Source organism: Streptococcus australis (assembly GCF_040226615.1).
GTDB classification, from domain to species: Bacteria; Bacillota; Bacilli; order Lactobacillales; family Streptococcaceae; genus Streptococcus; species Streptococcus australis_E.
This window is the reverse complement of record NZ_JBCOAT010000002.1, coordinates 155,045-270,387: the sequence shown is the minus strand read 5'-3', so window position 1 is coordinate 270,387 and position 115,343 is coordinate 155,045. Positions and strand designations below refer to the sequence as shown.

The following is a 115,343-nucleotide window of genomic DNA, read 5'->3' as shown; positions in this document are numbered from 1 at the left end:
TTGGTCTATTCTCTCGCCAGATACATGGAAGGAAATCCTTCAGAAATTTACAGGTAAGTAACTATTTATCAAAAGAGGAGCTTGAGATCGTGATCCCAGGCTCTTTCCAATTCAGTAGAAATAGAGGAAACCATTGTGGCAAACAATCAAAAGAAACCACTTAAAATGAAAAAATCGGGACAAACCTTACTAGGCTTGGTGGTGGCTGCAGCTCTCTCGATCGGCGGGTATTATTTTAGTCAACCCCAGCCAGTCGCTAGTCACTCTCAAGTTCAAACGGTTGTCACTTCGAGTCAACAAGCAACACCGAGTAAGGAACTAGCGGAGAGTGTTCTGACGGATGGTGTTCGTACGAAACTAGGAAAGAACATTCAATGGAACGAAGCGGGCGCTTTCATTATTAACCAGAACAAAACCAATCTGGATGCAGATGTTGCGAGTCTCCCTTATGCAGATACGAAGACAAAGACTGTAAAAGGACGAGAAATTCCCACAGTTGCCAACGCTTTGATGACCAAGGCGACTCGTCAATACCAAAAGAGAGAGCAGACAGATGTAGATTGGACGCCAGCTGGCTGGCACCAAGTAACCAATTTAGCTGGGGAATACGACCATGCGGTTGACCGGGGTCATCTCCTCGGATATGCCTTGATAGGCAAGCTTGATGGTTTTGATGCCTCAACGAGCAATCCAAAAAATATAGCGGTTCAAACAGCTTGGGCGAATCAAGCGCGTGATAGTTTTTCGACAGGACAAAATTATTATGAGACCCTTGTTCGGAAGGCCTTAGACAATAATAAGCGGGTTCGTTATCGGGTGACTCTCCACTATGCATCGGATGATGATTTGGTACCAGTCGGCAGTCAAATTGAAGCAAAATCTAGTGATGGTAGTCTAGAGTTTAATGTTTTTGTTCCAAATGTTCAGAGTGGGATTAGTTTGGATTATCGTACGGGAAAAGTAACAGTGCATCGTTAAGCTAAACGGAAAAGAAGAAGCAAGATAAGAAGGATTCGGTTGGCTTTGTAGTCAACTGAATCTTTTTCTATTCATGACTGCAATCTTTAGTTTATTTTAAGAAAACTAAGGTATACTATTCTCTTCTAGACCTAAACAGAGGTCTTCCCAAGGAAAGGAGGAGCTTGTGAGAACTATTATAGCCATGATTCGTTTTCTAATACGGGCCATTTGGAGTCTTATTTGGGGCTTGTTTTGGACCCTAGCTCTCAGTTTTGCCCTAGTAGTTGGTGTTCTGTTCTTTAGTGGCAAAACCGGTAGCGGGATAGACGGCGTCAGTCGTGCGGCCCAAACGGTTGTCACGCAGGTGGATGCTTACTTTCATCGAACTGGTCCTATGCTAAGTCAAGGGAGCCCATCTGCTCAAGAAGGCCTAGCAACTGATGGCCATACCTCTACAGGAGCAAGGTGGGATCAGGCAACTGCAAAAGTTTATCTAGATCCTGAAATGGATGAGACCTTTACCCGTGCCTATGAGGAAGCTCTTGAGTCTTGGAATCAGACAGGAGCCTTCACTTTCCAACTTGTCACCAGTGAAGAAGAGGCCGATATCCTCTTGACAGAGATGGATGATAGCACGGTTTCTGCAGCGGGTGAGGCCGAATCTCAGACCAATGTTTTAACCAATCGTTTCAAAAGGGTGACCGTTCGCTTGAATCGCCATTACCTACTTAATAAGCAGTACAACTATTCCCATCAGCGGATTGTAAACACAGCTGAGCATGAACTAGGCCATGCGATCGGTTTGGACCATACTGAGGAAGAGTCCGTCATGCAGGCAACTGGTTCCTTTTATAACATCCAAGAGAGGGATATTGAGGCTGTTCGTCAACTATACAAGGAGTAAGAATAATCAAACGCATACTGTATGTGATTCGAACCTTTCCAGAACAAGTGGTACTCTTTGTGTTTAACTCTGGAATCTTTCTATGGCTATCCCAAAAAGGGCAAGCAATTTCCCATGAATTAGGCATTCAACAGGCTTGGGAAAACTATGCTCCTGAGGGAGTCCGTCAATTTTTCGGAGACAATAAGGAAGCCGTCCAAGCTTTCTTCTCGCATTCGGCCATCACTTGGCTGATTGGCTCCATGATGATCCTACTTGTGATTCGCTTTGTAAAGGGAGTCATCAAATGGGGCTTGCTTTTGCTGGTGATTGGCATCGGGCTTTTCCTCGCCTATCAGTACAGCCAAATGGCCTCCAATATCTCAGCTATTTAAAAAGTTAGGACAGGTCAAGCGCATCTAGCGTTTGGCCTTTTCTTCAATTGTCAATTTGTCAAAAGTAAGGTACAATGAAACTATGATTATTTTACAAGCCAACAAAATTGAACGCTCTTTTGCAGGGGAGGTTCTTTTTGATAATATCAGCCTGCAAGTGGATGAACGGGACCGGATTGCCCTGGTCGGAAAGAACGGAGCCGGCAAGTCTACGCTCTTAAAAATCTTGGTGGGAGAAGAAGAACCAACTTCAGGAGAAATCAATAAAAAGCGGGATCTTTCTCTCTCCTATCTGGCCCAGGATAGTCGCTTTGAGTCGTCCAATACCATCTACGATGAGATGCTCCATGTCTTTGACGATCTCAGAAAGACCGAGAAAACCTTGCGTCAAATGGAGCTTGCGATGGGAGAAAAAACTGGGGCTGACTTAGAAAAGCTCATGCAGGACTATGACCGACTATCGGAAGAATTCCGTCAGGCAGGTGGTTTTACCTATGAGGCAGATATCCGTGCGATACTCAACGGCTTCAAGTTCGATGAGTCCATGTGGCAGATGAAGATTGAAGAGCTGTCTGGTGGGCAAAATACCCGTCTAGCTCTGGCCAAGATGCTTCTAGAAAAACCAAATCTTTTGGTATTGGACGAGCCGACCAACCACTTGGATATTGAGACCATCGCCTGGTTGGAAAACTATCTGGTCAATTATAGCGGAGCCCTTCTCATTGTCAGCCACGACCGGTATTTCCTAGATAAGGTCGCAACTATTACTCTGGACTTGACCAAGCATTCCTTGGATCGCTATGTCGGTAATTACTCCAGTTTTGTGGAGCAAAAAGAACAAAAATTGCTGACCGAAGCCAAGAACTATGAGAAACAGCAAAAAGAAATTGCTGCTCTGGAAGACTTTGTTAATCGCAATTTGGTGCGGGCGTCGACTACCAAGCGGGCCCAGTCTCGGCGCAAACAGTTGGAAAAAATGGAGCGCCTAGACAAACCTGAAGCTGGAAGCAAGTCCGCTCATATGACCTTCCATGCCGATAAGACATCGGGCAATGTCGTCCTGACAGTAGAAGAGGCAGCCGTCGGCTATGACGATCAAATCCTGTCAGAGCCCATTAATTTGGATATCCGCAAGATTAATGCAGTCGCTATTGTGGGACCAAATGGGATCGGAAAATCAACCTTAATCAAGTCCATCGTTGGGCAGATTCCTTTTATCAAGGGTGAAGCTCGTTTTGGGGCCAATGTCGAGGTGGGCTACTATGACCAGACCCAAAGTAAACTAACGCCTCACAACAGTGTCTTGGATGAGCTCTGGAATGACTTTAAACTGACACCAGAAGTGGAAATCCGCAATCGCCTGGGAGCCTTTCTTTTCTCTGGGGATGATGTCAAGAAAACCGTTGGCATGCTGTCAGGTGGAGAGCGGGCGCGCCTGCTCTTGGCCAAGCTGTCCATGGAGAATAACAACTTCTTGATTCTCGATGAGCCGACCAACCACTTGGACATCGATAGCAAGGAAGTACTTGAAAATGCCTTGATTGATTTTGATGGGACCCTGCTCTTTGTCAGCCACGACCGCTACTTTATCAATCGGGTAGCGACCCAAGTCTTAGAACTCTCAGAAGAGGGCTCGACCCTTTATCTGGGAGACTATGATTATTATTTGGAGAAGAAAGCAGAGTTAGAAGCCCTTGCTGCAGCGCAAGCAGAATCTGATCCTGTTTCTTCGACCGAAGAAGTCACCAGCGATGATTATCACTTGCAAAAGCAAAACCAAAAGGAACTCCGCAAAATCATCCGCCGCATTGAACAATTGGAAGCAGAGATGGAAGATCTGGATCAGAAAATCCAAGCCATCACTGAAACTATGCATAGCACCAATGGTGCAGAAGACTTGGTCCAACTGCAAAGCGAGCTGGACCAACTGACTGTTCAGCAGGAAGCAGTGATGGAAGAGTGGGCAGAACTGTCAGAGCAGGTGGAATAAATGGAAGATCTTGGAAAAGTTTTTCGTGAATTTCGAATCAGTAAAAATTATTCGTTGAAAGAAGCAGCAGGAGAAGCTTGCTCGACCTCCCAGTTATCCCGTTTTGAATTGGGGGAGTCGGATCTGGCTGCTTCGCGCTTCTTTGACATTTTGGACAATATCCATGTGACGATTGAGAATTTTATGGATAAGGCTAGGAATTTTCAACACCATGAGCATGTGGCCTTGATGGCTCAGATTATTCCGCTTTACTATGCAAATGATATTGCTGGTTTTCAAAGGCTTCAAAGAGAACAACTGGAAAAGGCTAAACGTTCAACCAATCCCCTTTATTTTGAATTGAACTGGATTTTGTTACAAGGGCTGATTTGCCAGAGAGATGCCAGCTACACGATGAAGCAAAGTGATCTGGAAAAGGTGGCGGATTATCTCTTTCAGACAGAAGAATGGACCATGTATGAGTTGATCCTCTTTGGCAATCTCTATAGCTTTTATGATGTGGATTATGTCACTCGGCTTGGTAGAGAAGTGATGGAGCGGGAAGATTTCTACAAGGAAATTGGTCGCCATCGAAAACTAGTCTTGATTCTAGCTCTGAATTGTTACCAGCATTGTTTAGAACACCGTTCTTTCGAAAATGCCAGCTATTTTGAAGCCTATGTGGAAAAGATTATCGGGAAGAGCATCAAACTCTACGAGCGCAATGTCTTTCATTACCTCAAGGGATTTGCCCTCTATCAGAAGGGGCAAACAGAAGAAGGGAGTCAGCAAATGCAAGAGGCTATGCATATTTTTGATGTGCTAGGTCTTCCAGAGCAGGTAGCTTACTATCAAGAACACTTTGATAAATTTGTAATAGATGAATGTTCCTAAATAGGAGAGAGATAAAGGAGATTTTATGAACCGACATGCGGTCCAATTAATTGGTCGTGGAGCGATTACCAAAATTGGAAATATGCTCTATGATTATGGGAATAGTGTCTGGCTGGCCTCAATGGGGACTATAGGAAAGACGGTATTAGGAATCTATCAGATTTCTGAGTTAGTGACAGGGATCCTCGTGAATCCTTTTGGAGGGGTGATTTCAGACCGTTTTTCTCGTCGCAAGATTTTGATGACGACCGACTTGGTTTGTGGCCTCCTTTGTATGGCGATTTCTTTTATCAGAAATGATCGTTGGATGATTGCGGCCCTGGTTGTTGCCAATATTGTTCAGGCCATTGCCTTTGGTTTTTCTCGACCTGCCAATAAAGCTATTATCACAGAGGTTGTTGAGAAAGATGAGATTGTGACCTATAATGCTCACCTGGAGTTGGTCTTACAGGTTGTTAGTGTCAGTTCACCTGTTTTTTCTTTCCTAATTCTACAATTTGCCAGTCTTCATGCGACCCTCTTACTAGATGCCCTGACCTTTTTCATTGCCTTTGTCCTAGTGGCTTTCCTTCCGAAAGAAGAAGCTAAGGTTCAAGAGAGGAAACAGTTTACCGGGAAAGATATTTTTTCGGATATGAAAGATGGACTAAACTATATCTGGCATCAGAAAGACATTTTCTTTCTCTTATTGGTGGCTTCTAGCGTCAATTTCTTTTTTGCAGCTTTTGAATTTTTACTCCCATTTTCCAATCGACTATACGGCTTCAAAGGAGCTTATGCAACCATCTTAACATTGGGAGCTATTGGATCTATTCTAGGAGCACTTGTTGCCAATAAAATGACATCAAGTATGAAAATTCTCCTGTTTTTACTGATCATGGCAGGGGTCGGAGTGTTCATAATGGGCTTGCCCCTTCCGCCTTATCTTTCATTTTCAGGAAATATGATCTGTGAATTTTTTGTGACCATTTTCGACATCCACGTTTTTACACAAGTACAAACCAAGGTGGAAGATGATTATCTGGGGAGAGTCTTGAGCACGATTTATACTTTGGCTGTTCTATTTATGCCCATCGCCAAGGGTTTGATGACTTGGTTGCCAAGCGTCCGCATGGAATCATTTCTTCTGATTGGAGCTGGAGTTATTCTCTTTTCACTCTTGGCTCAGCTAGTAGCTATGCAGCTTCAATCAAAAGAACAGTAGATATCCTTTTATAAAGTTGTAATTTATTATTTTTCCCAAATAAGGGACAAAATGAAAACCTCTTTCATGAACTGATACAATAGTTTCAGAAAATGAAGGAGGTTTTTTTATGAATCGACATGCAGTCCAATTAATTGCTCGTGGGGCGATCAATAGAATGGGAAATATGCTCTATGATTATGGGAACAGTGTCTGGCTGGCCTCGATGGGGACGGTGGGAAAGACGGTATTGGGGATTTATCAAATTTCTGAACTTGTCACCTCCATTCTAGTCAATCCATTTGGTGGCGTGATCTCAGACCGTTTTTCCCGTCGCAAGATTTTGATGACGACCGACTTGGTGTGTGGTCTCCTTTGTTTGGCGATTTCTTTTATCAGGAACGATCGTTGGATGATTGCAGGCCTGATTGTTGCTAATATTGTTCAGGCCATTGCCTTTGCATTTTCTCGTACGGCCAACAAAGCCATTATCACTGAGGTCGTAGAGAAGGACGAGATTGTGACCTATAATGCCCGCCTGGAGTTGGTCTTACAGGTTGTCGGTGTTAGCTCACCTGTGTTCTCTTTCCTTGTTTTACAATTTGCCAGTCTCCATGCGACCCTCTTACTGGATGCACTGACCTTTTTTATCGCCTTTGTCCTAGTGGCATTCCTTCCGAAAGAAGAAGCCAAAGTTCAAGAAAAGAAACGGTTCACGGGAAAAGATATTTTTTCGGATATCAGGGATGGATTGCACTATATCTGGCATCAGAAAGAAATTTTCTTTCTCTTGTTAGTGGCTTCCAGCGTCAATTTCTTTTTTGCAGCTTTTGAGTTTTTACTTCCCTTTTCGAACCGACTCTACGGGGTCAAGGGCGCTTATGCGACTATCTTAACCTTGGGCGCTATCGGTTCCATCATTGGAGCCTTGATTGCTAATAAATTTAAATCAAGTATGGAGATGCTTCTCTTTTTATTGATCTTAACAGGAGTAGGAGTATTCATGATGGGCTTGCCTCTTCCTCCTCTTCTTTCCTTTTCTGGAAATTTAGTCTGCGAACTCTTTATGACGATTTTTAATATCCACTTTTTTACCCAAGTGCAAACCAAGGTAGAAGGAGACTACCTGGGCAGGGTCTTAAGCACCATTTTTACCCTAGCCATTTTCTTTATGCCTGTGGCTAAAGGCTTGATGACCTGGTTACCAAGTGTCCGAGTTGAATCCTTTCTCCTGATTGGAGCTGGCGTCATCCTCTTTTCACTCCTAGCACAAGTAGTCGCCAAGAAATTGCAAGCAAAAGAGGGTAAATCAGCATGAAAAAAGCACCGATCGGTGCTTTTTTAGTTGTTATCTTTTTCTTCTGCTTTAACTTCTTTCTTTGCTTCTTCCAGTTGCTTTTGAGTGCTCTTGAGTTCTTTTTTTAGGGAGAAGCCCTTTGAAAAATTAATCAAGTTCATGACGAATGCACCTAAGAGGACACAGAGCAAGATCAGAATGATCAAGGGTAATTTAAATTGGACCAAGAGGAAATTTACGGTGACCGTTTGCATGTTTGCAAGGGAAATACCAGCAATCAATAAAATTAAAAGTAATAAAGCAATGTAGTGTAGATTATTTTTGTTCATCATTATCTCCTTATTGTTCAGCAGGGGCCTTGCTTTTCACATCAGCGTACTCTTCCGGCTGCTCTAGGCTTAGAATCTCCTCATAAGCCGGTAGGGAAAGGTCCTTGCCATATTTATTTTTTAAAGCAGTGCTCACTAGGCGATAGGCCAAATTGGCATTTCGGGACAAGATAGGACCGTGGAAGTAGCTGCCAAAGACGTTCTTGTAATGAACCCCTTCGCACCCATCTTCTTTGTTGTTCCCATTTCCATAGACGACCTTGCCCAGTGGTTTTTCATCCTCTGCTAAGAAGGTTCGACCTTGGTGGTTTTCAAAACCATAATAGGTTTCGTTAAATTCTTCATTATGGATTTTGATATCACCGATATAGCGGTTGTTGACTTGGTTGAGCGTATAGTGGCCCATAATGCCAAGTCCTTCAATGCGTTTGCCAGAAGCTTCAATGTAGTATTGGCCTAGAAGCTGAAAGCCACCACAGATAGCAAGGACCACGCCATCGTCCTGAATGAAGCGTTCGAGGTCTTCTTTTTTATCTGGTAGGTCTTCAGATACAATGGTCTGCTCGTAGTCTTGCCCGCCGCCGAAAAAGGCAATATCGTAGGCATCAGGATCAAACCGGTCTTTGAGAGAGACGATATCAACAGTGACATGGGCTCCAAGCTTTTCCGCAACGTACTTGAGCATGAGGATATTCCCATTGTCCCCATAAGTATTCATTAAGTTTCCATAGAGATGGGCAATGCGCAGGCTGTAGGGATACTGTGCCTGATCAGAAGATTCCAGGGAAGTATAAGTCATTAGTGCATCTCCTTTTCAATCAGGTGTTCTTGGGCCAAGAGTTCACGGAATTCTAGCATGGCTGTATAGGTAGCTAAAATGTAAGCGTGAGGGGTTTCCTGTTGCTTGATGCGTTGGAAGACCTCTTTTAAATCAGCCATTTCTGTGATCTTTTCAGCAGGATAGCCAGTGACCCGAAGTCGTCGAGCAATCTCAGAGTGCCGCACCCCACCAGCATTGATTTCTGGAATGTCCATCTGGGTGATTTGCTCAAAGTCGGCATCCCAAATCCAGCTCGTATCGATTCCATCTGCATAGTTGGCGTTGAGAAGAACAGACAAGCTGAAGGGATATGGCGCTAGTTTGATCATTTCAATAGCCTGAGTAGCTCCAACTGGATTCTTAATCAGGACCAAGGTACATTCCTTATCCCCAATCTTAAAGGTTTCCTGGCGACCAAAGACAGCCTTACTCTTGTCGAAACCACGCTTAATGACGTCTGGGCTTACTTCAAAATAATGGGCAACAGCAACTGCAGCGAGGGCATTATAAATATTATAGAGGCCCCCGATATTGATGTGGTAGTTTGTGCTGTTGATCTTAAAGTGAGAAGAAGTATTGGTCAGCTCAGTCAATTCATTAACTGCCACAGTCAATGGAGGACGATGGAAGCCACAGCTTTCACAAATGTAATCTCCCAGATTGGCATAGGTGTTTAATTGGTAAGTTAAAATACCGTGACACTCTGGACAAACGATTCCTTCCGTATTGTAATGAGCTAGCTGCGGAGCAGTTTTTTCCGTGTCAAAGCCAAAATATTGAACGGGATTTGGTAGGGGAAGGGTATGGAAAAGAGGGCTATCTCCATTCATCAAAACAGTCGCTTGAGGCGCTTTTTTAATCCCGTCTAAAATCATCCGATAAGTCGTGTAGATTTCCCCATAGCGGTCCATTTGATCCCGGAAAATATTGGTGATTACAAACAAGGTCGGAGTGATATAGTCACAAATTCGAGCCAGGCTGGCTTCATCGATTTCAAGAACAGCGATAGGACGACCGGAAGAACCTTTTGCGTTCAAGAAAGTGGTCGTAATCCCTGAAATCATATTGGCCCCACTAGGATTGGTCACGATAGGTCCGAAAGCCTCCTGAAGAATGCCAACAGTGAGAGCCGTTGTTAGTGTTTTCCCATTCGTACCAGTGATAACCACAATTTCGTAGTTCTGGGCCAGGTATTGTAAAATGTCTTTATCAATTTGGAGGGCAATTTTTCCAGGAAGGGTAGAGCCACGACCAAGCAAACGCAAGAGGTGACTACTCGTTTTTCCGGCAATAAGCCCTATACTAGTCTTAATCTTCATAATTCATATTTTATCACAAAAACCAACAGAAGGTTACAGAAAAATCTGTTGAAACATGATATAATGATGTTGAGTAGTTTGAACGCGCTATCCATTTGCTAGAAGCCTTGCTATTTCCAGTAATCATCCACAGTTGTTAGCTGCGTGAAAAGCCTAGAAGAGAAGTGGTAGGTATGAGATTGTGAACATCCAACAATTGTCAAATCCCCAGTATTGGGCCAGTTTATTTCCCACTCCATGGAGTGTGGTTGTCAACCTGATTGACATTGCCCTAGTAGCCTGGTTATTGTATTATTTTATAAAAGCCATTGTCGGTACTAAAATTATGATTTTAGTCCGTGGTGTCTTGACCTTTTTCTTATTTGAGTTAGTTGCCAATATGATTGGTCTGACGACCATTTCTTGGTTGATCAACCAAATCATCACATACGGGGTCATTGCTGCGGTAGTGATTTTCTCTCCGGAAATTCGGACGGGATTAGAACGATTAGGTCGAGCAACTGAATTTTTCTCAACCAACCAGATTAGTACAGAAGAAAAATTGGTTCAATCCTATGTAAAAGCCGTTGCTTATATGAGTCCTCGAAAGATTGGTGCCTTGGTTGCTATTCAAGGGAGTAGAACCCTTCAAGAATATATTTCTACGGGTATTCCCCTCGATGCAGATGTTTCGGGTGAACTTCTGATTAATATTTTTATCCCCAACACCCCGCTTCACGATGGGGCAGTGATTGTCACCAATGATAAAATTGCTGTATCTTGTGCTTATCTCCCCTTAACAGAAAGCACGGGAATTTCAAAAGAGTTCGGTACGCGACACCGGGCTGCAATCGGCTTGTCTGAGGTAAGTGATGCCTTTACCTTTGTTGTTTCGGAAGAAACGGGTGGTATCTCCATTGCGAGAAATGGGAGCTTTAGACACGACCTCAGTATCGAAGAATTCGAACAAGAATTGCGTTCCTTCATTATTCCAGAAGATCAAGGAAAAAAAGATTTGAAATCAAGAATTTTTGGAGGACGTATCAAATGATTCCAAAAAGAAAAATTGTCTATATTGTGACATCAGTCTTTTTCTCAAGTCTCTTATTCATCATTGCTACCTCTGTTAATTTTCAGAATAACAGTAGTGCGCGTCAAGTGAGCTCTGAAACTTACACGAACACCTTAACCAATATTCCGATTGATGTAAAATATAACGATAGTAAATATTTTGTTAGCGGGATTAGTTCAGAAGTAACAGTTTTTCTGAAGGGATCTAACCGTGTCGCCTTAGCATCAGAAATGCAGGCTAGTACTCGTAAATTTAAAGTGGTAGCTGATCTTAGCAATCTGAAAGAGGGCCAGCATGAAATCACCTTAAAGGTCGAAGGCCTGCCTTCAGGATTGACTGCAACCATCGAACCTCAGAAAGTTACTGCAAAAATTGGTAAGAAAAAGACGAAAAAGTTTGATGTTTCCGTCACGGTACCAGACAAACAAATTGCCCCAGGGTGGAGTCTCTCACATGTTACTTTTTCTGACGATAAGGTCTCTGTAACCAGCGACCAGGACACTTTAGCCAAAGTTGATCATGTAGAAGCCATCTTCCCTGAAGGAGATCTTTTAAACAATACCTATACGGCAACCGTCTCCTTAAAGGCGGTAGATAGCGAGGGGAATGATTTACCTGTCATTATCTCTCCATCAGAGCTATACATGAAGATTGAGTTGAAACAGACAAGTTCTAGCTCTTCTTCATCCAGTTCTTCATCAAATAATAGCAATTAATAAAGAATCATCGAAAGGATTATCATAATGGGTAAATATTTTGGAACGGACGGAGTCCGTGGAGAAGCAAACGTCGAATTGACACCAGAGTTGGCCTTTAAGCTCGGTCGATACGGAGGGTATGTCCTCAGTCAACATGAGCAAGAAACTCCACTTGTTTTCGTAGGACGAGATACCCGTATTTCTGGTGAAATGTTAGAAAGTGCTCTCGTAGCAGGTCTCCTATCTGTAGGGATTAGAGTTTATAAATTGGGTGTAATTGCAACACCAGGTGTAGCTTATTTAGTTCGTTCTGAAGGTGCAAGTGCTGGGGTCATGATTTCTGCCAGTCATAATCCAGCTCTAGACAATGGGATTAAATTCTTTGGGAATGACGGCTATAAATTAGACGATGACCGTGAACTAGAGATTGAAGCATTATTGGATTCGGAGACTGATACTCTTCCTCGTCCTAGTGCAGAAGGTCTTGGAACAGTGATGGACTATCCTGAAGGACTTCGTAAGTATCAAGAATACTTAGTTTCAACTGGAACCCAGCTTGAAGGAATGCACGTGGCTTTGGATGCTGCGAATGGTTCAGCATCTACAAGTGCCCGCCAAGTATTTGCTGACTTAGGAGCACGCTTGACAGTTATTGGAGAAAGCCCAAATGGTCTCAATATCAATGACCAAGTAGGCTCTACCCATCCTGAGGCTTTGCAAGAGGCTGTCCGAGAATCTGGTGCGGCTATTGGTTTGGCTTTTGATGGAGATAGTGACCGTTTGATTGCAGTTGACGAAAATGGAGACCTAGTTGATGGTGATAAAATCATGTACATCATTGGGACCTACCTTTCTGAGAAAGGTCTCTTAAAAGATAACACTATCGTAACGACGGTTATGTCCAATCTAGGCTTCCATAAGGCTTTGGATGCCAAGGGCATTAACAAGGTTGTGACTGCTGTCGGAGACCGCTATGTGGTCGAAGAGATGCGGAAGTCTGGTTACAATCTAGGTGGTGAACAGTCTGGTCATGTGATTGTCATGGACTACAATACCACTGGAGATGGTCAGATGAGTGCCGTTCAATTGACCAAGATTATGCAAGAAACTGGTCGTACTTTATCAGATCTTGCATCAGAAGTTACCATCTATCCTCAAAAATTGGTCAATATCCGTGTTGAAAACAGCATGAAAGATAAGGCTATGGAAGTTCCTGCCATTCGCGCGATTATTGAAAAAATGGAAGCTGAAATGGCTGGGAATGGTCGTATCTTAGTGCGTCCAAGTGGTACCGAACCTCTTCTTCGTGTCATGGCAGAAGCTCCGACTGATGAAGAAGTGGATTACTATGTAGATACAATTGCCGCTGTAGTCAAAGATGAAATTGGTCTTAAAGATTAAATAAAGAAGTGAACTCTCCAAGCGAGAGTTGAGGAGGTCAATATGAATTATTTACGTCGAATCATGTGGTCCCTAGCCCTTGTTGCTACAGTCCTCTTTTCGAATGCTTTTGTTCAAACTATTCAAGCGTCTGAAGTCCTGTCTTATACGCAAACAGCTAGTCTGACCAAGGAAAACCAAGTAGTAACCAGTGGAACTACAGTCTTTTCAAACGAAAAATTGTCCGCTACCATCAATGTAGCCTTTCCAGATACACAAGCCATTCAAGCAGGAGATACCCTGACCTTGTCTTTGCCGAAAGAATTAACCTTCTATACAGCTCTCGAATTTGATGTGGTGGAAGAAGGTCAAACAAATGGTCAGACAGTTGGGAAAGCTGTTGTCAATACAGTAAACAAGACCGTAACCGTTACTTTTAACGATTACTTTGCTTCCCACCCACTCAATAAACGCGTAGCTTTGCGTTTTGATGTGAAAGTGGATCCAGAGGTTGTTACAAAAACATCCCCATTGACTTTTAAAATTGGCAATACAGATTTTACATTAAACTACGAAAAAACAGATGGTCAAGCTGGTGACTATGAAATGAAATATGGCTACCAAGACCAAAAGGATCCAACGATTGTAAAATGGCGGATTATCTTAAATGCTCGTCAAGATATTCTTCGTGGCATGGTCATTAAAGATCAATTTGGAGATGGCTTGACACTGGTAGAAGGTAGTTTCCGTGCGGTTCGCTTTAGTCCAGTAGAAGGTGGCATTAGAAATGAAGCCCATATTTTAAGTCTGCCAGTTTTAGACAATTTCAGTAAAAAAGCTGTCTTCGACAAGAATGCAGCTGGACAGATTACAGGATTTACAATTGACTTTGGAGATAATTACCATTGGCCAATGTACATCGAATACTCTACTAAAGTAGCTCCTGGTACAAAAGTTGGTGATCTCGTTCATAACACCTTGACATGGAAAGCAACCAATTTCCCAGAGCCACGTAGCTTAACACGAGAAGTGAGATTGGAAACAGGTTCTGGAGAAGGATTGGGTGAGAAAGAACAAACGCCACCGACACCAGATCCGGAGCCATCTAAACCGCAACCGGATCCAAAACCAAGTCCAGATCCAGAGCCATCTAAACCGCAACCGGATCCAAAACCAAGTCCAGATCCAGAGCCATCCAAATCACAACCAGATCCAAAATCATCAAACTCATCATCAACTTCTGTTAAAGAGGAAGAAGCACCAAAACCTGGTAAGAAAAAAGTTCTTCCAAGTACAGGTGAAAAGATGACTCCGGTTATCATCCTGGTTGGTATTTTGGGCTGTGCGGTTGGCTTTACTGTGTTACGGTCTAAGAAGTTAACAAAATAATACTGGTTTTTAAAAGGCTGGAATTATCCAGTCTTTTTTGTTGCCTATATAAAAACGGAGTTAAACAAGTGTCGATGTTGAAAAATTTATTTCATCCAATAGCTCCCTTTCTGCTAGGGGGTGGATGTTTGAAAAATGCCCTTATTCGTGGTAAAATAGGGCTAATGAATTTATTGTAATTGAGGTAAAAAACGTGGCTTTTGGAGACAATGGAAAACGCAAAAAAACTTTCTTTGAAAAATTGACCATGCTGGTCATTGTAATTATGTTGATTGTAACGGTTGGAGCAATCTTTGCTGCAGCTTTTGGTGCACTATCCTATTAAGGGACTACCAAGTGATTCTTGGTTATAAAAGGAAAACGATAAACTATGAGTATGTTTTTAGATACAGCCAAGATTAAGGTCAAGGCTGGAAATGGCGGCGATGGCATGGTGGCCTTTCGCCGTGAAAAGTATGTTCCCAATGGCGGTCCTTGGGGAGGCGATGGTGGACGCGGAGGCAATGTTATCTTCGTTGTAGACGAAGGCTTGCGCACCCTGATGGACTTCCGCTATAACCGGCATTTCAAAGCTCAAAATGGAGAGAAGGGAATGACCAAAGGGATGCACGGACGGGGAGCAGAAGACCTCTATGTGCGAGTACCGCAAGGGACAACAGTACGAGATGCTGAGACTGGTAAGGTCATTACCGACTTGGTTGAAAATGGACAAGAATACATTGTCGCACACGGTGGTCGTGGAGGACGCGGAAATATCCGTTTTGCAACTCCTAAAAATCCAGCTCCTGAGATTTCAGAAAATGGGGAACCAGGCCAGGAACGCGAACTCGAATTAGAACTCAAGGTCCTAGCAGACGTTGGTTTGGTTGGCTTCCCATCAGTAGGGAAATCAACTCTTCTCAGTGTGATTACTTCTGCTAAGCCAAAAATTGGGGCTTATCATTTTACAACGATCGTTCCAAATTTGGGCATGGTTCGTACACCGTCAGGTGAATCCTTTGCAGTCGCTGACCTTCCTGGATTGATCGAAGGGGCTAGCCAAGGAGTGGGACTAGGAACCCAGTTCCTCCGCCACATCGAGCGCACCCGTGTCATCTTGCATGTCATCGATATGTCAGCCAGTGAAGGACGCGATCCTTATGAAGATTATGTTCAAATCAATAAAGAGCTCGAAACTTATAATCTTCGTTTGATGGAACGTCCTCAGATTATCGTGGCGAATAAGATGGATATGCCGGAGAGTCAGGAAAATTTGAAAGAGTTCAAGAAAAAATTGGCAGCCAACTACGACGAGTTTGATGAACTGCCACAAATCTTCCCAATCTCTAGTTTAGCGCATCAAGGTTTGGACAACTTGTTAGAAGCAACAGCAGACTTGTTAGACAAAACACCAGAATTCTTGCTCTATACAGAAGAAGATATGGCGCAAGAAGAAGTCTACTACGGCTTTGATGAGGAACAACCAGCCTTCGAGATCAATCGTGATGATGATGCTTCTTGGATCTTGTCCGGTGATAAGTTAGAGAAGCTCTTCAATATGACCAATTTTGATCGCGACGAGTCTGTCATGAAATTTGCGCGTCAATTGCGCGGAATGGGTGTCGATGAAGCCCTTCGTGCGCGTGGTGCCAAAGATGGAGATATCGTACGTATCGGTAAATTCGAATTTGAATTTGTTGACTAGTTAGAGCTAAAGAGGAGAAGAAGATGGGAGATAAACCTATATCCTTTCGTGATAAAGACGGAAATTTTGTCTCTGCTGCAGACGTTTGGAATGCAGAAAAATTGGAAGAACTCTTTAATAAGCTGAATCCCAAACGTAAGTTACGCTTAGAACGGGAAAAATTAGCAGCATCCAGTGAAAATTAGGAATCAGGAGAAGAAAATGGCAAAAATAATTCACACAGACAAAGCACCGGCAGCAATTGGACCTTATGTTCAAGGAAAAATTGTAGGCAATCTTTTATTTGCAAGTGGGCAAGTACCTCTTTCACCAGAAACTGGTGAAATTGTTGGAGAAACCATCCAAGAACAAACCCAACAAGTGTTGAAGAATATTGCTGCTATCCTTGAGGAAGCTGGAACGGACTTTGATCACGTAGTGAAAACAACTTGTTTCTTAAGTGATATGAATGATTTTGTACCTTTTAACGAGGTTTACAAGACAGCATTTTCAAGTGAATTTCCAGCACGTTCTGCAGTAGAAGTGGCTCGCTTACCACGCGATGTCAAAATCGAAATTGAAGTCATTGCAGAAGTTTAGTCTCAAAAGAAGGATTACATTCGGGTAAAAAGAATGTTGGAGTGAGAGCCATCGACTGACCAACTGGAAAGATGATGCCCTCCTCCTTTTTTGTAAGGAAAAGGTGATTAGGATGACAGATACAGAAAAGACCATTCAACTGGTCATTGTAACAGGAATGAGTGGTGCAGGAAAGACCGTAGCCATTCAATCCTTTGAAGATATGGGCTATTTCACCATCGACAATATGCCACCAGCTCTCTTGCCGAAGTTCATTGAGCTGATTCAACTTTCGATGGACAATAACAAGTTGGCTCTCGTCGTGGATATGCGTAGTCGGTCTTTCTTTGCAGAAATTCGCTCCATTTTAGACGAATTAGAGAACCACGAAGGGATTGATTTTAAAATTCTCTTTTTGGATGCGACCGATAGTGAATTGGTTGCTCGCTACAAAGAGACTCGTCGTAGCCATCCACTGGCTGCTGATGGGCGTGTCTTGGATGGGATTACGTTGGAACGGGAACTTTTGGCTCCACTTAAAAACATGAGTCAAAATGTCATTGATACGACGGAACTAACGCCTCGTAATCTTCGTAAAGTGATTGCTGAACAATTCTCCAGACAAGATAGTCAGCCTGAGTTTCGGATTGAAGTCATGTCCTTTGGCTTTAAGTATGGTTTACCTTTAGATGCAGACTTGGTCTTTGATGTTCGTTTCCTACCGAATCCTTATTACCAACCAGAGCTACGGAATCAAACGGGGCTAGATGATGATGTCTATAACTATGTCATGAATCACAAAGAATCAGAGGAGTTTTATCGTCATCTTTACGATTTGATTGCTCCCATCTTGCCTGCATACAAACGAGAAGGAAAATCCGTTTTGACAATTGCAGTTGGCTGTACAGGGGGTCAACACCGTTCAGTAGCCTTTGCTGCTCGTCTTGGACGGGATCTAGCGAAAGATTGGACGGTTAATATGAGTCATCGCGACAAAGACCGACGGAAAGAAACGGTGAATCGTTCATGAGAAAACCAAAAATGACCGTCATCGGAGGCGGTACAGGGATTTCCGTCATCTTGGATAGCCTTCGGAAAAAGGATGTTGAAATTACGGCTATTGTGACAGTGGCGGATGATGGGGGTAGTTCTGGGGAACTTCGAAAAAATATTCATCAATTGACACCACCAGGTGACTTGCGAAATGTGCTAGTAGCCATGTCTGACATGCCTCGCTTTTATGAAAAAGTCTTTCAATACCGTTTTGCAGAAGACGATGGACCACTAGCTGGTCATCCTCTTGGGAATTTGATCATTGCCGGGATTTCTGAAATGCAGGGCTCGACCTATAATGCCATGCAATTGCTGACTAAATTTTTCCATACGACAGGAAAAATTTATCCTTCCAGCGATGTACCGTTGACCCTTCATGCCGTCTTTACGGATGGGACAGAAGTCGCTGGCGAGAGTGAAATCGCCCATCATGAGGGCATGATTGATTATGTTTATGTTACCAATACCTATAACGATGAGACGCCGAAAGCAAGTCGAAAAGTAGTAGATGCGATTTTAGAAAGTGATCTGGTGATTTTAGGACCTGGTTCCCTCTTTACATCGATCCTTCCCAATCTAGTGATCGAAGAAATTGGTCAGGCCTTGCTTGAGACAAAAGCAGAGGTCGCTTATGTCTGCAATATCATGACCCAACGTGGGGAGACAGAACACTTTACCGATAGTGACCATGTTTCCGTCCTTCATAAACACTTGAAGAAGCCGTTTATTGATACTGTTTTGGTCAATATTGAAAAAGTCCCTCAAGAATATATGGACACGAATCGCTTTGATGAATACCTGGTTCAGGTAGAACACGATTTTGCAGGTCTAAAATCGCAGGTTCCCCGAGTTATTTCAAGCAATTTCCTTCGCTTGGAAAACGGTGGCGCCTTCCATGATGGAGGAGCTGTGGTAGATGAACTGATGCAAATTGTACAGGTGATTAAATGAGTTTTACCATTAAAGTAAAAGAGGAGCTTTTGACCCTACATCGCTTCGAAAAAAGTGAGTTGTCTGCTCTGATTAAGATGTCAGGTAGTTTGGGTCTGAGTATGGGGGGCTTAAGCTTGTCCTTGACCACGGAGAATGCTAAGATTGCCCGCCATATCTACGAATTGATTGTAGAATTTTATCAGGTCAAATCGGACATTCGTCACCACCAAAAAACCAATTTGAAAAAGAATCGCGTTTATACCGTTTCTATTGATGAAAAGGTCGAAGAGATTCTTGCAGACCTGCACTTAGCAGATTCTTTCTTTGGTATTGAGACGGGGATTGACCCAAGAATTTTAGAAGAAGATGAAGCGAGTCGAGCTTATCTGAGAGGCGCTTTCCTAGCAAGTGGGACCATCAAGGATCCAGAGTCTGGTCGCTATCAATTAGAAATTAGCTCTGTTTATTCTGACCATGCCCAGGACTTGGCCAACCTCATGCAACACTTTTTGTTAGATGCCAAGACCATCGAACGCAAAAAAGGAGTCGTTACCTATTTGCAACGGGCAGAGGATATTATTGATTTCCTTATCTTGGTAGAAGCCAAGCAGGCTTTGGAAGAATTTGAGTCTGTCAAGGTCATGCGAGAAGCGCGCAATGATCTCAATCGAGCCAATAATGCTGAAATGGCCAATATTGCGCGGACGGTCACAGCTAGTATGAAGACCATTAACAATATCGTCAAAATCATGGATACCATTGGATTAGGTGGTCTTCCGGTCGAGCTTCAGGAAGTTGCCTATGTTCGAATCCAGAATCCCGACTATTCCATCCAGCAAATTGCGGATGCCCTGAAAACTCCCTTAACCAAAAGTGGGGTCAATCATCGCTTGCGGAAAATCAATAAGATAGCAGACGAGCTAGATGAACTATAAGAAAAAACCTTTGAATCAATGATTCAAAGGTTTTTTCTTACAAACTAGTCGAATGGACTGGTTGAACTTTCTTATCTGGATAAATGTAGTTTATCGCATTATTTACCGCAGTCGGAGCCTCGCCTAATCCAGTAGCAATCAAATCGATCTTTCCTTCGTAGAAGCAACAATCGCCGCAAGCGTAAATGCCTTCTCGGCTGGTCTCTTGTTTGCGGTTCACGAGGATTTTATGGCGTTGGAGGTCCAAGCCCCATTCTTTCAATTTCCCAACGGATGATTTAAAGCCATAATTGACAAAGAGTTCATCGATGGGGAGTAATTGGGTTTCATCTGATTTTACCTTGGTAATTTCCAGGTGGCTGGCACGGCCATTTTCTCCGATTAAACGGCTAGGAACATAAGGAGTTTGAATAGAGACGGACGAAGCCTTTAATTCTTCAACGCTGTGTTCGAGTGCGCGGAAATTATCACGACGATGGACCAGAGTTGTCGGTGCGATTTTTTCAAAGGCTAGGGCCCAATCGACAGCTGAATCTCCTCCTCCTAGAATAGCAACTTGTTTGCCGGCATATTGTTGGATATTTGAAACATGGTAGTGAACATTTTCGAATTTCTCAGCCCCATCCACTTCTAAAGGACGAGGTTTAAAGGCACCACCACCCATCGCAATAATGACAGCACGACTGAAATGCTGGTCTTTATTAGTTTCAATGAGGAAGTGATCCTCGTTTTTAAGAATATCCAAAACAGTTTCGTTCAAACAAATGTCGGTCTCGAAAGTTTCTAATTGATCGATCAACCGTTGGGACAATTCTTCTCCGGTTAAGTTCGTAAAACCAGGGACATCCAGGATTCGTTTTTCAGGATAGAGAATAGCAGGTTGACCACCTAATTGAGGAAGGGAATCAATCAATTTCACTTTTACTTGACGCATATGGCCATAGAAGGCAGCAAAAAGCCCAACAGGGCCACCACCAATAATGGTAATGTCATAGATTTCAGACATGAGATCTCCTTTGTGATGTGTAACTAGTCCTATTGTATCATAATTCGGGGATAAATAGAAAGTGTAGAAAGTACAAGGATAGAAAAGGATGAATCAGGGGATTGAGATATATTTTTTAAAAATAATGTTCGGTTTATTTACAAGTCCTCAATAATCTGTTAGAATAAATTATTATTATTTTTATTTATAAGGAGATTATTCAAAAATGCAATTTGATTTTTGGGTTAAAGTTGCGACCGAATTTATTGCAACAGCTTTCTTGATTATTTTAGGAAATGGTGCTGTTGCAAACGTTGAATTGAAGGGTACCAAGGGGCATCAAAGTGGATGGCTTGTGATTGCAATTGGGTACGGAATGGGTGTTATGATTCCAGCCTTGATGTTTGGTAACGTTTCTGGTAACCACATTAACCCTGCTTTCACGATTGGTCTTGCAGTTAGCGGACTCTTCCCATGGGAAAATGTTATATACTACGTCGTTGCTCAAATTCTTGGAGCCATGTTTGGACAATTGGTTGTCGTTGCGACTCACCGTCCTTACTACCTTCAAACGGAGAATCCAAACAATATCTTGGGAACATTCTCAACGATTTCTAGCTTGGATAAAGGAACTCCAGAATCACGTAAAGCAGCGACTATCAACGGTTTCATCAACGAGTTTGCTGGATCATTCGTCCTTTTCTTCGGTGCACTTGGTTTAACAAAACACTTCTTCGGTGCAGAGATTGTTGGCTTAGCTCAAAGAGCTGCTACTGAGCAAGGTGGAATTTTTGATGCGAATTCAACAGCAGCAAAATTGGCCTTGGCTCAAGCAAATGCTCCTGGTTTAGGAGTGGCTCACTTGGCGCTCGGATTCCTCGTTATGGCTTTGGTGACTTCACTTGGTGGTCCTACAGGACCTGGTTTGAACCCTGCTCGTGACCTTGGTCCACGTTTGCTTCACGCCTTCCTTCCAAAATCTGTCTTAGGTGAACACAAGGGAGATTCAAAATGGTGGTACGCATGGGTACCAGTTGTAGCACCAATCTTGGCTGCAATCGTTGCCATTGCCCTCTTTAGCTTCCTTTATATGTAAGACCAGAACACTTTTCGTAGATATTACGGAAAGTGTTTTTATCTTTTGTTGAGTAAACAGTTTTTATAAAAGGAGTAGGGATGAAAGAAAAGAATTTAATAGAAGCTAATAGAAGAGCTGATCATTTTAGTTTTCTATATTATTTGCATGAAAAGAAAGTGTTTCATTCGGAGTCACTGGCTGCTCTTTGTCAGTATCTAGTAGGATTGGAATCAGTTAGTATCGAGCAATTAAGGGATTTGCGCTGGATAGAAACTCAAATTTTGCGTCATCTGGTCTATCATTTTGATGAGAATGATCTAAGTGAAATAAGCAATCTCCCAACGAATTATTGGGAGGAAGTAGAAGCATTCGAACAAGTAGTATCAAACCTTTATGATTCTTATGAATGAAAGGAATTCTGGAAAGAATGAATCCTTGAACAGTTCTGATAAACGTTTAGCTAGTGACAAGAGGTGAATTCCTTTAACTTTTTCTTGACAATCTGTAGAATTCCGTGTAGAATAGAATAGATCTTGAACTTGAAGGGAGTGAAAAACATGTCAAAAACAGTAGTACGTAAGAATGAATCTCTTGACGATGCTCTTCGTCGTTTCAAACGCGCGGTTACTAAAGCTGGTACTCTTCAAGAAACACGCAAACGTGAATTCTATGAAAAACCTTCTGTAAAACGTAAACGTAAATCAGAAGCAGCTCGTAAACGTAAAAAATTCTAATTGAATACAAGAACAGACTTCGGTCTGTTTTTTGTTTCTCTAGAAAAATCGAAGACAAAAAAAGCCGACCTTCTTCTAGAAGATCGGGTCTTTTTATCTGATTATTTGTTTGCAAGCAAGTCGCGGATTTCAGTGAGCAACTCTTCTTGAGTAGGAGCAGCAGCTTCTTCTTCAACAGCTTCTTCCTTTTTACCAAGGTTTTGAGCTTTTTCAGCAGCTTTCACTACGAAGAAAAGAACAGTACCGATAACAAGGAAGTTGATAACAGCGCTCAAGAAGCTACCGTATGCAACACCGTTCCAAGTCAATTCAGCGATCTTTTCAACACCAGCGGCTTTCAAAGCTGGGTTCAAAATAAGCGGAGTAATAACGTCGTTTACAAATGATGTAACGATAGCTCCAAATGCAGCCCCGATAATCACAGCAACAGCAAGGTCAACAACGTTTCCACGAAGGAGGAAAGCTTTCAATTCTTTTAACATATCCTAATATGTCCTTTCATAATAATTTTTTACAGAGCATAGTATAACTGAAAATTTTTTTGAATTCAATCATTATGCTCAAATTTTTTAAAAAAGTTGATTTAAGGAAAATGAAGGCTTTCAAATCTAGGGAAAAATGTGGAAAAATCAGGTGAAAATCAATGCGGATGATTTACAATTGACAAAAATTAGTTTAAAATAGTTAATGATATTCTATGGTAAAATGGAGGCACTGTTTATGGTTGACAAACAACTGATTTCAGAAATTAAAAACAGTGTGAATATTGTAGATGTAATCGGAGAAGTCGTTCAATTGACAAAGGCAGGACGAAACTTTTTAGGTCTCTGCCCTTTTCATGGTGAAAAGACGCCTTCTTTCAATGTGGTCGAGGATAAACAATTCTATCATTGTTTTGGTTGTGGCCGCTCAGGTGATGTCTTTAAATTTATCGAAGACTATCGTGGTGTCTCCTTCATGGAGGCTGTTCAAATTATCGGAGAGCAAGCAGGCATTCCTGTCCAAGCTCTTCCTTTAGCTCAGGCCAGGCCCCAACAAGCAGATGGGAAACAGCCTTTTTACGAGATTCATCAGGAGGCTGCCAAGTTCTATCATGCCGTCCTGATGACAACAAAGATGGGTGAAGAGGCTCGGCAATACTTGTATGATCGAGGACTTGACGATGAGGTTCTTCGGCATTTTCAAATCGGGCTAGCACCAGCAGAAGGGAATTATCTGTATCAGAGTGTTTCTGGAAAGTTTTCAGAAAATATTTTGGCCGACTCAGGTTTATTTCATATTAGTGATATGGGGACCATGTATGATGCGTTTCAAGATCGCATCATGTTTCCCTTGTCGGATGATACTGGCCGAGTCATTGCTTTTTCTGGTCGGCTTTGGCGTGACCCAGCTGAGGGAGCAAAGCCTCAGGGGAAATACAAGAACAGTCGCAGTACAGTCCTTTTTAACAAGAGTTATGAGCTCTATCATTTGGACAAGGCCAAGCAGGTCGCTAAGAAGAAGCATGAGCTTTATCTGATGGAAGGCTTCATGGATGTCATCGCAGCCTACCGAGCTGGGATTGAGAATGCCGTCGCTTCCATGGGAACAGCCCTCACGCAGGAACACGTGGCCCATCTGAGCAAATTTACCAAAAAGGTTATCTTGGCCTATGATGGGGATAAGGCGGGAAGACTAGCGACAGCAAAGGCTTTGGAGGTCCTGGAAAAACAGGAGGTAGAGGTCGTCCAGATTCCTGATCAGATGGACCCAGACGAGTATCTTAATAAGAATTCTCCTCAAGCTTTGGCGGACTTATTGGAAAAAACACGTCTCAGTCGAGTAGAGTTTCTCATGGATTATTGGAAGCCAGACAATATTGAAAATTTGCAGGCGCAGATTGAATTTGTCGAAAAAATGGCTCCTTTAATAGCTCAGACGCCATCTGTAACGGCACAAAACACCTACATTTATAAATTAGCTGATCTTTTGGTCGACTTTGATTATTTGCAGGTAGAACAGACGGTTAATACTAGTCGACTTCAGATGCGTAGCCAGCGTCAGGAGCAAGGGAAAATTCAGACACAGGCTCCACTTGCTAGTCCAACCGTCGTGCAAAAACAACTGCCTCGCCTGGTTCGGGCTGAGAATCATCTCCTTCATCGGATGAAGGATTATCCTTATGTTTTGAATGAATATCGTCTTCGAACAGATTTTTCATTTGATACCCCTGCCTTGCAAACCTTGTACCAACTTCTTTGTCAAAATGGAGAAGTGACATCGCAAGATTTGTCAGAGCAGACAGAGGAAGTTCAACGGGCCTGGTATCTGATGCTAGAAGAAAATTTACCGGATGAAATAGCGGAGAATGAGTTGGAAGAAGTGGAAGAAACGAGAAATCGGGAGCTTCTTCGCAAAGAAAGTCAACAAATAGGAAAGAAAGTCCGAGAAGCCTCTCACAGTGGAGATGCGGATCAGGCTTTGTTGGAACTAGAGCGCTTAATCGCTCAAAAAAGAAGAATGGAGTAGGAATGGCGAAAGAACAAAAAGATATCACAACTTTAGATGTCCAAATTGCAGAGTTTATTCGTAGTCATAAAAAAAGTGGTACTGCAACAGATGATGAAATCAATGATCAATTGGTCATTCCTTTTACCTTGGATGCTGATGGGATTGATGATTTGTTGCAACGGATTCAAGATGCTGGAATTTCCATCACAGATAAGGAAGGAAATCCAAGCGCGCGTGTCTTGAACAACGAAGAGGAAGAACCAGAGTTGACGGATGAGGAATTGCTTGGAAGCAACTCTGCTAAAGTCAATGACCCAGTACGGATGTACTTGAAAGAAATTGGGGTCGTTCCTCTTTTGACCAATGAGGAAGAACAAGAATTGGCCATCTTGGTGGAACAAGGTGATTTGGAAGCCAAGCAACGTCTGGCAGAAGCCAACCTTCGTTTGGTTGTTTCTATTGCGAAGCGCTATGTTGGTCGTGGGATGCAATTCTTGGATTTGATCCAAGAAGGAAATATGGGCTTGATGAAGGCCGTTGATAAGTTTGACTATACCAAAGGGTTCAAGTTCTCTACTTATGCGACTTGGTGGATTCGTCAGGCTATCACGCGTGCCATTGCAGACCAAGCCCGTACCATTCGGATCCCTGTCCACATGGTGGAAACTATTAACAAGTTGGTTCGTGAGCAACGCAATCTCTTGCAAGAATTGGGACAAGATCCAACACCAGAACAAATCGCTGAACGCATGGATATGACGCCAGATAAGGTGCGTGAAATCTTGAAAATTGCCCAAGAGCCTGTTTCTTTGGAAACGCCAATCGGGGAAGAAGACGATAGCCATTTGGGAGATTTCATCGAAGACGAAGTGATTGAAAATCCAGTAGACTACACCACTCGTGTGGTTCTACGTGAACAATTGGATGAAGTCCTCGATACTCTGACAGATCGGGAAGAAAACGTGCTTCGTCTCCGCTTCGGTTTGGATGATGGAAAAATGCGGACCTTGGAAGATGTGGGGAAAGTCTTCAACGTGACCCGTGAACGGATCCGTCAGATCGAAGCCAAAGCCCTCCGCAAACTCCGCCACCCAAGCAGAAGCAAACCATTACGTGACTTTATAGAGGATTAAAAAGATCCTGCGGATCTTTTTAACCCGAGCCCAGAAATTCGAAAGCGAGGAATGTCCAGTGGACATTTTTAACGGTCGCCTAGAAATATAAAAGCGACCCAAGTCCGGGGGACCTTTTTAACCCGAGCTAAGAAATTAAATAGCGAGGCTGGTCCGGGGGACCTTTTTAACCCAAGCCAAGAAATTCAAAAGCGAGGAATGTCCAGTGGACATTTTTAACGGTTGCCTAGAAATGGAAAAGCAACCTAGGTTCGGGTGCCCTTTTCTAGCGCCCTTTGAATCTAGGGCTTGCTGTAAATAAAAATATTCTTCATGGGGATGAACCGTGTGAAGAAGGAGTAAAGAATGAGTTATACGACAGAAGAAATCGAACAAATTAAAAACCGTATTCTTGAAAATCTAGAGCAGGTCATCGATCCTGAATTAGGTATTGATATTGTCAACCTTGGTTTGGTCTACGAAATTCGGTTTGATGGTGAAACCGGTGAAACAGAAATCGATATGACCCTAACCACCATGGGTTGTCCATTAGCAGACTTGCTGACGGATCAGATTTATGATGCCTTAACGGGAATGGAAGAAGTGACCAAGGTCGATGTGAAATTGGTCTGGTATCCAGCTTGGACGGTTGAGAAGATGAGCCGCTATGCGCGGATTGCATTGGGAATTAAATAAAATTGTTTTAAAGGAGGGGCAGATGTTCCTCTTTTTTAGTGAAGATGGTTTGGATGTCAAATAGTACGAACATTCTACCTTCTTTTACGATTATATCTTGCAATCACTTCTTAGTAAGGTTATAATAGAATCATTATTAAATTAAGGAGAAGATTATGAATCAGTACCCTTTGGTCTACTTAGACCATGTTCAAAAAGTGTATGGTAAACATATTGCCTTAGGTGATGTGAGTGTCAATATTCAACCGGGTCGTATCATTGGTTTGTTAGGACCAAACGGAAGTGGGAAAACTACCATTATTAAATTAGTGAATGGGCTCTTGCAACCAACTTCTGGTAATGTCTACATCCATGGCCAAGTACCTTCTGCAAAAACCAAACAAGTCGTTTCTTATTTGCCAGATACAACGTATTTGGATGAGAATATGAAAATTTCAGAAACCCTTCGTTTCTTCCAAGACTTCTATAAGGATTTCAATGCTCAACGTGCTTATCAACTGTTGAATGATTTACACTTGCACCCAGAGCAAAAATTGAAACAACTCTCTAAAGGGAATAAGGAAAAAGTTCAATTAATTTTGGTCATGAGCCGTGAAGCGGATTTGTACATTCTTGATGAACCTATTGGTGGAGTGGATCCTGCTGCGCGTGATTACATTCTTAGAACCATCATTCAAAATCGTCGTCCAAACTCATCAGTATTGATTTCAACCCACTTGATTGCGGACGTTGAACAAGTCTTGGATGAAGCGCTCTTTATCAATCAAGGACGTATTCTGTTGCATGAAAACACAACTGTTCTTCGCAACCAATACGGTAAATCGATTGATGAGATCTTCCGTGAACAATTTAGAATGTATTAGGAGGTTCTTATGTTTGGGAAATTAATGAAATATGAATTAAAAGCAACCTATAAGTGGTATCTCATTATTTCGGGTGTGCTTGCTATTCTCTCCATTTTTGCTGGTTTATTAGCTTCTAGTGTTATAACTGGGGCAGCGACTTATACAGCAGATACAACTTATACAATTGTGGGAATTATTGTCCTGGTTATTTTTGCAGGTTACATTGGCTTGACCTTGACCAACTATATTATTATTATTCGTCGTTTTTATAACAATATTTTTGGTCGTGAAGGTTATTTGACCTGGACATTGCCAACTGGATCTCATACTGTTTTACTTGTAAAAGTAACATCTGCTTTGATCTGGAGTATTTTCTGTTTTATTAGCTTGATTCTTTCTTTGCTTATTTTCTTAGGAGTGATCGGTCTTGCTCAACAACAGAATATCTTTGATGTGCTTGGTCCAGTGTTCGAACATATTGGGTCATCTCTTATTTGGCAAAGCTTGCTATTTCAAGTGTTAGCGACTATTTCAGGTATTTTAATGCTCTACTGTGCCATCTCACTGGGTCAGCTCTTCATTAACAATCGTATCGTGATGGCCTTCGTCTTTGGATTTATCCTTTGGGTTGTACTCAGTATCATTGGAAGATTGTTCCCTTCTATATCTATTTCAGAACTTTCAAGAACTGCAACTATGTCTTCTGATACCCTTAGTGATATCTTGGTTGTTAACTTTATTCCAGCCTATATCTATGAGCTAGTAAAAATTGTAGCTATGTACTTTACCGTTCATTATGTAACAAAATTCAAATTGAACTTGCAATAAGAATGAAAGAGGAAGGAATTCCTCTTTTTCTTTTGCCATTTTACCCAAAAAATGATACACTGGAGTATATCATTTTGGGGTCGTTACGGATTCGACAGGCATTATGAGGCATATTTTGCAACTCGTGTGGCGACGTAAACGCTCAGTTAAATATAACTGCAAAAAATAACACTTCTTACGCTCTAGCTGCCTAAAAACCAGCAGGCGTGACCCGATTCGGATTGCTCGTGTCTGATGACAGGTCTTAATTATAGCGAGATACGATCAAACTTTGTCTAGCAGTTTGATAAGAGATTAATAGACTCGCAGTTCCTAGGCTTGAGTTATGTGTCGAGGAGCTGTTAAAGCAATACATAACCTATGGTTGTAGACAAATATGTTGGCAGATGTTTGGACGTGGGTTCGACTCCCACCGGCTCCATTTTTATATATGCAAACGACAAATCCTTGTCGTTTTTTATTTCTTTAAAATCTATCAAGCAATGATATCTTGTGAGCGATTCCTAAATTTTTTGTTGACAGGAGGAGCGCTTTTCCGTATAATGGATACTAGTTTGGAAGATTACTCAAGAGGCTTAAGAGGCCGTGTTGGAAACGCGGTAGGCGTGTAACAGCGTGCGTGGGTTCGAATCCCATGTCTTCCGTTAGAGAAAGGAAAGCAGATCAGTTGATCTGTTTTTTTTTGTTAGGCAGGATTGGCAATGGGTAAGAGTGTCTTCTTTGGCGGATTTCCTGTATAATAGAAGGAAAGAACGGACGAAAAGGAGTGCAAGGTGATTACACAACTGGACACAAAATCGGTTTATACCTTTATGGACAGTTTAGTCTCTATTCGAGACTATATTCAGCGTGCCAAAGAAATGGGTTACCAACAAATTGGTCTCATGGATATAGATAATTTATATGGGGCCTACGAGTTTTTAGAAGAGTGCCAAAAAGCTGGTATCGGTGCTGTCCTAGGTCTTGATTTGGAAGTCGTGTTACCAGCGGGTCCTTTGTCTATCCGTTTGGTTGCATTAGGTAGCGTAGGTTATAAACATTTAATCAAGATTTCCAGCATGAAAATGATGGGGACAACTGACTGGTCGGCGTTTCAACACTTGTTGGATGATCTAGCCATCATCGTTCCCTATTTTGAAGGGATTGAGTATTTAGACTTGGGCCAAGACTTTGCGATTGGTGTCTTTCCAGATACTCCAGCGAAACAGTTTTCTCGTCCTGTTTTCCCCCTCCATACAGTCCGCTATTTTTCTACGAGTGATTTGGAGAGTCTTCAGATGCTCCATGCCATTCGTAATAATTGCAGTCTGAAAGAAGTGGGAGCTATTGACACTTCTATGATGTTACTGCCACCAGAAGAGTTGGAGCGGGCCTTTGCTCATAATTATCCAGAGAGTATTTCTTATCTAGAGAAGACCCTTGCGACTGTTCATTATGAGATTGATACGCAATTGAAGCTTCCTCGCTTCAATCCAGAGAAATCTGCAGTCGAGGAATTGCGTGAGTTGGCTGAGGAGGGCTTGAGAAGCAAGGGGCTGGACCAGACGGTTTACCAAGAGCGTTTGCGTCATGAATTAGCTGTCATCCATCAGATGGGATTTGATGACTACTTCTTGATTGTCTGGGATTTGTTACGGTTTGGTCGTAGACAAGGTTACTATATGGGGATGGGCCGTGGATCAGCAGTTGGTAGTCTAGTAGCCTATACCTTAGATATCACAGGGATTGATCCAGTCAAGAACAATCTCCTCTTTGAGCGTTTTTTGAACTTAGAGCGCTATACCATGCCAGATATTGATATTGATATTCCAGATGTTTATCGTCCCAAATTTATCCAGTATGTTAAAAATCGCTACCGCAGTCCTCATGTGGCTCAAATTGTGACCTTCTCAACTTTCGGTGCTAAACAAGCCATTCGAGATGTTTTTAAGAGATTTGGAACCCCAGAGTATGAGTTAACCAACCTCACCAAGCGGATTGGCTTACGGGATACCTTGGCTTCTGCTTATGAAAAGAATGTAGCTTTTCGCCAAGCCATCCAAAGTCGCCCAGAATACCGGAAGGGCTTTGAAATTGCGAAGAGGATTGAAGGGCAACCACGCCAGACCTCGATTCATGCGGCAGGCGTCGTCATGAGTGGAGAAGACCTCACCAATCAAATCCCAATCAAGATGGGTGAGGAGATGAATCTGACCCAATATGATGCCCATGGTGTTGAGGCAAATGGTCTGCTCAAGATGGACTTCTTAGGACTCCGAAATTTGACCTTTGCTCAACGGATGCAGGAAGCAGTGAAGGAAAAATATCAAAAGGATATTAAAATCGAGGATATTCCTCTAGAAGATCCGGAAACGATTGCTTTGTTTGCTGCGGGAAATACCAAGGGAATCTTCCAGTTTGAGCAAGCGGGAGCTATCCGATTACTTAGACGGGTTCAACCCAACTGTTTTGAGGAGATTGTTGCGACTACTTCCTTGAACCGACCTGGGGCTAGTGACTATATTGATAATTTCGTCAAACGCAAGCATGGCAAAGAGAAGGTCGATATGATTGATCCTAGTTTAGAAGGGATTCTAGCACCAACATATGGCATCATGCTCTATCAGGAGCAAGTCATGCAGGTGGCCCAGACCTTTGCTGGGTTTAGTCTAGGAAAAGCGGATATCCTCAGACGGGCCATGGGGAAAAAGAACGTGGCAGAAATGCATCGAATGGAAGATGACTTTATCAAGGGGGCTGTCGCGCTTGGCCACCGTGCAGAAAAAGCCAAGCAAGTCTTTGCCATTATGGAAAAATTTGCTGGCTATGGCTTCAACCGTTCCCATGCCTATGCCTACTCAGCCTTGGCCTTCCAATTGGCTTATTTTAAAGCCCATTATTCAGATGTCTTCTTTGACATTATGCTCAACTACTCTAGCAGTGATTACTTGACCGATGCGCTCCAATTTGACTTCCAAGTAGCTCCTTTGACCATTAATACCATTCCTTATAAGGATAAGTTCCAAGATCAGAAGATTTATCTAGGAATGAAAAATATCAAAGGTCTTCCAAAAGATCTAGCCTATTGGATTATTGACCAACGCCCCTTTGAGAGCATTGAAGATTTTATCTTGCGCTTGCCAAGCCACTACCACAAACTTCCTCTCTTAACGCCACTAGTAGAATTGGGCTTGTTTGACTGTTTTGAAAAGAATCGCAGAAAAGTTCTTCAGAACCTTCCCAACCTATTTGTCTTTGCGGATGAATTGGGTAGCTTATTTGGCCAAGCTAATTATTCCTGGATGGATGCTGAGGATTATAGCAAGGCCGAGAAGTATGAAATGGAGCAGAGGGTCATTGGGGTCGGTCTGAGCCCTCATCCTTTGGTGGAAATTGTAGCTGCAAGTAGCAAACCGACTCGATCAATCGCCTCTTTAAGCGAAGGAGAACAGGCTACTATCCTGGTCGAAGTTCAATCGATCCGGACCATCCGAACCAAAAATGGAGAAAATATGGCCTTTTTACAAGTTTCCGATCTCCAAAAGAAGATGGATGTCACTCTTTTTCCTGATACTTATCGCCACTATAGCTCAAAAATAAGAGAGAAGGGCTATTACTATCTCAAAGGAAAAGTGCAATCTAGAGATGGTCGTCTTCAGATGGTTTTAATGGAAGCAGAAGAAGCCACCAATCAGCGTTTTTGGATTCAATTGTTTGATCACCAGGAGGACCGGGCAGTCTTAGATATTTTAAAAGCTTATCCAGGTCCTTATCCTGTCGTTATTCGCTATGAAGAGGAGAAAAAGACCATTCAATTAAAAGGAGTTTCCGTCCAGAAAAACGAGAAGTTAGAAAATGAGCTGGCAAGTATTGCTATGAAAACGATTTATCGATAAAATCTACGGAAAATAGGAGAAATTTGAGCCTCTTTGTGTTATAATCATTTAGAATGTAAAAGAAAAAAAAGGAGCAAATATCGAAATGAAACGTATTGCTGTTTTAACCAGTGGAGGAGATGCCCCTGGAATGAATGCTGCTATCCGTGCAGTTGTTCGCCAAGCAATTTCTGAAGGAATGGAAGTATTTGGTATCTATAATGGATACGCTGGTATGGTTGCTGGTGATATCCATCAATTGGATGCTTCATCAGTTGGAGATATTATTTCTCGTGGTGGAACAATGCTTCATTCAGCTCGCTATCCTGAATTTGCTGAACGCGAAGGTCAATTAAAAGGGATCGAGCAGTTGAAGAAACATGGAATCGAAGGTGTTGTCGTTATCGGTGGTGATGGATCATACCACGGAGCGATGCGTTTGACTGAACATGGTTTCCCAGCTGTAGGACTTCCTGGAACAATTGATAATGATATCGTTGGTACAGATTTTACAATCGGGTTTGATACAGCAGTTACAACTGTTATGGACGCGATTGATAAGATCCGCGATACCTCATCTAGTCACCACCGTACTTTCGTTATTGAGGTAATGGGACGTAATGCCGGGGATATTGCCCTTTGGTCTGGTATTGCTTCTGGTGCGGATGAAATTATCATTCCAGAAGAAGGCTTTGCTATCGAAGATGTCGTTGAGAGCATCAAGAAGGGCTACGAAAAAGGTCGTACACACAACATCATCGTTCTTGCTGAAGGTGTGATGTCAGCTGCTGAATTTGGTAAAGCCTTGAAAGATGCTGGAGATACAAGCGATCTTCGTGTAACAGAACTTGGACATATCCAACGTGGTGGTTCACCTACTGCGCGTGACCGTGTTCTTGCTTCACGTTTGGGTGCACATGCTGTTAAGTTGCTGAAAGCTGGTATCGGTGGCGTAGCTGTTGGTATCCGCAATGAACAAATGGTTGAAAACCCAATTCTTGGTAGTGCAGAAGAAGGTGCCCTCTTTAGCTTAACTGAAGATGGTAAGATTAAAGTGAACAACCCTCACAAGGCTGACTTGAACCTTGCAGAGTTGAACCGTAGCTTATCTTCTATTTAATATTTATTTGTTAAAATTTGTCTAAAAAGACAGTGTATTTTAAAAGGAGTCATAGAAATCATGAACAAACGTGTAAAAATCGTTGCAACCTTAGGTCCTGCGGTAGAAATCCGTGGTGGTAAAAAATTTGGTGATGATGGATATTGGGGTGAAAAACTTGACGTTGAAGCTTCAGCACAAAACATTGCTAAATTGATCGAAGCTGGTGCCAACACTTTCCGTTTCAACTTCTCACACGGTGACCACCAAGAACAAGGTGATCGTATGGCAACAGTTAAACGTGCAGAAGAAATCGCTGGTAAAAAAGTTGGTTTCCTTCTTGATACAAAAGGTCCAGAAATCCGTACAGAATTGTTCGAAGACGATGCAAAAGAGTACTCATACAAGACTGGTGAAAAAATCCGTGTTGCGACTAAACAAGGTATCAAATCAACTCGTGAAGTGATTGCCTTGAACGTTGCTGGTGCACTTGACATCTACGATGACGTTGAAGTTGGTCGCCAAGTATTGATCGACGATGGTAAATTGGGTCTTCGTGTTGTAGAAAAAGACGATGCTACTCGTGAATTCATCGTTGAAGTTGAAAACGACGGTGTGATCGCTAAACAAAAGGGTGTCAACATCCCTAACACGAAAATTCCTTTCCCAGCTCTTGCTGAACGCGATAACGACGATATCCGCTTCGGTTTGGAACAAGGTATCAACTTCATCGCGATCTCATTCGTACGTACTGCAAAAGACGTGAACGAAGTTCGTGCTATCTGTGAAGAAACTGGTAACGGTCACGTTCAATTGTTCGCGAAAATCGAAAACCAACAAGGTATCGATAACTTGGATGAAATCATTGAAGCTGCTGACGGTATCATGATCGCTCGTGGTGACATGGGTATCGAAGTACCATTCGAAATGGTTCCAGTTTACCAAAAAATGATCATCACAAAAGTGAACGCTGCTGGTAAAGTTGTTATCACTGCAACAAACATGCTTGAAACAATGACTGAAAAACCACGTGCAACTCGTTCAGAAGTATCAGACGTATTTAACGCTGTTATCGACGGAACTGATGCTACAATGCTTTCAGGTGAGTCTGCAAATGGTAAATACCCACTTGAGTCTGTTCGCACAATGGCTACTATCGATAAGAACGCTCAAACTCTTCTAAACGAATACGGACGTTTGAACTCAGATTCATTTGAACGTAACTCTAAGACAGAAGTTATGGCTTCAGCTGTTAAAGACGCTACAAACTCAATGAACATCAAATTGGTTGTAACTTTGACTAAGACTGGTCACACTGCACGTTTGATTTCTAAATACCGTCCAAATGCTGATATCTTGGCATTGACATTTGACGAATTGACAGAGCGTGGATTGATGTTGAACTGGGGTGTCATCCCAATGTTGACAGATGCTCCATCATCAACTGACGATATGTTCGAAATCGCAGAACGTAAAGCAGTAGAAGCAGGTCTTGTACAATCTGGTGACGATATCGTAATCGTTGCAGGTGTGCCACTTGGTGAAGCTGTTCGTACAAATACAATGCGTATCCGTACAGTACGTTAATCTAACCAATAAACAAACCTTGTTCTCTAAGCGTAAAAGCTTGGAGGCAAGGTTTTTCTTTTTAGACCAATTTCTGACAATTTGGGAATGTGGGCCTTTTTTATTGTCTAATAAAATGGTATAATGGAATGAACTGAAAGGGGGGATAGGAATGTCGAAAAGGGATTTGATTCGGAATATTATCATCATTGGAATATTGGGCTTGGTACTCATTACTTTGCGCCTATTTGTTTTTCAACCATTGTGGGTATCTGATCAAATGGCCAATGCCTCCGTTAAGAAAGATGATTTAGTATTAGCGACTAAAAAGGGGAAAATTGATCGAACAGACTTGGTCCTCTATCATGTAAAAGAGAAACAATATCTTGGACGTGTCATTGCGATAGAGAGCGATGAGGTCAGCTATGTGGACGATGTCTTTTATCTGAATGGTGTAGCTACAGCAGAGCCATATTTGGACAAGATGAAGACCAAACATTTGGCAGCCCCAAGTGGCGATTATTTTACAAATGATTTTTTCTCTAGAGAACTTAAGGGAACCAAGGCTGGTAAAGTACCAAGTCATAGTTACTTAGTCCTAAATGATGATCGCAACAATACCAAAGACAGTCGTGAATTTGGTTATATTCAAGCAGATCAGATTGAGGGTGTTGTCGATTTCAGATTGTACCCCCTAAATAAATTTGGTTTTATTAAAGAAGAAGAATAGTCCGGAAGGGCTATTTTTTCTTACAAAAAAACTACTGCAGAAAGGAATTGCAGTAGCTTTTATTCTGGTTAGATTGAGGTAAAGAGTGCTATTTTTCTTGTTTACTGGTAATTTGGTGAAAGACCTTTTGCCAGTGTTCATGACGCCGCCAGAGACTGGTATGGATCTGGTTATTTAACTCATAGCGAATCAACTTAGTCTTTTGACTGATGGATTCGATCTCGAAATTCTTAAAAGGAATTTGATGTTCTTCCTGCAAACGGACCAGGTCCTCCTTGTGACTTTCTTGGCCGAATTCATTAATGAGGGTGAAGTTGTCTGCAAGAAGGGTTTGGTATTCTTGCTGAGCCTGCAAGCGTTCTTCATAGGTCTTTAACTTGAGAAGGACATTGTCCAAAATCTCATCTTCAGGGATAGAACTTGGCTCCACATGGACATCGATATCAAAGACGCCAAATTTTTCCTTGAGAAGGCGCTCGACCTCTTCGGTAATCGCATGACTCTCATAAACAGAGAGGTCTGGATTCATTTCAATGACAACATCTAGGTAGATATTGCTTCCGTAGGTCCGTCCCCGTTGGGATTTGACCCGGCTAACCTTTGGTAATTCCAGAATCGCCGCCTTGTATTTATCCAGGAGACTTTCATCAAACCCATCAGAGAGGCTGAAGGAGGATTCAATGAAAATGTCGTAGGCGGTTTTTAGGATAAAGAAGGTGATGACAATGGCCACCAATTGGTCCACAATGGGGTAGTTGAGAGCGCTAGCTCCAATCGCAACAGAAGTTCCCAAGGAAGTAACTACGTCAGAGAGGTTATCTTTGGCAGCTGCCTTGAGGGCCTTGGATTGGGCTTTCTTAGCTAAGGTCCGGTTATAAAGGTAGACCGCAAACATAACCAGGGCCGAGCCGACTCCGACAATGGCTCCTAAAGGATCGATGACAGTGGTTTCTCTACTGATGATTTTCTGAACGGTATCTCGTAGGACATCGAAACCCACATAAAACATGATGATGGACGTCACCAGGCTAGCTAGATCTTCGATCTTCCAATGACCGAACCGGTGGTCACGGTCAGCTGGCTGGCGGGCTAAGCGAATGCCAATGAGAAGGGCGACGTTGCTGATAATATCGGATAAGTTATTAAAACCATCCGCGACCAAACTGGAGGAGTGAAGGAGATGTCCTGTTGCTAATTTAGCAGCGGAAAGAATCAGGTAGGCGACAATACTAATCAGGGCTCCACGTTCGGCTAGTTTTAAATTACTTTGTGATTGATTCACTGATAACTCCTCCAGACTTCTGTAGATTTCCTCCTAAGGGACAAACTTGGATCGTTGTTGATGAGGAAATATTCGTTCTTCCTAAGGCTTTATTATAGCTTTTTTGAGTGCAAAATTCAAATGATGCCAACTGTTTCCAAAAGGAGAAAGGGCGAAAATGTGGTATAATAGAACGATTGAATGAATGAGGAGTATGAGATGAATCCTTTATTGAATGGTATGAATGATCGCCAGGCAGAGGCGGTCCAAACGACAGAAGGTCCCCTCTTGATCATGGCGGGGGCTGGGTCCGGTAAGACACGTGTCTTGACCCACCGGATCGCTTACTTGATCGATGAAAAAATGGTCAATCCTTGGAATATTTTGGCCATTACCTTTACCAATAAAGCCGCTCGGGAGATGAAGGAGAGGGCCTATCAGTTGAACCCAGCGACTCAAGATTGCTTGATTGCCACCTTCCACTCCATGTGTGTGCGTATTCTCCGTCGAGATGCGGATCACATTGGCTACAATCGCAACTTTACCATTGTCGACCCAGGTGAGCAACGGACCTTGATGAAGCGGATTTTGAAGTCCTTGAACTTAGATCCTAAAAAATGGAATGAACGGACCATCTTGGGGACCATTTCCAATGCCAAAAATGACCTGATCGATGAAGTGGCCTATGCTGCCCAGGCTGGAGATATGTATACTCAGATCGTCGCCAAGTGCTATGAGGCTTACCAAAAGGAACTCCGGCAGTCAGAAGCAGTGGACTTTGATGACTTGATTATGCTTACCCTGCGTCTTTTTGATCAGCATCCAGATGTGCTGACCTATTACCAGCAGAAGTTCCAATACATCCACGTAGACGAGTATCAAGATACCAACCATGCACAATACCAGTTGGTCAAACTCTTGGCTTCACGCTTTAAAAATATCTGTGTCGTTGGGGATGCGGACCAGTCTATTTATGGCTGGCGGGGAGCAGATATGCAGAATATCCTGGACTTTGAGAAGGATTATCCTGATGCCAAGGTCGTTTTGTTGGAGGAAAATTATCGTTCCACTAAAACCATCCTGCAAGCAGCCAACGACGTCATCAAAAACAATCGCCACCGCCGTCCGAAGAATCTCTGGACACAAAATGAAGACGGGGAAGAGATTGTCTATTATCGGGCCAATGACGAGCAGGATGAAGCGGTCTTTGTTGCTAAAACCATTGAAGAGCTTAGTCGTGAAGCTGGCTACAAACACCGTGATTTTGCCGTTCTCTACCGGACCAATGCTCAGTCACGGACCATTGAAGAAGCGCTACTCAAGTCCAACATTCCCTACACCATGGTAGGGGGCACCAAGTTCTACAGCCGGAAGGAAATTCGGGATGTCATTGCTTATCTGAACTTGATTGCCAACCCCAGTGACAATATCAGTTTTGAGCGTATTATCAATGAACCCAAGCGGGGAATCGGGCCAGGTACAGTGGATAAAATTCGCGATTTTGCTCAAATGCAAGAGTCTTCACTCCTGGATGCTTCAGCCAATATCATGCTCTCTGGCATCAAAGGAAAGGCAGCTCAATCCATCTGGGACTTTGCCAATCTCATTCTTGATTTGAGAGAAAGATTGGACCAGCTGACCATTACAGAGTTGGTCGAAGAAGTCCTTGACAAGACAGGTTATATGACAGCCCTAACCAATCAGGGAAATTTGGAAAGTCAGGCCCGCATCGAGAATATCCAAGAGTTCCTATCTGTTACCAAGAATTTTGATGAAAATGGAGAGACAGTCGAATACGAATCAGGTGTGGAAACCTTGAGTCGCTTCTTGAATGATTTGGCTTTGATTGCCGATACAGATGATGGGGCCCAAGAAACTTCAGAAGTCACCTTGATGACCCTTCACGCGGCTAAGGGATTGGAGTTTCCAGTCGTCTTCTTGATTGGGATGGAAGAAAATGTCTTTCCTCTTAGTCGTGCGGCTGAGGATCCAGATGAGTTGGAAGAAGAGCGTCGCTTGGCTTATGTGGGGATCACGCGGGCAGAGAAGGTTCTCTTCTTGACCAATGCTAACTCTCGTTTGCTCTTTGGACGGACCAGCTACAATCGTCCGACGCGTTTTATCAATGAAATCAGCTCGGATTTATTGACCTATCAAGGATTAGCGCGTCCAGTTAATACCAGCTTTAAGGCTTCTTATAGCAATGGAGGCGGAACGACCTTTGGAAAAGGAATGAGCCTGTCACAAGCCCTTCAAGAGCGCAAGAGACAAGCAGCTCCAAGTGCCCTAACGTCATCAAGCCTCCCCTTTGGTAATGGCAACCGTTCTAGCGCCAAAGAGAGCGTCGCTTGGTCCATTGGCGACATTGCCATTCACAAGAAGTGGGGTGAAGGAACCGTGCTTGAAGTATCTGGTAGTGGTAGTACCCAAGAACTCAAGATCAACTTCCCAGAAGTGGGGCTAAAGAAACTCTTAGCCAGTGTCGCGCCAATTGAGAAGAAATAAACTGAAACCAGTAAGCTTAGCTTGCTGGTTTTGTCCTTTTATCAACTTCACTTAGGTGAGGACGGACGGTAGCGACTCCCTTTGGGATTCCATACCTTAGATTTGAGCCTTCCGTCTCAAATCTACCGAGCAGGAGAAACAAATCTGTTTCTCCTTCTTTTCTCACGGCGGGAAGTTTTGATGATCATCGTTCGGCTTTCTCAAATTCTCTCATTTACTCTATTCACTGTCAAAAATTAGGGAAATAGTAGGAGCAAGCCTCGTTTGCTGGTTTTGATTTTACAGGTAGCATGATATAATATAGTAAGAATAGAGAAAGAGGCATGCTATGAACGAAATCAAGTGCCCCAACTGTGGGGAAGTTTTTACGGTCAATGAAAGTCAATACAGCGAACTCTTGTCACAGGTACGGACAGCAGAGTTTGACAAGGAAATTCATGAGCGGATTCGACAAGAGTTGGCATTAGCAGAGCAAAAGGCCCTTAATGAGCAACAAGAGAAGTTAGCCAAGAAGGATCAAGAAATTGCCCAGTTACAAAACCAGATTCAACAGTTTGATACTGAAAAAGAATTGGCCAAAAAAGAGGTGGAGCAAACCGCTAGCCAAAGTCTGCTAGAGAAAGAAAAAGAAGTGCAGGCGCTGGAAAATCAGTTGGCCACCTTGCGCTTGGAGCATGAAAATCAGCTGCAAAAAACACTGTCTGATCTAGAGAAAGAAAGAGATCAGGTCAAAAATCAGCTCCTATTACAAGAAAAAGAAAACGAGCTTTCTCTGACTTCTGTTAAGCAAAACTATGAAGCCCAACTTAAGGCAGCCAATGAACAGGTCGAGTTCTACAAGAATTTTAAGGCCCAGCAGTCGACTAAGGCTATCGGGGAAAGTCTGGAACAGTATGCGGAAAGTGAATTCAACAAGGTTCGCAGTTTTGCCTTCCCAAATGCCTATTTTGAAAAGGACAACAAGGTCTCTGCGCGTGGGTCTAAAGGCGACTTTATTTTCCGCGAGTGCGATGAAAATGGGGTGGAGATTATCTCCATTATGTTCGAGATGAAAAATGAAGCTGACGGGACAGAGAAGAAGCATAAGAATGCGGATTTCTACAAGGAGTTGGACAAGGATCGTCGAGAAAAGAACTGTGAATATGCCGTTTTGGTGACCATGCTTGAAGCAGATAACGACTACTTCAACACAGGGATTGTCGATGTCAGCCACGAGTATGAGAAGATGTATGTGGTCCGTCCTCAGTTCTTTATCCAGATTATTGGGCTCCTGCGCAATGCGGCCCTCAATTCCCTTAAATACAAGCAGGAATTGGCGCTTGTTCGTGAACAAAATATCGACATCACCCACTTTGAAGAAGACCTGGATGCTTTCAAAGTTGCTTTTGCAAAGAACTATAACTCCGCTTCAACCAACTTTGGTAAAGCAATCGATGAAATCGATAAAGCCATTAAGCGTATGGAAGAGGTTAAGAAATTCCTAACCACATCCGAAAACCAACTCCGCCTCGCTAATAACAAATTGGATGATGTTTCCGTTAAAAAATTGACCCGGAAGAATCCAACCATGAAGGCTAAGTTTGATGCCTTGAAGGAAGACTAGGAGGCTCCTATGCAGATACGAAAAGCAACCATAAAAGATACTGAAGCACTACTGTCTCTATACGAAGACTTGGGCTATCCAACGACCGCTTCTAAGCTGGCTCGACGTTTAGAAATGATTCTTTCTCAGCCACATTATGGCTGTCTTCTAGCTGAAAGAAACGGAGAAATTTTAGGTTTCTTAGGTTATGCAAAACTCTTCTTTTTTGAAACAGATGGATCTTACTATCGTATTTTAGCTTTGTCAGTCGCAAAAGAAACAAGACGACAAGGAATTGCTAGTAGGCTAATCGATGAATTGAAAAAACAAGCGGTAAAAGAAGGAGTTGAGGCACTGGCTCTAAATAGTGGATTAACCGCTGAACGAAATGCTGCACATCAGTTTTATCAGGCAGTTGGATTTGAAAAAGTGACTGCCGGCTTTGCCTTGCATTTAAAAACTCAACCTAAATAAATCATGAAAAAATAGTAGAGGGAACGAAGTAATGTCTTCAACAAAAGGGAAAACCTTATATTTGAACAAAAAGAGCATGGACTATGTAACATTTGGAAAAGGTAAGCAGCCATTAGTGATCATACCAGGCTTGGGGGATGGGCTTCAGACCGTTAAAGGAAAGGCACAGCTCTTTTCTCTCTCGTATCGTCTACTTGCTAAACGTTATAAAATCTATGTTTTTTCTCGAATCAATGAGCTGAGACAGGGCTATACGACGTGGGATATGGCAGCAGATGTAGCAGAAGCAATGGAGACACTAAACCTAGATACCGCTTATGTTATGGGGATTTCACAAGGTGGAATGATTGCCCAATGGCTAGCTGCAGATTTTCCAGAAAAGGTTCAAAAGCTCATTTTAGCCGTGACCACTGCAAAACCTAGTCAACTTGCTAGAGAACGAATTGAGCATTGGCAAAAACTTAGTCAATCTGGAAATTTTAAGCATCTCATGCTGGATATTGCAAAGCATTCCTACACGCAAAAGAGCTATCAAAAGTGGCGGTTGCTTTATAATATCATGGGTCGCTTGGGGCGAATCAAAGATGAAAATAGAATAGCCATTCAGTCTCAGTCTTGCCTGGAACATAATAGCCTTGAGGTCTTAAAAGAAATTCATTGTCCGACCCTGATCCTTGGTGCCCTTGAAGATGATGTGGTCGGTGTGGACGGATCTAAGGAACTAGCAAAAGCGATTTCGGGTTGCCAGCTCCTTATTCTAAAACATTCTGGGCATGCTCTTTATGAAGAAAATAAAGTATTTCAAGAGGCTGTCTGTGAATTCTTAAACTAAAAAAGCTGGAATATTTTCCAGCTTTTTTATGTTAGTTAAATCGCAAAGAGATCATTTAGGTTTTCTGCCATGGTTGGGTGAGTAAAGATTTGTTTTGCGATGTAAGTATAAGGGATCTTGTTGTCCATGGCCATGGTAATCTGGTTGATGATTTCGCCTGCAGCTTCTCCAAAGAGCGTCACTCCAAGAATTTCTTTTGTTTCTGGGTTGACCACGGCTTTGAAGGCACCTCGAAGGTCTGCATTGACGTGTCCGCGTGGCATAGCAGCAACTGGCAATTCTTTAACAGCAACTGGAAGTCCTTTGTCACGTGCTTCTTGCTCAGTCAAGCCGACTTGGGCCAATGGAGGAGCAATAAAGAGTGTTGTCGCATAATTTCTACGAGTTTCAAGATTGTAGCTACCATCGCCTGTAAGGTAGTTGAAGACAATGCGGAAGTCATCGAGTGACATGTAGGTGAATTGAGGACCACCATTGACATCGCCAACTGCAAAGACACCAGGGACGCTGGTTTCTAAATGACGGTTGACTTGGATAGCTCCACGATCAGTGACTTGAATATCTGTGTTTTCAAGACCAAGTCCAGCTGTGTTTGGCTTACGACCTGTTGCGTAGAGAAGGATATCAAACTCGAAGTCTCCCTTATCTGTGACAACCGTTAAGCTGTTTTGGCCATCTTTGATTTCTTGGGTATGAACGCCTTGCAAGAATTGAATACCGTCTTCTTCAAGGTAGCTTTTTGCAAGAGCTGCAATACTTGGCTCGATCCGTGGCAAGAATGTTTCAGAAGCATCCAATACCGTTACTTGGCTGCCCAAGGTATTATAGAGATGAGCAAATTCCAATCCGATAGGTCCACCACCAAGGACACCCAGGCGTTTAGGTAGGTTTTCCAAACGTTGAATACCGGTTGAATCCACGGCAAATTTACTTTCAGCTAAACCTGGGATTGGAAGGACATTTGGCACAGCACCAGTATTAATAATAATGGTTTCAGCTGTCAATTCTTCCTTTTCATCTCCAGCTTGAATTTCGATGACTTTGTTAGAAACGAAACGAGCCGTCGCGTCGATAATGTCTACACCAGTTCCAGCAATGGTTGCGTAGTTCTTGCCATTGAGACGAGTAGTGACTGCATTTTTCTCATTCATGGCTTGCTCAAAATCCAAGCCTTTTTCTGCTGCAACAATCAAGGTCTTGGTTGGAATACAAGCGATATTGATACAAGTACCACCGTACATAGACTTGCTCTTTTCAATCAGAGCAACTTTTTTTCCTTGGCTTGATAATTTCGCTGCAAGTGTTTTACCAGCTTTACCAAATCCAATCACAATAACATCATACATTAACATATGTTACACCTTCTTTCGCTTTCTATTGTATCAAACCCAAATTAAAAAGTCTGAAATCTGCTACGGGATTTTTAAAAGGCTCGTCAGAACGAGGAAACAGGGACAAGAAGTCTCATTTCATGGTATAATAAAGGGTCGGTGACCGTCATGGTCACACATGAGATAGAAAGAGCAATTCAAATAGACGGAATTATCAATCTAAAAAAAGAAGCAGGGATGACTTCACATGATGTGGTCTTTAAACTGCGGAAAATCTTAGGCACCAAGAAGATTGGCCATGGAGAGACTCTGGAGCCGGATGTGGTGAAGGTGCTTCCGATTGCCGTAGGAAAAGCGACCCGGATGGTCGAATTTATGCAAGATGAGGGTAAAATCTACGAGGGAGAAATCACTTTGGGATTTTCTACCACGACGGAAGATGCCAGCGGGGTTTAAAAGGAGACTTTCAATCTGCCATGGAAAATATGTTCAAATATAATTTGAAAAAAATTTGGGGCAGATTAAGAGACTATACATCTTTAATATTAAGCTTTGAGCTATTAAAATTTTCCATTCATCTTTAAGATGCGAAAGATATTGCTTTCTTTGAGGAACAGTTGTCAAAGGCGCCAGATTCGAAAGATGGTAAGGCAAAACTCTTTGCCCAAGCCATAAAAGATATCGTGTTTAATCAAGAAGTGAACGACTACTTCGACACTTCCGAATCAGAAAGTAATCTAGCTCGAATCATGTTCTCTTATTACGGAGCTCTCAACGCTCAATTAAAAGGAGATGAAGTTCGTGCTCGTAGTTTGTTTGAAAGCATCGCCCATGAAAATCCAGAACTATTTTATGTTCAGGAAGCGAAGAAATATTCAGAAGGAGAAAACTGATGTCGGAACGTAGAGCTTTACCGATTGGGAGTGTTGTTCGGGTGAGAGAAGGTGTGGAGCCTGTCATGATTGTTAATCATTGTCCAGATACTAAAAAGCAGAGGCAAAAATGAAACTAGGACCATTTGGATTGGGCTTATTAATAGGGGGGTAAAACATGGAAATACAATTAAAATTACGTGGAAACTCAGAAGGATTTATCCTTGAGTCAAAATTACCTGATGATGAACATTGGACTGAAAGAATTGAAATCGTTCAAGAAGAGGCAGGTTATCGTCTATATGCAACAGATGTAGAAATTCTTGTCTTGAAAGAATCAGAATATATTTCTAAAAGAAAAAGAATAGTCGCAAGAGGGTTAAATAAGGATTTGATTTATTATGAGGAAAAAAGATTTGAACATTTATGGGAACAAGCATACTGGCATGGAGTTTTTCAATTCAATTTAAATAACTATGAAATGAGGTGTGTAGGTTCAGGTAGTAAAGGAGATATTTTACCTGTTACAAAAGATGGCATTCCGATTGCCGTTTATGCTGCAAGTAACATTGCAATTGCTGGAAAGAGAAACTTTTCTCTCTATACTGAAAATATTGACGAAATTGACAATTTACTGATATTTTACGTAATTGATTATATTAGGGGGTATGACTTTTTAGATATTGATTCTTTATCTGCAAGATATCGTTTCTTTTATCGATTCGATAAACGCTCAGCTATAACGAAGGAACATTTAGATATGCTTCCAGAGGAGAGAAGACCTTCTAAGTTAGAGGCGTTTATCATTTATTTTTTATCAGCCTTCCTTGTTGTGGGTGTAAGCTTGGTATCATTACGCCCTTTATTCGCATTTTTAGTAGCAATACTGATACATTCTATTTATACTATCATAAAGAATTGGAGAGATAGAGGTGAATAGTAGATTATTTACCTATTGATTTATTATTGATGCTGGATTAAAAAGGAATCTTTAAAAAGGTGTCACTTACCTAATTAAAGGCATGAGGGGATGGTTTAAATGATACTGGAACGAATGAAAAAAACTTTATTAATCACATGATGAGAAAGGAAATCAGAAAGCAACACATGAACGGTATTATCAACTTAAAAAAAGAAGCAGGCATGACCTCGCATGATGCGGTTTTTAAACTACGTAAGATTTTAGGAACCAAGAAAATCGGTCACGGTGGTACCTTAGATCCGGATGTGGTGGGTGTTTTGCCTATTGCGGTTGGCAAGGCGACTCGCATGGTAGAGTTCATGCAGGATGAGGGCAAGGTCTATGAGGGGGAAATCACTCTGGGATTTTCTACCACAACGGAGGATGCCAGCGGGGATGTCCTAGAGCGAACCCCAGTGGAAGCACCTTTAGATGCAACAGAGGTGGACCGTATGATTGCCCAGATGGTGGGAGAGATGGAGCAGGTGCCGCCTATGTATTCAGCGGTCAAGGTCAATGGGCGTAAGCTCTATGAATATGCGCGGGCAGGAGAAGAAGTGGAACGTCCTGTCCGACAGGTGACGATTTATGAATTCACGCGCACCAGTGAGATTAGCTATGAAGAAAGTCTAGCCCGTTTTCGTTTCCGAGTTAAATGCAGCAAGGGAACCTATATCCGGACCTTGTCGGTTGACTTGGGAGAGAAGCTTGGTTACGCCGCCCACATGTCTCATCTGACACGGACCAGTGCTGCCGGTTTGTCACTGGATGATGCCTTGACCCTGGAAGAGCTTGCTGAAAAGGTAACTCAAGGAGATTTGAGCTTCCTTCATCCACTTGAGATTGGCACCGGGGATCTGGAAAAAGTAGAGCTGACAGCCCAAGAGGTCGGTGAAGTCCAAGTAGGACGCTTTATTCCGGTTGAGAGCGAAGCCAGAGAGTTGGCTGCTTTTTACCAAGGGAAATTGGTAGCCATTTTGGAAAAAAGGGAAGAACTTTACAAACCTCGCAAGGTTTTTCTGACAGAAAGTGTGTTACAATAAATTTATGAACATTTGTTATGTAACTAGTGAAAAAGAAATAAAAGCTCAAGCAGATACCGTTCTTGTCTTGGGCTATTTTGACGGTCTCCATCGAGGGCATCAGGAGCTCTTTCGGACAGCTCGCACCATTGCCGATGAGCAAGGACTTCGAGTAGCTGTTTTGACCTTTCCAGAATCTCCAAAGCTGGCTTTTGCCCGTTACCAACCAGAACTACTCCTCCACCTCCAAAACCCAGAGGAGCGCTTTAAACGAATGGAAGAACTGGGAGTCGATGATCTATATCTTATCGATTTTACCAGTGATTTTGCGGCTCATACGGCCCAAGAATTCGTTGCGGCCTACCTAACTGCACTTCGGGCGCGTGTCTTAGTGGCAGGCTTTGATTATAGCTTTGGTAGCGATAAGAAAGTTGCTAGTGATCTAGAAACCTATTTTAAGGGTCAAGTCATCGTCGTTCCACCTGTCCTAGACCAGGACGAAAAAATCAGCTCAACCCGTATTCGGCAGGCCATTGCATCAGGCCAGGTCAAAGAAGCAGCTGATCTTTTAGGCCATCCCTTATCCAGTCGTGGCATTGTAGTCCATGGGGATGCACGGGGTCGCACCATTGGTTTTCCAACAGCTAATCTGGCACCGATCGATCGCACCCATCTCCCCCAAGATGGTGTTTATGTCGTCGAAGTAGAAGTGCTAGGTCAACGTCACCGGGGGATGGCCTCTGTAGGGAAAAACTCGACCTTTGATGGGACGGAACTTCGCTTTGAAGCCAATATCTTTGATTTTTCAAAAGATATTTATGGACATACGATTCGGATTTTTTGGTTAGACAAGATTCGAGAAATGGTCAAATTTGACAGTGTAGAAGCCCTCGTCAAGCAACTGCATCAGGACGAGATCCTGGCTCGTCAATGGACCAGATAATTTTTGTTAGAAATTCTCCCTTAAGGGGAGAATTTTCTTTGTCTAAATTAAAAAATCACTATGCAAGCACGGAATAATTTTGTATAATAGAGTCAGCTAAGTGTGTCCAAAAAAAGAAGAGAAGAACATGATTACATTATTTTTGTCTCCGAGTTGTACATCCTGTCGAAAGGCCCGGGCTTGGTTAGAAAAACATGAGGTTCCTTTTAAGGAACACAATATTATGACGAGTCCTTTAACAACTGAGGAGTTGCGTAATATTTTAGCTCTAACTGAGAACGGTACAGACGATATTATTTCAACTCGTTCTAAAATTTTTCAGAAGTTAAATGTTGATGTAGAGGATTTATCGATTTCTGCTTTGATCAAGTTGATTGAGGAAAATCCTAGTCTTTTGCGTCGCCCAATTATTCTAGACAAGAAACGGATGCAAATTGGTTTTAATGAGGATGAAATCCGTGCATTTCTCCCTCGAGGATATCGTAAGGAAGAGTTAAGATCTGCTACATTAAGAGCGGAGATCCATTAATATGAATAAGAATTATAGTTACCCACTCGATTTATCGTGGAGCACTGAAGAGCTTGCTTCGGTGCTTTCTTTTTTTAATCAGGTTGAACAAGCCTATGAACAAAAGGCAGATGCCCGCATCTACCTAGAAGCCTATAAGGCCTTTAAGAAAGTTGTCCCAAGTATTGGCGAAGAAAAGCGTCTGGGCAAAGAATTTGAAGAGGTCAGTGGCTACTCACTTTATCGCGCAACCAAAGTTGCGAAAGAAAAAGGGGAAGGATGGTTTTCGATTGATCAATAAATTAGAATTTGCTAAGACCATTGTCAAAGAAGCAGGAAGCTATCTTAGAGAGCACCTGCATGACCAGCTAGCAATTACAGTCAAAACAAATCCGACGGATTTGGTGACTCAAATGGACCAAGAAGTGCAAGCAACCCTGGTTGGCAAGATTTTAGAAGCCTATCCAGAAGACCACATTTTTGCGGAAGAGGATGATCTTCGTGCACCTATTCGTTCCGGTAAGGTCTGGGTGATTGATCCCATTGATGGGACCAATAATTTTGTGACCCAAAAAGAAGACTTTGCTGTTATGGTCGCCTATTTTGAAGAAGGGATTGGCCAGTTTGGCTTGATTTATGATGTCATGCGGGATCATCTCTTTTTTGGTGGAAAGGATTTTGGAGTCTTTTGCAATGAGCAAGAACTGCAACCCTTTCAAAATCGTCCCCTTAGTGATTTATTAGTGGCTTCCAATGTTGGCATGCTTAAATCCAACGCTTGGGGCATGGCGGATCTGGGGGCAGAATGCTTAGGAATTCGGGTTTATGGGAGTGCTGGTATCAGCTTTACCAAGATTTTATCCGGTGGTATTTTAGGCTACTTCAGCTATATCTGGCCATGGGACTATGCAGCAGCAGCCATCATGGGCGAGTGCCTAGGTTACTCTGTTTTGACTCTAGAAGGAAAAGAACCCAACTATGAGACCTTGGAGCCCATCATGATGGTGCCAACTTGTAAATTAGATGAGATTCAACCCTTTTTGAAGAAAGGAACACACGCATGACCTTTCCTCAAGGATTTAAAGAAAAATATGATCAACTACTAGGAGAGGAGGCTGAGGCCTTCTTTCAAACCTTTGACGAGTCGGCCGTATCTGCCTATCGAACTAATCCGTTAAAGGCGGAGCAAATCAGTGGCGATGACCCTATTCCAGGCATGCCTTGGAGTTACTATGGCAAGGTGTCGGGAAAATCGATTCCCCATGTCACTGGACTGGTCTATTCGCAAGAACCGGCTGCCCAAATGGTAGCCCAAGTAGCCCATCCAAAACCAGGTATGAAGGTCTTGGATCTTGCGGCAGCACCGGGTGGCAAGACAACCCACTTGCTCTCTTATTTAGACAATCAAGGACTCCTTGTTTCCAATGAAATCCACAAGGGCCGCTCCAAGATTCTGGTCGAGAATGTCGAACGCTTTGGAGCCCGTAATGTCGTGGTGACCAATGAATCAGCCAATCGCTTGGCTAAGGTTTTCCCAGCCTATTTTGATTTGATTGTTTTGGACGCACCATGCTCTGGTGAAGGAATGTTTCGAAAGCAACCAGATGCTATGGACTATTGGCATCCTGATTATCCAGCTCAATGTGCTGGTCTCCAGAGAGAAATCTTAACAGATGCCCTCAAGATGCTGGCACCAGGGGGGCAGCTGGTTTATTCGACTTGTACCTGGGCACCAGAAGAAAACGAAGAAATTGTCTCTTGGCTCTTAGACGAATATGAGCTGGAATTGCTACCGATTGAAAAAATCAATGGCATGGTAGAAGGGATCGGACATCCTGAAACAGCTCGGATGTACCCTCATCGTTTCAAAGGGGAAGGGCAATTTGTAGCTAAATTCCTTTATCAGGGAGAGCCTGAAGTCAAGAAGATCAAGGAAGGCCGTTCCAATCTAACGGCTGAGCAGAAAAAGTTGTGGCAAGCTTTTGCCAAGGATTGCCTGGCCATTGACCTAGAAGGCCTCTACCAATGTTTTGGAGATCAGCTTTATCTCTTGCCGGTTGGACTTCCTGATTTGAAAAAGGTCAAGATTGCTCGCAATGGCTTGCACCTTGGAACTTTCAAGAAAAATCGCTTTGAACCTAGCTTTGCTTTGGGCCTAGCTCTGAAGCCAGATCAAGTGAAGAAAGCGGTCAGCTTATCAGATCAAGACTTCATCAAGTACGTAGCTGGGGAGACCATTCAACTGGATCAGGCCTCTACCAATGGATGGTATCAAGTCTTAGCTGGAGGCAATGGTTTAGGCTTTGCTAAAGTAACGGGACGGACCTTGAAAAATTTCTTTCCAAAAGGCTTGAGATTTAGATAAATTATTAGGAAATGCGGTCTTTCTATGTTATAGTGGAAATAGAGTGATTCTTGCTAGAATACTAGAAGATGACCAAGTGTTTAGAGATAAGATTTAAACGATATTTGATTATGATTCAAGGAGACTTACATTGAATAAATGCAAAAAGCTAGTTCTTGGGCTAGCAACAGTAGCACTTGCAGCTTCTCTATCTGCCTGTGCATCTTGGATTGACCGTGGAGAAGCGATTACAGCTGTTGGTTCGACAGCTCTACAACCGTTAGTTGAAGGGGTAGTGGATCGTTATATAGAAGAACATCCCGGTAAGATTGTCAATGTCCAAGGGGGGGGATCTGGTACAGGTCTGTCTCAGGTCCAATCAGGAGCTGTCGACATTGGAAATAGTGACCTCTTTGCAGAGGAAAAAGATGGCATCGATGCTTCTAGCTTGGTAGACCATCAAGTGGCAGTAGCGGGAACAGCTATTATTGCCAATAAGAATATTTCTGTAGACGATTTGACAACCGAACAATTGCGTAAGATTTTTACTGGTGAATATACTAACTGGAAGCAATTGGGTGGTGAAGACCTGGAAATTACCATTGTGAACCGGGCTGTAGGATCTGGTAGCCGTGCTGTGTTTGATGCCATCATCATGGACGGCAAAGATCCTAAACAGGCTCAGGAACAGGATTCCAATGGAATGGTGAAAAACATTGTTTCCCAGACTCCAGGTGCCATTTCTTATTTGGCCTTTACCTACGTGGATGATAGTGTTAAAACCATGAAGTTAAATGGCTATGAACCAACTAAGGAAAACGTAGTGAATAATAACTGGCCAATTTGGTCCTATGAACACATGTATACCAAGGGTGAGCCAAGTAAACTGGCAAAGAAATTCTTGGATTATATGATGACAGATGAGGTCCAGCAGGAAATCGTTGGTAAGATGGGCTATATCCCAATCAATGATATGAAAGTCAGCCGTGATCTAGACGGTAACATTACGAAGAAATAAGAAGAATTAGGTAAAACATGAACGAAGTAGCAAAAAAAATGCTCGCAAAGTCCAATAATTCTCGTTTGGAAAAATTTGGTAAAACCATTACTTTCTGCTGTATGAGTTTGATTGTCTTTGTTGTAGCTTTGATTTTGATTTTTGTAGCCCAAAAGGGATTATCGACCTTCTTTGTCAACAAGGTTAATGTCTTTAGTTTCCTTTTTGGATCCACTTGGAATCCGTCAGGGAAAGAATTTGGGGCTTTGCCAATGATCTTGGGTTCCTTCATTGTAACCCTTTTGTCTGCCTTGGTGGCGACGCCTTTTGCCATCGGTGCGGCAGTCTTTATGACAGAGGTTTCTCCAAAGGGAGCTCGTCTCTTACAACCAGCCATTGAGTTGTTGGTAGGGATCCCTTCTGTTGTTTACGGATTTATTGGTTTGCAAGTGGTGGTTCCATTTGTTCGTTCCATCTTTGGTGGGACAGGGTTTGGAATCTTGTCAGGGGTCTTTGTCCTCTTTGTCATGATACTTCCAACTGTGACCTTTATGACAACAGACAGCTTACGGGCAGTACCTCGTCACTATCGGGAAGCAAGTATGGCTATGGGAGCGACTCGTTGGCAAACCATCTGGCATGTCACCTTAAAGGCCGCTCGCTCCGGTATTTTTACGGCAGTTGTCTTTGGAATGGCGCGTGCCTTCGGTGAAGCCTTGGCTATTCAGATGGTAGTCGGAAACTCAGCGGTTGTTCCAACATCTTTAACGACTCCAGCTTCCACCTTAACCTCTATTTTGACTATGGGTATCGGAAATACGGTTATGGGAACAGTTAACAACAACGTTCTCTGGTCACTTGCCTTGGTGCTCTTGCTGATGAGTTTGGCATTCAACAGCGTTATCAAATTGATCACGAAAGAAAGAGGTAAGAAGAACTATGCACGCTAAAAAAATAGATAAGATAGCGACAGGAATTCTCTATGCTATTGCTGGAATTATTGTTACGATTCTTGCCTCTTTGATTCTCTATATCCTGGTTAGAGGGTTACCGCATGTGTCTTGGACCTTCTTGACCAGCAAATCCTCCTCTTACCAAGCAGGTGGAGGGATTGGGATTCAGCTCTATAATTCCTTCTTCCTCTTAGTCATTACCTTGATTATTTCCTTCCCACTTTCTTTGGGGGCAGGGATCTACTTGTCAGAGTATGCCAAGAAGGGCCCATTGACCAACTTGGTTCGGACCTGTATTGAGATCTTGTCTTCTCTCCCATCGGTCGTAGTCGGTCTCTTTGGCTACTTGGTCTTTGTAGTGCAGTTCCAATATGGCTTCTCGATTATTTCTGGAGCCTTGGCCTTGACGGTCTTTAACCTGCCACAGATGACGCGGAACATTGAAGATAGTTTGCAAAACGTCCACCATACACAAAGAGAGGCAGGACTTGCGCTTGGGATTTCTCGTTGGGAAACCGTGATTCACGTGGTGGTACCGGAAGCTTTACCAAGTATCATTACGGGTGTTGTACTAGCTTCTGGACGGATTTTTGGGGAAGCAGCGGCCTTGATTTATACAGCTGGTCAGTCTGCCCCAGCCTTGGATTGGAGTAACTGGAACCTCTTCAGTGTGACCAGTCCGATCTCTATTTTCCGTCAGGCAGAAACACTAGCAGTCCACATTTGGAAGGTCAATAGTGAAGGAACCATTCCAGATGCTATTGAAGTATCCGCTGGATCTGCAGCAGTTTTGTTGATCTTCATTTTGATTTTCAACTTTGGAGCGCGTAAGCTCGGGACTTACCTCCATAAGAAATTAACCTCAGCATAAAAGGAGAAGAAATGTCAAAGTACAATTGGGATGAGAAACATATCATTACTTTTCCTGAAGAAAAAGTGGTCCTTTCGACCAAAGACTTGCATGTCTACTATGGTTCAAATGAATCCATCAAGGGCGTGGATATGCAGTTTGAGAAGAATAAAATCACAGCTTTGATTGGTCCTTCTGGATCTGGAAAGTCCACCTATCTTAGAAGTTTGAACCGGATGAACGATACCATTGATATTGCGCGTGTGACTGGTGAGATCTGGTATGAAGGGATCGACGTCAACCGTCCTGATATCAATGTCTATGAAATGAGAAAACATATCGGGATGGTCTTCCAACGACCAAATCCCTTTGCCAAGTCCATCTACCGCAATATTACCTTCCCTCACGAACGTGCAGGAGTCAAAGACAAGAAGGTCTTGGACGAAATCGTAGAAAAATCCTTGAAGCAAGCAGCCCTCTGGGATCAGGTTAAGGATGACTTGCACAAGTCTGCTTTGACGCTCTCAGGAGGTCAACAGCAACGCCTTTGTATTGCCCGTGCCATCTCCGTCAAACCAGAGATTTTGCTCATGGATGAGCCGGCTTCAGCCTTAGATCCTATCGCAACAGCCCAGTTGGAAGAAACCATGCTGGAGTTGAAGAAGGACTATACGATTATCATAGTGACCCACAGTATGCAACAGGCTGCTCGTGCTAGTGATTATACAGGATTCTTTTATCTAGGCGATTTGATTGAGTATGATAAAACAGCCAACATTTTTCAAAATGCAAAACTACAATCAACCAACGATTATGTATCTGGTCACTTTGGATAGGATTTGGTAACATAGAAACAACATAAGGATGAAAACATGACAGAACCAATTTTGCAAGTCAAGGACTTGTCGGTTTATTACAATAAGAAAAAGGCACTGAATAGTGTGTCACTGGATTTCACCCCTAAAGAAATCACGGCTTTAATCGGACCGTCTGGATCAGGGAAGTCTACCTTGCTCAAAGCCATCAACCGGATGGGCGATTTGAACCATGAGGTGACGACGACAGGAACCGTCATCTATAATGGTCACAATATCTATAGTCCACGGACGGATACGGTAGAGCTCCGTAAGGAAATCGGGATGGTTTTCCAACAACCCAACCCTTTCCCCATGTCTATCTATGACAATGTCACCTATGGACTCATGATTAATGGAATCAAGGACAAGCAAGTCTTGGATGAAGCGGTCGAAACCTCTTTGAAAAACGCTTCTATTTGGGATGAGGTCAAGGATCGCCTTCATGATTCAGCAATTGGGCTTTCAGGGGGGCAACAACAACGGGTTTGTGTGGCGCGTGTCCTAGCAACTAGTCCAAAGATTATCCTCTTGGATGAGCCAACTTCAGCCTTGGACCCGATTTCTGCTGGAAAGATTGAAGAAACGCTTTATGGGTTGAAGGATCGTTACACCATGCTCTTGGTGACCCGGTCTATGCAACAAGCCAGTCGGATTTCGGATAAGACAGCCTTTTTCTTGGATGGGGACCTCATCGAGTATGATGACACCTCAAAAATCTTCTTGAACCCTGCTCGTAAGGAAACAGAAGATTATGTATCAGGGAAGTTTGGATAAGAAAGGGAAAGTAAATGTTACGTGTACAATTTGAAGAAGATTTAGAAAAACTTCATAATCAGTTTTATGCCATGGGAAATGAAGTCTTGACCCAGATCAACCGCACGGTTCGAGCTTTTGTCACTCATGACCGGGATCTGGCACGCCAGGTTATCGAAGATGATGCAGAGATTAATGAATATGAAGTGAAGTTGGAGCGCAAATCCTTTGAAATGATTGCCCTTCAACAACCTGTTTCTCAAGACCTTCGGATGGTCATGACAGTCTTAAAAGCTGTATCTGACGTAGAGCGGATGGGAGACCACGCTGTGTCCATTGCCCGTGCAACCATTCGTATGAAGGGAGAACTTCGTAGTAAGGTTGTAGAGGAAGAAATCAGCAAAATGGGTCGAGAAGTCAAAGACTTTGTCGAAGCAACCTTGGAACTCTACTTAAAAGGGGATGTAGAAACAGCCTATGAAGTAGCAACTCGCGATGAAAAAATTAATGAGTACTATGATCGTATTCAAGAGTTGGCAACGGAAGAAATCAAGCATAATCCTGACTTGATTATCACTGGTCGGGATTATTTCCAAGTGATCAATTACTTGGAGCGTATTGGTGATTATGCTAAAAATATCTGTGAGTGGGTTGTCTACTTCGAAACAGGAAAAATTGTGGAATTATAAGAAAATAAAGTCTGAGGTCATCATCTCAGACTTTATTTTTTATAGATCTGGTTTTGCGCCCTCTTACCTTACAGTTAGTAGGATTTATGTTAGAATAGAAGATGATAAAAAATGAAGAAGGAGTTACTCATGCAAGCAGTTGCACATTTTATTGATACATTTGTACCTGAGCACTATGATCTATTCTTAGATTTAAACCGCTCAGACAAAACTTTCTCGGGGAAAGTGACCATAACTGGAGAGGCAAAGGAGACTCGCATCTCTCTTCACCAAAAGGATTTGACCATCGAATCGGCTCAAGTAGATGGGCAAGATTGTGCCTTTACAGTCAATGATGAGGAAGAAGCGGTCTTTGTCGAACTTCCTACTACAGGAAAAGTAAACCTTACCCTCACTTATACAGGGAAAATTACCGATAATATGACAGGGATTTATCCGTCTTATTACACAGTAGATAGTGTTAAAAAGGAAGTGATCTCTACTCAATTTGAAAGTCACTTTGCTCGTGAAGCCTTCCCAAGTGTAGATGAACCAGAAGCCAAAGCGACCTTTGATTTGGCTGTGAAATTTGACCAAGAAGAGGGAGAAATCGTTCTTTCTAACATGCCTGAAATCGATGTCGAAAGTCGAAAAGAAACAGGTATTTGGAAGTTTGATACGACTCCTCGTATGTCATCTTATCTCTTGGCCTTTGCGGCTGGAGATTTGCAGGGTGTGACAGCTAAGACCAAGAATGGAACCCTAGTCGGTGTCTACTCTACCAAAGCTCATCCATTAGAAAACTTGGATTTCTCATTAGATATTGCCGTTCGTGCCATTGAATTCTACGAAGACTATTATGGAGTGGCTTACCCAATCCCTCAATCCCTTCATATCGCCCTTCCAGATTTCTCTTCAGGAGCTATGGAAAACTGGGGCTTGGTAACCTACCGCGAAGTCTACCTTCTTGTTGATGAGAACTCGACAGCCCAAAGCCGGCAAACAGTAGCCTTGGTGGTGGCTCACGAGTTGGCTCACCAATGGTTTGGTAACCTCGTGACCATGAAGTGGTGGGATGACCTCTGGTTGAATGAAAGCTTCGCCAATATGATGGAATATGTCTGCTTGGATGCCATCGAACCAAGCTGGAATATCTTTGAAGACTTCCAAACAACAGGTGTACCTGCTGCCTTGAAACGCGATGCTACAGATGGCGTTCAATCCGTCCATGTAGAAGTGAGACACCCAGACGAGATTAACACCCTCTTTGACCCCGCAATCGTTTACGCCAAGGGTAGCCGGCTCATGCACATGCTTCGCCGTTGGTTAGGCGATGATGCCTTCCGTAAAGGTTTGAAGATCTACTTTGAAAAACACCAATACGGCAATACCATCGGTCGTGACCTTTGGGATGCTCTTGGTCAAGCTTCAGGTCGTGATGTCGCAGCCTTTATGGATTCTTGGTTGGAGCAACCAGGATACCCTGTTGTCTCAGCTTCTGTAGAGAACGACACCTTGATCATCCGTCAAGAGCAGTTCTTCATCGGAGAAAAAGAAGAAAAAGGTCGCAAGTGGGTTGTTCCTTTGAACAGCAACTGGACAGGTATTCCAGATACTTTGGAAACAGAAGTCTTAGAAATTCCAAACTATAGTGCCTTGAAACAAGCTAATACCGGAGCTCTTCGCTTCAATACAGAAAATACGGCTCATTATATCAGTGATTACCGTGGGGAATTGTTGGAAGACATCCTTGCTGAACTTGCTAGCTTGGATAGCACTTCGAAACTACAAGTGGTTCAAGAACGCCGTCTCTTAGCGGAAAGCGGTCAAATTTCTTATGCAAGCCTCTTGCCAGTGATTGAACACTTGACAGAAGAAAGTTCCTACTTGGTTGTTTCAGCTGTTTCGAGCGTCTTAGCCGGAATCAGTCTCTTTGTGGATGAGAGAACTGAAACAGAAGTGGCCTTCCATGAGTTGTTGAAACGTTTGAACCGTTACAACTTTGAACGCTTGGGTCTGGAGGCTAAGCCTGGTGAAACAGAAGAAGACGAAAAAGTTCGTCAGCTAATGATTGCTAACATGATTAAGGCCAATGATGAAGCAGCACAAGCTCAAGCGAGCGCTATCTTTGAAGCGCATGCAGATGACTTGGAAAAACTTCCAGCTGCCATTCGCTTGCAAATCTTGGTCAACCAAATCAAGCACCAGGAAAGCAAGGAGCTTAGCCAACAATACCTAGATACCTATGTGAAGACAGTGGATGGAAACTTTAAACGCCAATTGGCGGCTGCACTTTCTTATACCAAGGATGAGGAAACTTTGGAAGCTCTATTGAAAGAGTGGAAGAACAAGGATGTGGTGAAACCTCAGGATTTGGCTATGAGCTGGTACTACAACTTCTTGCATGATGACTTTACCCAAGGTAGAACTTGGACTTGGGCGCGTGAAAACTGGGATTGGATCAAGAAAGCCCTCGGTGGTGATATGAGCTTTGATAAGTTTGTCATCTACCCAGCTAACTGTTTCAAGACCCGTGAACGCTTGAATGAATACAAGGCCTTCTTCGAGCCTCAATTGGATGATATGGCGATCAGCCGCAATATCAAGATGGGAATCAAAGAAATCGCCGCTCGTATCGATCTTATTGAGCGGGAGAAAGCAGCGGTCGAAGCAGCCCTTCTAGCAACGAAATAAAGAAAAAGCTCCTAGAGAGTGCTCTGCAGATCTGCAAGTCTCTCTAAGAGTTTTTTATTTTTCTTTTTTGAAATAAGGGAGATGTTTGAGATTGCGATAGAGAATGACCGCGAAAATCGTTGTCAACGTCATCTTAATCAAATCTGGCACCACAAAAGGTAAGACAACAAATTTTACTGCGAAATCTAAAGATTTATGGGCAATGAGCATAAACCCTAAGGCACCGCCGATAAAGAGGACGACTTCCCCCAAGGCGTTAGCCAGGAAAATACGAATGGGCTGTCCCTTTTGGCCAGCAAAGATTGAAGTCACCAAAGCTCGAAGGGGAAAGAAGAAAAGGAATCCAGCAGTGGGACCGTAGAAGGAGCTGATGCCTCCGTGACCACCTGCAAAGACGGGGAGGCCAATGGCACCTAAGAGGAGGTAAATGAGAACGGAAAGGGTGGCTTCTTTTGGACGGTAGATGCTGGCGATCAATCCAATGGCTAAAGTCTGAAGCGTGATAGGAATGGGTCCAAATGGGATTGTAAAAGGGGATAGGGCAGCAATCAAAGCTGCTCCAAGAGCAATTAATGTCATTGATTCTATTTTTTTCAAAACAGTAAACCTCTCTTTATTTTTATGGTAACTATTCTACAAAAATGAAGGCAAACCTGTCAAGTCCTCTTTTCAGCTGTGACAAATGTCTCCTTAATCATTTTAGGAAAGTTTAAGAAAAAATTTAGTCACGATTAAGGAAGAATCGGTAAACTATCCCTATCTAAACAAAGGCCTTGTTTAAATAAATAATTTAAGGAATTGAAAGAATGCACGCTTCGAATGAACAAAAGCAAGAAAGAACTGAAAAAATGATTGTCGTTAAGAAAAGTCCTAAATGGTGGGCAACTGCCGCAGCAACAGGAGGACTCATCGTTGGGATGACTGGTGGATTTGGATTGGGAATGTTGGCGACAGCCAATACGAGTCCCCAGCGTCAGCAATCTACGGTCGCTACACAAAATAGCAATCAACCTGCCCAAAATTCTCAAGGACAAAATAGCCAGGGCAAGGATCAAAATGGCCCTTCAAATGCTCAAGGTTTCAATGGACAAAATGGTGGTCCAGGGCAAGGAGAAATGAACGGTCAACCACCTCAAGGAGGGGGCTCGCAAGGTGGTCAAGGACAAGATGGATTTGGTGGAGGACCAGGCGGTATGCCACCGCAAAATGGTCAAAACGGTGGGCCAGGCCAGGGGAATAGGAATGGTCAACCGCCACAAGATGGGGAGCCTCAAAGTCAACCAGACAGCCAACAAAATGGGAACTCCAATAAAAAGTCCTCCAAGAAGTCCACATCGAAAAAATCGTCAAGTAATACAAGTAATTCATCAAAGGATTAGACAGGGACAGCAAGCTAAGAAAAAAGTTGAAATCGCTATCTGAACGCTACTGAATAAGGCCTTGTCATGTTATAATAGAGTAGAAAATACTCATCATCCTTGTGTGGAAGAATGAGAAGGAGAAGTACACATGATTAAGATTTTATTAGTCGAAGACGACCTCGGTTTGTCTAATTCAGTATTTGATTTTTTAGATGACTTTGCAGATGTCATGCAGGTCTTTGATGGAGACGAAGGCCTTTATGAGGCTGAAAGTGGCATCTATGACCTCATTTTGCTAGATCTCATGCTCCCTGAAAAAGATGGTTTCCAAGTTCTCAAAGAATTGAGAGATAAGGGTGTCTCCACTCCAGTATTGATTATGACAGCTAAAGAGAGCTTAGACGATAAGGGCCATGGTTTTGAGCTAGGTGCAGATGATTATCTGACCAAGCCATTCTACTTAGAAGAACTCAAGATGCGAATCCAAGCATTGTTGAAGCGCTCTGGTAAGGTCAATGAAAATACCCTTTCGTATGGGAATGTGACCGTTAATCTCTCGACTAACTCTACGCTTGTTGAAGGAAAAGAAGTAGAACTATTAGGAAAAGAATTTGATCTCTTGGTCTATTTCCTTCAAAATCAAAATGTTATCCTGCCAAAAACACAAATCTTTGATCGACTTTGGGGATTCGATAGTGATACAACCATTTCGGTTGTCGAAGTGTATGTTTCTAAGATTCGTAAGAAATTAAAAGGTACAGACTTTGCAAAAAATCTCCAAACTTTGCGTAGCGTGGGGTACATTCTGAAAGATGCTCAATAAAATAAAAAAAACTGTTAATGCGGATGACTTTTCTTATTTCATCCGTTATTTCGGACTCTTTACCTTGATTTTCTCAACCATGACTTTGATTATTATTCAAGTGATGCGGTCAAGTCTGTATACAACGGTTGATGAAAATTTAAAGATGCTGAGTAAGGATCGTTATTCCATCATTAGCTTGGCCAATCGTACTGGAAATGGGATGGGAAAAGACGAACCAGATGATGACCGACTAGAAGATGATGAACCTGGTCCCGAGGATGGCCCTAGACCATCGGTCACTTCCAATAGTACAGCCATCCTCTTGAATGATAATTTTGAAAATGTGACGACGGATAATGGTTTCCTAGATCTAAAAACAGTAACCTTTAGTCGCAGTTATTTAAACAAGATCAAGCAGATTCAAATTACCAACCATTATAAGCAGAAGGAAAGCTATCGTGCTTATTTGGTGGATATTGACCCTGATGATTATATCGATGGGGTGAAATATGCTGTGATCATGACCAATATCAGCCAGTTGGAGCAAACCAGTGAAAAACACGAGAGCCAAATCGCCTTGGTCATGATTTGCTTCTGGGGCATTTCCCTCTTTGCAAGTATCTTCCTGGCTAAAATGAGTGTGAAACCTCTCTTAGAGAGCATGAACCGGCAAAAGGCTTTTGTCGAAAATGCCTCTCATGAATTGCGGACACCTTTAGCCGTTTTGCAAAATCGTTTGGAGACCCTGTTCCGAAAACCAGAGGCAACGATCATGGAATCCAGTGAGAACATCGCCTCCTCTTTGGATGAGGTTCGCAATATGCGCTTACTGACGACCAATCTCTTAAACTTAGCCCGTCGAGATGATGGGATTAAACCTGAGTTTTGTGAAATCCCTCCCTCTTTTTTCGACCAAACCTTTGCCAATTATGAAATCATTGCCGAGGAAAATGATAAAATCTTCGAGTATGAGAATCAGGTCGAAAGAAGTCTGGTGTCTGACAAGGTCCTACTGAAGCAGCTGATGACCATCTTGTATGACAATGCTCTCAAATATACGGAGGAAGAAGGAAGAATACGGTTTGTCGCCCAATTTAAGGATCGTTATCTCTATCTTAGGGTAGAGGATAATGGACCAGGGATTGCAGACGAAGATAAAAAACGGATTTTTGATCGTTTCTATCGAGTGGATAAGGCGCGAACCCGTCAAAAAGGTGGTTTTGGCTTAGGCCTTTCTTTAGCCAAGCAAATCGTAGAAGCCTTTAATGGTACCATTACTGTTCGAGATAACAAGCCTAAAGGTGCTATTTTTGAGGTAAAGCTAGCAACTAAATCAGATAGTAAAAAGAAATCCAGTTCTAAATCAACGAAGAACAAGTAAGAGAGTGGGACAGAAGTCCCAGTCTCTCAATTGTCTTTGGATTGTCGAGCAAGACGCAGTGGTTGAGTGGGCTCTACTACGCTTATTTCATCAGCTTTTACAGTCCTACTCAACTGTGCGGAGGTGGGACGACGAAGTCGAATTCTAACGAATTACCGATTTCTGTCCCAGCCTCTTTTTTCATCCATTTCAAATAATCGCTATTTTTGTCTGACTAGTGTATAATAGTAAAAAAGAAAGAGGTGTCTTATGGCTTCAAAAATGTTACACACTTGTTTACGAGTGGAGAATTTAGAAAAATCAATTACTTTTTATGCAGATGCGTTTGGATTTAAGGAATTGCGTCGCAAGGATTTTCCTGAATACAAATTTACGATCGTCTATCTTGGCTTAGAAGGAGATGACTATGAGTTAGAATTAACTTACAACTATGATCATGGTCCTTATGTCATTGGTGATGGTTTTGCCCATGTTGCCTTAAGTACCCCAGATCTTGAAGCCCTTCATGCGGAGCATAAGGAAAAAGGTTACCAAGTAACTGATCCAAAAGGATTGCCAGGAACGCTTCCAAACTATTACTTTATTGTGGATCCAGATGGCTACAAAGTAGAAGTGATTCGTGAAAAGTCCTTATAATCAGCATCATATAACATGTGATAAAGAGCAGGCGAGAATTGACCTGTTCTTTTTTTGTGCATGAAGATGGCCTCTAGGGAGTGACAGGAGATAGGACAGGATTGATTCTATTTTCCTACTATTTTTTAGGTTTTATTTTCTAGATTCTAGAGTTTTCTCCTGTTTTTTTAGTGATAAAATTGCTATAATAAGAGTATGAAGAAATCCTACTTGAAAATACTTATCCTCATCATTCTGAATCTCCTTTTTATCGGAGGAATTTACCTAGCTTATCAGAAGATTGAGGAAGCACGCGCCATCAAAAATTATAATCAACAGTTTTCCAAAGCAATTCGGGAAGAAGAAGCAATTGAAAAAGACAAGGATACCATCCTTCAAAAAGGAATGGTTGGTCAAACATATATCGCGGCTTACTACCCGAAAAATAATGAAGAACCCATCGCAGTGGTTAAAGAGAGAATTTTGGCTGACGTTGGCTCTCTTCCCCAAGAAGAGAAGAATAACCAGCAAGCAAAAGAGCTTTTGTTCTACCATACCGAACGTTCAGAAGACCCATTTGTAGGGGTTCATCCTTATCAGGTGAAGAAGACCCAGTACAAGTGGAAAAATGGCAAATTCATTAAAGATGGGATTGACAAACTACCTCTCCTCTATCTAACGGATGAAGGAGCTGTCTTCCAATTTTCCCAATTGTTTACGAATGCAGATTTAGCCAAAGAAATCCTTTTGACAGAATTGCGTTCTCAGCTGGTCTTCCTACAGTTAGGGGAAGATCGAATTGAAGAGCTAATGCAAGCTGTCTCAGCAAGTGATATGGCAGGCTGGCAGTTCACCTACAATCAAGGGGTTCTTTCTATTACCCTTCCAGTTACTATTGAGGGCATGGAAACCTTCGATGTACCCCTTTCGAAGCTCTATGATGTGATTGATTCTGCTCGTCTGAATCCAGGAGATCTTCAAGCTTATGAGGCCTACCAAACTCAACGTCATGCTAAGATGGTTGCCTTAACATTTGATGATGGTCCAGATCCAACGACGACCCCTCAAGCCCTGGATATCCTCAACAAGTACCATGTTAAGGCGACTTTCTTTATGCTTGGGAAGAATGTCTCGGCCTATCCTGAAGTGGCTAAACGGGTACGTCAGGAAGGACATGAAATCGGAATCCATACCTGGAATCATCCTGTCTTAACCAAGTTGCCTTTGGAGGCTGCCCAAAAAGAAATCATGGATACGAAGGAAGTGATTCAAAAGGTCACAGGAGTGCAAACGAAGATTACTCGTCCGCCTTATGGTTCGATTAATAGTGCCATTCAGTATGCCGTTGATCAGGCCTTTATCATGTGGGATGTGGATACTCTGGATTGGAAGACCCACAATACACAAGCCATCTTGGCAGAAGTGAAAAAACAAGTCAAACCAGGATCGATCATCCTGATGCACGATATTCACCAAACATCTATTAATGCCCTTCCAGCCGTGATTGAATACCTTCAATCGCAAGGCTATACCATCGTCACGGTTGATGAACTCTTAAACCACCAAGTGGAAAGTCATCGTCTCTATTACAATCGTAATTAAAAAAATCGTTCGTAGCAATACGAACGATTTTCTTATTCTTCCCCTATATAAAGTTGAGCTCCTTTGAGAATCAAGGGACGAACGGGAGTTAATTTTTTCAAACTTTTCAATTCTTCTGGATGGCTGACCAAGGTGATGACATAGCCTTCTTTACCCATGCGTCCGGTACGTCCAGATCGGTGGATGTAGGTTTCGGTATCTCGAGGGACTTCATAGTTGACGACACATTCTAGAGAGTCAATATCAATTCCTCGTGCCACCAAATCTGTTGCAAGAAGGAGTGTCAGCTGGTGGTCCTTAAAGCGTTCCAGAATGACTTTTCGGAACTTGACATTAACGTCACTCGCAAGTGAGACGGCGCTAACTTCCCGGTATTGGAGTTTTTCTTCGGCGCTTCCTAGGTCTGACAAGCTGTTGAAGAAAACGAGGCCACGAAAGTCTTCGACATTGGAGAGTTTTCTGAGGAGTTCAACCTTTTCTCGCTTATCCACTTCCATATAGAAGTGCTGGATATTGTCCAAGTTTTGTCCTTCCACTTGAATGGTTAGAGTATTGGGTTCGATTTGTTCTGGATCAAACTTGGTCGTTGCACTCATATAGATAAATTGATGATCTCGGGGCGCGTAGTGGCAAATCTTATCGACAAAGTGATACTGAGAGTCGCTAAACAGTTGATCAAATTCATCCAGGATGATGGTATCGACATTCATCATCTTGATTTTCTTTAACTTGATCAATTCAAAAATACGGCCTGGAGTTCCAATGAGAATTTCGGGTCCCTTTTTGAGGCGTTCGATTTGCCGTTTTTGACTAGAGCCTGAAAGGAAGAGTTGGGCACTGAGTCCAAGAGGTTCCGCCCATTGCTTGGAAACATCAAAGATTTGTCCGGCCAATTCTGTATTGGGTGATAGGATCAACAATTGTTGAGCTTTTTTAGGTTTTAGCTTGAGAAGACTAGGGAAGAGATAGGCCAGGGTCTTTCCGGTTCCTGTCGGGCTGACTCCAAGCACGTTCTCCCCTTGGGTGATCGGCTCGAAGAGGCGTTCTTGGATTTCAGTCAGTTGCTCAAAGCCGAGGGTCTTGAGTTGCTCTTGCCAGAGCGGTGGAAATGCTAGTGTCATATTAATGTTCGTCCTTAAAGTGTATTCCAGCATCTTGGCGCATAGCGTAGAGGGTTTGGTGAACCATCTGTCCTGTTTGAAGCCAAGTCTGGTAAAGTGTCTGGTTGCCTTCTGTCATTATACTTGCAAAGGCCTGAGCTTCTTCCAGCATGTTATGAGAAGCAGGAGTAATCGGAAGTTGGTAACTAGTTCCAGAATGATCTTGAAAGAGAACCTGGCTAACGGCTTCGATTCCACTTAAGAAAAGGGTGCCGTCTGTCGTGTAAATTTCCGCAGGAAGATTGCTGGTCACATCTTTTCCGGCTTGAATGCCAATGACAAAGTCAGAATAAACCAAGCTACCATGTCCGTTCAAATCGATTGAATTAGGCAATTGCCGCGCTTGATAAGTTACTGATTCAGGTTGACCAAAGAGGCCGATTGCAAAGTAGAGAGGATAGACTCCCAAATCCATGAGGGCTCCACCCGCAAACAAGTCGGAGAAAATATTGGGAGTATTTCCTTTCAAGAGCTCGGGCATTTTAGAAGAGTATTTGGCATAAGTCATGTGGCCACCCAAGATGGTCTTGTCTTTGAGAAAGTCTTGGATGATCGCAAAGGCTTTTTCATGATAGTTGCGAGCGGCTTCAAAGAGATAGACCTGGTGCTCCTGGGCTAATTTAACCAACTCTTTCCATTCCTTGGGAGTGGTGACAGCTGGTTTTTCAAGGATGACATGTTTCTTAGCCAAGAGGGCTAACTTTGCCTGAGGATAGTGGAGTGAATTGGGACTAGCAATGTAGATGACATCTAGGTCACTATCTAAAAAGGCAATCAGGTCATCATAGAGGGCCACTTGTTCATAAGGTTGGGTGAAACTACGAGCTTTCTCCAAGGTCCGTGAATAGACCGCTCTTAACTCATACTGGTCTGTTTCTTTAGCTGCAGCAAGGAAGGAATGGGAAATGGCACTGGTGCCAATGATACCGAGTTTCAGCATGGCAGCTCCTTTCAATCAGGTATTTACTGGTTTCATTATATCATGTTTCATCCTAAAAAGATGGAATGGGCCTTTCTAATTGGGATGGAGGATAGGAGAGAAGTTCTTCTTGGAAGGTTGATGAAAATCCTTAGAAAAAAGGTTTAAGTCGTGGTCAAGAGACCGCTTTTGTGATAGAATAAATAAGATTATAGAAAATGGAGAAGAAGATGCGAAACAGACCAATTATTATCGGTGTAACAGGTGGTTCTGGTGGGGGGAAAACCAGTGTTTCTCGTGCAATTTTGTCCCACTTTCCAGATGAAAAGATTGCTATGATTGAGCACGATTCTTATTACAAGGATCAAAGTCATCTAACCTTTGAAGAGCGGATTCAGACCAACTATGACCATCCTTTTGCCTTTGATACAGACCTCATGATTGAGCAAATCAATGAGTTGTTGGCTGGCCGTCCGGTTGATATTCCTACTTATGACTACGCAGAGCACACGCGTAGTTCTAAGACCTATCGTCAAGAGCCTCAGGATGTCTTTATCGTTGAGGGGATTTTGGTCTTGGAGGACAAGCGTCTTCGTGACTTGATGGATATCAAGATTTTCGTTGATACCGACGATGATGTGCGGATCATTCGCCGGATCAAGCGAGATATGGAAGAGCGCGGTCGGAGTTTGGACAGCGTCATCGAGCAGTACTTGGGAGTGGTGAAGCCGATGTACCATCAGTTTATCGAGCCAACCAAGCGTTATGCGGATGTTATCATTCCAGAAGGCGTGACCAATACTGTAGCCATTGATTTGATTACGACCAAGATTGAGAAGATTTTGAGCGAATCACGTGAAGGATAAGATAACAAGTGAGAGAGGTTAGGAAGTAGTGTCCCAGCCTCTTTTCCATGACAAATAGGGGGAAATATGAAAAAGTTAAGAAGGGAGTTTCACTCCAGAAGTAAGGCCTTTGCATGCCTACTGACCATGTGTGCAGGTTTTTCAGATGCCTACACCTTTATCGAAAGAGGAGGGACCTTGGCCGCGGGCCAAACGGGAAACGTGGTCTTTCTATCTGTTGGTTTAATTGGCCATGAAATCGCGGATGTGGAGGTCAAACTAGCCACCATGTTGGCCTTTATGATCGGGATTTTCTTGATGACCGTCTTTCAACGCTTCTTTAGCCATTCCGTTTGGCGACTCAGTACCTTGGTTCCCTTTGTTTTGACGACCTTGGTGGCAGGATTTCTTCCCAAAGAAGTGCCCAATGTTCTAATTGTACCTTTCTTTGGGCTAAGCTTGGGGATTGTAGCCATTTCCTTTGGAGAAGTAGATGGTTACGCCTACAACCATTCTTTTATGACAGGGAATCTCAAGAAGACCATGGTTGCCTATGGAAGTTTTGTACGGGAGAGGAAGATGGAGTTTTTCTGGGAGTCTCTCTTTATGACTTCTTTGATTGGGAGCTTTGTGGGAGGGGCTATTCTTTCCACCTTCCTCATCCAATATTACGGCCTTCGGGCCATCTGGTTTGTTTCCCTTGTTCTGACCCTCTTTCTCTCTTATCGGGCGATTCAATATGTTCGAAGGGATATCTAGTCACATTCAAACAGTTTGATCAATCGAGGCTGGGACAAAAGTCCTAGCCTCTAAATTTTCTTTGGATTATAGAGCAAGACGCAGTGGTTGAGTGGGCTCTACTACGCTGATTTCATCAGCTTTTACAGCCCTACTCAACTGTGCAGAGGTGGGACGACGAAATCGAATTCTAACGAATTACCGATTTTTGTCCCACTCTCTTTTAATTGGGAATATTTGCTGGATACTTCTGATGGCAAGCTGGGTTGTTATCAAAGGTTGCTCCGTTGTAAATACTTAATTTTCTAACTAAAGTTTGGTATAATAAAGGTTATGAATATACAGGAAAAAGAATCACGTTACCAACTCTTACTAGCCCAGTTAGAAGCTCTTTTAGAGGGTGAAAGCAATGCCTTGGCCAATTTATCCAATGCCAGTGCTTTGCTCAATCAAGCCCTCCCTCATTCGGTCTTTGCAGGTTTTTATCTTTATGATCAAAAAGAGCTGATTTTAGGCCCCTTTCAAGGTCAGGTTTCCTGTGTCCACATTGCCTTAGGAAAAGGCGTCTGTGGAGAAGCAGCAGAGAAAAGAGAGACGCTGGTGATTGAGGATGTGACCCAGCATGCCAATTATATCTCTTGTGACAGTCGCGCCATGAGTGAGATTGTGGTTCCCATGGTTTTGAAGGACCAGTTGCTGGGAGTGTTGGATCTAGATTCGGATCGGGTGGGAGATTATGACGATCTAGATCGCCTTTATTTGGAACGTTTTGTAGCCATCTTGCTTGAAAAAACAAATTGGAATTTTAGGATGTTTGGAGTAGTAGACTAATGTATCAAGCCCTCTATCGTAAATACCGTAGCCAGACCTTTGGCCAACTTGTAGGGCAGGAGGTTATTGCGACGACCCTTCGACAAGCTGTCGAACAGGAGAAAATTAGCCATGCCTATCTCTTTTCTGGACCTCGTGGGACGGGGAAGACCAGTGTGGCAAAAATCTTTGCCAAGGCCATGAACTGCCCCAACCAAAAAGGTGGAGAGCCTTGTAATGATTGCTATATCTGTGAAGCCATTACCAATGGCAGTTTAGAGGATGTTATCGAGATTGACGCAGCCTCAAATAATGGGGTAGATGAGATCCGAGATATCCGCGATAAATCTACCTATGCGCCTAGTTTGGCTCCTCATAAGGTCTATATTATCGATGAGGTCCATATGCTCTCGACGGGAGCCTTTAATGCTCTTCTCAAGACCTTGGAAGAACCAACAGAAAATGTAGTCTTTATACTAGCAACAACGGAATTGCACAAGATTCCAGCAACCATCCTTTCACGGGTTCAACGCTTTGAGTTCAAATCCATTAAGACGCCAGCCATTCAAGACCACCTAAAATCTGTTTTGGATAAAGAAGGGATTGATTACGAAGAAGAAGCTGTAGGCATTATTGCCCGTCGGGCAGAAGGTGGGATGCGGGATGCTTTGTCCATTTTGGACCAGGCCCTCAGCCTGACAGCTGGTGCCCAATTGACCACTGCGACGGCTGAAGAAATCACAGGTTCCATCAGTCAAGAAGCTTTAGATCTCTATGTTGTAGCCTTGTCAACACAAGATGCAACAGCTGCCTTGGACCAGTTGAACCTGATCTTTGATAATGGGAAAAACATGGCCCGCTTTGTGACGGACCTCTTGCAGTATTTACGGGATCTCTTGATCGTTCAGACAGGTGGGGAAAATCTCCATGTCAGTGAGCGATTTAATCAGAATCTAGCCATTCCACAAGCCACCCTCTTTGCTTGGATTGATCTTGCGACAAGGAGTTTAGCGGATATCAAAAACAGCCTGCAGCCGAAAATCTATACGGAGATGATGACCATTCGTTTGGCAGAATACAAGGGTGAGGGCCCTTCGGCTAGCCAAGTGGCTCTTCCAGCAGATTTTTTGGCACAAGTAGACCAGCTCAAAAGAGAAGTCGAGTCTCTGAAGAATCAGTTAGCTCAAGTAGCGAGTGGGGCTCCTGCAGCTAAAACAAGCCCTGCTCGTCCTCAGAAGTCTAGCAAGGGCTATCGAGTGGACCGTAATAAGCTTCAAGCTATCTTACAAGAAGCAGTTGAAAATCCAGATTTAGCCCGTAACAATCTCATTCGCCTACAGAATGCTTGGGGGGAAATTATTGAAAGCCTAGCAGGGGCAGATAGGGCTTTACTGGTTGGTTCACAGCCGGTTGCGGCCAATGAACGCCATGCGATTTTAGCTTTTGAGTCTGCCTTTAATGCCGAACAGACCATGAAGCGAGATAACCTCAATACCATGTTTGGCAATATTTTAAGCAATGCGGCAGGTTTCTCTCCGGAGATTCTGGCTATTTCAATGGAGGAATGGACCCAGGTTCGGGCGGAATTCTCTAAGAAAGCTCGTGGTCACAAGGAAGAGGCAGAAGTGGCAGAAGAGTCCGTCATTCCGGAGGGCTTCGATTTCCTCTCTGATAAAATTATAGTTCAGGAAGACTAGGATGTGCTTTTTCCAGAAAATCATGGTAGAATAACAATATGAATAAACGTCAATTTTGGACTATGGCTATCTTTACAGCCTTAGAAACCTATTTTTTTAATGATGCTGTGATGAGGGAAAGCTACCTGGCAGCTATCTTTTGGGCTCTCTTGATATTGAGAAATTTACAAGTCAGCTATATCTTAGGAAAGTTGGTCGAAAGTATCGATCAACAGCTTAATCAGAAAAAACGAGATAAGTATAAAAAATAAGCACCAAGTGGTGCTTATTTTTTATGAGCTGTTGGCTCTGTTTTATAGATCCCACTGCTTGAGGGAGATTTCGCCACTGTTGAGCCAGCGTTCTTTGCCGTCCGTCAGTTGGACTAGTAGTTGTCCACTGTCCGAAATATCCTTGGCCAGGCCTTGGTAGCTAGTCTGATTTTGTTCGAAGCGGACTTCCTTACCTAGAACTAGTGAGCGTTGCTTGTAGAGGTAGATCAGCTCCTCCTCTGGACTATTGAAAAATTCCTTCCAAATCTCAGCAATCAGTTCATTGCGAGTAATGGGAGGCTGGGAGTCAAAGAGGGAACCAGCCTTGTCCTTCAGTTCCGTAGGGAAATTAGTGATGGCAAAATTAAGGCCGATACCAATGATAACATCTGTGATGAGGCCTGTTTCGATGGAGCTGATGGCTTCAGTCAGAATGCCTCCAACTTTTTTTCCCTTGTAGTAGATATCATTGACCCACTTAATATCGACATCCAATAAGGCTAGATTTTTCAGAGCCTTGTAGATAGCAGCCGCGACCATGAGGGTATAGGCGGGAGCTTGATCAAAGGGGAGATTGGGCTTGATGTGGAGCGACATGTAGATTCCCCCTTGAGAAGGGCAGAAGTAGTCGCGCCCAAAACGTCCTTTAGCAGCTGTTTGATAGGGAGCCAGATAGAGGGTAGAGGAGTCTCCTTCAGCTTCCATAGCATTCTTAGCGTCCAGTTGAGTGGATTGGGAATGAGGATTGTAGGAGACTGTTAGAGGACAATGCTCCTCGATAACTTGAGGAATTAGGAGATCTCCGGAAAGAATCTTGTAGCCTCGTTTTTTAACGGACTCAATCTCAATGCCTTCCTTTTCTAGACGCTGAATGGCCTTCCAGATAGAGGTGCGAGATAGTCCCATTTCTTGGGCTAGTTGTTCGCCGTTGACATAGTCTTGAGCTTGGGCCAAGGTTTGGTATAAAATTTCGTGTGTTTTCATAGTTCTTATTTTCTAAAAGAATGGAAGATCATCCATTCTTGGTACTTTCTCTTAAGGTGAGTTTGGTTCCTAGCATGGTGAGGGTTGGTATTTCTCTTGGAGCTAGGACTTGTTTATTAAGGACGTCCATAGCAGTACGTCCCATTTCTTCTGTAAAAACAGTGATGGTCGAGAGGGGAGGAAAAACTTGCTTGGCTAAACTGGTATCGTTAAAGGAAATGAGTTGGATATCATCTGGGACCTTAATGCCGGCTTCTTGAAAGGCGCGGAGAGCCCCAATGGCCAAGCTATCACTAGCAGCAAAATAGGCATCTGGTAAGGGTGAGCCAGACTGAAGATGAGAGGAAATGAGGTCATAGCCTGATTGAGCTGTAAAACTACCTGTGAGTATGAGTTCAGGGTGATAAATGTTTCTTTCAATACAATAGTTTCGATAGGCTCTTCGCCGAGGATCGGGAATACTTTCCAATAGGTCAGTCGTTTTTTCCTCTCCGGTTAGGAGACCAATTGTTTGACACCCTTGCTTTCGTAAATAGTGAAGGGCAGTCTGTACAGCATTTTCAAATTCAGTCGTGACACAAGGATGTCCTTGGTTGAGAGTGTTACTATCGACAAAAACCAGAGGCTTGGCTAGCTTTTCTAGCTCGACAATCTGAACTCTACTAAACTTTCCAATACAAAGGACACCAACAACTTCCTCTCCTAATCGAAAGGGAATATCATTGAAATAGCGGAGGATGCCATAATCGAGATCCTGTGCTCTTTTTTCAATGCCTAAACGGATGTTGTAGTAGTAAAGGTCGTCCAGCTCTCCCTCTTCACTTTTCCATTGGATGATGACAATTTGTTGTTTTTCTTTCTTAAAGTTCCCACTTTTCTGATGTCTGGTGTAGCCTAGTTCGTCAGCAACGGTCAAAATTCTGTGGCGGGTTTCCTCTGTTACAGAAAGACTAGTATCTTGATTCAGCACACGTGAGACAGTGGCGATGGATACGTTAGCGAGACTGGCAATATCCTTTAATGTAGCCATAAGTTTTCTCCTTCTGTCTTCTAGTATATCATAGCTTTGGCCTGGTTAGTGTAGTTTACTAAAATTTTAGTAAACTAATTGATTTGCTTTATGAAAAGGGTTACACTAAAGATAAATAACTATATAAGTGAGGTAATCGCAATGAATACTCAAGAACTTCGGAACGCTTTTCAAACAGTCTTTGGAGCAGAAGCGGATCATACCTTCTTCTCACCAGGTCGGATCAATCTAATCGGTGAGCACACAGACTATAACGGGGGTCATGTCTTCCCTGCAGCTATCACCCTTGGTACCTACGGAGCAGCTCGCAAACGCGAGGATAAGCTTCTTCGTTTCTTCTCTGCTAACTTTGAAGACAAGGGCATCATTGAAGTTCCTCTTGAAAACCTTCAGTTTGAAGAGGAGCACAACTGGACCAACTATCCAAAAGGCGTTCTTCATTTCTTGCAAGAAGCTGGTCACACCATTGATGTGGGGATGGATGTCTATGTCTACGGTAATATTCCAAATGGATCTGGTCTCTCTTCTTCAGCCTCACTAGAGATGCTGACGGGCGTCATTGCGGAAACCATCTATGGTCTTAAAGTGGATCGGGTAGATCTGGTTAAGATCGGGAAACAAACCGAAAATCACTTCATCGGGGTTAATTCTGGTATCATGGACCAATTTGCCATCGGTATGGGGGCTGATCAACGAGCTATTTATCTCGATACCAACACCCTAGAATATGATCTGGTACCGCTCGACCTTAAAGACAATGTCGTGGTCATCATGAATACCAACAAACGCCGGGAATTAGCGGATTCCAAATACAATGAACGTCGCGCGGAATGTGAAACAGCTGTTTCAGAATTGCAAGCTAAACTAGACATCCAAACCTTGGGTGAATTGGATGTCTGGGATTTTGATACCTATAGCTACTTGATCAAGGATGAAAATCGCATCAAACGAGCTCGCCATGCGGTACTTGAAAACCAACGGACCCTCCAAGCTCGCAAGGCTCTGGAAGAAGGAGACTTGGAAGCCTTTGGACGATTCATGAATGCTTCCCACGTATCCTTAGAACACGATTATGAGGTAACTGGACTTGAATTGGATACCTTGGTGCATACAGCCTGGGAACAAGAAGGAGTGCTTGGTGCTCGTATGACGGGAGCAGGCTTTGGTGGTTGCGCCATCGCCCTTGTTAACAAAGATAAGGTTGAGGCTTTTGAAGAAGCTGTCGGCAAACGCTATGAGGAAATCGTTGGCTATGCGCCAAGTTTCTACATTGCAGAGGTTGCGGCAGGGACACGGGTGCTTGATTAAAAAGGAGATAGGATGACAGAACTGGTATTAGATGCATTTGTCACAGCCGTCATTGTGGCAAGTGACTATGAAGAGATGGATCGGATTTATCTAAAAAACCGCGTTATGAGTCGCATTGGAGAAGAAGGGCTAGACGTCCCAGCTCATCGGGCCGACTTGATCTCACTCAAAGATCAGCTGCTGGAAATCGCTGTTGCGAATGGTAAGATCCAAGATAGCATGGCCGCAAAGGACAGCTTGGGAGCGGAGTTGATGGATTGGATCACCCCTAGTCCTAGTCAGGTCAATCATCGTTTCCAGGAGACCTATCGTCAGTCCAAGGAAGACGCGATTGCGGATTTCTATGCCCTCTCCAAGCGCAATGATTACATTAAGGTCAAGGCGATTGCGCAAAATATCGCTTTTGAGGCAGAAACTCCCTATGGCGCCCTTGAAATCACCATCAATCTGTCAAAACCTGAAAAAGATCCTAAAGACATCGCAGCGGCGAAGCTGGCTAAAGCTAGTCATTATCCAGCCTGCCAACTGTGTTTTGAAAATGAAGGCTATCAAGGTCGCCTAGACCATCCTGCCCGTGCCAATCATCGGATCATCCGCTTTGACATGGACGGTCATGACTGGGGCTTTCAATATTCCCCTTATGCCTACTTCAATGAACACTGCATTTTCCTCGATAGCCAGCATGTTCCTATGGCCATTAGCCGCAAGACCTTTGAGCGACTCTTGACCATAGTAGAGACTTTTCCAGGCTATTTTGCAGGCTCCAATGCAGATCTACCCATTGTAGGAGGATCCATCCTAACTCATGACCATTATCAAGGCGGACGCCACACCTTCCCTATGGAGCTGGCAGAACTTGACCAAACCTTTACCATTCCTGGCTTCGAAGGGGTTCAAGTGGGCATCGTTCGTTGGCCAATGTCAGTCTTGCGTCTGCAGTCAGATAACAAGAAAGAGCTGATTAACTTGGCAGATCATATTTTAGCAAGCTGGCGAGGTTACTCGGATCCAGCTGTGCAAGTCTTAGCGGCATCCGACGGTCAGCCCCACCATACCATTACCCCCATTGCACGGATCCGTGATGGGCATTATGAACTGGACTTGGTGCTCCGTGACAACCAAACCTCACCAGAGCATCAAGATGGCATTTACCACCCGCATGCGGATGTGCAACACATCAAAAAAGAAAACATCGGCCTGATCGAAGTCATGGGCTTGGCGATTTTACCTCCTCGTCTCAAAGAAGAGCTCAAGCAGGTTCAAGACTATCTACTTGGACGTGAAAGCAGTGTGGCTAGTTACCACCAGGACTGGGCTGCTGACTTGAAAGTCACTCACCCATCCATCACAGAAGAAGCAGAAGCAAAAGCTATTGTTCGTGAATCAGTTGGTCAAATCTTTGCGCGCGTGCTCGAAGATGCCGGTGTCTACAAGCGAACAGCAGAAGGCCAAGCAGCCTTTAGACGCTTTGTCGCGACACTTTAAGTGTGGAGAAGAGGCCGAAATTTGGTACAATAAGAGAGAAGACAAAGAAGCGAAAGGAAAACAAATGGCAATACTCGTACTCGGAGGAGCTGGCTACATCGGTTCACATATGGTGGACCGTTTGGTCAATGAAGGACATGAAAAAGTCGTCGTGGTCGATAGTCTGGTCACAGGCCACCGTGCAGCGGTGCATCCAGAGGCCGTCTTTTACCAAGGAGACCTAGCGGATCAAGACTTCATGCGCATGGTTTTTAAGGAACATGCAGATATTGATGCGGTCATCCACTTTGCGGCCTACTCACTGGTCGCGGAATCTATGGCGGATCCATTGAAATATTTTGACAACAATACAGCAGGCATGGTCAAACTCTTGGAAGTCATGCATGAATGTGGGGTACACTACATCGTCTTTTCTTCAACCGCTGCCACCTACGGTATTCCAGAAGAGATTCCGATTCTTGAAACCACTCCACAAAAACCGATCAATCCTTATGGCGAAAGCAAGCTCATGATGGAAACCATCATGCGCTGGGCCGATCAAGCCTATGGCATCAAGTATGTGCCCCTTCGTTACTTTAATGTAGCGGGCGCTAAGCCAGATGGATCCATTGGAGAAGACCATGGACCAGAGACCCACCTCTTGCCAATCGTCTTACAAGTAGCCCAAGGTAAACGTGAGAAGATCGCAATTTTTGGAGATGACTACAATACACCAGATGGGACCAATGTTCGGGACTATGTCCATCCATTTGACCTGGCAGATGCCCACATGCTTGCGGTGGAGTATCTCAGAAAAGGGAATGAATCGACTGCCTTTAATCTGGGCTCATCGACTGGATTCTCCAATCTTAAGATTGTCGAAGCAGCCCGCAAGGTGACGGGACATCCGATCCCACTTGAGATTGCAGATCGCAGACCAGGAGATCCAGATACCTTGATCGCATCCTCTGATAAAGCGCGTGCTATCCTCGGATGGCAACCAAAATTTGATAATATCGAAACCATCATCCAAACAGCCTGGGCATGGCATTCCAGCCACCCAGAAGGCTACAATGATCGATAAGGTGGGACTGCGAACATCATTTTTGAGGGTTTTCTTATACATCTATATCTACAGTTGATCTTGTTAAATGACTGGTTTCAGACGTCAGTCGTTTTCTTAAACATCATAAAATAGTGAGGGATTCAAAATGAATAAAACTGTAAAAAATCTGACTATCCTGTTAACAGCTAGTCTCCTACTAGTTGGTTGCGGACCAAAAGAGGAACCAAAATCTACCGTTCAAACGTCCACTAAAGCTACGACAAAAGCGACAACTGAATCATCAACTAAAGCAAAGACCAAAGATTCATCAACTGATGAGGTTAAAAAAGAAGACTCAAGAGCAGGTGCCCAAAAAACTGTTCTTGAAGCGAGTGATGAAGCAGGTAAGTCAACCGTCACCTTGTATTACAAGGGAGATACTTTATTAGTACAAGAAAAGGTTGATGATTATAATATTTCAAAAATGGAGGGAGACAACCCTCTTGAAGAAATGAAAGAAGCCGTTGCCATAAGCCAAGAAAAATTCAAAGATCTGATGGGAAACGGATTTGAACTGACATCAGAATACAAAGACGGTATCTTCTATATCTACAATACAATTGATTACACGAAAATCGATTTGCAAAAGCTAAAAGAAATCGTACCAGGCTTTAATCCTCTAAATGACAGTACAGTTAGTTATTCTGTGACGAAAGAAAGTCTCATTAACAGTGGTATGGTCGAAAAATAATGTTTTGATATTCTAATCGGTCAGATTTTTCGCTTTGCTAAGGCTAGTGATGACCAAATCGTGAACAAGGATTATGTCTTCCAAGCAATAATGAAGTGGTCGCCTTGATCAAGTAGCATCTTGAAATCCAGGATAATCCAGGTTGGCGAGAGCAAAAGAACCCAAATTAAATCAAATAAAATAAGAAGGTTTTACACAAATCATCAGGTGTAGCCTTCTTTTTTGGTATAATATAAAGAGAAAAGTATAAATATCAAGGATGACACAGAAGGAGAAGCTTATGAAACGAAAAGAGAAGTTAGGAGCCTTTATTCTCTTACTAGCAGGACTTATTACGGTTGGTTGTAGCAAACGAACTCCTCGACATTCTAGTCAGTTGAATAACAGCTCGGAAACAACGACGGTATCATCCTCTAGTAAAAAAGTTACTAAAAAAGAGGTGAAAAAGGATTACAAGAAGTTGTACCAGCCTGTATTTGAGGATTATCAAAAGATTTTGACATCGCCAAAAGATACAGCAAGTATCGCAAGTCTCTATCAAAGTTTACAAGCAACTGAGCGTCCAATCAATAGTTGGGCAATTGAAAATGCGGTCAACCAAGTAGATGAAATGCGTTATGCCTTTGCAGATTTAAATAACGATGGGATAGAGGAACTTCTGATTGCGGACCTAAATTTGAGTGGCAAATATTTCTTAACCGGCCTATATTATTTGAAAGCCGAGAAACCAGTCCTTTTAGCTGAAGGATTTACTGCTGGTCATGGTGGAGCAAGAAATGCAGTCCTTGTCTATAAAGGAGGAGAGGTACTGGAGCTTAGCTGGTCCTCAGGTACGGGTCAAGGTTATGGAACTCTTTATCAGCTTAATGCTAAGCAAGAGCAAGCGACTATACTCCAAGAAAAAGAGATTCAAATACAAGCAAATGATATTGCTGCTGATTTTGGAAAAAATGCATCGGATCAAATTGACTTAAGAGGCCTCGATTGGCAGGAATTTGAAGTTCCAAGTCGTTCATCTAAGTCAACAACTGAGCAAAAAGCACCATGGAATCCCAACAAATCTGCCAAGCTAGAAGCTTTTATAAAGGACTGGGGGGAAAAAATAGGACAGCCCAATTACCAAAAGGGAATCGCAGGAGGAGACGTTGGGGCCGATCATCTCTATATTCTTGGGGATGGACCAAGTGAGAAAATGAATGCCGAGTATACGGATACAGGTCTAGGAAATGCCCAGTACCGAATTGTAGAGCGTTATAGCAATTGGGACAAATACCCGGATGTTCATAGTTACTTTTTCGCTATCACCAATACGGGAGAGCCTATCGTCTTTCATTCAGATACAACTAATGGAGGACAAATGTATCTTAAACCGACAGAAAATGCTGAACTCCAGGCAGAGTTCAAACGCTTAGTGGAAGAAGAGTAAACAATAAAACGTAAGTGAGTTTGGGCTATCCCAAACTCTTTTTCTTATATATAATTTCAAATCAAAATCATTGACAGATGTAATATCTAGCATTACAATATTATAATAATGATTACACTCTTATAAAAAGTGAGATAAGGATCTTAGCTTTTAAGGAGATGGTGAGGAAGAATATGATTGAATACAAAAATGTAGTCCTACGCTACACGGAAAAGGACATTTTAAAAGATGTGAATCTCCGTATTGAAGATGGAGAATTTATGGTCTTGGTAGGACCTTCAGGATCTGGAAAAACCACCATGCTCAAGATGATCAATCGTCTTTTGGAGCCAACTGATGGCAATATCTATATGGATGGAAAACGCATCAAGGACTATGATGAACGAGAGTTACGTCTTTCTACTGGTTATGTTTTGCAGGCCATTGCTCTCTTTCCAAATCTAACTGTCGCTGAGAATATTGCTTTAATTCCAGAGATGAAAGGGTGGACTAAAAGCCAAATAGCCTCTAAAACAGAAGAACTCTTGGACAAGGTAGGTCTGCCCGCTACAGATTATGCTCATCGTTTACCAAGCGAGTTATCGGGTGGGGAGCAACAACGGATTGGCATTGTGCGGGCCATTATTGCAGAGCCAAAGATTCTATTGATGGACGAGCCCTTTTCAGCCTTGGATGCCATTTCTCGCAAACAGCTACAGGCTCTCACCAAAGACTTGCACAAAGAATTTGGTATGACGACTATCTTCGTTACTCATGATACGGACGAGGCCCTGAAATTAGGCGATCGGATTGCGGTGCTACAAGAAGGAGAGATTGTGCAGGTGGCAGATTCTGATACCATTCTAGCCCAACCAGTCAACGACTTTGTTGCGGATTTATTTGGAGGTGCTCACCATGTCTAAACTATTTGCAACCTTTCAAGAACGCTTTGGAGACTGGCTCACTGCACTGGGGCAACATTTGCAACTGTCATTACTGACCTTGCTCCTTGCGATTTTTCTAGCTGTTCCACTGGCTATTTATTTAAGTAGTCGCAAGAGAGCCAGTAACTGGGTTTTACAGGTAGCTGGGATCTTCCAGACTATTCCTTCCATGGCCCTTTTGGGGCTCTTCATTCCCATCATGGGAATCGGGACGCTTCCGGCCTTGACAGCTCTCGTCATCTATGCCATTTTTCCCATCCTTCAAAATACCATCACCGGTTTACAAGGGATTGATCCAAGCCTTGAAGAAGCGGGAACCGCCTTTGGGATGACCAAGTGGGAGCGCTTGAAGAAGTTCGAGATTCCCTTGGCCATGCCCGTTATCATGTCTGGGATTCGGACAGCAGCTGTGATGATTATCGGGACGGCTACCCTAGCTGCCTTGATTGGAGCAGGGGGACTCGGTTCCTTTATCCTTCTGGGGATTGACCGCAATAATGCCAGTTTGATTTTGATCGGTGCCCTGTCTTCTGCCTTCTTAGCCATCGCCTTTAACCTTCTTCTCAAATGGATGGAAAAGGCCAAATTGCGGACCATCTTTGCGGCCTTTGCGGTCATGATCCTGGGATTGGGAGCTAGCTATACACCAAGTATTCTTCCCAAACCGGAAAAAGAAAACCTGGTCATCGCTGGGAAGTTAGGGCCTGAACCGGAAATTCTAGCCAATATGTACAAGATCTTGATCGAAGAAAACACGGACATGACAGTGACTGTTAAACCAAATTTTGGCAAGACCACCTTCCTCTATGAGGCTCTGAAAAAAGGGGATATTGCTATCTATCCAGAGTTTACAGGGACCGTGACCGAAAGTCTCCTCAAGCCGGCGCCGCAAGTCGACCATGATCCAGAAGCAGTCTATCAAGCGGCTCGAGATGGGATCAAGAAACAAGACAACCTGGCCTTGCTCAAACCCATGGCTTATCAAAATACCTATGCTGTCGCAGTGCCCAAGAAAATTGCCCAAGAGTATGGCCTCAAGACCATTTCAGATTTGAGAAAGGTGGAAGGACAACTTAAGGCTGGATTTACCTTGGAGTTTAATGACCGAGAGGATGGGAACAAGGGCTTGCAGAAGGTTTACGGACTCCATCTACAAGTCTCCACCATGGAGCCAGCCCTTCGTTACCAGGCTATCCAGTCCGGTGATATCCAGATCACAGATGCCTACTCAACGGATGCCGAGCTTGCTCGCTATGACCTCGTGGTCCTCCAAGATGACAAGCAACTTTTCCCGCCATATCAAGGGGCTCCCCTCATGAAAGAATCTCTTCTTAAGAAACATCCAGAATTGGAAGGGATTCTCAATCAGTTAGCTGGTAAAATCACAGCAGAGCAAATGAGCCAGATGAACTACCAAGTCGGAGTAGAAGGCAAGTCAGCTAATCAAGTGGCGCGTGACTTTTTGGTGAAAGAAGGGGTTATCAAAAAATAGAATTCTTAATAGAAAAAGTAATTTTGTTTAAGCTTCTCACCAAGGATTTCTCTTTGAACCGGATCTACTTAGTTGTTGAAGATGACTAAGAAGGGGTAGAACGGATGATTAATCGATTACTAGAGGTTGGGCATTTTGCCCCACCTCTTTTTGTGATATACTAGAGTAGTTTTTGAGACTTGAAAATAATGGGTTTTCAAGTTCAAATTTAAAAAAAGTAAAAGGAGAGAACATGGATATCTTTCTTAAGAGCATATCGGGGATCCTGGTCATTCTGGGGATGATATTAGTGGGCTTTGTCATAGGTGAAAAAGGCTGGTTTGATGACAAGTCACGTGGCTTGATCGCAAAATTAGTTACTCAAATCGCTCTGCCCTGCTATATGCTTTATACCATTACACAGCGCTTCACGTCGGGAGATCTGCTTAAAATGTTTCCGGCATTGCGGTTTCCGGCCCTGTCTATGGTTATTTTGCTTGGCATTGCAACAGCAGTAGCTAAGATCTTTGCAGTGAGACAGGACCGTCGTGGCCTCTTTATTTCCATGTTCTTTAACTCCAATACGATTTTTGTGGGGCTCCCCATTAACCAAGCCCTCTTCGGGGATGCCAGTATTCCCTACGTTCTGATCTATTACATGTGTAATACGACCTTTTTCTGGACTTTGGGGACCTACTTGATCCAGCGGGATGGCGAAGGAGAAGCTCAGTTTGATCTCAAAACGAGTGTGAAAAAAGTCTTTTCACCTCCTCTGATGTGCTTCATCTTGGGACTAGTCATGGTGATGCTGCAGATAAAGCTCCCTGCATTTCTAGCCAGTGATTTGCAGTATCTGGGCAATTTAACAACCCCCTTATCCATGATTTTCATCGGTTTGTCGGTATCTCATGTAGGCGTGAAGCAGTTGGTGCTTGGAAAAGATCAGCTCCTCATTCTACTAGGACGCTTCGTGGTTGCTCCACTCCTAATGGCGACCATTGTTTACTGGGCGCCTCTACCAAGTTTGATGAAGCAGGTCTTTATCATCCAGTCCGCTATGCCAGTGATGACCAATGCCCCGGTCGTTGCCAGACTCTACGGAGCTGATAGTGATTACGCAGCGGTCATGGTGACAGAGACGACCCTTGCTACCATGGTGGTCATTCCGATACTCATGGTGTTGATGGCTTGATCGTTTTAAAAAAGTGAAGCAAAAGTCTTGCTTTTCTTTTTATTTGTGTTATACTTGTTCTTGTATCGGATACAAGTTATCTAAAGGAGTTTATATGGATACGAAATTTTCAGTAGCCTTGCACATCCTAACCATGATTAGCGAGAGTAAGGAGCCCCTAAGTTCACAAGCTCTGGCTGAGAGTGTTGGGACCAACGCTAGTTATATTCGTAAGGTGATTGCCTTATTGAAAAATGCAGGCCTGATTACTTCCCATCAAGGAAAAACAGGCTATCAAATCAGTAAGTCTCCAAAGGACATCACCTTACTTAACATTTATTTTGCGACACAAGAAGTCAGCCACATCAGCCTATTTCCAGTTCATCAAAATAGCAATCCGGATTGCCCAGTAGGGAAACATATCCAAGGAGCAGTTTCACCACTATTTGCTAGCGCTGAAGCTCAACTTGAGAAGGAACTAGCCCAGCAAACCTTAGAAGATGTCATTAACAATCTTTATAAAGATGCCAAACAAAAACGAAACTGATTTGCATGCAGATCAGTTTTAAAAAGACTAGACTTGTATCTTTACCAGATACAACTAAAAATAGAAAAGAGAAAACAATGAAAGCTGCACAACATACATCATACAACAAAAAGAATATCACACTGAACATCACAGAAGTCGCTAAACCAAGTATCACAGACAAAGAAGTTTTGGTCAAAGTCACCGCTGCTGGGGTTAATCCTTTGGATAACATGATTTCCCGAGGAGAAGTCAAGATGATCGTCCCTTACAAACTCCCACAAACTGCAGGTAATGAAGTGGTCGGTATCATTGAAGAGACCGGTAGACAAGTCAAAAATCTCAAAGTCGGAGACCGAGTTTTTGGACGTTTACCACTTGATCATATTGGCGCCTTTGCAGAATACGTAGCTGTCGATAGTCAGGCTTTAGCCAAGGTTCCAGACTATCTGTCAAACGAGGAAGCCGCTGCTGTGCCTTTGACTGCCTTAACCATTATGCAAGCCTTAGAACTCATGGGTGCTCAAGCTGGCAAAACGATCTTTATCTCTGGTGGTACAGGTGGTGTCGGCGGTATGGCTATTCCGATTGCTAAGGCTAAAGGTTTGAAGGTCATTACCAATGGTGCTGGAGATAGCGCTGAGCGTGTATTGAACCTAGGAGCAGACCGCTTTATTGATTACAAAACAGAGGATTATACAAAAACTGTTAGCCAGGTTGATTATGTCCTCGATACCCTTGGGGGCGCCGAGACTGAAAAACAAATGTCTATCATGAAAAAAGGTGGTCAACTTGTTTCCCTCCGTGCTATGCCAAATGGTGACTTTGCTAAACGCATGAACCTGCCAAAATGGAAACAGATCCTACTTGGACTAGCCGGTCGCAAATTTGATAAGATGGCTGACAAATACGGCGTTCACTATCATTTTATCTTTGTAGAAAGCAATGGCGCTCAATTACAAGAGGTAGCTGACCTCTTTAGCAAATTGGAAATCAAGCCATCTATCGATACAGTCTATCCATTTGAAGAAGTGAATAGTGCCTTAGACAAGGTCGCTAATGGTCGCTCACGTGGAAAAACAGTCCTCAGCTTTAAGAAATAAAAAGGAAAAGACAATGTCATATCTTACAACTAAAAATCAATACATCACTGTCCAAGGAAATCAAATTGCCTATCGCGAACTCAGCAAAGGCAAATCAAAACTACCTCTTCTGATGCTGGTCCATTTGGCAGCAACCCTCGACAACTGGGATCCAAAACTCTTGGACTTGATTGCTGAAAAACACCATGTGATTGTGGTCGACCTTCCTGGTATCGGAGCCAGTCAAGGCAAAGTGGCGCCAACCATTCCTGGAATGGCTGAGCAGACAATTGACTTTGTAAAAGCGCTTGGTTACGATAAAATCAATCTCCTTGGTCTTTCTATGGGAGGTATGATTGCCCAAGAAATCATCCGAATCAAGCCTGATTTGGTCAACCGTCTCATTTTAGCAGGAACAGGACCTCGAGGAGGAAAAGAGGTCGATAAAGTTACAGGGAAAACCTTTAACTATATGTTTAAAGCGGGACTTGAGCGCATCGATCCTAAACGCTATATCTTCTATAACCATGATGAGCAAGGAAAAATCGAAGCCTTGAAAGTTCTCGGACGAATGGGGATGCGAACCAAGGAATTTGCGGATAAAGACATGAGTGTGGCTGGTTTCTTGACGCAACTCAAAGCGATTAAAGGTTGGGGGAAAGATTCTCAAGACGACATAACATTTATCACTCAACCAACCTTAATCGTCAACGGGGATAAGGATATGCAGGTTCCAACAGAAAATTCTTATGATATGCATGAAAAAATAAAAGATAGTAAGCTCATCATCTATCCAAATGCTGGGCACGGTTCGATCTTCCAATATGCAGAAGAGTTTTCAAAAGAACTCATTGCTTTCTTGGAGGACTAATATGGTCAAAACTATTCTAATAACCGGTGCTACGGAGGGCATTGGTAAACATTTGGCAAAGAAACTGGCCAGTGAAGGCCATCAGGTCATCCTTCATGGTCGCAATCCTCAAAAACTGGAATTAGCGCTTCAAGAGGTTCGGTCCGTTTCCCTGAGAGGTAGAGTTTCGAGCTACTTGGCTGATTTTTCAAAATTAGATGATGTTTATCGATTTGCGGAGGAAATCAAGCGAGACTTTCAAAGTATCGATGTGTTGTTTAACAATGCAGGACTGTATGCAGGAAAAGAACGAAAAGCAAGTGCTGAAAATGTCGAGTTGACTTTTATGTTATCCGTTCTCGTTCCCTATATGTTAACAACTGAGCTAAGTCCCTTGTTAGAAAAATCAGCTGACGGCCGTGTCATTAATACCTCTTCCTATATGCATCATTTTGCCAAGGTCAAGGATTTGGACTTTGGATTTGAGAAAGAATACAATCCAGGATTGGCCTATAATAATTCCAAACTCTATACCATTTGGATGACACGCTATCTAGCAAGAGACTTCTTTTTAAAAGGTTCAAACATCACCATCAATGCCTATCATCCTGGTCTTATCTCGACCAACTTAGGGAATCATTCTAGTGATGCAAAGACGAAAAGGTCTCTCTTCGGACGCCTGATGAAATCTCTCTCGAAAGATCTAGATCAGGGAATCGAAACAGGCTATTATCTCACCTTATCAGAGGAAGTCAGGGGCTTGACAGGCTACTATTTTGATGAAAAGAAAGTCAAGTCGGTATCTGAAAAAGGCTACTCATTTGAAAAAGCACAGAAATTAATGGATTACTGCCAAGAAAAGGTCAAAATGTTTAAAGAAAAGCAAGATTTTTAATTCCTTATTGATTTCGTAACTACTAAAAAACTCAAGTTTTCATTGATAAAACTTGAGTTTTTCTTATATGAGGGCTAACAAAATGGTAAGAATCAGAGCGATTCCCAATCGAATAACGTGGTGGGCTAGATGGAAGTTTTCTTTGTGCTTGCCATTCCAATAGGCTCCGTAGCAAATCAAGCTAACTCCGATCAGCCAAATGAATAAAGCAACAATCGGCAAAAGGAAGTAGAGGATGAGAGAGAAGGTCGCAAGGCTACTTCCTAGAAAAAGTAGGTAAATTCCAAGGGTCTTCTTGCCCTTTTTTAATTCGGAAAGGCTGACCAATAAATGAAGAAGAGCAAAAGCAAGGGCAAATAAGGCTGTAAAAAAGCCGAGAAGGATGGGGAGGAGCATAGTTTTCCTTTCTATGATACATGATGTAAAGTCACACCTTAGTTAGAAGAGATGTTTAAAATCTCCAAATAAAACTGGATGACTTCTTGTTCGGTGTAAGTCTTGCCTTTTTTCAACCACCAAGTCAGGGTTTCAATGAAGTTGGTTACGACCAGGTGTTTGAGATAGGAGTGGGGGATGTTGGGGTGCGATTGAATCAGTTTTTCAACTACCATGGGGTAGACGTCGTGCTCCAGTTCTTTTTTCAGTTGCCGGATAAAATAATCATTTTTGGAAAGCAAGAGACTGGTCACATGATCTTGGTTTTCCTTGAAATGCTGAAAGATATGGGCTAGGTAGTCTTGGGGAGAGAGCTGATCATCTCGCTCAAAGAGGTGGTGAAAGAGTTTTTGGCAGAGTTCATCCAGCAAGAGTTCCTTACTCTCGTAATGGCTGTAAAAAGTTGAACGCCCCACATCAGCACGGTCAATAATTTCCTGAACGGTAATAATGTCGTAGTCTTTTTGGTTGAGTAAGTGTAAAAAAGCATGATAGATAGCTTTTCTAGTTTTGGTAATACGACGATCCTGTGTTGTCATATGGACACTTTGAACAAATTGTTCAGTAACGTACATCCTAAACAGTTTGCCCCTATCCTTTCTTTTTAGAGTTAGAGATAATATTAGTGAAAAGATAATTCTATTACTATTATACCAAAGGAAGGTAGAAAAATGAGTTCAAAACGTGCTGTTTGGCTGGCTTTTTTCTTGAATCTGAGCTTTGCCATTGTTGAGTTTATTGCGGGTGGGGTTTTTGGTTCCAGTGCTGTTCTCGCTGATTCGGTCCATGACTTGGGGGATGCTCTAGCCATTGGCCTCTCGGCCTTTCTAGAAACGATCTCTAATCGTCAAGAAGATAGTCGCTATACCCTAGGCTACAAGCGTTTTAGCTTATTAGGGGCTTTAGTAACGGCAGTCATTCTGATGACAGGGTCTGGTATGGTGATTTTAGAAAATGTAAGCAAGCTTTTCCACCCTCAGCCCGTCAATGACGAAGGGCTTCTTTGGTTGGGAATGATTGCTATCAGTGTCAATGTGCTGGCGAGTCTGGTCATTCGCAAGGGGCAAACCAAGAATGAATCCATTCTCAGCCTGCATTTTTTGGAAGATACCTTAGGTTGGTTGGCAGTCATTCTGATGGCCCTTGTCCTCCGATTTACAGACTGGTATATCCTAGATCCCCTCTTGTCTCTTGCTATTTCCTTCTTTATTCTGTCCAAAGCCATTCCACGTTTTTGGAGCACGCTCAAGATTTTCCTGGATGCTGTGCCAGAAGGGGTAGATATCAATCAAGTTAAGAGTGATTTAGAGCAGTTGGACCATGTCGCAAGTATCAATCAGCTTAATCTTTGGACCATGGATGGACTAGAGAAAAATGCTATTGTTCATGTTTGTCTCAATCAGATGGAGCAGATGGAAGTCTGTAAAGAGTCTATCCGAGACTTGCTCAAAGAGAGGGGTTTTCAAAATGTCACCATCGAAGTGGATGAAGACCTAGCAACTCACCGCTCCCACAAGCGAAATATCGAAGAGCTGGAAGCCAGTCAAAGTCATGGACATGATCACCACCACCATCATTAAGGTTTGTTTTTCAACTCTTAAAGTCTACCTTTAAGAGTTATTTTGATACTAAGTTCCCTAAGGTAAGCCTTTTCATGGTAAAATAGTGGAAAGTATATAGTAAGGAGTAGTTATGAGTAAAAGAGCTGTGTTGATGATGACTTTTGGTTCACCAGAAGAGATTACCTATGAAGGAGTAGCGGAATTTTTCACAAATATACGCCGTGGGGTTCGTCCTGAACCACATGAAATTCAGACTTTATATGACAATTACGTCCGAATCGGTGGAACCCCACTCCAAAGGATAACTAGAGAAGAAGTGGACATGGTTGCTACTGCTCTCGGAAATCAAGCGTCGGTTTACTTTGCCAACAAATTTTCCCGCCCTTTCATCACAGATGTGATCAAAGAAATGGAGTTAGATGGAATTAAAGAGTGTTTGTGTTTGATTCTGGAGCCCCATTATTCCTACTATTCTGTCATGGGATATGAGAAATTTTTAGAAAGTGAGCAGATTAGGTTCCAAATTATCAAGGATTGGTACCGTGAACATGACCTACTTCACTATTGGTCTGATGAGATCCAAAAGATTTTAGATAAGATTGGAGATGACAGCTTTAGGGTGATTTTTTCAGCCCACAGTGTCCCAGTTTTGGCAATAGATTTCGGTGACCCCTATATCGACCAGATTTATGACAATAGTCGCTTGATTGCGGAGATTTTAGGGCTAAAGGAAGAGCAGTACACTAATACATGGCAGAGTGAGAGTGATATAGGTATTCCTTGGATTAAACCAGATGTCTTAGAATACCTGCGAGATGAGAGTGAACACCCGAACCACTATATTTTTGTTCCGATTGCCTTTATTAGTGAGCATATTGAGGTTCTTTTTGATAATGATGTGGAGTGTAAGGAGCTATGCCAAGAGCTCGGAGTGGCTTATCACCGACCTCCTATGCCAAATAGCGATTCACGACTGATTAAAGCCCTTCTGTCAACCATTCAGTCTCATATAGATGGTGACTATAGTGACTATCAACCTCAGCTAGAGACTTTTGATGAGTTGGAAGCTCCTTCAAGTACAGGTCAGATTTTGGAAGCAGAAAAAGATATTCAGATGCCTGATTTCGTCAAAAAATTGATTGCTAAAAAAGGTCGAGAAAATGTCAAGATGCCCTATCTGATTAAGAAAATGCTAGAAAAGAAGTATGGGAAAAATATGATTAAATGATGGAGTTTTAAACCAGGAAGTGGGCTAGAGCTCGATAAAAAGTGTATACTATAGGTAAGTAAGCAATAGAAAGTAGGTCGTCCCTATGAAGAAAACAGTTTATACAAAAGCTGGGCAAGTGGGCCTCGTAGAAGTGGAGCGTCCACATATCGAAGCACCAGATGATGTCATTCTCCGCATCGTTCGCACCTGTGTCTGTGGCTCTGATCTCTGGAGCTACCGCAATCCAGATATTGAAGAGGGGCACCAAAATAGTGGTCACGAAGCTATTGGGATCGTTGAAGAAATCGGAGAAGCTATTACAACGGTGAAACCGGGAGACTTTGTCATCGCCCCTTTCACTCATGGTTGTGGGGAGTGTGATGCATGTCGTGCTGGCTATGATGGGACCTGTGACCACCATATCGGCACCAACTGGTCTGATGGGGTTCAAGCGGAGTACATGCGCTTCGAATACGCCAACTGGGCCCTTGTCAAAATCCCTGGGCAACCATCAGATTATACCGAAGCTATGCTCAAATCCTTCTTGACGCTAGCAGATGTCATGCCGACAGGCTACCATGCAGCGCGTGTGGCTCATGTAAAACGAGGCGATAAAGTGGTTGTCATCGGGGACGGAGCCGTGGGGCAATGCGCTGTGATTGCTGCCAATATGCGAGGAGCATCGCAAATTGTCCTCATGAGTCGGCATGAAGACCGTCAGCAAATGGCTTTGGAATTTGGTGCAACAGCTGTTGTAGCAGAGCGTGGGGAAGAAGGCATTGCCAAGGTTCGTGAAATCCTTGGTGGAGGAGCAGATGTTGCCCTTGAATGTGTCGGTACTGCAGCAGCCGTCGATCAAGCCCTTGGGGTTCTTCACAATGGAGGGCGCTTAGGATTTGTCGGTGTCCCTCACTACAATAACCGTGCTCTTGGTTCGACCTTTGCGCAAAACATTTCTGTTGCAGGAGGGGCAGCTTCCGTAACAACTTATGACAAACAGTTCTTGCTCAAGGCTGTTCTTGATGGCGACATCAATCCAGGACGCGTCTTCACCCATAGCTATAGCTTGGACGAGATTGATCAAGCCTATAAAGACATGGATGAACGCAAGACTATTAAGGCCATGATTGTGATTAACTAACGAAAAAATCTAGTAGAAATTATCTACTAGATTTTTTTGTAGTGAAATCAATTCTTATTTCAAATTCGACATCACTTGTTTCTTGGTGAAGGTTCGCTCTTGTTTGTTGGCTAAGGCCTTGATGCGAGCATCTAGGAGAATGGCACGACCTTCCGTACTTCGAGTATAGACCAGGTCATACTTACCTAGGCTCTTTCGGATTTGCTCGACAAAGGCTTGGGCCTCTTCTTTACGTTTGTCAAAGAGGCTTGGCACGGCGAAATATTCTGTCTGGTCGGATACTTTTTCCTGGGCTTTTAGGATGTAACGCTGGTTTTCAATCGGTGCGAAAAATTCGATCATGGTTTGCGAGAAGAGTTCTTTCTCTCGCATGGTTCCGCCCTTCATATAGATCAGCGTGTTGATGGCATCCTTCCTATCTCGGACCACTTGGATGCGGGTCTCCTGGGTTTGAATCTGTCCAGAAGCTAATAAGGCTTGACGGACAGCTTCTCCAAATACTTCCATGCGTTTATAAGGACTCTTATAGAGGTAGTAGCGTAGCCAAGCAAGGAGTGCGAGAACAGCTAAGACGAATAGAAGAATAAGAGAAACAGTGTTCCTTCCACCTCTATGTGAGTAGTAAATAAGGTTGGCGAAAGAATCGGTCAAAGTAGCAGCCGTCAGCCAGCGAGCTAGCTTTCTGGCATCAAAAAATAGGGCCAGAGGCAGGAAGTGTTTATCCACTTGTACCTCGTTTGCTATCTCCATATTCTCAAGAATCGGAAGAGCTTTTTGCCAGCCATCCCGAAGTTCTTGACGATGAGTGGAGCGCTCTAAGGTCTCTTCGTTGAGTTTCTGTAACTGTTTTTTAGTATAGCGGATATTGTCAAAGGCCAGACGCTCGATACCGGATTCGATAAAGGGTTCCTTGTAGTGGAGGCCTAAAAATTGCTTCATCCGTCTCTCTAAGAGCTCCAGATCAGGACTATATTGTTTCAGCTGATCAGTGATGGCTTCGATCTCTTCTTTTTCAAGATCGGACTTTTCATACCATTTCTTTAGGGAAAGATTGATGGAGACCAGATGCCAGATGTTACTGGTCTTGTCTGGATCTTGGGGCCACACTCGGATGGCACGGCCTCGCATTTGGTTGCTGAGCATAAAGCTACCGACAAAACTCGCTAGGATCAGGGAGTTGACACAAGGAGCATCCCAGCCTTCTCCTAGAAGAGATTTGGTTCCAATCACGACTTGGATGAGCCCCTCTTGAAAGAGCTGGGTCACAGCTGTCACCAAATCATGTTGAGAACCTACCAAGCGAACCTTGAGAAAGTCATCAGGAGATAATTGGCCAACACTTTGGTAAGTCAGTCGATCCGCTCCTAGAAGCTCTTCTAGTTTTGGCTTCGCAACTGTTGGGATGATGACGATACTACCTGTTAAGACAGCGATGGCAGGAGGGGTCGTTAGCTCTATGCTTTCCCTGCGAATGGATTCAAAATATGAGAGAACTCCCAACTGAGTGAATTGGGCGTCCTTGTCCCCTAGATGAACTTCAAAGTCTTGGCGAATATAGTCTGTTAAAACCAGTTGGCGCAGTTGGCTTCCAAGTGCCTGGTATTCCGCCTTGAAAATCTCTCGAACCGCATTGAGTTTTCCAAGGGATTGATTGAGCAGGAGATCTTGTTTTTTATTGCGGACCAGTTTGACTTGTTTTCGATCGATTAAGCTAGCTGCTTTTAATTCATGGAGGAGTTGCTTTTCGTATTCTTCTGGTAGATTGTACCAGTGGGGAACCTGAAAGAGCAGGCCTTGCAGAAGAGTTTCAAGCCAGTCCATGGTGAAGGCAGGTAGTTTTTTAGCTCCTAAAAGGTCCTGGAAACGGTTGGGAAAGGCGATTCCCTTGCTCCGAAGAAAGATCAGGGTAGCAGAGAGATACATGGGCTCATTGAGCAATTCATCATCGCTGATCTGACCAGATAAGGCCTGACAGGATTGCAGGTATTGACAAAAGAGGGGATCGGAAGTCAGTTGTTGCAAGAAAGCATTCTTTTGTTGGCTAAAGGCGTCCAACTGAGCCTGCTCTTCCTTGGTTGGAAAGGCAAAGTAGACATAGTCCTGATGAGGACAAAGGGTCTCTTCCTTGACCAATTCGGGAACCGTGATTTCCTCATCAATCTCACCACACATGCGGATATAGCGTTCCCAAAGGGCAGGATCCCCTTCATAGGGAGGGGTAGCTGTGAGGGAGATCATCTTTAAGTCAGGGAAGGCTTGGCGAAAGGCTTCCAAACTCTTCCACCATTCATTGCGCAGGTGGTGGCACTCATCTAAACAAAGGGTTCCCAGTGAGATGTCTTTGAAAGTAGTAAAGATATCAAAGCCTTTGAAATCAAATGTTTCAATCTCTGCCTGGTCATCGCTATCCTCAGCTTGCGATTGACCGACGACTTGATTCATGGCACTGTGGAGGGCCTGATAGGTAGACACTGTAATCAGCTTAGGATGTTTGAGATCCTGAGATATCAATTGCTCCGCTTGGCTTTCATCTTTCAAGAATGCCTGGACAATCCGGTCGACCCATTGCTGACGAATGGTGACCGTAGGTGCCAAGATCAGGGTTGGCTGACCAAAGCGCCGGATAAATTCGATACCCAGGGTTGTTTTCCCAGAGCCAGGAGCTGCTACCAAATGCAGGTGGCCATCCGCCATAAAAGCCTCACTCTTATCGAGGACGCGTTTTTGGTAGTGTCTCCATTGGCCTGTAAAAGCTAGTTCTTGTAACATTGGTTTCCTCCCTTGTACTGTCCCCATTATATCATAGTTGAAGGTATTCATTAGAAGGGGAGTTGCCATGGAAGGGAAATAGTCCTTTTTGCTATCTCTTCTTGACACCGGCTAGATGGACTTATATAATGTTACAAACAAAGTTTGGAGGTAGCTGATGATCCATAAACATGAAATTCCTATTTTAGAGTTTGACGACAACCCACAGGCAGTCATTATGCCGACCCATGAGGGGTTAGACTTGCGTTTGCCTGATAAATGCGTTTATGCTTTCTTAGAGGATGAGATTGACCGCTTTGCCAAAGCTGCTGGAGCCAAACAAGTAGCTAGCTTTGTCTCAGCTACCAAGACCTATCCGGTTTATGTCATGGAGCACCAAGGAGAGGAAATCTGCTTAGCCCAAGCGCCAGTTGGATCTGCACCAGCAGCTCAATTCATGGATTGGTTAATTGGCTATGGGGTGAAGAAGATGATTTCGGCAGGTAGCTGTGGCGTCTTGGTAGACATGGAAGAAAATGCCTTTTTAATCCCAACAAAAGCCTTGCGAGATGAGGGAGCTAGTTACCATTATGTAGCACCCTCCCGTTATATCGAAGTGGACAGTCGTGCATTGACCGCCATTGAAAGGGTCCTAAAACAAGAGTCCATTCCCTATCAAGAGGTCATGACCTGGTCGACGGATGGCTTTTATAGAGAAACGCCTGACAAGGTGGCCTATCGCATTGAAGAAGGGTGTAGTGTGGTGGAGATGGAGTGCGCCTCACTGGCAGCAGTAGCCCAGCTTCGTGATGCGGTTTGGGGCTTGCTCCTATTTACCGCAGATTCTCTTGCAGACCTGGAAAATTATGACCAGCGTGACTGGGGATCTGAAGCATTCGATAAAGCCTTAGAATTGTGCCTAGAAATGGTTCTTCACTTGTAGGTCTATTCTCTTTTTATGGTACAATGAAGCTATGTTAGTCAAATTATTAATTAAACAATGGCAGTCCAAGATGAAAAGTCTGTCTCCAGCAAGGAGGATCTTTTTCAGCTTTTTCTTGGTTATCTTAATTGGCTCCCTCTTATTGAGTCTGCCTTTTGTCCAGCAAGCAAGCTCAAAAGCAGGTTATGTCGACCACCTTTTTACAGCAGTCTCCATGGTCTGTGTGACGGGCCTCTTTACCCAGTCAGTAGCCTCGACCTACAATGCTTGGGGGCAGTTGATCTGTATGCTCTTGATTCAGATCGGTGGCCTGGGGATCTTGACCTTTATCGGTCTCTTCTTTATGGAAAGTCGTCAAAAACTCAGCTACAAGGACCGACAGACCATTCGGGACAGCTTTAGCTTTAGCAATAACCAGAGCTTGGCCCGTTTTGTCCGTTCTATTTTCATTACCACCTTTACCATCGAAGGACTGGGGGCCTTGCTCCTCATGATTCGCTTCATTCCTCGCTTTGGTTGGGGCCATGGAATCTTTAACTCTATCTTTGTCGCGGTTTCCGCTTTCTGTAATGCGGGCTTTGATAATTTTGGGGGCGATAGTATGATGAGTTTCCAGACCGATTGGCTGGTGAACCTGACCTTGTCTGCCCTTATTATTACTGGTGGATTGGGCTTTATGGTCTGGTTTGACCTCGCTACCAAGGCCCGTAATCAATCAGGACGGCGGACTCTTCGCTTCCATACCAAGGTGGTTCTCTGGTTAACAGCTGCGATCCTTCTCTTTGGGACAGTAACCAGTCTCTTGACCGAGTTTGATAATCCGGCAACCATTGGGGCCCTCCCCTTGGGAGAGAAAATTTTGGTCAGCTTTTTCCAAACCGTCAGCATGCGGACAGCTGGTTTTGCTTCCTTAGATTATACAGCAGTCCGACCAGTGACGCTCTTCATCTATCTCTTGCAGATGTTTTTAGGTGGAGCACCAGGTGGGACAGCAGGGGGCATGAAAATCACCACCTTCCTAGTCCTCTTGCTCCTGGCTCGGAAGGAACTATTGGGGCTACCACATACCAATTTAGGAAAACGTACGATTTCACCAGACATTGTTCAACGTTCCTTTGGGACGGCGGTGATTTTCCAGTTGACCTTCTTAGTGGGGCTATTAGGAATCTGTTTGGTGACGCCGGATGGCCAACGCTTTATTTATTTGGTCTTTGAGGTGGTATCCGCTCTAGCGACAGTGGGAGTGACCGCCAATGTAACCTCAACCTTAAATGGAGCGGGACTAGGCATTATCATGGTCCTCATGTTTATCGGACGGATTGGTCCTTTGACCCTCATGGTTAGCTTGAACAATTACCAAGCCAAGAAAGCAGATACCTTGCAGTATGCCAAGGCAGACATCATTATTGGATAGGAGAAACTTATGGAGAATCGAACCATTGGAATTTTAGGATTAGGAATTTTTGGACAGAGTGTCCTGAAAACTCTGCAGGATCAGGATGTGGATATTATTGCAATTGACGATCACGCAGATGTGATCAACCAATATGAATCCATGATTACAACAGGAATTGTCGGGGATATTACGGAGTTGGACCTCTTGGATGCGGCTGATATCGGTACCTGTGACACAGTCGTGATCGCGACGGGTGAAAACCTGGAGTCCAGTGTGCTGGCTGTTATGCACTGTAAGTCACTTGGCGTCGAGCATGTCATTGCCAAGGTCAAGAATGAAGTGACCAAGGAAGTCCTTGAGAAAATTGGGGCTGATTTGGTCATCCTACCAGAGGTGGAAGCGGGAATGTCCCTAGCTAAGATGATTCTCTTCCAACATGGGATTGAAGTTTTCCAGTTGGATGAAGAAGTGGTGGTGGTCGAGTTTACGGTTCCAGCTAGCTGGGTAGGAAAAAGCATCCGAGACTTGGAAATCAGAGACCAATATCAACTCAATATTATTGGCTATCGAGATGCGGAAGACCAGCCTTTGCGAAGTCAGATTGGTCCCGACTTTATCTGGCCAGAAGGGGTGCGCGTGATGGCGGTGACAGACAACCAGTATCTGGATAGAATCCAAGACCTCTTAGAGGAAACAAACTGAGAGAGAGTGGGACAGAAATCGGTCATTCATTAGAATTCGATATCGTCGTCCCACCTCCGCACAATTGAGTAGGGCTGTAAAAGCTGATAAAATCAGCGCAGTAAAGCCCACTCAACCACTGCGTCTTGCTCGACAATCCAAAGACAATTGAGAGGCTAGGACTTTTGTCACAGCCTCTTTACTAATAGTATTTTATTACTAACTAAGAATTAAAGTTTCTTTAAGCATATTCTTTTATAGTAGAACTATCAAAAACACTTCCATTATGGGAATAGAAGGATGAATGATGAACATTCTTAAATTTATACGACCTGAAAAGCCATTAAAAGAGCTCAAATGGTATGATATCGCTATTGTGACTGCGATCATGTTTGGGCAGTTTATTGTCTGGTCTACAGAACTCTTCCTTGCCAGTCTTCAACCAGTTGCGCAAACCGTTAGCACAGCCACGGAGACAGCTACCAATACAGCAACGGATGGGGCAGCCTACTCCAGTAACTTTACTTTACAGATTATCTTATTAGCCCTTGCCTTGGCTTACTTGCTGCTCAGGAATTTCGATTTTAAACAGCTTCCAATTCGATTTAAATGGTCCGTCCTCTTTTGGGTACCTTTGATCTTTGCCATTGTTGGTCTGTTTGGGGATATCGTGACAACGGTGAGTGGAGAGTACGATTACTTCAATATCAATCTCCTTCCTTATATCGATCCCATGCAGATTATTCACAAGTTCTTAGCGCTTAGTCCCATGGCGATTGCTTATGCCTTGCTGAATGGTTTCTACGAAGAGTTCTTCTTCTTAGGAGTCATGACATCTGTTAATGACAAGTACAAGTGGTGGGCACTGGCTTATTCAATCTTGATTCGGATCTCCTTCCATACCTACCAAGGTTTGCTTTGGGCAGTGGTCATCGGAGTTATCTATGGACTCTTCTACTATTTCCTCTACAAGAAGGTGATCAAAAATCTTTTGCCATTCTTCCTCATGCATGCTTTGGCCGATATGTTTGGCTCTAGCATACTCTATCTTTTAATTAACTGGGGAAGTTAATTAAATGCTTGAAAAACTGGACGTTTTGTCCAGTTTTTTTATCTGCTTTGAATCTCCTGAATGATGGGAAAATCCCTGTAGAAAAGGCGCAAAGATGGTATAATAGAACTATCATTTTACAGGAATCCTAACATTATGAAATTAGTCTATACAGATATTCGAACCCCTTTAACCCAGGTCTTGGTGGATGAGGCCAATCGATTGGTTGAAGAAGGGAAGCGGGTCTTTTATATCGCGCCCAACTCTCTATCTTTTGAGAAGGAGCACAAAGTCTTGCAACTCATAGACCAGAAGGCTTCTTTTGCCATCACCATTACGCGCTTTGCTCAGATGGCACGCTATTTTACACTCAATGAAAGTCACCAGCAGCAGTCGCTCGATGATATCGGTCTTGGCATGCTCTTTTTTAAGGTGCTTTCTCAGATGCCGGATGAAGAGCTCAAGGTTTATGCCCGTCTTAAGAAGGATCCCCAGTTTATCCAACAATTGATCCAGCTCTTTCATGAGTTGCAGACAGCCCAGATGACAGCATCCGACTTGGATGCCTTGCCAGATCAGGAGAAGAGAGAAGACTTGATCCATATCTTGAAGGCTGTTCAAGACCAGTTAGTTGCAGGTTCTTTTGAGTCTGAGTCTAAGTTGGCTAGTTTTGCCTCTCATCTTATCAAGGGAGATTTGGATGAGGAGTTGAAAGACTTGGCCCTAGTAATTGACGGTTTTACGCGTTTCTCAGCCGAGGAGGACTACCTGGTTCATTTACTGCACGACAAGGGCGTCGAGATCATTATTGGGGCATACGCCAGTGAGAAAGCCTATCGCTCGACCTTTCGTGAAGGAAACCTCTACCAGGCAAGTGTCGACTTCCTGCTAGACTTGGCTAGGACCTACCAGGTCACGCCAAGCTATGTCGGTCAAGGAAAAGAGGATGCCTTTAGTCGTATGACGCGGATCTTGGAAGCTCGTTATGACTTTACAGAGGTAGAGGGTGAGCTGTTTGATCAAGATCGAGAAGCAGTAGAGATTTGGACCTGTAACCATCAAAAGGAAGAATTAGAGGCTGTAGCCCGCTCCATTCGCCAGCGTCTGTATGAGGGAGCTCGTTACAAAGATATTCGAGTCCTCTTGGGGGATGTGGATGCTTATCAGCTCCAGCTCAAAACCATCTTTGACCAGTACCAGATTCCCTTTTATCTTGGAAAGAGTGAGTCCATGTCCCAGCATCCCCTGGTCCAATGGGTGGAATCCTTGGACCGTCTTCGTCGCTATCGGTTTTTGACCGAGGATGTGGTCAATCTCTTGAAGACGGGGCTCTATGGGGCGCTAACGCGAGAGGACATCGACCATTTTGAACAATATGTTCGCTTTGCAGAAATCAAGGGTTTAGCTGCCTTTTCTCGTGACTTTACAGCCAATCACCATGACAAATTTGACCTAGAGCGTCTCAACCAGATTCGCCAGCAGGTCATCGGTCCCCTTCAGGATTTTTACAAGACCAAGAGCCAGACCAGCCAGGGGCTACTGAAAAAGTTTGCCCAGTTTTGTCAAGATGCCCAGTTGGCGCAAAACATGCAACAGTTAGCCAGTCGTGGCTCTGAACAGGAAATGGAACGCTATGACCAGGTATGGAAGTCCTTTAGCCATGTGCTAGAACAATTTGCCCAGGTCTTTGATCAAATCAAGGTGACCTTAGATGATTTTCTTAGCCTTCTCTTGTCAGGGATCTTGTTGGCAAGTTATCGAACGGTCCCAGCGACAGTGGATGTGGTGACAGTCCAGTCCTATGATTTGATTGAGCCCTTATCAGCTCCTTATGTCTATGCCATTGGCTTGACCCAGGAGCGTTTCCCTAAGATTGCCAAGGACCAATCCTTGCTGACGGATGAGGAGCGTCAGGTCCTGAACCAAGCTTCAGACCAACAGGCTAATCTCCAAATTGCCAGTCAGGACAACTTACGGAAGAATCGCTTCGTCGCCCTATCTCTCTTCAATGCGGCCACCAAACAGCTGGTCTTATCCAGCCCTATTCTTGTCAATGAGGTGGACGATAAGATGTCCCCTTACTTGTTCGAGCTGACCAAGGCACCGCTTGCTCTACCCGTCATTGAGAAGAAGGCAAGGGCCTCTAGTGAAGATATGGGGTCTTACCAGGCCCTCTTAGCTCGACTGATTGAATTGCACCAGGGAGAAATTGACCAGGAGTTGAGCAAGGAAGAAGCGACCTTCTGGGCAGTTGCCATTCGCATTCTTCGGAAGAAATTAGCTTCAGAAGGCTTGCATATCCCGCAAATCAGCCACAGCTTGACGACCAAGGTCTTAGAGGATGAGACGCTGGAAGTCCTTTATCCAAAAGGGCAGGCTCTGTCTTTATCTGCCTCAGCTCTCAACACCTACTACCAAAACCAATATAGCTATTATCTTCACTATGTCCTAGGTTTGCAGGAGGAGTGGCACTTGCGCCCAGACGCGAGAAGCCATGGGAATTTCTTGCACCGTATTTTTGAACGGGTGCTGAAAGATCCTTCAGAAGGAGATTTTGATGAGCGCTTGCACAAGGCCATTCGCGAAACCAGCCAGGAGACAGAGTTTGCCCTCCTTTATCAGGAGAATGCTATGGCCGCTTTTTCAAAAGAATTGCTCCTGGATACAGCTCGGGCGACTGGTCGTGTCCTCGCCCACAATGACAGTATTGAAACCATTGGAGAGGAAGCTCTCTTCGGCCGAGAAGATCGCCCCTTCTTAACCTTAGAAGATGGTCGTCCGCTCTTGGTCAAGGGCAAGGTTGATAGGATTGATCGGCTGTCTGAGACAGGGGCCTTGGGAGTGGTGGACTATAAGTCCAGTGAGACTAAGTTTAACTTTGAGAAGTTCTATAATGGCCTCAACTCCCAGTTGCCAACTTATCTATCTGCTATCAAAGACTTTCAGGCGTTTGATCCTGACAAGGGGATTTTCGGTGCCATGTATTTGCAGATGACGGATCCTTTGGTGCCTCTCAAGGATACCAAGGCGGTCGAAGATGCTGTCCAAGCGGTTCTAAAATCCCAACAATACAAGGGGCTCTTCTTGGCAGACCAAGCCAGTCAATTAGGGGAGAGCTATGAGAAAAACAAGGCCATGTTGCTGAGTCAAGAGGAGCTAGATCTGCTCTTGCTCTACAATGCCCATCTCTATCAACAAGCAGCCGAAGGTATCTTGTCGGGTGACTTTGCTATCAACCCTTATACTGAAAATGGTCGAAGCATTGCTCCGTATGTAGAACAATATAAATCGATTACGGGATTTGAAGCCAATCGCCACCTAGGACAAGCCCGTTTCTTGAAGAAACTGGACCTAAGTCAGTATGACAAACGCCCAGTCGGTGACAAGCTCCGTCAGGCCTGGATAGAAAAAATGAAGGAGGAATTGAATCAATGAAACCAATTGAATTTTTAAGTCACAGTCAGATTCAAGACCTCCAAATCCAGGAGGCCCTGTCTGACAAGGAACAAAAACGGACCCCTGAGCAAATAGAAGCCATCTATTCGTCAGGAACCAATATCCTAGTATCAGCTTCGGCTGGTTCTGGGAAGACCTTTGTCATGGTCCAACGGATCCTGGATCAATTGCACCGAGGGGTTTCCATCCAGCAATTGTTTATCTCGACCTTTACGGTTAAGGCAGCAACTGAGCTCAAGGAACGCTTAGAAAAGGAGTTGGAGAAGAGCCTCAAGTCTACCAAGGATGAGGAGCTCATGCGCCACTTGGCTCAACAAATCGCAGAATTACCAACTAGTGATATCGGGACCATGGATGCCTTCACGCAGCGACTGGTCTCCAAATACGGCTATTTATTAGGCCTCTCGCCGACTTTCCGCATCCTTCAAAGTGCGAGCGAGCAGTCCTTACTCAAGAATGACTGTTTTGAACAAGTCTTTGAGCGCTTTTATGAGGAGCAAGGTCCTGACCGCCTCTTTAGTCGTCTAGTTAAGAACTTTACAGGAAAGGGCAAGTCGCTAGCTGGCTTTAAGGAGCAGGTTTATGCACTAGTAGACTTCCTCCAATCCACTGCGGATCCTCTCATCTGGTTGAAGGAGTCCTTCCTCAAAGGCTATCAGGATCTGGACTATGATGAAGCCTTGGACCAGTTAGCCCAAGTGGTAAAAGAGCAACTCTTTGAATTGGAATCGTTCTTTACTTTCCATCTGGCAAATGAAGGACAAGCATTTTCAGGAGCCAAGTACCAAGAAAATGTCACCGCTATTCAAGACTTGATTGCTAGTCTCAATGAGAAACCCAGCCAGGAAGCGATTTTTGAGGTCTTGGAGCGGGTGGTCTTGATCTCCCGTGCCAGCGGAGGACGAAGCCTGACCATCACGACACGAAAAGAAGACCTGAAAGAGCTAGCTACGGCATTCAATGATGAACGCAAAGAACGCATCGAAGCCTTGCGGGTAGCAGCTTCCCAGCACTACCAGCTAACCTATCAGATTCGCTTCAAGGATGAACCCTTGCCTTTGCTGGTCTTGCTCAGGGACTTTGTCCAAGCCTTTTCAACCGCTTATTTAGAGCGCAAGAAGCAGGAAAATGCCTTTGAATTTGGCGACATCAGCCATTTTGCCATCCAGATTCTTGAAGAATTCCCCCATATCCGTAGTCTCTATCAGGAGCGTTACCACGAGGTCATGGTCGATGAGTACCAGGATACCAACCACACCCAAGAGCGGATGTTGGAGCTCTTGTCTAACGGCCACAATCGCTTCATGGTGGGAGATATCAAGCAGTCTATCTACCGCTTCCGTCAGGCAGACCCACAGATTTTTAATGACAAGTTTAAGGCCTACCAAGAAGAAGGGGCAGATGGCAAGTTGATCCTGCTCAAGGAGAATTTCCGTAGCCATGTAGAGGTTTTAGAAGCGACCAACCATGTCTTTGAACGCCTCATGGATGAGGAAGTTGGAGAAATACTCTATGACCAGAGCCATCGCTTGATTGCAGGAAATCCGGATAAGAAAGAGCCGACACCGGCCTATGAGACAGAGTTTCTGCTCTATAATGGCAGTCAGGAAGTGGATGAAACAGGTGAAGACGAGGAGCAAGAAGGGGATAGTCTATCCTCAGGTGAAGTCCTTTTGGTCATCAAGGAGATCATCCGCCTCCACAATGAAGAGGGGGTACCTTTCAAGGATATGACGCTTTTAACAGCTTCTCGGACCCGGAACGACAAGGTTCTTTCAGCCTTTGAAGCCTATCAGATTCCTATCGTTGCGGACGGGGGAGAGGAAAACTACCTCCAGTCCGTTGAGGTCATGGTCCTCTTGGATACCCTCCGCACCATTAACAATCCCTTACAGGACTATCCTTTGGTGGCCCTCATGAAATCAGCCATGTTTGAATTTGACGAGGACCAGTTGGCCCGTTTAGCCTTACAGAGAGGTGAAGGCAAAAAAGCAGAAAATCTCTATGAGAAACTGCAACATGCCTTAGACCAGACTGGAAGTGCTCCTCAGTTGATCGATGCGAGCTTAAAAGAGAAACTCACTCGCTTTATGGAGACACTGGATGCCTGGCGTGACTATGCCCAGACGCACTCCCTTTACGATCTGCTTTGGAAGATTTACCAAGATCGCCACTATTATGATTATGTGGGTGCCTTACCAAATGGTGTCCAACGGCAGGCCAATCTCTATGCCTTGACCCTTCGGGCAAATGACTTTGAAAGCTCTAGCTTCAAGGGGTTGCCTCGTTTTATTTCCATGATTGATAAGATTTTGGAAAATCAGCACGACTTGGCCAATGTTGCCCAGGCAGTTCCTAAGGATGCTGTCCAGCTTATGACCATTCATAAGAGCAAGGGGCTTGAGTTTCCTTATGTCTTTATCCTCAATACTGACAAAAAGTTTGTCGGCAAGGAACTGTCTACCAATGCCGTCATCAGCCGGAAGAATGGAGTGGGCATCAAGTATATTGCGAATCTTCCTGTCGAGTCTGATCAAGAGGGACTTCCCGAGTCGGTACGCTTGGTCATTGAGACCCTGCCCTACCAGCGAAATGTCGAGGAAATTCGTCTGGCAGCCTTGTCGGAGCAGATGCGCCTCCTCTATGTCGCTATGACCCGGGCAGAGCGCAAGCTCTACTTGGTCGGTAAGGGGCGGCAGGATAAGTTGGAAGAGAGAAAATGGGGAGCCAGTGTCAATGGACGCTTGAGCCCAGCTCTTCGCAAGGAGATCAATTGTTTCCAAGACTGGCTCTACGCTATTCAGGCAGTTTTTGCCCAGCAACACTTGGCCTATCAGACCCACTTTGTGACCGACCAAGACTTGACGCCGGAGCAAATCGGTCACTTGGAGTTGAAGACATCTCTCCCAGTCGATGACCTCAAGGACAACCGCCAATCAGAAGAGATCCGCCGGGCCTTAGATGTCTTAGAATCTGTGGACCGACTCAATACCCAGTATCAAGCAGCTATCCAACTCCCTAGTGTACGGACACCGAGTCAAATTAAAAAATTCTATGAACCCATCCAAGATATGGAAGGAGTGGATCTCATGGAAAAAGCGGACGTCCCATTACCAAGCTTTGAGTTTCCAAACTTCGGCAAGGAAGAAGCTGTAACAGGAGCAGCAGTCGGTAGTGCCCTACACGAACTGATGCAACGGATTCCATTGACGATGATGCCAACGATGGAGAGCCTAGCAATGGTTCTCAAAGAGGTCAATGCCAGCCCAGCAGTCAAGGAGCGGATCGACCTCAAGAAGGTTTTGGCCTTCTTCCAGACTGACTTGGGCCAACTCATGCTCAAGGAGGCAGACGAGGTCCATCGTGAAGCCCCATTTTCCATGCTCAAGACGGATCCAACTAGTGGTCAGGATTTTGTGGTTCGGGGGATCTTAGACGGTTACCTCCTTCTGGAAGATCGGATCCTTCTCTTTGACTACAAGACAGACCGTTACCGCAACCCTCAGGACATGCTAGATCGCTACCAAGCCCAACTGGAACTCTACGCAGAAGCCCTCCGTCGCTCCTATGGTGTAGACTGCATCGAATCGTATTTGATCCTACTAGGAGGAGAGCAATTGCAAGTCGTTTCTCTAGCAGATAGAAAGGAACAATCATGACCCCTATCGAACGAATTCAAGAGATGGAAGGCCATCTCAACGCCTACCAAGGCTTAATCGAAGAGCTTGAAGCCTGTTTGCAACGAGTGGAAGCTGGCCAGTCTCGCTATATCGCCCTTCGCGATTACTACACTAGCCAGGTCTATATGGAGGATGTCGAACTGTCCAATCAACCAGACTTTCCTGAAGAGGTCTATTGTGGTGTCCTGTCGGAAGATGCCGTTTACGATTTGTTGGACGAGCACTACCAAAAGGCAGTGGAGATGCTAGACCTTGCGACTAAGATGTTAAAAGAACGATAAGAACACAAAAAAGCTCCGGTTTCCCGGAGCTTTTTGTTGGATTAGTGTGATACACGACGACGTGCTGCTTTTTTGCGGTTTTCTTCGATGAAAGCTGCTTTTTGTTCTTCAGGCTCGATTACTTTTTTCTTGAATGTGTAAACTGCACCTGCTACAGCCGCAACTGTACCAGCAACACCAGTAACAAAACCTTTACCAAATCCTTTAGCCATGAGAATTTCTCCTTTTCTGAACTTTAAATATTTATGTTATAATATATGGTAACGAAAAAATGCGATTTTTGCAAGGAAAAACGATGAAAAACAAGATAATTGTGATAGTGGGGCCGACCGCTGTTGGAAAAACAGCCCTCGCTATCGAGGTGGCTCAGCGCTTTCAGGGCGAGGTCATCAGTGGGGACAGTCAGCAAGTCTACCGCACACTAGATATTGGAACGGCCAAGGCTAGTTCAGAGGAGCAGGCAACAGCTCCCCATCATCTGATTGATGTGCGTGAGGTGACAGAGACCTACTCAGCCTATGATTTTGTCAAAGAGGCCAGCCAAGCCATCGAAGAGATTCAAGAACGGGGCCATCTTCCTATTATTGCTGGAGGGACAGGTCTCTATGTTCAGAGTCTCTTAGAAGGCTATCACCTAGGAGGGGATGTTGCCCATGAGGATATCCTAGCCTATCGGGAGTCATTGTCTCCTCTTACAAATGAAGAACTGTTTGACCAAGTAGCGAAAGAGGGAATGGAGATCCCGCAGATCAATCGTAGACGGGCCATGCGAGCTTTAGAGATCGCCCATTTCGGTCAGGACTTGGAAAATCAAGCTCCAGCTTATGAGCCCTATATCATCTGTCTAGACGATGATCGCCAAGCCTTGTATGACCGCATCAACCGACGGGTGGATCTTATGGTTGAGCAGGGCTTGCTTGAAGAAGCCCAGTGGCTCTATGACAACCATCCTGAGGTTCAGGCAGCCAAAGGGATTGGCTACAAGGAGCTCTTCCCTTATTTCAAGGGGGAGCAAAATTTAGAAGAGGCCCTGGAGCAACTCAAACAAAATACACGCCGTTTTGCCAAACGCCAGTTGACCTGGTTCCGCAATCGGATGATGGTCCATTTTTACCAGATTGGAGAAGAAGGCTTTAAGGAGCGGGTTCTCCAAGATATAGAAAGATTTTTAGATGATAGAAACTGAGAAAAAACAGGAGCGGGTCCTCATTGTCGGTGTCGAGCTCCAAGGGATGGAAAACTTTGACATGTCCATGGAGGAGTTGGCCAGTCTAGCCAAGACAGCCGGGGCAGAAGTCGTAGGTGTCTACACTCAGAAGAGAGAAAAATACGACAGCAAGACCTTTGTCGGTTCTGGAAAACTAGAAGAAATTGCCCAAATGGTGGATGCAGATGAGGTTTCGACAGTTATCGTTAACAACCGTTTGACTCCTCGGCAGAATGTGAATTTAGAAGAAATTTTGGGTGTTAAGGTCATTGACCGGATGCAGCTGATCTTGGATATCTTTGCCATGCGGGCACGGAGCCATGAAGGCAAGCTCCAAGTTCATCTAGCCCAACTCAAGTACCTCTTGCCCCGTCTCGTGGGTCAAGGAATCATGCTCAGCCGGCAGGCCGGGGGGATTGGTTCCCGTGGTCCAGGGGAAAGTCAGCTAGAGTTGAACCGCCGGAGTGTCCGCAATCAAATCACCGATATTGAGCGTCAACTCAAGGTGGTTGAGAAGAATCGAGAAGTGGTTCGAGAAAAACGTCTGGAATCCTCTGTTTTTAAAATTGGTTTGATTGGCTACACCAATGCAGGCAAGTCAACCATTATGAATGCCTTGACCAGTAAGACCCAGTATGAAGCAGATGAACTCTTTGCGACCTTGGATGCGACAACCAAGAGCATTCATCTAACAGGGAATTTACAAGTAACTCTGACAGATACGGTTGGCTTTATTCAGGACTTGCCGACAGAGTTGGTGACCAGCTTTAAGTCGACCCTAGAAGAGAGCAAGAATGTGGATCTCTTGGTCCATGTCATCGATGCCTCTGATCCCAACCATGAAGAGCATGAAAAGACGGTCCTTCAGATTATGAAAGATTTGGAGATGCTGGATATTCCACGCTTGACCCTCTACAACAAGGCAGACAAGGTCAAGGACTTTACCCCGACACAGACACCTTACCGCCTGGTTTCGGCCAAGGATCCCGATAGTCGGGCTAAACTTCAGGACATTCTACTTGAAAAGATGCAAGAGCTCTTCCAGCCATTTACGATTCAGGTTCCTTTTGAGCAAGCCTACCGCATCCATGAATTGGAGACCATGGCCATTCTGACCGAGCGTTCCTATGAGGAGCCTGGTGAGGTCATAACAGGCTTCATCGCCCCTAAAAATGCATGGAGACTAGAGGAGTTTTATCACCATGGATTATCTTAACATCGCCCTCAGCTACGGTGGCTATACCAGTCTAGACAAGGTCTATTTAGATCGGGTCTTGGCGGGATTGACAGAAGAGCAGAAGCTTCAGTTTATCACGCCACCACCTAGTGTCATCAACGCCTACTTCGCTGAGCTCTACCAAAAGAAAAGCCCGGAAGCAGCAACTGACTATTATGAACAAGTCACTGAGGCCTTTGACCTTTATCAGACGAGTCCCAGTTTTGAGGAGGAGAAACCCTTTGTCCGTCTCAATCTTTCTGGCAAGGCCTATGGTTTTTGCTACCGAGAGAAGAGATTGGCGCAAGTATTTGCCCAGCAAGCTGAAACCATTCGCATGGACCTCTTGTTTGAGATAGCGCAAATTTTTCCTCACTACCTCGTCTATGAAGAGGAAGGCTTGATTTTGATGCGTCTTGTTAGGGAACAAGAGGTAGTCGAGACCAAGGAATTGTCAGCTTTGTCGAATCTTGAAGAGCTGGCAGATGGTAGTATCCGTCTATCTGGTTACAACCAGGACGAATTGGTTCAATTAGCCACTGCCTACCCTGGAAAAATCGCTGTTCGATCCAAGAATCGGACCGCTATGATCTATATTAGTTAGAAAGTAAACAATGGAAATTCAATTTTTAGGAACGGGTGCGGGACAACCGTCCAAATCTCGTAATGTCTCTAGTCTAGCCCTCAAACTCCTGGATGAAATCAATGAAGTCTGGCTCTTTGACTGTGGGGAAGGGACGCAGAACCGAATCTTAGAAACCAGCATCCGTCCTCGAAAGGTCAGCAAGATTTTTATCACCCATCTACACGGGGACCATATCTTTGGTTTGCCAGGTTTCCTCTCTAGCCGGGCTTTTCAGGCCAATGAAGAGCAGACTGATCTAGAGATTTATGGACCGGTTGGGATCAAATCCTTTGTCTTAACCAGCCTGCGAGTTTCCGGTTCTCGCCTACCCTATCAGATCCATTTTCATGAGTTCGATGAAGGTTCGCTTGGGAAAATCATGGAGACAGATAAGTTTACGGTCTATGCTGAGGCCTTAGACCATACCATCTTCTGTGTGGGCTATCGCATCATGCAAAAAGACCTGGAAGGAACGTTGGATGCAGACAAGCTCAAGGCAGCAGGAGTGCCGTTTGGCCCGCTCTTTGGTCAGGTCAAAAAAGGCCAAGATGTCACCCTAGAAGATGGCACCAAGATCATTGCGGCGGACTATATCTCAGCCCCTCGACCTGGTAAGGTCATTACGATTCTGGGAGATACACGTAAGACCAATGCTAGCGTCAGACTTGCCGTCAATGCAGATGTCCTCGTGCATGAGTCCACTTATGGCAAGGGAGATGAAAAGATTGCTCGGAAGCACGGACACTCGACCAATATGCAGGCGGCAGAAGTGGCGCGGGAAGCAGGGGCCAAACGCCTTCTTCTCAACCATATCAGTGCCCGCTTCCTCTCCAAGGACGTCAGCCAATTGCGCAAGGATGCGTCCAGCATTTTTGAAAATGTCTATGTGGTCAAAGATTTGGAAGAAGTGGAGATCTAAGATGCGAACCATTCTAATCACAGGAGCAAGTGGAGGCTTGGCACAGGAAATGGTCAAGCTCCTCCCTGAAGACCGGCTGATTCTCTTAGGAAGAAATCAAGAAAAACTGGAAGACCTCTATGCCGGCCATCCTCAGGCCGAATGCATCGGGATCGATATCACAGATCCATCAGCTATCCAACAGCTAGTCGAAGAGCTCTATCAGCGCTATGGAAAGATCGATGTCTTGGTCAACAATGCTGGGTATGGGATCTTTGAAGAGTTTGATAGCATTTCTGACCAGCAGGTGCGAGAGATGTTTGAGGTCAACACCTTTGCATTGATGCAGTTTTCACGTTTGGTAGGGGCGCACATGAAGGCAGCTGGCAAGGGGCACATTATCAATATCGTCAGCATGGCGGGTCTCGTCGCAACTGCTAAATCTAGCCTCTATTCGGCGACCAAGTTTGCGGCCATTGGCTTTTCCAATGCCCTACGCTTGGAACTCATGCCTTTTGGTGTCTATGTGACGACGGTCAATCCAGGCCCCATTCGGACTAGTTTCTTTGATCAGGCAGATCCTGACGGAAGCTATGTCAAGGCTGTGGACCGCTACATTTTGGAACCAGACTTTGTGGCTAAGAGGATCGTTAAAAACTTTGGAAAACCAAAACGCGAGCTTAATCTTCCTTGGCTCTTGAACCTGACCCACAAGCTCTATACTCTTTTCCCTCGCATCTCAGACAAGCTGGCCAGCAAGATGTTTAACTACAAATAGGAGGAGCCAGATGGCCGCAAATATTCAAGCCTATTTAGAAAACATCCGAAAACCTTGGGGACAGCTCTATTATGATATCCTTTTTGACCAATTACAGGACATCAAGGAAAAGCGAGTCCTTGATTTTGGCAGTGGCTTTGGCCTGGTGGCTAACCACTTAGCGAAAGATAATGAAGTCCTTGCTGTGGAGCCTAATGAAGAAATGGTAGCCTTGCGGGCCCAAGAACATTCCTACCAGCAACTGGTAGGAAGTCTGGACCAGTTAGCAAGCCTTGAAGATGCCAGCTTTGATGTCATCCTTTGCCATAATGTCTTGGAGTATGTAGAGGATCGCAAGCTACTTCTTGAAGAATTTACCCGTCTCTTGAAACCAGATGGTCTCCTATCCATCGTCAAGCACAATGAGGTTGGACGCGTCCTGCAGACCGTCGTCTTTGAAAATGATACTCAGAAAGCGCTCGATCTCCTAGCAGGTCAGGATCTGGAAACCCACTCCATGGGCTTGGCCCAGGCCTATGATCTAGATAGAGCAGTAGAAGACCTAGCCCTCGAAGTTCAGGACTACCAAGGAATTCGTGTCTTTTACGCCTTGCAGGACAATCGCTTTAAAGGACAAGAAGGCTGGCGAGAGTCTATGCTCAAGATGGAGCTGGCCGTTTGCCAAGAGTCCCCTTACAGAGATATCGCCTTCTTCCAGCACTATACCCTAAAAAGGAGTTAAGATGTTAGAGTACAAACAAGAGATTCCAGCGATGACAGACCTACTCGCACTCTACAGCTCGGTCGGCTGGACCAATTATACCAATAACCCAACCATGCTAGAAGAAGCTGTCAAAGCCAGTCTATGGCAGTTGGCGGTCTATGATAAGGAAGAGTTAGTCGCCTACATTCGCTTAGTAGGAGATAGGCACTCAGTTCTGTTGGTGCAAGATCTCTTGGTGCGACCAGATTACCAGCGCCAAGGCATCGGAAAGAAACTCCTAGAAGAGGCTTTAGCGACCTTTCCTAATGTCTATCAACGGCTTCTTGTCACTGAACGGAGCGAGAAAAATCTTTCCTTTTACCAATCCCTTGGCTTTGTCGAATTGTCAGAGCAAGCCAGTACGGGGATGATTTATAATAATTGACGGAGAGAGAGGGGGGCAGAAATCGGTAATTCGTAGAATTCGATTTCGTCGTCCCACCTCCGCAAAGTTGAGTAGAGCTGTAAAAGCTGATGAAATCAGCCTAGTAGAGCCCACTCAACCACTGCGTCTTGCTCAACAATCCAAAGACAATTGAGAGGCTAGGACTTTTGTCCCGGCCTCTTTTCTTGTTTTTCCTGACATTCCTTGTAAATAATGGTAGAATAGAGCTAGGTAATTGAATACGTTGATGAGCATTTCAATTTGTGAGAACCCTTCATCATCTAGTTCTTGCTAGTCTTCTATCTAACTTTTAGAAGTTTTCTATTTTTGGAGGTAGATCTATGAAAAATAAAGGTTATTCCCTTTTACTCTTAGTTCCCATTCTATTCTTTACGATGGTTCTAAGCAGTTGTAAGATCATGACATCGAGTGACTACAAAAAGGCTAAGGAAGTTGTTACAGAAGTTTTTAAAGAAAATGATCTGCATGGCAAAGTTACGATCACTAAGTTATCCTGGACTGCCCTAGAATACCCACAGTATCATGTAAGCTACACCTACTCTGAGAAGACCTACGATGATCAAACGGTACAATTGGAAGATGAGGACGTAACTTTTAAAGATGACTGGTCAGATTCATATAGTAGTTATCTTCCATCATATAAGGAAGCGTTTTTGAAACAGAAATCTATTAAAAATATCGAGGAAAAACTAGAGACTGAAATAAAGAAACAATCTCTAGGTCTTCCTATTCAATTCTTTAGCTTTTTAGGTAACTTTTATACTGAAGAAAAAGAGTCAATGCTGGATAGCATCGCTAAGCAAAATCTTAAGGAAGGAAAGAAGGACTTTTCTGGCTACTATCAGATTCCTTTTCAGACCTTAATCGATCAAGAGTTAATCCGTATGACCATTTATGTAGATGATACCGTGTCCGTTAAGGAGCAAGACCTAAAAGCGGCAGCTAAAAAGCTAGATACGAGCAAACTACCAAATGGTTCCTATAGTTTCTACTATTCCAAAGATAGTTACGCCGATTCCATTAGTTACTCATTCAAGGTTAAAGATGGGGAAGTTGTTTTTTATGAAGATCAAAAGGATGGACTAGAAGATCCAAACTAAAAAAGAAGTTCCTCAAGTATTCTAAGGAGGTCAAACTAATCTATTGTTTATCTTGTTTAAATAGGCTGGATATTTTATCCAGCCTATTATTTATTTGACTGACAAAAGAGGGGATTGATGGTAAAATGATGGTGAGATGAGGAGGCCATGGAATGAAAGAGATTTTGAAATCATTTAAGTTTTATATATTGTTAGTTTTTCTCCTACTAATAGGAGGATTGCAGATACAGCATGAACTTCATAAACGTGAACTGACACAATTTATCAGTTGGAAACCTCGTCCTAAACTGGTTGAATCTAAATTTATTGGAGATGGGAAAGCAGTTGCGATCCGATGGGAAACTCAAAAAGAATTGGATGAGGCTCTAGAGGCACAAGATTACGATAGGGAAATTAGTGTACAGAGACCTATAGAGGGGAGCAATCGTGGATACTATATTGCACAAGTAAGCTACAAGTTAAAAACAGATGCTTGGACTTCTGGGCCTTATAGGAAGTATAAAACTCTCGGTGGTTCTCGTATTGATAGTATCAATAATAGGAGTCATAAACCGGAAAAAGGAGAATACTGGCTTATTGATATTTATGACACTGCAAATAATAGAATCAGTAAGCAAACCTTTGATATGTTCAAAATTGTAAGAGATCTCAATAAAGATTATCTTCCATTGGCTACAAATACGGGCTCTTTATATTATGATAAGGATGATCAAGAAACCTATCTTTCCATTGGCATTTTAGTAGGATCGAAAGTTAAATATGTGTTTGAGCCAGGCAACATTCATGTGAAAACGGAATTCAATACAAAAGTCGGCTTAATGAATGTTAAAACAGGAAAGATCTCACTTACAACATCATCAGGAAAAGAGTATGATCAACTTCGAGAGGATGATGAAAAAAACTATAAAGTAACCCATCCCTTTGAATCTAATCCGAATTATAATTTTGATTCAAAAATCTCTTTTTCTGATTCACGTTTAAGATATGAAATAAAAGATTATGAAAACGAGACGATTCCATTAAAGTCTACTTACCCGAAAGTCTATTCTATTTTAAGTAAGGGGCATAGTGAGAGAACAGATTTAAACTATGAAAAGGGTGAGGACGCCTACCTATACTTTCTTGGACCAGAAGATCTCAACTTTGATATATCTATTCTAGAGCTGTTCTATCCAATGGGAGGTTCGGATACTTCAAAATTATTTTACAATTATAGGATTCCAGCAGAATATTCAAAAGATGGTCAAGAGCATGTTGTGAAGAATCAGAAGGAGTTTTTCGAATATTTCAAAGAGAGTCCAAATCAGAACTAGAATGACATTGTGCATTTCGTAAATTTCATAAGGAGGTTAGGTTATGAAATCAAACTATTCCAAACTATTGCTGGGGCTTCTATTTTTTCTTTCCTGCATTTGTCTTTCTAGCTGTAAGATCATGACATCTAGTGACTACAAAAAAGCCAAGGAGGTTGTTACAGAAGTTTGTAAAGAAAATGATCTTCATGGCAAAGTTACCATCACTAAGTTATCTTGGACTGCCCTAGAATTCCCAACTTATCACGTAAGCTACGCTTACTCTGAGAAAACTTACGATGATCAAACGGTACGATTGGAACATGATACAACTTTTCATGATGACTGGTCAAGTTCATCTATTACTAATCTTCCGGACTATAAGAAAGCTTTTTTGGAGCAGAAATCGATTAAAAATATCGAGGAAAAACTAGAGAAGGAAATAAAGATGCAATCTCTCGGTCTTCCTATTCAATTCGTTATTATTTTAGGTAACTTTTATCCTGATGAAAAAGAGGAAATTCTGGATAGCATCGCTAAGCAAAATCTCAAAGAAGGAAAGAAGGACTTTGCCGGCTACTATCAAATCCCTTTTCAAACTTTGATAGATCAAGAGCTTGTACGTATGACTATTTTTGTCGATGATAGTGCATCTGTCACTACGGATCAAGACTTGAGGAAGGCTGTGAAAAAGCTAGATGCGAGCAATTTACCAGATGGTGCCTATAGTTTCTATTATTCCAATCGTAAAGATGATTCGGCTGACACGCTCAGATACTCCTTCAAAGTTAAAGATGGGGAAGTTGTTTTTTCTGAAGATCAAAAGGATGAACTAGAGGATTAAACTAAAAAGAGTCTTCTTGGGTATCCTAATAAGATTTAATAAATCTATTTTTGTAATGCTACTTAAATGAGAGTGGGACAGAAATCGGTAATTCGTTAGAATTCGATTTCATCGTCCCACCTCCGCACAGTTGAGTATGGCTGTAAAAGCTGATGAAATCAGCGTAGTAGAGCCCACTCAACCACTGCGTCTTGCTCGACAATCCAAAAACAATTGAGAGGCTAGGACTTTTGTCCCAGCCTCATTATTTATTTGACTGACAAAAGAGGGAATTGATGGTAAAATGAGGGGGAGATTAGGAGGAACTGTTTATGCCTAAGTTATTAAAGTCAAAGATGTTTTTATTTACTTTATTCGTCGTGGTAGTTGGCTCTGTGTACTCTATCAAAGAACAAATTCGTATAAGAGAATTGCGACAGTATGTTCAATGGAAACCGAGGCCAGTAATTAAGGACTATGAATTTATTCATAACGGGGACGCACTAGTCATCGAATGGGACGATGGTGATGAGAGAGAATTAATTAAAGAAGCTACTAAAGATGAACCACAATTTGCCTACCAACTTAATACACCTAATGGTGCAAGTGGAGAGCGCTATATCATGCAAGAAAGCTATAAGTTAAAAGCGAGTAGTGATAAGTTTTCACGCTATCGTACTGTACCAGGTTCGGCGCCTTATCTAAGCTACAATGAGCCTAAAGAAGGGGAGTATTGGTTGATTGATGTATACGACACGAACGATCGAAAACTAAAACCTAAAACCTATGATGTCTTTAAAATGGTTCGTGACTATAATAAGAAATATATCCCACTCGATATTTCAGAAGAAATATACGAAACAGAGGATAATGAAACCTACTTTCTTATTACTATGTTAGCACCCAAGGAATCAAAAGCAGTGATTGAAAATGGAGCTATGAAAGTTGTTACGGAGGGGTTTAACGAGACTTCACAGTATCCGGTTGAGCTGGGGCTGATTGATGCAAAAACAGGAAAAATATCTAAAAAGAGTTCCTCTGGTAAAAGTGTTGAAGAAGTTAAAACGGAGTCAAAACAGAGACTTGAGAATAGACATCCATTCGCTCTTATGCCAAAAACGAAATTATCTGGTTCCGGAGGAAATGACTATATTTCTAGAGGATTACAACTTAGGTTTAATCAAAGTTTTAGGGAAAGTGAAAGGTACAAAATATCTCTAGCAACAGCCTATCCAAAGGTCTATCAGATGTTGAAAAATCACTATCGCTCAGTTTTGTATTTCTTAGGCGAGGAAGATGTAGAGTTTCGTCTCTCCTTTTTAGAATTACTAACAAGTCCCTATAATTCATTTGTTAAAGATTTCATGCTTCCTGCTGATTTTTCAATAGATGGGCAAGAGCACCTTGTTCAGAATAAAGAAGAATTCCTTCAATACTTCAAATCTCAGCCTCAAAAAAACAGTTCTAATTTTGAGTTAGCTCTTATGAATATATTTTACGAAGTAACACCAGAAGGATACCTAAGGAGAGACCTTTTTAAAAATTTAACCATTCCCGCCGAGTTTTCAAAAGATGGGCAAGAACATGTGATTCAAGATGTGCTCCAATTTCAAAAGGTCCTAAATATTGAAAAGATAGAAAATGAAAAATTAAGAAAGAAAATAATAGAAGCTTTCCCATATATGAAATAGACTGGAATACAAGTGAAGATACGAAAGAGCCTAGTGAAGTTTTCACAGGCTCTTTTATATATTCTATCGTCATAGGTCCATAAAAAAGAGAGAGAATGTGCTTCTCTCTCTTGCTATTAGCGACTAGGAGGTGGAGCTAGTGCAAACTAATAGTGTTATTGTGACGGAATTAGTTATCAGTCATTTTACGTTTCAATACAACGGCACCAGCCAAGACCAATACTCCTGTAAGAACAAGACCTGTTGCGACAACTTCACCTGTACTTGGAAGAAGTTTCTTACGTCCGCCACCATTTCCTCCACCGTTCGGTCCAGTTGGATTTTCAGGTGTAGTGGTAGTAGAACCATTCTTTTTAGGTCCTTTAGGTGTTGTAGGTGGTGTAGTTGGTGTTCCAGGCGTAGTAGTTACTGTAGTCTTAGGCTCCTTTGTAGAAACAGTTGTAGCAGGAGTTTCAGGTGTAGTAGTTACTGTAGTCTTAGGCTCTTCTGTAGAAACAGTTGTAGCAGGAGTTTCAGGTGTAGTAGTTACTGTAGTCTTAGGCTCCTCTGATGAAACAGTTGTAGCAGGAGTCTCAGGTGTAGTAGTTACTGTAGTCTTAGGCTCCTCTGATGAAACAGTTGTAGCAGGAGTTTCAGGCGTAGTAGTTACTGTAGTCTTAGGCTCCTCTGATGAAACAGTTGTAGCAGGAGTCTCAGGTGTAGTAGTTACTGTAGTCT

General features: G+C 43.4%; 111 protein-coding genes, 1 tRNA gene, 1 other RNA gene and 1 pseudogene (1 of these 114 cut by a window edge). 97 read left to right on the top strand and 17 right to left on the bottom strand.

What is annotated here, in order from left to right; all coding sequences use genetic code 11:
* From ABT997_RS03735 to ABT997_RS03700, 8 genes are all read left to right on the top strand, one after another.
* On the top strand, positions 1-61 hold the 3' portion of the coding sequence (locus ABT997_RS03735; RefSeq protein WP_023022752.1) for a DNA-directed RNA polymerase subunit beta. 128 nt of this gene lie to the left of the window's left edge; only the last 61 of its 189 coding nucleotides appear in the window; its start codon lies beyond the left edge, outside the window; it ends in the stop codon at positions 59-61.
* Positions 62-165: 104 nt separating this feature from the next.
* Positions 166-978 (top strand): DNA/RNA non-specific endonuclease, encoded by an 813-nt coding sequence (locus ABT997_RS03730; RefSeq protein ID WP_195348199.1) that lies wholly within the window; start codon positions 166-168, stop codon positions 976-978.
* A 166-nt stretch (positions 979-1,144) separates the two neighbouring features.
* Positions 1,145-1,864 carry a matrixin family metalloprotease gene (locus ABT997_RS03725; protein ID WP_350018771.1) on the top strand — a complete coding sequence of 240 codons (720 nt, stop codon included), beginning with the start codon at positions 1,145-1,147 and terminating at the stop codon, positions 1,862-1,864.
* A 2-nt stretch (positions 1,865-1,866) separates the two neighbouring features.
* Positions 1,867-2,238 carry a hypothetical protein gene (locus tag ABT997_RS03720; protein ID WP_287517096.1) on the top strand — a complete coding sequence of 124 codons (372 nt, stop codon included), beginning with the start codon at positions 1,867-1,869 and terminating at the stop codon, positions 2,236-2,238.
* Between the two features lie 82 nt (positions 2,239-2,320).
* Positions 2,321-4,228 carry an ABC-F family ATP-binding cassette domain-containing protein gene (locus tag ABT997_RS03715; RefSeq protein WP_350018770.1) on the top strand — a complete coding sequence of 636 codons (1,908 nt, stop codon included), beginning with the start codon at positions 2,321-2,323 and terminating at the stop codon, positions 4,226-4,228.
* A complete protein-coding gene (locus ABT997_RS03710; protein ID WP_350018769.1) occupies positions 4,229-5,101 on the top strand; it encodes an XRE/MutR family transcriptional regulator in 873 nt (290 codons plus the stop codon).
* A 25-nt stretch (positions 5,102-5,126) separates the two neighbouring features.
* Positions 5,127-6,305 carry an MFS transporter gene (locus ABT997_RS03705; protein ID WP_350018768.1) on the top strand — a complete coding sequence of 393 codons (1,179 nt, stop codon included), beginning with the start codon at positions 5,127-5,129 and terminating at the stop codon, positions 6,303-6,305.
* A 109-nt stretch (positions 6,306-6,414) separates the two neighbouring features.
* Positions 6,415-7,602: an MFS transporter gene (locus ABT997_RS03700; protein WP_350018767.1), complete on the top strand. Its 1,188-nt coding sequence runs from the start codon at positions 6,415-6,417 to the stop codon at positions 7,600-7,602.
* A gap of 23 nt (positions 7,603-7,625) precedes the next feature.
* Here the strand turns inward: ABT997_RS03700 and ABT997_RS03695 are convergent, their stop codons facing one another.
* From ABT997_RS03695 to murT, 3 genes are read right to left on the bottom strand one after another with little or no spacing between them, the layout of a single operon-like run.
* Positions 7,626-7,910: a LapA family protein gene (locus tag ABT997_RS03695; RefSeq protein ID WP_009732566.1), complete on the bottom strand. Its 285-nt coding sequence runs from the start codon at positions 7,908-7,910 to the stop codon at positions 7,626-7,628.
* Positions 7,911-7,920: 10 nt separating this feature from the next.
* Positions 7,921-8,709 (bottom strand): lipid II isoglutaminyl synthase subunit GatD, encoded by a 789-nt coding sequence (gene gatD / locus ABT997_RS03690; protein WP_350018766.1) that lies wholly within the window; start codon positions 8,707-8,709, stop codon positions 7,921-7,923.
* The gene (gene murT, locus ABT997_RS03685; RefSeq protein WP_350018765.1) at positions 8,709-10,049 is read right to left on the bottom strand and encodes a lipid II isoglutaminyl synthase subunit MurT; all 1,341 of its coding nucleotides are present in this window, start codon (positions 10,047-10,049) and stop codon (positions 8,709-8,711) included. The genes gatD and murT overlap by 1 nt, the downstream gene beginning before the upstream one ends.
* A 181-nt stretch (positions 10,050-10,230) precedes the next feature.
* Between murT and cdaA the strand changes: the two genes are divergently transcribed.
* From cdaA to whiA, 11 genes are all read left to right on the top strand, one after another.
* Positions 10,231-11,079, top strand: a complete 849-nt coding sequence (gene cdaA, locus ABT997_RS03680; RefSeq protein ID WP_129822207.1) for a diadenylate cyclase CdaA — start codon at positions 10,231-10,233, stop codon at positions 11,077-11,079.
* Complete coding sequence (locus ABT997_RS03675; RefSeq protein WP_350018764.1) at positions 11,076-11,816, top strand: CdaR family protein; 741 nt, start codon at positions 11,076-11,078, stop codon at positions 11,814-11,816. The genes cdaA and ABT997_RS03675 overlap by 4 nt, the downstream gene beginning before the upstream one ends.
* Positions 11,817-11,843: 27 nt before the next feature.
* Entirely contained in the window at positions 11,844-13,199 is a 1,356-nt protein-coding gene (gene glmM, locus ABT997_RS03670; RefSeq protein WP_350018763.1) for a phosphoglucosamine mutase, read from the top strand.
* A gap of 42 nt (positions 13,200-13,241) precedes the next feature.
* Positions 13,242-14,567 carry an Ig-like domain-containing protein gene (locus ABT997_RS03665; RefSeq protein WP_350018762.1) on the top strand — a complete coding sequence of 442 codons (1,326 nt, stop codon included), beginning with the start codon at positions 13,242-13,244 and terminating at the stop codon, positions 14,565-14,567.
* A 193-nt stretch (positions 14,568-14,760) separates the two neighbouring features.
* Entirely contained in the window at positions 14,761-14,892 is a 132-nt protein-coding gene (locus ABT997_RS03660) for a DUF4044 domain-containing protein (protein WP_023022768.1), read from the top strand.
* Between the two features lie 45 nt (positions 14,893-14,937).
* A complete protein-coding gene (gene obgE, locus ABT997_RS03655; RefSeq protein WP_123160109.1) occupies positions 14,938-16,251 on the top strand; it encodes a GTPase ObgE in 1,314 nt (437 codons plus the stop codon).
* A gap of 23 nt (positions 16,252-16,274) precedes the next feature.
* The gene (locus ABT997_RS03650) at positions 16,275-16,436 is read left to right on the top strand and encodes a hypothetical protein (protein ID WP_006596601.1); all 162 of its coding nucleotides are present in this window, start codon (positions 16,275-16,277) and stop codon (positions 16,434-16,436) included.
* 16 nt (positions 16,437-16,452) lie between these two features.
* A complete protein-coding gene (locus ABT997_RS03645) occupies positions 16,453-16,830 on the top strand; it encodes a RidA family protein (protein WP_126404034.1) in 378 nt (125 codons plus the stop codon).
* A 112-nt stretch (positions 16,831-16,942) separates the two neighbouring features.
* A complete protein-coding gene (gene rapZ / locus ABT997_RS03640; protein ID WP_350018761.1) occupies positions 16,943-17,839 on the top strand; it encodes an RNase adapter RapZ in 897 nt (298 codons plus the stop codon).
* Positions 17,836-18,813: a YvcK family protein gene (locus ABT997_RS03635; RefSeq protein WP_350018760.1), complete on the top strand. Its 978-nt coding sequence runs from the start codon at positions 17,836-17,838 to the stop codon at positions 18,811-18,813. The genes rapZ and ABT997_RS03635 overlap by 4 nt, the downstream gene beginning before the upstream one ends.
* Positions 18,810-19,730 (top strand): DNA-binding protein WhiA, encoded by a 921-nt coding sequence (gene whiA / locus ABT997_RS03630; RefSeq protein ID WP_048689373.1) that lies wholly within the window; start codon positions 18,810-18,812, stop codon positions 19,728-19,730. Before ABT997_RS03635 ends, whiA begins: the two co-directional genes overlap by 4 nt.
* Positions 19,731-19,767: 37 nt before the next feature.
* Here the strand turns inward: whiA and ABT997_RS03625 are convergent, their stop codons facing one another.
* Positions 19,768-20,736 (bottom strand): NAD(P)/FAD-dependent oxidoreductase, encoded by a 969-nt coding sequence (locus ABT997_RS03625; RefSeq protein WP_350018759.1) that lies wholly within the window; start codon positions 20,734-20,736, stop codon positions 19,768-19,770.
* Positions 20,737-20,941: 205 nt separating this feature from the next.
* Between ABT997_RS03625 and gla the strand changes: the two genes are divergently transcribed.
* The 3 genes from gla to rpsU all read left to right on the top strand — a co-directional run bounded on the left by gla (position 20,942) and on the right by rpsU (position 22,527).
* Positions 20,942-21,811: an aquaglyceroporin Gla gene (gene gla / locus ABT997_RS03620; protein WP_350018758.1), complete on the top strand. Its 870-nt coding sequence runs from the start codon at positions 20,942-20,944 to the stop codon at positions 21,809-21,811.
* Positions 21,812-21,891: 80 nt separating this feature from the next.
* Positions 21,892-22,203 (top strand): hypothetical protein, encoded by a 312-nt coding sequence (locus ABT997_RS03615; protein WP_350018757.1) that lies wholly within the window; start codon positions 21,892-21,894, stop codon positions 22,201-22,203.
* A gap of 147 nt (positions 22,204-22,350) precedes the next feature.
* The gene (gene rpsU, locus ABT997_RS03610) at positions 22,351-22,527 is read left to right on the top strand and encodes a 30S ribosomal protein S21 (RefSeq protein ID WP_000048054.1); all 177 of its coding nucleotides are present in this window, start codon (positions 22,351-22,353) and stop codon (positions 22,525-22,527) included.
* 101 nt (positions 22,528-22,628) lie between these two features.
* On the opposite strand, the gene mscL is transcribed toward rpsU, so the two are convergent.
* On the bottom strand, positions 22,629-23,009 hold the full coding sequence (mscL, locus tag ABT997_RS03605) for a large conductance mechanosensitive channel protein MscL (RefSeq protein WP_350018756.1): 381 nt from the start codon (positions 23,007-23,009) through the stop codon (positions 22,629-22,631).
* 238 nt (positions 23,010-23,247) lie between these two features.
* On the opposite strand from mscL, the gene dnaG reads away from it, so the two are divergent.
* The 11 genes from dnaG (at position 23,248) to lepB (ending at position 35,747) form a co-directional block, all read left to right on the top strand.
* Positions 23,248-25,035, top strand: a complete 1,788-nt coding sequence (gene dnaG / locus ABT997_RS03600; RefSeq protein WP_350018755.1) for a DNA primase — start codon at positions 23,248-23,250, stop codon at positions 25,033-25,035.
* Between the two features lie 2 nt (positions 25,036-25,037).
* The gene (gene rpoD / locus ABT997_RS03595) at positions 25,038-26,150 is read left to right on the top strand and encodes an RNA polymerase sigma factor RpoD (protein WP_048689399.1); all 1,113 of its coding nucleotides are present in this window, start codon (positions 25,038-25,040) and stop codon (positions 26,148-26,150) included.
* A 345-nt stretch (positions 26,151-26,495) separates the two neighbouring features.
* Positions 26,496-26,825, top strand: a complete 330-nt coding sequence (locus ABT997_RS03590; RefSeq protein WP_006596590.1) for a metal-sulfur cluster assembly factor — start codon at positions 26,496-26,498, stop codon at positions 26,823-26,825.
* A 155-nt stretch (positions 26,826-26,980) separates the two neighbouring features.
* Positions 26,981-27,688, top strand: coding sequence for an ABC transporter ATP-binding protein (locus ABT997_RS03585; protein WP_006596589.1), 708 nt, complete (start codon positions 26,981-26,983; stop codon positions 27,686-27,688).
* Between the two features lie 9 nt (positions 27,689-27,697).
* Positions 27,698-28,498, top strand: a complete 801-nt coding sequence (locus ABT997_RS03580) for a hypothetical protein (RefSeq protein ID WP_048717241.1) — start codon at positions 27,698-27,700, stop codon at positions 28,496-28,498.
* Between the two features lie 76 nt (positions 28,499-28,574).
* Positions 28,575-28,922: a transfer-messenger RNA gene (ssrA, locus tag ABT997_RS03575) on the top strand.
* 132 nt (positions 28,923-29,054) lie between these two features.
* Positions 29,055-29,142 (top strand) — tRNA-Ser (locus ABT997_RS03570).
* Positions 29,143-29,271: 129 nt separating this feature from the next.
* Entirely contained in the window at positions 29,272-32,373 is a 3,102-nt protein-coding gene (locus tag ABT997_RS03565) for a DNA polymerase III subunit alpha (RefSeq protein ID WP_350018754.1), read from the top strand.
* Positions 32,374-32,458: 85 nt separating this feature from the next.
* Positions 32,459-33,472 (top strand): 6-phosphofructokinase, encoded by a 1,014-nt coding sequence (gene pfkA, locus ABT997_RS03560; RefSeq protein WP_048689104.1) that lies wholly within the window; start codon positions 32,459-32,461, stop codon positions 33,470-33,472.
* A 60-nt stretch (positions 33,473-33,532) separates the two neighbouring features.
* Positions 33,533-35,038: a pyruvate kinase gene (gene pyk, locus ABT997_RS03555; protein WP_350018753.1), complete on the top strand. Its 1,506-nt coding sequence runs from the start codon at positions 33,533-33,535 to the stop codon at positions 35,036-35,038.
* A 151-nt stretch (positions 35,039-35,189) separates the two neighbouring features.
* A complete protein-coding gene (gene lepB / locus ABT997_RS03550) occupies positions 35,190-35,747 on the top strand; it encodes a signal peptidase I (RefSeq protein WP_129822192.1) in 558 nt (185 codons plus the stop codon).
* An 88-nt stretch (positions 35,748-35,835) separates the two neighbouring features.
* On the opposite strand, the gene ABT997_RS03545 is transcribed toward lepB, so the two are convergent.
* A complete protein-coding gene (locus tag ABT997_RS03545; RefSeq protein WP_350018752.1) occupies positions 35,836-37,029 on the bottom strand; it encodes a cation diffusion facilitator family transporter in 1,194 nt (397 codons plus the stop codon).
* 198 nt (positions 37,030-37,227) lie between these two features.
* On the opposite strand from ABT997_RS03545, the gene pcrA reads away from it, so the two are divergent.
* The 4 genes from pcrA to ABT997_RS03525 all read left to right on the top strand — a co-directional run bounded on the left by pcrA (position 37,228) and on the right by ABT997_RS03525 (position 42,401).
* Positions 37,228-39,513: a DNA helicase PcrA gene (gene pcrA, locus ABT997_RS03540; RefSeq protein ID WP_070505749.1), complete on the top strand. Its 2,286-nt coding sequence runs from the start codon at positions 37,228-37,230 to the stop codon at positions 39,511-39,513.
* A gap of 328 nt (positions 39,514-39,841) precedes the next feature.
* The gene (locus ABT997_RS03535) at positions 39,842-41,116 is read left to right on the top strand and encodes a DUF2130 domain-containing protein (protein WP_049496525.1); all 1,275 of its coding nucleotides are present in this window, start codon (positions 39,842-39,844) and stop codon (positions 41,114-41,116) included.
* A 9-nt stretch (positions 41,117-41,125) separates the two neighbouring features.
* The gene (locus tag ABT997_RS03530; RefSeq protein WP_350018751.1) at positions 41,126-41,569 is read left to right on the top strand and encodes a GNAT family N-acetyltransferase; all 444 of its coding nucleotides are present in this window, start codon (positions 41,126-41,128) and stop codon (positions 41,567-41,569) included.
* Positions 41,570-41,600: 31 nt separating this feature from the next.
* Positions 41,601-42,401 carry an alpha/beta fold hydrolase gene (locus ABT997_RS03525; protein ID WP_031576625.1) on the top strand — a complete coding sequence of 267 codons (801 nt, stop codon included), beginning with the start codon at positions 41,601-41,603 and terminating at the stop codon, positions 42,399-42,401.
* Positions 42,402-42,436: 35 nt separating this feature from the next.
* On the opposite strand, the gene ABT997_RS03520 is transcribed toward ABT997_RS03525, so the two are convergent.
* Positions 42,437-43,753, bottom strand: coding sequence for an FAD-containing oxidoreductase (locus ABT997_RS03520; RefSeq protein WP_049496517.1), 1,317 nt, complete (start codon positions 43,751-43,753; stop codon positions 42,437-42,439).
* Between the two features lie 180 nt (positions 43,754-43,933).
* Here ABT997_RS03520 and truB (ABT997_RS03515) point away from each other — a divergent pair.
* The 17 genes and pseudogenes from truB (ABT997_RS03515) to ABT997_RS03435 all read left to right on the top strand — a co-directional run.
* A pseudogene (gene truB / locus ABT997_RS03515) lies at positions 43,934-44,182 on the top strand (tRNA pseudouridine(55) synthase TruB); the annotation flags it as partial.
* A gap of 167 nt (positions 44,183-44,349) precedes the next feature.
* Positions 44,350-44,625, top strand: coding sequence for a hypothetical protein (locus ABT997_RS03510; protein ID WP_350018750.1), 276 nt, complete (start codon positions 44,350-44,352; stop codon positions 44,623-44,625).
* The gene (locus tag ABT997_RS03505) at positions 44,625-44,738 is read left to right on the top strand and encodes a DUF4176 domain-containing protein (protein ID WP_223363364.1); all 114 of its coding nucleotides are present in this window, start codon (positions 44,625-44,627) and stop codon (positions 44,736-44,738) included. Before ABT997_RS03510 ends, ABT997_RS03505 begins: the two co-directional genes overlap by 1 nt.
* A gap of 44 nt (positions 44,739-44,782) precedes the next feature.
* On the top strand, positions 44,783-45,544 hold the full coding sequence (locus ABT997_RS03500) for a hypothetical protein (RefSeq protein WP_350018749.1): 762 nt from the start codon (positions 44,783-44,785) through the stop codon (positions 45,542-45,544).
* Positions 45,545-45,711: 167 nt separating this feature from the next.
* Entirely contained in the window at positions 45,712-46,608 is an 897-nt protein-coding gene (truB, locus tag ABT997_RS03495) for a tRNA pseudouridine(55) synthase TruB (protein ID WP_350018748.1), read from the top strand.
* A gap of 4 nt (positions 46,609-46,612) precedes the next feature.
* Complete coding sequence (locus ABT997_RS03490; protein ID WP_195214042.1) at positions 46,613-47,530, top strand: bifunctional riboflavin kinase/FAD synthetase; 918 nt, start codon at positions 46,613-46,615, stop codon at positions 47,528-47,530.
* 127 nt (positions 47,531-47,657) lie between these two features.
* Positions 47,658-48,059 (top strand): Spx/MgsR family RNA polymerase-binding regulatory protein, encoded by a 402-nt coding sequence (locus ABT997_RS03485; RefSeq protein WP_040803090.1) that lies wholly within the window; start codon positions 47,658-47,660, stop codon positions 48,057-48,059.
* A gap of 1 nt (position 48,060) precedes the next feature.
* Positions 48,061-48,339, top strand: a complete 279-nt coding sequence (locus ABT997_RS03480) for a UPF0223 family protein (RefSeq protein ID WP_023026658.1) — start codon at positions 48,061-48,063, stop codon at positions 48,337-48,339.
* Positions 48,329-49,102, top strand: a complete 774-nt coding sequence (locus ABT997_RS03475; protein WP_195214041.1) for an inositol monophosphatase family protein — start codon at positions 48,329-48,331, stop codon at positions 49,100-49,102. The genes ABT997_RS03480 and ABT997_RS03475 overlap by 11 nt, the downstream gene beginning before the upstream one ends.
* Positions 49,099-50,403: an RsmF rRNA methyltransferase first C-terminal domain-containing protein gene (locus tag ABT997_RS03470; protein WP_195214040.1), complete on the top strand. Its 1,305-nt coding sequence runs from the start codon at positions 49,099-49,101 to the stop codon at positions 50,401-50,403. The genes ABT997_RS03475 and ABT997_RS03470 overlap by 4 nt, the downstream gene beginning before the upstream one ends.
* Positions 50,404-50,533: 130 nt before the next feature.
* Complete coding sequence (locus tag ABT997_RS03465) at positions 50,534-51,400, top strand: phosphate ABC transporter substrate-binding protein PstS family protein (RefSeq protein ID WP_350018747.1); 867 nt, start codon at positions 50,534-50,536, stop codon at positions 51,398-51,400.
* 17 nt (positions 51,401-51,417) lie between these two features.
* Positions 51,418-52,329, top strand: a complete 912-nt coding sequence (gene pstC / locus ABT997_RS03460; protein WP_006596571.1) for a phosphate ABC transporter permease subunit PstC — start codon at positions 51,418-51,420, stop codon at positions 52,327-52,329.
* A complete protein-coding gene (pstA, locus tag ABT997_RS03455; protein ID WP_061563816.1) occupies positions 52,319-53,203 on the top strand; it encodes a phosphate ABC transporter permease PstA in 885 nt (294 codons plus the stop codon). Before pstC ends, pstA begins: the two co-directional genes overlap by 11 nt.
* Positions 53,204-53,214: 11 nt before the next feature.
* Complete coding sequence (gene pstB / locus ABT997_RS03450) at positions 53,215-54,018, top strand: phosphate ABC transporter ATP-binding protein PstB (protein ID WP_048689960.1); 804 nt, start codon at positions 53,215-53,217, stop codon at positions 54,016-54,018.
* 36 nt (positions 54,019-54,054) lie between these two features.
* Positions 54,055-54,813, top strand: a complete 759-nt coding sequence (pstB, locus tag ABT997_RS03445) for a phosphate ABC transporter ATP-binding protein PstB (RefSeq protein ID WP_135782060.1) — start codon at positions 54,055-54,057, stop codon at positions 54,811-54,813.
* A gap of 14 nt (positions 54,814-54,827) precedes the next feature.
* Complete coding sequence (gene phoU / locus ABT997_RS03440; protein WP_006596567.1) at positions 54,828-55,481, top strand: phosphate signaling complex protein PhoU; 654 nt, start codon at positions 54,828-54,830, stop codon at positions 55,479-55,481.
* Positions 55,482-55,610: 129 nt separating this feature from the next.
* Positions 55,611-58,154 (top strand): M1 family metallopeptidase, encoded by a 2,544-nt coding sequence (locus ABT997_RS03435; RefSeq protein ID WP_350018746.1) that lies wholly within the window; start codon positions 55,611-55,613, stop codon positions 58,152-58,154.
* Between the two features lie 54 nt (positions 58,155-58,208).
* Here ABT997_RS03435 and ABT997_RS03430 read toward each other — a convergent pair whose 3' ends face one another.
* Entirely contained in the window at positions 58,209-58,751 is a 543-nt protein-coding gene (locus tag ABT997_RS03430) for a biotin transporter BioY (RefSeq protein WP_350018745.1), read from the bottom strand.
* A gap of 209 nt (positions 58,752-58,960) precedes the next feature.
* Between ABT997_RS03430 and ABT997_RS03425 the strand changes: the two genes are divergently transcribed.
* The 5 genes from ABT997_RS03425 (at position 58,961) to ABT997_RS03405 (ending at position 63,918) form a co-directional block, all read left to right on the top strand.
* Entirely contained in the window at positions 58,961-59,533 is a 573-nt protein-coding gene (locus ABT997_RS03425) for a hypothetical protein (RefSeq protein ID WP_350018744.1), read from the top strand.
* A gap of 130 nt (positions 59,534-59,663) precedes the next feature.
* A complete protein-coding gene (locus ABT997_RS03420; RefSeq protein WP_006596563.1) occupies positions 59,664-60,338 on the top strand; it encodes a response regulator transcription factor in 675 nt (224 codons plus the stop codon).
* Complete coding sequence (locus ABT997_RS03415; RefSeq protein ID WP_350018743.1) at positions 60,328-61,701, top strand: sensor histidine kinase; 1,374 nt, start codon at positions 60,328-60,330, stop codon at positions 61,699-61,701. The genes ABT997_RS03420 and ABT997_RS03415 overlap by 11 nt, the downstream gene beginning before the upstream one ends.
* A gap of 249 nt (positions 61,702-61,950) precedes the next feature.
* On the top strand, positions 61,951-62,337 hold the full coding sequence (gene gloA / locus ABT997_RS03410) for a lactoylglutathione lyase (protein WP_223363355.1): 387 nt from the start codon (positions 61,951-61,953) through the stop codon (positions 62,335-62,337).
* 210 nt (positions 62,338-62,547) lie between these two features.
* On the top strand, positions 62,548-63,918 hold the full coding sequence (locus tag ABT997_RS03405; RefSeq protein ID WP_350018742.1) for a polysaccharide deacetylase family protein: 1,371 nt from the start codon (positions 62,548-62,550) through the stop codon (positions 63,916-63,918).
* Between the two features lie 32 nt (positions 63,919-63,950).
* Here the strand turns inward: ABT997_RS03405 and ABT997_RS03400 are convergent, their stop codons facing one another.
* Positions 63,951-65,039: a DEAD/DEAH box helicase gene (locus ABT997_RS03400; protein ID WP_314369562.1), complete on the bottom strand. Its 1,089-nt coding sequence runs from the start codon at positions 65,037-65,039 to the stop codon at positions 63,951-63,953.
* A 1-nt stretch (position 65,040) separates the two neighbouring features.
* Positions 65,041-66,018: a Gfo/Idh/MocA family protein gene (locus tag ABT997_RS03395; protein ID WP_314369563.1), complete on the bottom strand. Its 978-nt coding sequence runs from the start codon at positions 66,016-66,018 to the stop codon at positions 65,041-65,043.
* A 209-nt stretch (positions 66,019-66,227) separates the two neighbouring features.
* Here ABT997_RS03395 and udk point away from each other — a divergent pair, with 209 nt between their 5' ends.
* The 5 genes from udk (at position 66,228) to ABT997_RS03370 (ending at position 70,338) form a co-directional block, all read left to right on the top strand.
* A complete protein-coding gene (gene udk / locus ABT997_RS03390; RefSeq protein ID WP_006597323.1) occupies positions 66,228-66,863 on the top strand; it encodes a uridine kinase in 636 nt (211 codons plus the stop codon).
* 66 nt (positions 66,864-66,929) lie between these two features.
* Entirely contained in the window at positions 66,930-67,601 is a 672-nt protein-coding gene (locus ABT997_RS03385) for a YoaK family protein (protein WP_233331650.1), read from the top strand.
* A 312-nt stretch (positions 67,602-67,913) separates the two neighbouring features.
* On the top strand, positions 67,914-68,411 hold the full coding sequence (locus tag ABT997_RS03380; protein ID WP_006596554.1) for a GAF domain-containing protein: 498 nt from the start codon (positions 67,914-67,916) through the stop codon (positions 68,409-68,411).
* Positions 68,411-70,087 carry a DNA polymerase III subunit gamma/tau gene (gene dnaX, locus ABT997_RS03375; RefSeq protein WP_350018741.1) on the top strand — a complete coding sequence of 559 codons (1,677 nt, stop codon included), beginning with the start codon at positions 68,411-68,413 and terminating at the stop codon, positions 70,085-70,087. Before ABT997_RS03380 ends, dnaX begins: the two co-directional genes overlap by 1 nt.
* Before the next feature lie 38 nt (positions 70,088-70,125).
* Positions 70,126-70,338, top strand: a complete 213-nt coding sequence (locus ABT997_RS03370) for a DUF3272 family protein (RefSeq protein WP_006596552.1) — start codon at positions 70,126-70,128, stop codon at positions 70,336-70,338.
* Between the two features lie 42 nt (positions 70,339-70,380).
* Here ABT997_RS03370 and birA read toward each other — a convergent pair whose 3' ends face one another.
* Entirely contained in the window at positions 70,381-71,322 is a 942-nt protein-coding gene (birA, locus tag ABT997_RS03365) for a bifunctional biotin--[acetyl-CoA-carboxylase] ligase/biotin operon repressor BirA (protein WP_350018740.1), read from the bottom strand.
* Positions 71,323-71,350: 28 nt separating this feature from the next.
* The gene (locus ABT997_RS03360; RefSeq protein WP_156676276.1) at positions 71,351-72,352 is read right to left on the bottom strand and encodes a LacI family DNA-binding transcriptional regulator; all 1,002 of its coding nucleotides are present in this window, start codon (positions 72,350-72,352) and stop codon (positions 71,351-71,353) included.
* Positions 72,353-72,493: 141 nt separating this feature from the next.
* On the opposite strand from ABT997_RS03360, the gene ABT997_RS03355 reads away from it, so the two are divergent.
* The 12 genes from ABT997_RS03355 (at position 72,494) to ABT997_RS03300 (ending at position 85,264) form a co-directional block, all read left to right on the top strand.
* The gene (locus tag ABT997_RS03355) at positions 72,494-73,660 is read left to right on the top strand and encodes a galactokinase (RefSeq protein WP_350018739.1); all 1,167 of its coding nucleotides are present in this window, start codon (positions 72,494-72,496) and stop codon (positions 73,658-73,660) included.
* Between the two features lie 12 nt (positions 73,661-73,672).
* Complete coding sequence (gene galT / locus ABT997_RS03350; protein ID WP_350018738.1) at positions 73,673-75,145, top strand: UDP-glucose--hexose-1-phosphate uridylyltransferase; 1,473 nt, start codon at positions 73,673-73,675, stop codon at positions 75,143-75,145.
* A 64-nt stretch (positions 75,146-75,209) separates the two neighbouring features.
* Positions 75,210-76,208, top strand: coding sequence for a UDP-glucose 4-epimerase GalE (galE, locus tag ABT997_RS03345; RefSeq protein ID WP_314369825.1), 999 nt, complete (start codon positions 75,210-75,212; stop codon positions 76,206-76,208).
* Between the two features lie 127 nt (positions 76,209-76,335).
* A complete protein-coding gene (locus ABT997_RS03340) occupies positions 76,336-76,920 on the top strand; it encodes a DUF1307 domain-containing protein (protein WP_314369827.1) in 585 nt (194 codons plus the stop codon).
* 280 nt (positions 76,921-77,200) lie between these two features.
* Positions 77,201-78,346: a DUF4767 domain-containing protein gene (locus ABT997_RS03335; protein ID WP_350018737.1), complete on the top strand. Its 1,146-nt coding sequence runs from the start codon at positions 77,201-77,203 to the stop codon at positions 78,344-78,346.
* A gap of 173 nt (positions 78,347-78,519) precedes the next feature.
* Complete coding sequence (locus ABT997_RS03330; RefSeq protein WP_314369829.1) at positions 78,520-79,248, top strand: ABC transporter ATP-binding protein; 729 nt, start codon at positions 78,520-78,522, stop codon at positions 79,246-79,248.
* The gene (locus ABT997_RS03325) at positions 79,241-80,761 is read left to right on the top strand and encodes an ABC transporter permease/substrate-binding protein (protein ID WP_350018736.1); all 1,521 of its coding nucleotides are present in this window, start codon (positions 79,241-79,243) and stop codon (positions 80,759-80,761) included. The genes ABT997_RS03330 and ABT997_RS03325 overlap by 8 nt, the downstream gene beginning before the upstream one ends.
* Before the next feature lie 232 nt (positions 80,762-80,993).
* Positions 80,994-81,932: an AEC family transporter gene (locus tag ABT997_RS03320; RefSeq protein WP_350018735.1), complete on the top strand. Its 939-nt coding sequence runs from the start codon at positions 80,994-80,996 to the stop codon at positions 81,930-81,932.
* A 94-nt stretch (positions 81,933-82,026) separates the two neighbouring features.
* Positions 82,027-82,458, top strand: coding sequence for an Rrf2 family transcriptional regulator (locus ABT997_RS03315; RefSeq protein ID WP_350018734.1), 432 nt, complete (start codon positions 82,027-82,029; stop codon positions 82,456-82,458).
* Positions 82,459-82,535: 77 nt separating this feature from the next.
* The gene (locus ABT997_RS03310) at positions 82,536-83,540 is read left to right on the top strand and encodes an NADP-dependent oxidoreductase (protein ID WP_350018733.1); all 1,005 of its coding nucleotides are present in this window, start codon (positions 82,536-82,538) and stop codon (positions 83,538-83,540) included.
* A gap of 13 nt (positions 83,541-83,553) precedes the next feature.
* Positions 83,554-84,390 carry an alpha/beta fold hydrolase gene (locus ABT997_RS03305; RefSeq protein WP_350018732.1) on the top strand — a complete coding sequence of 279 codons (837 nt, stop codon included), beginning with the start codon at positions 83,554-83,556 and terminating at the stop codon, positions 84,388-84,390.
* A 1-nt stretch (position 84,391) separates the two neighbouring features.
* Complete coding sequence (locus ABT997_RS03300) at positions 84,392-85,264, top strand: SDR family NAD(P)-dependent oxidoreductase (protein ID WP_350018731.1); 873 nt, start codon at positions 84,392-84,394, stop codon at positions 85,262-85,264.
* Positions 85,265-85,327: 63 nt separating this feature from the next.
* Here ABT997_RS03300 and ABT997_RS03295 read toward each other — a convergent pair whose 3' ends face one another.
* The gene (locus tag ABT997_RS03295; RefSeq protein WP_350018730.1) at positions 85,328-85,660 is read right to left on the bottom strand and encodes a glucuronide permease; all 333 of its coding nucleotides are present in this window, start codon (positions 85,658-85,660) and stop codon (positions 85,328-85,330) included.
* Between the two features lie 38 nt (positions 85,661-85,698).
* Entirely contained in the window at positions 85,699-86,238 is a 540-nt protein-coding gene (locus ABT997_RS03290) for a TetR/AcrR family transcriptional regulator (protein WP_350018729.1), read from the bottom strand.
* 132 nt (positions 86,239-86,370) lie between these two features.
* On the opposite strand from ABT997_RS03290, the gene ABT997_RS03285 reads away from it, so the two are divergent.
* The 3 genes from ABT997_RS03285 to ABT997_RS03275 all read left to right on the top strand — a co-directional run bounded on the left by ABT997_RS03285 (position 86,371) and on the right by ABT997_RS03275 (position 89,612).
* Positions 86,371-87,279 (top strand): cation diffusion facilitator family transporter, encoded by a 909-nt coding sequence (locus ABT997_RS03285; RefSeq protein ID WP_350018728.1) that lies wholly within the window; start codon positions 86,371-86,373, stop codon positions 87,277-87,279.
* A 112-nt stretch (positions 87,280-87,391) separates the two neighbouring features.
* The gene (gene hemH / locus ABT997_RS03280) at positions 87,392-88,489 is read left to right on the top strand and encodes a ferrochelatase (protein ID WP_350018727.1); all 1,098 of its coding nucleotides are present in this window, start codon (positions 87,392-87,394) and stop codon (positions 88,487-88,489) included.
* A gap of 85 nt (positions 88,490-88,574) precedes the next feature.
* On the top strand, positions 88,575-89,612 hold the full coding sequence (locus tag ABT997_RS03275) for a zinc-binding dehydrogenase (RefSeq protein ID WP_350018726.1): 1,038 nt from the start codon (positions 88,575-88,577) through the stop codon (positions 89,610-89,612).
* Between the two features lie 54 nt (positions 89,613-89,666).
* Here the strand turns inward: ABT997_RS03275 and ABT997_RS03270 are convergent, their stop codons facing one another.
* A complete protein-coding gene (locus ABT997_RS03270) occupies positions 89,667-92,381 on the bottom strand; it encodes a DEAD/DEAH box helicase family protein (protein WP_350018725.1) in 2,715 nt (904 codons plus the stop codon).
* A 157-nt stretch (positions 92,382-92,538) separates the two neighbouring features.
* Here ABT997_RS03270 and ABT997_RS03265 point away from each other — a divergent pair, with 157 nt between their 5' ends.
* From ABT997_RS03265 to ABT997_RS03235, 7 genes are all read left to right on the top strand, one after another.
* Positions 92,539-93,303: a nucleoside phosphorylase gene (locus ABT997_RS03265; RefSeq protein ID WP_314369841.1), complete on the top strand. Its 765-nt coding sequence runs from the start codon at positions 92,539-92,541 to the stop codon at positions 93,301-93,303.
* A gap of 31 nt (positions 93,304-93,334) precedes the next feature.
* Positions 93,335-94,717, top strand: coding sequence for a TrkH family potassium uptake protein (locus ABT997_RS03260; RefSeq protein WP_314369844.1), 1,383 nt, complete (start codon positions 93,335-93,337; stop codon positions 94,715-94,717).
* A gap of 9 nt (positions 94,718-94,726) precedes the next feature.
* Positions 94,727-95,401, top strand: a complete 675-nt coding sequence (locus ABT997_RS03255; protein WP_314369845.1) for a potassium channel family protein — start codon at positions 94,727-94,729, stop codon at positions 95,399-95,401.
* A gap of 286 nt (positions 95,402-95,687) precedes the next feature.
* Positions 95,688-96,452, top strand: a complete 765-nt coding sequence (locus ABT997_RS03250; RefSeq protein WP_314369846.1) for a CPBP family intramembrane glutamic endopeptidase — start codon at positions 95,688-95,690, stop codon at positions 96,450-96,452.
* Positions 96,453-96,587: 135 nt separating this feature from the next.
* Positions 96,588-99,866 carry an ATP-dependent nuclease subunit B gene (gene rexB, locus ABT997_RS03245; RefSeq protein ID WP_350018724.1) on the top strand — a complete coding sequence of 1,093 codons (3,279 nt, stop codon included), beginning with the start codon at positions 96,588-96,590 and terminating at the stop codon, positions 99,864-99,866.
* Complete coding sequence (addA, locus tag ABT997_RS03240) at positions 99,863-103,546, top strand: helicase-exonuclease AddAB subunit AddA (protein WP_350018723.1); 3,684 nt, start codon at positions 99,863-99,865, stop codon at positions 103,544-103,546. Before rexB ends, addA begins: the two co-directional genes overlap by 4 nt.
* Positions 103,543-103,848, top strand: coding sequence for a DUF4298 domain-containing protein (locus tag ABT997_RS03235; RefSeq protein WP_048690060.1), 306 nt, complete (start codon positions 103,543-103,545; stop codon positions 103,846-103,848). Before addA ends, ABT997_RS03235 begins: the two co-directional genes overlap by 4 nt.
* A gap of 41 nt (positions 103,849-103,889) precedes the next feature.
* On the opposite strand, the gene ABT997_RS03230 is transcribed toward ABT997_RS03235, so the two are convergent.
* A complete protein-coding gene (locus ABT997_RS03230; protein ID WP_003002781.1) occupies positions 103,890-104,060 on the bottom strand; it encodes a DUF3042 family protein in 171 nt (56 codons plus the stop codon).
* An 83-nt stretch (positions 104,061-104,143) separates the two neighbouring features.
* Between ABT997_RS03230 and miaA the strand changes: the two genes are divergently transcribed.
* The 11 genes from miaA to ABT997_RS03175 all read left to right on the top strand — a co-directional run bounded on the left by miaA (position 104,144) and on the right by ABT997_RS03175 (position 114,626).
* Complete coding sequence (gene miaA / locus ABT997_RS03225) at positions 104,144-105,034, top strand: tRNA (adenosine(37)-N6)-dimethylallyltransferase MiaA (RefSeq protein ID WP_314369850.1); 891 nt, start codon at positions 104,144-104,146, stop codon at positions 105,032-105,034.
* Positions 105,021-106,271, top strand: a complete 1,251-nt coding sequence (hflX, locus tag ABT997_RS03220) for a GTPase HflX (RefSeq protein ID WP_314369852.1) — start codon at positions 105,021-105,023, stop codon at positions 106,269-106,271. The genes miaA and hflX overlap by 14 nt, the downstream gene beginning before the upstream one ends.
* Positions 106,258-106,875 (top strand): cystathionine beta-lyase, encoded by a 618-nt coding sequence (locus ABT997_RS03215; RefSeq protein WP_350018722.1) that lies wholly within the window; start codon positions 106,258-106,260, stop codon positions 106,873-106,875. Before hflX ends, ABT997_RS03215 begins: the two co-directional genes overlap by 14 nt.
* 10 nt (positions 106,876-106,885) lie before the next feature.
* Positions 106,886-107,815, top strand: a complete 930-nt coding sequence (gene rnz, locus ABT997_RS03210) for a ribonuclease Z (protein WP_314369855.1) — start codon at positions 106,886-106,888, stop codon at positions 107,813-107,815.
* Between the two features lies 1 nt (position 107,816).
* Positions 107,817-108,572 (top strand): SDR family NAD(P)-dependent oxidoreductase, encoded by a 756-nt coding sequence (locus ABT997_RS03205; RefSeq protein WP_314369856.1) that lies wholly within the window; start codon positions 107,817-107,819, stop codon positions 108,570-108,572.
* A gap of 10 nt (positions 108,573-108,582) precedes the next feature.
* On the top strand, positions 108,583-109,293 hold the full coding sequence (locus ABT997_RS03200) for a methyltransferase domain-containing protein (protein ID WP_314369857.1): 711 nt from the start codon (positions 108,583-108,585) through the stop codon (positions 109,291-109,293).
* 1 nt (position 109,294) lies between these two features.
* Entirely contained in the window at positions 109,295-109,699 is a 405-nt protein-coding gene (locus tag ABT997_RS03195; RefSeq protein WP_350018721.1) for a GNAT family N-acetyltransferase, read from the top strand.
* Positions 109,700-110,040: 341 nt separating this feature from the next.
* Positions 110,041-110,820, top strand: a complete 780-nt coding sequence (locus ABT997_RS03190) for a hypothetical protein (protein ID WP_350018720.1) — start codon at positions 110,041-110,043, stop codon at positions 110,818-110,820.
* A 152-nt stretch (positions 110,821-110,972) separates the two neighbouring features.
* The gene (locus ABT997_RS03185) at positions 110,973-112,133 is read left to right on the top strand and encodes a hypothetical protein (protein ID WP_350018719.1); all 1,161 of its coding nucleotides are present in this window, start codon (positions 110,973-110,975) and stop codon (positions 112,131-112,133) included.
* A gap of 43 nt (positions 112,134-112,176) precedes the next feature.
* Positions 112,177-112,956: a hypothetical protein gene (locus tag ABT997_RS03180; RefSeq protein WP_350018718.1), complete on the top strand. Its 780-nt coding sequence runs from the start codon at positions 112,177-112,179 to the stop codon at positions 112,954-112,956.
* 311 nt (positions 112,957-113,267) lie between these two features.
* Positions 113,268-114,626, top strand: coding sequence for a hypothetical protein (locus ABT997_RS03175; RefSeq protein ID WP_350018717.1), 1,359 nt, complete (start codon positions 113,268-113,270; stop codon positions 114,624-114,626).
* Between the two features lie 169 nt (positions 114,627-114,795).
* Here ABT997_RS03175 and ABT997_RS03170 read toward each other — a convergent pair.
* A partial coding sequence (locus tag ABT997_RS03170; protein WP_350018716.1) for an LPXTG cell wall anchor domain-containing protein occupies positions 114,796-115,343 on the bottom strand: 548 nt, incomplete at its 5' end.

Coding starts and splice junctions, on each gene's coding strand:
- rpsU (WP_000048054.1), top strand. CDS start 22,351: ATGTCAAAAACAGTAGTACGTAAGAATGAATCTCTTGACGATGCTCTT.
- ABT997_RS03230 (WP_003002781.1), bottom strand. CDS start 104,060: ATGGCTAAAGGATTTGGTAAAGGTTTTGTTACTGGTGTTGCTGGTACA.
- ABT997_RS03185 (WP_350018719.1), top strand. CDS start 110,973: ATGAAAGAGATTTTGAAATCATTTAAGTTTTATATATTGTTAGTTTTT.
- pfkA (WP_048689104.1), top strand. CDS start 32,459: ATGAAACGTATTGCTGTTTTAACCAGTGGAGGAGATGCCCCTGGAATG.
- ABT997_RS03190 (WP_350018720.1), top strand. CDS start 110,041: ATGAAAAATAAAGGTTATTCCCTTTTACTCTTAGTTCCCATTCTATTC.
- ABT997_RS03415 (WP_350018743.1), top strand. CDS start 60,328: ATGCTCAATAAAATAAAAAAAACTGTTAATGCGGATGACTTTTCTTAT.
- ABT997_RS03385 (WP_233331650.1), top strand. CDS start 66,930: ATGAAAAAGTTAAGAAGGGAGTTTCACTCCAGAAGTAAGGCCTTTGCA.
- ABT997_RS03470 (WP_195214040.1), top strand. CDS start 49,099: ATGACCTTTCCTCAAGGATTTAAAGAAAAATATGATCAACTACTAGGA.
- ABT997_RS03535 (WP_049496525.1), top strand. CDS start 39,842: ATGAACGAAATCAAGTGCCCCAACTGTGGGGAAGTTTTTACGGTCAAT.
- ABT997_RS03705 (WP_350018768.1), top strand. CDS start 5,127: ATGAACCGACATGCGGTCCAATTAATTGGTCGTGGAGCGATTACCAAA.
- rpoD (WP_048689399.1), top strand. CDS start 25,038: ATGGCGAAAGAACAAAAAGATATCACAACTTTAGATGTCCAAATTGCA.
- ABT997_RS03400 (WP_314369562.1), bottom strand. CDS start 65,039: ATGACACTAGCATTTCCACCGCTCTGGCAAGAGCAACTCAAGACCCTC.
- ABT997_RS03435 (WP_350018746.1), top strand. CDS start 55,611: ATGCAAGCAGTTGCACATTTTATTGATACATTTGTACCTGAGCACTAT.
- obgE (WP_123160109.1), top strand. CDS start 14,938: ATGAGTATGTTTTTAGATACAGCCAAGATTAAGGTCAAGGCTGGAAAT.
- pstC (WP_006596571.1), top strand. CDS start 51,418: ATGAACGAAGTAGCAAAAAAAATGCTCGCAAAGTCCAATAATTCTCGT.
- rnz (WP_314369855.1), top strand. CDS start 106,886: ATGGAAATTCAATTTTTAGGAACGGGTGCGGGACAACCGTCCAAATCT.
- ABT997_RS03355 (WP_350018739.1), top strand. CDS start 72,494: ATGAATACTCAAGAACTTCGGAACGCTTTTCAAACAGTCTTTGGAGCA.
- pstB (WP_048689960.1), top strand. CDS start 53,215: ATGTCAAAGTACAATTGGGATGAGAAACATATCATTACTTTTCCTGAA.
- ABT997_RS03525 (WP_031576625.1), top strand. CDS start 41,601: ATGTCTTCAACAAAAGGGAAAACCTTATATTTGAACAAAAAGAGCATG.
- ABT997_RS03490 (WP_195214042.1), top strand. CDS start 46,613: ATGAACATTTGTTATGTAACTAGTGAAAAAGAAATAAAAGCTCAAGCA.
- ABT997_RS03730 (WP_195348199.1), top strand. CDS start 166: ATGAAAAAATCGGGACAAACCTTACTAGGCTTGGTGGTGGCTGCAGCT.
- ABT997_RS03590 (WP_006596590.1), top strand. CDS start 26,496: ATGAGTTATACGACAGAAGAAATCGAACAAATTAAAAACCGTATTCTT.
- ABT997_RS03300 (WP_350018731.1), top strand. CDS start 84,392: ATGGTCAAAACTATTCTAATAACCGGTGCTACGGAGGGCATTGGTAAA.
- pstA (WP_061563816.1), top strand. CDS start 52,319: ATGCACGCTAAAAAAATAGATAAGATAGCGACAGGAATTCTCTATGCT.
- ABT997_RS03295 (WP_350018730.1), bottom strand. CDS start 85,660: ATGCTCCTCCCCATCCTTCTCGGCTTTTTTACAGCCTTATTTGCCCTT.
- hemH (WP_350018727.1), top strand. CDS start 87,392: ATGAGTAAAAGAGCTGTGTTGATGATGACTTTTGGTTCACCAGAAGAG.
- phoU (WP_006596567.1), top strand. CDS start 54,828: ATGTTACGTGTACAATTTGAAGAAGATTTAGAAAAACTTCATAATCAG.
- ABT997_RS03715 (WP_350018770.1), top strand. CDS start 2,321: ATGATTATTTTACAAGCCAACAAAATTGAACGCTCTTTTGCAGGGGAG.
- ABT997_RS03585 (WP_006596589.1), top strand. CDS start 26,981: ATGAATCAGTACCCTTTGGTCTACTTAGACCATGTTCAAAAAGTGTAT.
- ABT997_RS03310 (WP_350018733.1), top strand. CDS start 82,536: ATGAAAGCTGCACAACATACATCATACAACAAAAAGAATATCACACTG.
- ABT997_RS03505 (WP_223363364.1), top strand. CDS start 44,625: ATGTCGGAACGTAGAGCTTTACCGATTGGGAGTGTTGTTCGGGTGAGA.
- ABT997_RS03180 (WP_350018718.1), top strand. CDS start 112,177: ATGAAATCAAACTATTCCAAACTATTGCTGGGGCTTCTATTTTTTCTT.
- dnaG (WP_350018755.1), top strand. CDS start 23,248: ATGGTTGACAAACAACTGATTTCAGAAATTAAAAACAGTGTGAATATT.
- ABT997_RS03710 (WP_350018769.1), top strand. CDS start 4,229: ATGGAAGATCTTGGAAAAGTTTTTCGTGAATTTCGAATCAGTAAAAAT.
- ABT997_RS03695 (WP_009732566.1), bottom strand. CDS start 7,910: ATGAACAAAAATAATCTACACTACATTGCTTTATTACTTTTAATTTTA.
- ABT997_RS03520 (WP_049496517.1), bottom strand. CDS start 43,753: ATGTTAATGTATGATGTTATTGTGATTGGATTTGGTAAAGCTGGTAAA.
- udk (WP_006597323.1), top strand. CDS start 66,228: ATGCGAAACAGACCAATTATTATCGGTGTAACAGGTGGTTCTGGTGGG.
- pstB (WP_135782060.1), top strand. CDS start 54,055: ATGACAGAACCAATTTTGCAAGTCAAGGACTTGTCGGTTTATTACAAT.
- pcrA (WP_070505749.1), top strand. CDS start 37,228: ATGAATCCTTTATTGAATGGTATGAATGATCGCCAGGCAGAGGCGGTC.
- ABT997_RS03315 (WP_350018734.1), top strand. CDS start 82,027: ATGGATACGAAATTTTCAGTAGCCTTGCACATCCTAACCATGATTAGC.
- rexB (WP_350018724.1), top strand. CDS start 96,588: ATGAAATTAGTCTATACAGATATTCGAACCCCTTTAACCCAGGTCTTG.
- ABT997_RS03580 (WP_048717241.1), top strand. CDS start 27,698: ATGTTTGGGAAATTAATGAAATATGAATTAAAAGCAACCTATAAGTGG.
- ABT997_RS03235 (WP_048690060.1), top strand. CDS start 103,543: ATGACCCCTATCGAACGAATTCAAGAGATGGAAGGCCATCTCAACGCC.
- ABT997_RS03335 (WP_350018737.1), top strand. CDS start 77,201: ATGAAACGAAAAGAGAAGTTAGGAGCCTTTATTCTCTTACTAGCAGGA.
- gla (WP_350018758.1), top strand. CDS start 20,942: ATGCAATTTGATTTTTGGGTTAAAGTTGCGACCGAATTTATTGCAACA.
- ABT997_RS03325 (WP_350018736.1), top strand. CDS start 79,241: ATGTCTAAACTATTTGCAACCTTTCAAGAACGCTTTGGAGACTGGCTC.
- ABT997_RS03480 (WP_023026658.1), top strand. CDS start 48,061: ATGAATAAGAATTATAGTTACCCACTCGATTTATCGTGGAGCACTGAA.
- ABT997_RS03205 (WP_314369856.1), top strand. CDS start 107,817: ATGCGAACCATTCTAATCACAGGAGCAAGTGGAGGCTTGGCACAGGAA.
- ABT997_RS03275 (WP_350018726.1), top strand. CDS start 88,575: ATGAAGAAAACAGTTTATACAAAAGCTGGGCAAGTGGGCCTCGTAGAA.
- ABT997_RS03270 (WP_350018725.1), bottom strand. CDS start 92,381: ATGTTACAAGAACTAGCTTTTACAGGCCAATGGAGACACTACCAAAAA.
- ABT997_RS03290 (WP_350018729.1), bottom strand. CDS start 86,238: ATGACAACACAGGATCGTCGTATTACCAAAACTAGAAAAGCTATCTAT.
- ABT997_RS03175 (WP_350018717.1), top strand. CDS start 113,268: ATGCCTAAGTTATTAAAGTCAAAGATGTTTTTATTTACTTTATTCGTC.
- ABT997_RS03700 (WP_350018767.1), top strand. CDS start 6,415: ATGAATCGACATGCAGTCCAATTAATTGCTCGTGGGGCGATCAATAGA.
- ABT997_RS03195 (WP_350018721.1), top strand. CDS start 109,295: ATGTTAGAGTACAAACAAGAGATTCCAGCGATGACAGACCTACTCGCA.
- gatD (WP_350018766.1), bottom strand. CDS start 8,709: ATGACTTATACTTCCCTGGAATCTTCTGATCAGGCACAGTATCCCTAC.
- rapZ (WP_350018761.1), top strand. CDS start 16,943: ATGACAGATACAGAAAAGACCATTCAACTGGTCATTGTAACAGGAATG.
- ABT997_RS03260 (WP_314369844.1), top strand. CDS start 93,335: ATGTTAGTCAAATTATTAATTAAACAATGGCAGTCCAAGATGAAAAGT.
- ABT997_RS03500 (WP_350018749.1), top strand. CDS start 44,783: ATGGAAATACAATTAAAATTACGTGGAAACTCAGAAGGATTTATCCTT.
- ABT997_RS03250 (WP_314369846.1), top strand. CDS start 95,688: ATGAACATTCTTAAATTTATACGACCTGAAAAGCCATTAAAAGAGCTC.
- pyk (WP_350018753.1), top strand. CDS start 33,533: ATGAACAAACGTGTAAAAATCGTTGCAACCTTAGGTCCTGCGGTAGAA.
- ABT997_RS03635 (WP_350018760.1), top strand. CDS start 17,836: ATGAGAAAACCAAAAATGACCGTCATCGGAGGCGGTACAGGGATTTCC.
- ABT997_RS03360 (WP_156676276.1), bottom strand. CDS start 72,352: ATGGCTACATTAAAGGATATTGCCAGTCTCGCTAACGTATCCATCGCC.
- ABT997_RS03305 (WP_350018732.1), top strand. CDS start 83,554: ATGTCATATCTTACAACTAAAAATCAATACATCACTGTCCAAGGAAAT.
- ABT997_RS03330 (WP_314369829.1), top strand. CDS start 78,520: ATGATTGAATACAAAAATGTAGTCCTACGCTACACGGAAAAGGACATT.
- gloA (WP_223363355.1), top strand. CDS start 61,951: ATGGCTTCAAAAATGTTACACACTTGTTTACGAGTGGAGAATTTAGAA.
- ABT997_RS03370 (WP_006596552.1), top strand. CDS start 70,126: ATGAATAAACGTCAATTTTGGACTATGGCTATCTTTACAGCCTTAGAA.
- ABT997_RS03420 (WP_006596563.1), top strand. CDS start 59,664: ATGATTAAGATTTTATTAGTCGAAGACGACCTCGGTTTGTCTAATTCA.
- truB (WP_350018748.1), top strand. CDS start 45,712: ATGAACGGTATTATCAACTTAAAAAAAGAAGCAGGCATGACCTCGCAT.
- ABT997_RS03675 (WP_350018764.1), top strand. CDS start 11,076: ATGATTCCAAAAAGAAAAATTGTCTATATTGTGACATCAGTCTTTTTC.
- ABT997_RS03200 (WP_314369857.1), top strand. CDS start 108,583: ATGGCCGCAAATATTCAAGCCTATTTAGAAAACATCCGAAAACCTTGG.
- ABT997_RS03265 (WP_314369841.1), top strand. CDS start 92,539: ATGATCCATAAACATGAAATTCCTATTTTAGAGTTTGACGACAACCCA.
- ABT997_RS03650 (WP_006596601.1), top strand. CDS start 16,275: ATGGGAGATAAACCTATATCCTTTCGTGATAAAGACGGAAATTTTGTC.
- ABT997_RS03485 (WP_040803090.1), top strand. CDS start 47,658: ATGATTACATTATTTTTGTCTCCGAGTTGTACATCCTGTCGAAAGGCC.
- ABT997_RS03665 (WP_350018762.1), top strand. CDS start 13,242: ATGAATTATTTACGTCGAATCATGTGGTCCCTAGCCCTTGTTGCTACA.
- ABT997_RS03625 (WP_350018759.1), bottom strand. CDS start 20,736: ATGTCTGAAATCTATGACATTACCATTATTGGTGGTGGCCCTGTTGGG.
- miaA (WP_314369850.1), top strand. CDS start 104,144: ATGAAAAACAAGATAATTGTGATAGTGGGGCCGACCGCTGTTGGAAAA.
- murT (WP_350018765.1), bottom strand. CDS start 10,049: ATGAAGATTAAGACTAGTATAGGGCTTATTGCCGGAAAAACGAGTAGT.
- ABT997_RS03255 (WP_314369845.1), top strand. CDS start 94,727: ATGGAGAATCGAACCATTGGAATTTTAGGATTAGGAATTTTTGGACAG.
- hflX (WP_314369852.1), top strand. CDS start 105,021: ATGATAGAAACTGAGAAAAAACAGGAGCGGGTCCTCATTGTCGGTGTC.
- ABT997_RS03320 (WP_350018735.1), top strand. CDS start 80,994: ATGGATATCTTTCTTAAGAGCATATCGGGGATCCTGGTCATTCTGGGG.
- ABT997_RS03645 (WP_126404034.1), top strand. CDS start 16,453: ATGGCAAAAATAATTCACACAGACAAAGCACCGGCAGCAATTGGACCT.
- ABT997_RS03380 (WP_006596554.1), top strand. CDS start 67,914: ATGAATATACAGGAAAAAGAATCACGTTACCAACTCTTACTAGCCCAG.
- mscL (WP_350018756.1), bottom strand. CDS start 23,009: ATGTTAAAAGAATTGAAAGCTTTCCTCCTTCGTGGAAACGTTGTTGAC.
- ABT997_RS03340 (WP_314369827.1), top strand. CDS start 76,336: ATGAATAAAACTGTAAAAAATCTGACTATCCTGTTAACAGCTAGTCTC.
- addA (WP_350018723.1), top strand. CDS start 99,863: ATGAAACCAATTGAATTTTTAAGTCACAGTCAGATTCAAGACCTCCAA.
- galT (WP_350018738.1), top strand. CDS start 73,673: ATGACAGAACTGGTATTAGATGCATTTGTCACAGCCGTCATTGTGGCA.
- birA (WP_350018740.1), bottom strand. CDS start 71,322: ATGAAAACACACGAAATTTTATACCAAACCTTGGCCCAAGCTCAAGAC.
- ABT997_RS03425 (WP_350018744.1), top strand. CDS start 58,961: ATGCACGCTTCGAATGAACAAAAGCAAGAAAGAACTGAAAAAATGATT.
- galE (WP_314369825.1), top strand. CDS start 75,210: ATGGCAATACTCGTACTCGGAGGAGCTGGCTACATCGGTTCACATATG.
- whiA (WP_048689373.1), top strand. CDS start 18,810: ATGAGTTTTACCATTAAAGTAAAAGAGGAGCTTTTGACCCTACATCGC.
- ABT997_RS03615 (WP_350018757.1), top strand. CDS start 21,892: ATGAAAGAAAAGAATTTAATAGAAGCTAATAGAAGAGCTGATCATTTT.
- ABT997_RS03530 (WP_350018751.1), top strand. CDS start 41,126: ATGCAGATACGAAAAGCAACCATAAAAGATACTGAAGCACTACTGTCT.
- ABT997_RS03395 (WP_314369563.1), bottom strand. CDS start 66,018: ATGCTGAAACTCGGTATCATTGGCACCAGTGCCATTTCCCATTCCTTC.
- ABT997_RS03285 (WP_350018728.1), top strand. CDS start 86,371: ATGAGTTCAAAACGTGCTGTTTGGCTGGCTTTTTTCTTGAATCTGAGC.
- dnaX (WP_350018741.1), top strand. CDS start 68,411: ATGTATCAAGCCCTCTATCGTAAATACCGTAGCCAGACCTTTGGCCAA.
- glmM (WP_350018763.1), top strand. CDS start 11,844: ATGGGTAAATATTTTGGAACGGACGGAGTCCGTGGAGAAGCAAACGTC.
- ABT997_RS03215 (WP_350018722.1), top strand. CDS start 106,258: ATGGATTATCTTAACATCGCCCTCAGCTACGGTGGCTATACCAGTCTA.
- lepB (WP_129822192.1), top strand. CDS start 35,190: ATGTCGAAAAGGGATTTGATTCGGAATATTATCATCATTGGAATATTG.